Origin of the sequence: Streptomyces sp. NPDC048639 (assembly GCF_043199075.1) — a bacterium.
Taxonomy (GTDB): Bacteria; Actinomycetota; Actinomycetes; order Streptomycetales; family Streptomycetaceae; genus Streptomyces.
Genome location: NZ_JBICVP010000006.1, coordinates 186,183 through 301,525, shown reverse-complemented (window position 1 = coordinate 301,525; position 115,343 = coordinate 186,183). Strand labels below are relative to the sequence as shown.

93 protein-coding genes, 1 tRNA gene and 5 pseudogenes (2 of these 99 cut by a window edge) are annotated in these 115,343 nt (G+C 70.0%); 47 read left to right on the top strand and 52 right to left on the bottom strand.

The window, feature by feature from the left end; translation table 11 throughout:
• Window positions 1-753 carry the 5' portion of an acetyl-CoA acetyltransferase gene (locus ACGFNH_RS18620; protein ID WP_393654948.1) on the bottom strand. It extends 492 nt beyond the left edge of the window, so 753 of the gene's 1,245 nt are visible here — the first part of the coding sequence; its start codon is at window positions 751-753; its stop codon lies off the left edge, out of view.
• 191 nt (window positions 754-944) lie between these two features.
• Between ACGFNH_RS18620 and ACGFNH_RS18615 the strand changes: the two genes are divergently transcribed.
• Window positions 945-2,342: an acyl-CoA dehydrogenase family protein gene (locus tag ACGFNH_RS18615; protein ID WP_393654946.1), complete on the top strand. Its 1,398-nt coding sequence runs from the start codon at window positions 945-947 to the stop codon at window positions 2,340-2,342.
• A complete protein-coding gene (locus ACGFNH_RS18610) occupies window positions 2,342-2,812 on the top strand; it encodes a nitroreductase family deazaflavin-dependent oxidoreductase (RefSeq protein WP_393654944.1) in 471 nt (156 codons plus the stop codon). The genes ACGFNH_RS18615 and ACGFNH_RS18610 overlap by 1 nt, the downstream gene beginning before the upstream one ends.
• 302 nt (window positions 2,813-3,114) lie before the next feature.
• Here the strand turns inward: ACGFNH_RS18610 and ACGFNH_RS18605 are convergent, their stop codons facing one another.
• A complete protein-coding gene (locus tag ACGFNH_RS18605; protein WP_393654942.1) occupies window positions 3,115-3,762 on the bottom strand; it encodes a TetR family transcriptional regulator in 648 nt (215 codons plus the stop codon).
• A gap of 258 nt (window positions 3,763-4,020) precedes the next feature.
• On the opposite strand from ACGFNH_RS18605, the gene ACGFNH_RS18600 reads away from it, so the two are divergent.
• The 3 genes from ACGFNH_RS18600 (at window position 4,021) to ACGFNH_RS18590 (ending at window position 8,596) form a co-directional block, all read left to right on the top strand.
• On the top strand, window positions 4,021-4,806 hold the full coding sequence (locus ACGFNH_RS18600) for a VOC family protein (protein ID WP_393654940.1): 786 nt from the start codon (window positions 4,021-4,023) through the stop codon (window positions 4,804-4,806).
• A 13-nt stretch (window positions 4,807-4,819) separates the two neighbouring features.
• Window positions 4,820-5,608 (top strand): VOC family protein, encoded by a 789-nt coding sequence (locus ACGFNH_RS18595; RefSeq protein ID WP_393654938.1) that lies wholly within the window; start codon window positions 4,820-4,822, stop codon window positions 5,606-5,608.
• Between the two features lie 252 nt (window positions 5,609-5,860).
• Window positions 5,861-8,596, top strand: coding sequence for a PQQ-binding-like beta-propeller repeat protein (locus ACGFNH_RS18590; RefSeq protein ID WP_393654936.1), 2,736 nt, complete (start codon window positions 5,861-5,863; stop codon window positions 8,594-8,596).
• Window positions 8,597-8,825: 229 nt separating this feature from the next.
• Here ACGFNH_RS18590 and ACGFNH_RS18585 read toward each other — a convergent pair whose 3' ends face one another.
• The 4 genes from ACGFNH_RS18585 to ACGFNH_RS18570 form a co-directional block, all read right to left on the bottom strand.
• Entirely contained in the window at window positions 8,826-9,383 is a 558-nt protein-coding gene (locus ACGFNH_RS18585) for a hypothetical protein (RefSeq protein ID WP_393654934.1), read from the bottom strand.
• Between the two features lie 327 nt (window positions 9,384-9,710).
• On the bottom strand, window positions 9,711-10,475 hold the full coding sequence (locus ACGFNH_RS18580) for an enoyl-CoA hydratase/isomerase family protein (RefSeq protein ID WP_393654933.1): 765 nt from the start codon (window positions 10,473-10,475) through the stop codon (window positions 9,711-9,713).
• Complete coding sequence (locus ACGFNH_RS18575) at window positions 10,472-10,930, bottom strand: Zn-ribbon domain-containing OB-fold protein (protein WP_393654931.1); 459 nt, start codon at window positions 10,928-10,930, stop codon at window positions 10,472-10,474. Before ACGFNH_RS18575 ends, ACGFNH_RS18580 begins: the two co-directional genes overlap by 4 nt.
• Window position 10,931: 1 nt before the next feature.
• Window positions 10,932-12,083, bottom strand: coding sequence for a lipid-transfer protein (locus tag ACGFNH_RS18570; RefSeq protein ID WP_393654929.1), 1,152 nt, complete (start codon window positions 12,081-12,083; stop codon window positions 10,932-10,934).
• A gap of 143 nt (window positions 12,084-12,226) precedes the next feature.
• On the opposite strand from ACGFNH_RS18570, the gene ACGFNH_RS18565 reads away from it, so the two are divergent.
• Window positions 12,227-13,834, top strand: coding sequence for a FadD3 family acyl-CoA ligase (locus tag ACGFNH_RS18565; protein WP_393654927.1), 1,608 nt, complete (start codon window positions 12,227-12,229; stop codon window positions 13,832-13,834).
• Window positions 13,835-13,913: 79 nt separating this feature from the next.
• Here the strand turns inward: ACGFNH_RS18565 and ACGFNH_RS18560 are convergent, their stop codons facing one another.
• The 3 genes from ACGFNH_RS18560 to ACGFNH_RS18550 form a co-directional block, all read right to left on the bottom strand.
• Entirely contained in the window at window positions 13,914-14,153 is a 240-nt protein-coding gene (locus tag ACGFNH_RS18560) for a hypothetical protein (RefSeq protein ID WP_393654925.1), read from the bottom strand.
• Window positions 14,154-14,353: 200 nt separating this feature from the next.
• Complete coding sequence (locus tag ACGFNH_RS18555) at window positions 14,354-14,578, bottom strand: hypothetical protein (protein WP_393654923.1); 225 nt, start codon at window positions 14,576-14,578, stop codon at window positions 14,354-14,356.
• A gap of 283 nt (window positions 14,579-14,861) precedes the next feature.
• A complete protein-coding gene (locus ACGFNH_RS18550) occupies window positions 14,862-17,834 on the bottom strand; it encodes a BTAD domain-containing putative transcriptional regulator (protein WP_393654921.1) in 2,973 nt (990 codons plus the stop codon).
• A 178-nt stretch (window positions 17,835-18,012) separates the two neighbouring features.
• On the opposite strand from ACGFNH_RS18550, the gene ACGFNH_RS18545 reads away from it, so the two are divergent.
• The 5 genes from ACGFNH_RS18545 (at window position 18,013) to ACGFNH_RS18525 (ending at window position 24,878) form a co-directional block, all read left to right on the top strand.
• A complete protein-coding gene (locus ACGFNH_RS18545; RefSeq protein WP_393654919.1) occupies window positions 18,013-19,236 on the top strand; it encodes an amidohydrolase family protein in 1,224 nt (407 codons plus the stop codon).
• Window positions 19,237-19,395: 159 nt separating this feature from the next.
• Entirely contained in the window at window positions 19,396-20,307 is a 912-nt protein-coding gene (locus ACGFNH_RS18540; RefSeq protein WP_393655406.1) for a TIGR03619 family F420-dependent LLM class oxidoreductase, read from the top strand.
• A 133-nt stretch (window positions 20,308-20,440) separates the two neighbouring features.
• Window positions 20,441-21,226, top strand: coding sequence for an SDR family NAD(P)-dependent oxidoreductase (locus ACGFNH_RS18535; RefSeq protein ID WP_393654917.1), 786 nt, complete (start codon window positions 20,441-20,443; stop codon window positions 21,224-21,226).
• Window positions 21,227-21,361: 135 nt separating this feature from the next.
• Window positions 21,362-22,486 carry an LLM class flavin-dependent oxidoreductase gene (locus ACGFNH_RS18530; RefSeq protein WP_393654915.1) on the top strand — a complete coding sequence of 375 codons (1,125 nt, stop codon included), beginning with the start codon at window positions 21,362-21,364 and terminating at the stop codon, window positions 22,484-22,486.
• Between the two features lie 649 nt (window positions 22,487-23,135).
• Window positions 23,136-24,878, top strand: a complete 1,743-nt coding sequence (locus ACGFNH_RS18525; protein ID WP_393654914.1) for an amidohydrolase family protein — start codon at window positions 23,136-23,138, stop codon at window positions 24,876-24,878.
• A 325-nt stretch (window positions 24,879-25,203) separates the two neighbouring features.
• Here ACGFNH_RS18525 and ACGFNH_RS18520 read toward each other — a convergent pair whose 3' ends face one another.
• Window positions 25,204-26,232: a methyltransferase gene (locus ACGFNH_RS18520; RefSeq protein WP_393654912.1), complete on the bottom strand. Its 1,029-nt coding sequence runs from the start codon at window positions 26,230-26,232 to the stop codon at window positions 25,204-25,206.
• 1,004 nt (window positions 26,233-27,236) lie between these two features.
• A complete protein-coding gene (locus tag ACGFNH_RS18515; RefSeq protein WP_393654910.1) occupies window positions 27,237-28,751 on the bottom strand; it encodes a CehA/McbA family metallohydrolase in 1,515 nt (504 codons plus the stop codon).
• Window positions 28,752-29,045: 294 nt separating this feature from the next.
• Between ACGFNH_RS18515 and ACGFNH_RS18510 the strand changes: the two genes are divergently transcribed.
• The 5 genes from ACGFNH_RS18510 (at window position 29,046) to ACGFNH_RS18490 (ending at window position 35,798) form a co-directional block, all read left to right on the top strand.
• Complete coding sequence (locus ACGFNH_RS18510) at window positions 29,046-29,561, top strand: helix-turn-helix transcriptional regulator (protein WP_393654908.1); 516 nt, start codon at window positions 29,046-29,048, stop codon at window positions 29,559-29,561.
• Window positions 29,562-29,736: 175 nt separating this feature from the next.
• Window positions 29,737-30,915, top strand: a complete 1,179-nt coding sequence (locus tag ACGFNH_RS18505) for a DUF2306 domain-containing protein (RefSeq protein ID WP_393654906.1) — start codon at window positions 29,737-29,739, stop codon at window positions 30,913-30,915.
• Window positions 30,916-31,054: 139 nt separating this feature from the next.
• A complete protein-coding gene (locus tag ACGFNH_RS18500; RefSeq protein WP_393654904.1) occupies window positions 31,055-32,053 on the top strand; it encodes a hypothetical protein in 999 nt (332 codons plus the stop codon).
• A gap of 102 nt (window positions 32,054-32,155) precedes the next feature.
• Complete coding sequence (locus tag ACGFNH_RS18495; protein WP_393654902.1) at window positions 32,156-33,016, top strand: TIGR03619 family F420-dependent LLM class oxidoreductase; 861 nt, start codon at window positions 32,156-32,158, stop codon at window positions 33,014-33,016.
• Between the two features lie 184 nt (window positions 33,017-33,200).
• Window positions 33,201-35,798: a bifunctional FO biosynthesis protein CofGH gene (locus ACGFNH_RS18490; protein WP_393654900.1), complete on the top strand. Its 2,598-nt coding sequence runs from the start codon at window positions 33,201-33,203 to the stop codon at window positions 35,796-35,798.
• A 121-nt stretch (window positions 35,799-35,919) separates the two neighbouring features.
• Here the strand turns inward: ACGFNH_RS18490 and ACGFNH_RS18485 are convergent, their stop codons facing one another.
• A complete protein-coding gene (locus ACGFNH_RS18485) occupies window positions 35,920-36,465 on the bottom strand; it encodes an SRPBCC family protein (protein WP_393654898.1) in 546 nt (181 codons plus the stop codon).
• A 342-nt stretch (window positions 36,466-36,807) separates the two neighbouring features.
• Here ACGFNH_RS18485 and ACGFNH_RS18480 point away from each other — a divergent pair, with 342 nt between their 5' ends.
• The gene (locus ACGFNH_RS18480; protein ID WP_393654896.1) at window positions 36,808-37,593 is read left to right on the top strand and encodes an SDR family oxidoreductase; all 786 of its coding nucleotides are present in this window, start codon (window positions 36,808-36,810) and stop codon (window positions 37,591-37,593) included.
• A 107-nt stretch (window positions 37,594-37,700) separates the two neighbouring features.
• Complete coding sequence (locus ACGFNH_RS18475) at window positions 37,701-39,056, top strand: glycosyltransferase 87 family protein (RefSeq protein ID WP_393654894.1); 1,356 nt, start codon at window positions 37,701-37,703, stop codon at window positions 39,054-39,056.
• Window positions 39,057-39,170: 114 nt separating this feature from the next.
• Here the strand turns inward: ACGFNH_RS18475 and ACGFNH_RS18470 are convergent, their stop codons facing one another.
• Entirely contained in the window at window positions 39,171-40,286 is a 1,116-nt protein-coding gene (locus tag ACGFNH_RS18470; RefSeq protein ID WP_393654892.1) for an ADP-ribosylglycohydrolase family protein, read from the bottom strand.
• 331 nt (window positions 40,287-40,617) lie between these two features.
• Here ACGFNH_RS18470 and ACGFNH_RS18465 point away from each other — a divergent pair, with 331 nt between their 5' ends.
• Window positions 40,618-41,541: a hypothetical protein gene (locus ACGFNH_RS18465; RefSeq protein WP_393654890.1), complete on the top strand. Its 924-nt coding sequence runs from the start codon at window positions 40,618-40,620 to the stop codon at window positions 41,539-41,541.
• A 165-nt stretch (window positions 41,542-41,706) separates the two neighbouring features.
• Here ACGFNH_RS18465 and ACGFNH_RS18460 read toward each other — a convergent pair whose 3' ends face one another.
• The 3 genes from ACGFNH_RS18460 to ACGFNH_RS18450 all read right to left on the bottom strand — a co-directional run bounded on the left by ACGFNH_RS18460 (window position 41,707) and on the right by ACGFNH_RS18450 (window position 44,273).
• Complete coding sequence (locus ACGFNH_RS18460) at window positions 41,707-41,913, bottom strand: DUF397 domain-containing protein (protein WP_393654888.1); 207 nt, start codon at window positions 41,911-41,913, stop codon at window positions 41,707-41,709.
• A gap of 210 nt (window positions 41,914-42,123) precedes the next feature.
• Window positions 42,124-42,981, bottom strand: a complete 858-nt coding sequence (locus tag ACGFNH_RS18455) for a helix-turn-helix domain-containing protein (protein WP_393654886.1) — start codon at window positions 42,979-42,981, stop codon at window positions 42,124-42,126.
• 563 nt (window positions 42,982-43,544) lie between these two features.
• Window positions 43,545-44,273: a GPP34 family phosphoprotein gene (locus ACGFNH_RS18450; protein ID WP_393654884.1), complete on the bottom strand. Its 729-nt coding sequence runs from the start codon at window positions 44,271-44,273 to the stop codon at window positions 43,545-43,547.
• A gap of 288 nt (window positions 44,274-44,561) precedes the next feature.
• Here ACGFNH_RS18450 and ACGFNH_RS18445 point away from each other — a divergent pair, with 288 nt between their 5' ends.
• The 5 genes from ACGFNH_RS18445 to ACGFNH_RS18425 all read left to right on the top strand — a co-directional run bounded on the left by ACGFNH_RS18445 (window position 44,562) and on the right by ACGFNH_RS18425 (window position 52,163).
• A complete protein-coding gene (locus ACGFNH_RS18445; protein ID WP_393654882.1) occupies window positions 44,562-47,705 on the top strand; it encodes a D-alanyl-D-alanine carboxypeptidase in 3,144 nt (1,047 codons plus the stop codon).
• Window positions 47,706-47,902: 197 nt separating this feature from the next.
• Window positions 47,903-48,598 (top strand): L,D-transpeptidase family protein, encoded by a 696-nt coding sequence (locus ACGFNH_RS18440; protein WP_393655404.1) that lies wholly within the window; start codon window positions 47,903-47,905, stop codon window positions 48,596-48,598.
• Window positions 48,599-49,006: 408 nt separating this feature from the next.
• Complete coding sequence (locus ACGFNH_RS18435; RefSeq protein ID WP_393654881.1) at window positions 49,007-50,887, top strand: MFS transporter; 1,881 nt, start codon at window positions 49,007-49,009, stop codon at window positions 50,885-50,887.
• 97 nt (window positions 50,888-50,984) lie between these two features.
• Window positions 50,985-51,128: a hypothetical protein gene (locus ACGFNH_RS18430; RefSeq protein WP_393654880.1), complete on the top strand. Its 144-nt coding sequence runs from the start codon at window positions 50,985-50,987 to the stop codon at window positions 51,126-51,128.
• A 126-nt stretch (window positions 51,129-51,254) separates the two neighbouring features.
• The gene (locus tag ACGFNH_RS18425) at window positions 51,255-52,163 is read left to right on the top strand and encodes an adhesin (protein ID WP_393654879.1); all 909 of its coding nucleotides are present in this window, start codon (window positions 51,255-51,257) and stop codon (window positions 52,161-52,163) included.
• A gap of 125 nt (window positions 52,164-52,288) precedes the next feature.
• Here the strand turns inward: ACGFNH_RS18425 and ACGFNH_RS18420 are convergent, their stop codons facing one another.
• The 3 genes from ACGFNH_RS18420 to ACGFNH_RS18410 all read right to left on the bottom strand — a co-directional run bounded on the left by ACGFNH_RS18420 (window position 52,289) and on the right by ACGFNH_RS18410 (window position 55,932).
• Window positions 52,289-53,305: a DUF5954 family protein gene (locus ACGFNH_RS18420; RefSeq protein ID WP_393654878.1), complete on the bottom strand. Its 1,017-nt coding sequence runs from the start codon at window positions 53,303-53,305 to the stop codon at window positions 52,289-52,291.
• A gap of 266 nt (window positions 53,306-53,571) precedes the next feature.
• Window positions 53,572-55,143, bottom strand: a complete 1,572-nt coding sequence (locus ACGFNH_RS18415) for an MFS transporter (RefSeq protein WP_393654877.1) — start codon at window positions 55,141-55,143, stop codon at window positions 53,572-53,574.
• Window positions 55,144-55,281: 138 nt separating this feature from the next.
• Window positions 55,282-55,932 carry a TetR/AcrR family transcriptional regulator gene (locus tag ACGFNH_RS18410; RefSeq protein WP_393654876.1) on the bottom strand — a complete coding sequence of 217 codons (651 nt, stop codon included), beginning with the start codon at window positions 55,930-55,932 and terminating at the stop codon, window positions 55,282-55,284.
• Between the two features lie 579 nt (window positions 55,933-56,511).
• On the opposite strand from ACGFNH_RS18410, the gene ACGFNH_RS18405 reads away from it, so the two are divergent.
• Complete coding sequence (locus tag ACGFNH_RS18405) at window positions 56,512-57,792, top strand: M6 family metalloprotease domain-containing protein (RefSeq protein WP_393655403.1); 1,281 nt, start codon at window positions 56,512-56,514, stop codon at window positions 57,790-57,792.
• A gap of 172 nt (window positions 57,793-57,964) precedes the next feature.
• Here ACGFNH_RS18405 and ACGFNH_RS18400 read toward each other — a convergent pair whose 3' ends face one another.
• Window positions 57,965-59,509: an alpha/beta hydrolase gene (locus tag ACGFNH_RS18400; RefSeq protein ID WP_393654875.1), complete on the bottom strand. Its 1,545-nt coding sequence runs from the start codon at window positions 59,507-59,509 to the stop codon at window positions 57,965-57,967.
• A 233-nt stretch (window positions 59,510-59,742) separates the two neighbouring features.
• The gene (locus ACGFNH_RS18395; RefSeq protein ID WP_393654874.1) at window positions 59,743-60,639 is read right to left on the bottom strand and encodes a GNAT family N-acetyltransferase; all 897 of its coding nucleotides are present in this window, start codon (window positions 60,637-60,639) and stop codon (window positions 59,743-59,745) included.
• Between the two features lie 381 nt (window positions 60,640-61,020).
• On the opposite strand from ACGFNH_RS18395, the gene ACGFNH_RS18390 reads away from it, so the two are divergent.
• Window positions 61,021-61,096 (top strand) — tRNA-Arg (locus tag ACGFNH_RS18390).
• 68 nt (window positions 61,097-61,164) lie between these two features.
• On the opposite strand, the gene ACGFNH_RS18385 is transcribed toward ACGFNH_RS18390, so the two are convergent.
• The 11 genes from ACGFNH_RS18385 to ACGFNH_RS18335 form a co-directional block, all read right to left on the bottom strand.
• A complete protein-coding gene (locus ACGFNH_RS18385) occupies window positions 61,165-62,316 on the bottom strand; it encodes a tyrosine-type recombinase/integrase (RefSeq protein WP_393654873.1) in 1,152 nt (383 codons plus the stop codon).
• Window positions 62,316-62,495 carry a helix-turn-helix domain-containing protein gene (locus ACGFNH_RS18380; protein WP_393654872.1) on the bottom strand — a complete coding sequence of 60 codons (180 nt, stop codon included), beginning with the start codon at window positions 62,493-62,495 and terminating at the stop codon, window positions 62,316-62,318. The genes ACGFNH_RS18385 and ACGFNH_RS18380 overlap by 1 nt, the downstream gene beginning before the upstream one ends.
• Window positions 62,485-63,789: a replication initiator gene (locus tag ACGFNH_RS18375; protein ID WP_393655401.1), complete on the bottom strand. Its 1,305-nt coding sequence runs from the start codon at window positions 63,787-63,789 to the stop codon at window positions 62,485-62,487. The genes ACGFNH_RS18380 and ACGFNH_RS18375 overlap by 11 nt, the downstream gene beginning before the upstream one ends.
• Window positions 63,790-63,932: 143 nt before the next feature.
• The gene (locus tag ACGFNH_RS18370) at window positions 63,933-64,136 is read right to left on the bottom strand and encodes a hypothetical protein (RefSeq protein WP_393654871.1); all 204 of its coding nucleotides are present in this window, start codon (window positions 64,134-64,136) and stop codon (window positions 63,933-63,935) included.
• Between the two features lie 91 nt (window positions 64,137-64,227).
• Window positions 64,228-64,785, bottom strand: a complete 558-nt coding sequence (locus tag ACGFNH_RS18365; protein ID WP_393654870.1) for a GGDEF domain-containing protein — start codon at window positions 64,783-64,785, stop codon at window positions 64,228-64,230.
• Window positions 64,786-64,807: 22 nt separating this feature from the next.
• Window positions 64,808-65,101: a SpdD protein gene (locus ACGFNH_RS18360; RefSeq protein WP_393654869.1), complete on the bottom strand. Its 294-nt coding sequence runs from the start codon at window positions 65,099-65,101 to the stop codon at window positions 64,808-64,810.
• A 14-nt stretch (window positions 65,102-65,115) separates the two neighbouring features.
• Window positions 65,116-65,313, bottom strand: a complete 198-nt coding sequence (locus tag ACGFNH_RS18355) for a hypothetical protein (RefSeq protein WP_393654867.1) — start codon at window positions 65,311-65,313, stop codon at window positions 65,116-65,118.
• Window positions 65,314-65,328: 15 nt separating this feature from the next.
• Window positions 65,329-65,520, bottom strand: a complete 192-nt coding sequence (locus tag ACGFNH_RS18350; protein WP_393654865.1) for a mobile element transfer protein — start codon at window positions 65,518-65,520, stop codon at window positions 65,329-65,331.
• Between the two features lie 21 nt (window positions 65,521-65,541).
• Window positions 65,542-66,270: a DUF2637 domain-containing protein gene (locus tag ACGFNH_RS18345; RefSeq protein ID WP_393654863.1), complete on the bottom strand. Its 729-nt coding sequence runs from the start codon at window positions 66,268-66,270 to the stop codon at window positions 65,542-65,544.
• Window positions 66,271-66,349: 79 nt separating this feature from the next.
• On the bottom strand, window positions 66,350-67,723 hold the full coding sequence (locus ACGFNH_RS18340) for an FtsK/SpoIIIE domain-containing protein (RefSeq protein WP_393654861.1): 1,374 nt from the start codon (window positions 67,721-67,723) through the stop codon (window positions 66,350-66,352).
• A gap of 5 nt (window positions 67,724-67,728) precedes the next feature.
• Window positions 67,729-68,082: a hypothetical protein gene (locus tag ACGFNH_RS18335; RefSeq protein ID WP_393654859.1), complete on the bottom strand. Its 354-nt coding sequence runs from the start codon at window positions 68,080-68,082 to the stop codon at window positions 67,729-67,731.
• 151 nt (window positions 68,083-68,233) lie between these two features.
• Between ACGFNH_RS18335 and ACGFNH_RS18330 the strand changes: the two genes are divergently transcribed.
• Both ACGFNH_RS18330 and ACGFNH_RS18325 read left to right on the top strand, forming a co-directional pair.
• Window positions 68,234-69,025, top strand: a complete 792-nt coding sequence (locus tag ACGFNH_RS18330; protein WP_393654857.1) for a GntR family transcriptional regulator — start codon at window positions 68,234-68,236, stop codon at window positions 69,023-69,025.
• On the top strand, window positions 69,025-69,690 hold the full coding sequence (locus ACGFNH_RS18325; RefSeq protein ID WP_393654855.1) for a YdcF family protein: 666 nt from the start codon (window positions 69,025-69,027) through the stop codon (window positions 69,688-69,690). The genes ACGFNH_RS18330 and ACGFNH_RS18325 overlap by 1 nt, the downstream gene beginning before the upstream one ends.
• Before the next feature lie 420 nt (window positions 69,691-70,110).
• Here ACGFNH_RS18325 and ACGFNH_RS18320 read toward each other — a convergent pair whose 3' ends face one another.
• From ACGFNH_RS18320 to ACGFNH_RS18300, 5 genes are all read right to left on the bottom strand, one after another.
• Window positions 70,111-70,599 carry a protein-export chaperone SecB gene (locus ACGFNH_RS18320; protein ID WP_393654853.1) on the bottom strand — a complete coding sequence of 163 codons (489 nt, stop codon included), beginning with the start codon at window positions 70,597-70,599 and terminating at the stop codon, window positions 70,111-70,113.
• Window positions 70,586-71,056: a helix-turn-helix domain-containing protein gene (locus ACGFNH_RS18315; RefSeq protein WP_393654851.1), complete on the bottom strand. Its 471-nt coding sequence runs from the start codon at window positions 71,054-71,056 to the stop codon at window positions 70,586-70,588. The genes ACGFNH_RS18320 and ACGFNH_RS18315 overlap by 14 nt, the downstream gene beginning before the upstream one ends.
• 15 nt (window positions 71,057-71,071) lie before the next feature.
• Window positions 71,072-71,356, bottom strand: coding sequence for a type II toxin-antitoxin system RelE/ParE family toxin (locus ACGFNH_RS18310; RefSeq protein WP_393654849.1), 285 nt, complete (start codon window positions 71,354-71,356; stop codon window positions 71,072-71,074).
• Window positions 71,357-72,170: 814 nt separating this feature from the next.
• Window positions 72,171-74,024, bottom strand: coding sequence for a DNA/RNA helicase domain-containing protein (locus ACGFNH_RS18305; RefSeq protein WP_393654847.1), 1,854 nt, complete (start codon window positions 74,022-74,024; stop codon window positions 72,171-72,173).
• Between the two features lie 83 nt (window positions 74,025-74,107).
• The gene (locus ACGFNH_RS18300; RefSeq protein ID WP_393654845.1) at window positions 74,108-75,064 is read right to left on the bottom strand and encodes a DUF3883 domain-containing protein; all 957 of its coding nucleotides are present in this window, start codon (window positions 75,062-75,064) and stop codon (window positions 74,108-74,110) included.
• Between the two features lie 1,141 nt (window positions 75,065-76,205).
• Between ACGFNH_RS18300 and ACGFNH_RS18295 the strand changes: the two genes are divergently transcribed.
• The 4 genes and pseudogenes from ACGFNH_RS18295 to ACGFNH_RS18280 all read left to right on the top strand — a co-directional run bounded on the left by ACGFNH_RS18295 (window position 76,206) and on the right by ACGFNH_RS18280 (window position 78,429).
• Window positions 76,206-76,877 carry a hypothetical protein gene (locus ACGFNH_RS18295; RefSeq protein ID WP_393654843.1) on the top strand — a complete coding sequence of 224 codons (672 nt, stop codon included), beginning with the start codon at window positions 76,206-76,208 and terminating at the stop codon, window positions 76,875-76,877.
• Between the two features lie 216 nt (window positions 76,878-77,093).
• Window positions 77,094-77,531 (top strand): hypothetical protein, encoded by a 438-nt coding sequence (locus ACGFNH_RS18290; RefSeq protein WP_393654841.1) that lies wholly within the window; start codon window positions 77,094-77,096, stop codon window positions 77,529-77,531.
• Between the two features lie 247 nt (window positions 77,532-77,778).
• Window positions 77,779-78,096 (top strand): annotated as a pseudogene (locus ACGFNH_RS18285) (HNH endonuclease); the annotation flags it as partial.
• 15 nt (window positions 78,097-78,111) lie between these two features.
• Complete coding sequence (locus ACGFNH_RS18280; protein ID WP_393655448.1) at window positions 78,112-78,429, top strand: hypothetical protein; 318 nt, start codon at window positions 78,112-78,114, stop codon at window positions 78,427-78,429.
• A gap of 180 nt (window positions 78,430-78,609) precedes the next feature.
• On the opposite strand, the pseudogene xerC reads toward ACGFNH_RS18280, so the two are convergent.
• From xerC to ACGFNH_RS18265, 3 genes and pseudogenes are all read right to left on the bottom strand, one after another.
• Window positions 78,610-80,284: pseudogene (xerC, locus tag ACGFNH_RS18275) on the bottom strand (tyrosine recombinase XerC).
• Window positions 80,281-80,787 (bottom strand): annotated as a pseudogene (locus tag ACGFNH_RS18270) (transcriptional regulator); the annotation flags it as partial. The pseudogenes ACGFNH_RS18270 and xerC, both read right to left, overlap by 4 nt.
• Window positions 80,788-81,203: 416 nt before the next feature.
• A complete protein-coding gene (locus tag ACGFNH_RS18265) occupies window positions 81,204-81,524 on the bottom strand; it encodes a hypothetical protein (RefSeq protein WP_393654839.1) in 321 nt (106 codons plus the stop codon).
• A gap of 395 nt (window positions 81,525-81,919) precedes the next feature.
• Between ACGFNH_RS18265 and ACGFNH_RS18260 the strand changes: the two genes are divergently transcribed.
• The 3 genes from ACGFNH_RS18260 to ACGFNH_RS18250 all read left to right on the top strand — a co-directional run bounded on the left by ACGFNH_RS18260 (window position 81,920) and on the right by ACGFNH_RS18250 (window position 88,698).
• The gene (locus ACGFNH_RS18260; RefSeq protein ID WP_393654837.1) at window positions 81,920-86,434 is read left to right on the top strand and encodes an AAA domain-containing protein; all 4,515 of its coding nucleotides are present in this window, start codon (window positions 81,920-81,922) and stop codon (window positions 86,432-86,434) included.
• Window positions 86,431-87,273, top strand: coding sequence for a hypothetical protein (locus tag ACGFNH_RS18255; protein WP_393654835.1), 843 nt, complete (start codon window positions 86,431-86,433; stop codon window positions 87,271-87,273). The genes ACGFNH_RS18260 and ACGFNH_RS18255 overlap by 4 nt, the downstream gene beginning before the upstream one ends.
• Before the next feature lie 165 nt (window positions 87,274-87,438).
• A complete protein-coding gene (locus ACGFNH_RS18250) occupies window positions 87,439-88,698 on the top strand; it encodes a hypothetical protein (RefSeq protein ID WP_393654833.1) in 1,260 nt (419 codons plus the stop codon).
• Between the two features lie 1,350 nt (window positions 88,699-90,048).
• On the opposite strand, the pseudogene ACGFNH_RS18245 reads toward ACGFNH_RS18250, so the two are convergent.
• A pseudogene (locus tag ACGFNH_RS18245) lies at window positions 90,049-90,203 on the bottom strand (site-specific integrase); the annotation flags it as partial.
• 207 nt (window positions 90,204-90,410) lie between these two features.
• Here ACGFNH_RS18245 and ACGFNH_RS18240 point away from each other — a divergent pair.
• Entirely contained in the window at window positions 90,411-90,986 is a 576-nt protein-coding gene (locus ACGFNH_RS18240) for a dihydrofolate reductase family protein (RefSeq protein ID WP_393654831.1), read from the top strand.
• 448 nt (window positions 90,987-91,434) lie between these two features.
• Here ACGFNH_RS18240 and ACGFNH_RS18235 read toward each other — a convergent pair.
• Window positions 91,435-91,598, bottom strand: a pseudogene (locus ACGFNH_RS18235) (VOC family protein); the annotation flags it as partial.
• A gap of 173 nt (window positions 91,599-91,771) precedes the next feature.
• Between ACGFNH_RS18235 and ACGFNH_RS18230 the strand changes: the two are divergent.
• Window positions 91,772-92,239: a hypothetical protein gene (locus tag ACGFNH_RS18230; protein WP_393654829.1), complete on the top strand. Its 468-nt coding sequence runs from the start codon at window positions 91,772-91,774 to the stop codon at window positions 92,237-92,239.
• A 207-nt stretch (window positions 92,240-92,446) separates the two neighbouring features.
• On the opposite strand, the gene ACGFNH_RS18225 is transcribed toward ACGFNH_RS18230, so the two are convergent.
• Genes ACGFNH_RS18225 through ACGFNH_RS18215 form a run of 3 tightly spaced genes read right to left on the bottom strand, consistent with a single transcriptional unit; the run spans window position 92,447 to window position 96,214 of the window.
• A complete protein-coding gene (locus ACGFNH_RS18225) occupies window positions 92,447-94,675 on the bottom strand; it encodes a xanthine dehydrogenase family protein molybdopterin-binding subunit (RefSeq protein ID WP_393654827.1) in 2,229 nt (742 codons plus the stop codon).
• Window positions 94,672-95,667: an FAD binding domain-containing protein gene (locus tag ACGFNH_RS18220; RefSeq protein ID WP_393654825.1), complete on the bottom strand. Its 996-nt coding sequence runs from the start codon at window positions 95,665-95,667 to the stop codon at window positions 94,672-94,674. The genes ACGFNH_RS18225 and ACGFNH_RS18220 overlap by 4 nt, the downstream gene beginning before the upstream one ends.
• A 22-nt stretch (window positions 95,668-95,689) precedes the next feature.
• A complete protein-coding gene (locus ACGFNH_RS18215) occupies window positions 95,690-96,214 on the bottom strand; it encodes a (2Fe-2S)-binding protein (RefSeq protein WP_393654823.1) in 525 nt (174 codons plus the stop codon).
• 887 nt (window positions 96,215-97,101) lie between these two features.
• Here ACGFNH_RS18215 and ACGFNH_RS18210 point away from each other — a divergent pair.
• From ACGFNH_RS18210 to ACGFNH_RS18180, 7 genes are all read left to right on the top strand, one after another.
• Window positions 97,102-97,332 carry a response regulator transcription factor gene (locus tag ACGFNH_RS18210; RefSeq protein ID WP_393654821.1) on the top strand — a complete coding sequence of 77 codons (231 nt, stop codon included), beginning with the start codon at window positions 97,102-97,104 and terminating at the stop codon, window positions 97,330-97,332.
• Window positions 97,333-97,428: 96 nt separating this feature from the next.
• A complete protein-coding gene (locus tag ACGFNH_RS18205) occupies window positions 97,429-97,716 on the top strand; it encodes a hypothetical protein (protein WP_393654819.1) in 288 nt (95 codons plus the stop codon).
• Window positions 97,717-97,818: 102 nt separating this feature from the next.
• Entirely contained in the window at window positions 97,819-98,535 is a 717-nt protein-coding gene (locus tag ACGFNH_RS18200) for an ATP-binding cassette domain-containing protein (RefSeq protein WP_393654817.1), read from the top strand.
• Complete coding sequence (locus tag ACGFNH_RS18195; RefSeq protein WP_393654815.1) at window positions 98,532-100,064, top strand: hypothetical protein; 1,533 nt, start codon at window positions 98,532-98,534, stop codon at window positions 100,062-100,064. The genes ACGFNH_RS18200 and ACGFNH_RS18195 overlap by 4 nt, the downstream gene beginning before the upstream one ends.
• Window positions 100,045-100,278 (top strand): hypothetical protein, encoded by a 234-nt coding sequence (locus ACGFNH_RS18190; RefSeq protein WP_393654814.1) that lies wholly within the window; start codon window positions 100,045-100,047, stop codon window positions 100,276-100,278. Before ACGFNH_RS18195 ends, ACGFNH_RS18190 begins: the two co-directional genes overlap by 20 nt.
• A complete protein-coding gene (locus tag ACGFNH_RS18185) occupies window positions 100,247-100,771 on the top strand; it encodes a hypothetical protein (RefSeq protein WP_393654812.1) in 525 nt (174 codons plus the stop codon). Before ACGFNH_RS18190 ends, ACGFNH_RS18185 begins: the two co-directional genes overlap by 32 nt.
• A gap of 305 nt (window positions 100,772-101,076) precedes the next feature.
• Window positions 101,077-102,312: a PP2C family protein-serine/threonine phosphatase gene (locus ACGFNH_RS18180; RefSeq protein ID WP_393654810.1), complete on the top strand. Its 1,236-nt coding sequence runs from the start codon at window positions 101,077-101,079 to the stop codon at window positions 102,310-102,312.
• 427 nt (window positions 102,313-102,739) lie between these two features.
• Here the strand turns inward: ACGFNH_RS18180 and ACGFNH_RS18175 are convergent, their stop codons facing one another.
• The gene (locus ACGFNH_RS18175; protein WP_393654808.1) at window positions 102,740-103,321 is read right to left on the bottom strand and encodes a DsbA family protein; all 582 of its coding nucleotides are present in this window, start codon (window positions 103,319-103,321) and stop codon (window positions 102,740-102,742) included.
• Window positions 103,322-103,630: 309 nt separating this feature from the next.
• Window positions 103,631-104,056 carry an OsmC family peroxiredoxin gene (locus tag ACGFNH_RS18170; protein ID WP_393654806.1) on the bottom strand — a complete coding sequence of 142 codons (426 nt, stop codon included), beginning with the start codon at window positions 104,054-104,056 and terminating at the stop codon, window positions 103,631-103,633.
• 321 nt (window positions 104,057-104,377) lie between these two features.
• Here ACGFNH_RS18170 and ACGFNH_RS18165 point away from each other — a divergent pair, with 321 nt between their 5' ends.
• The 3 genes from ACGFNH_RS18165 to ACGFNH_RS18155 all read left to right on the top strand — a co-directional run bounded on the left by ACGFNH_RS18165 (window position 104,378) and on the right by ACGFNH_RS18155 (window position 107,210).
• Entirely contained in the window at window positions 104,378-104,929 is a 552-nt protein-coding gene (locus ACGFNH_RS18165; protein ID WP_393654804.1) for an SseB family protein, read from the top strand.
• A gap of 678 nt (window positions 104,930-105,607) precedes the next feature.
• Window positions 105,608-106,225 carry an RNA polymerase sigma factor gene (locus tag ACGFNH_RS18160; RefSeq protein ID WP_393654802.1) on the top strand — a complete coding sequence of 206 codons (618 nt, stop codon included), beginning with the start codon at window positions 105,608-105,610 and terminating at the stop codon, window positions 106,223-106,225.
• Complete coding sequence (locus ACGFNH_RS18155; RefSeq protein ID WP_393654800.1) at window positions 106,218-107,210, top strand: CU044_5270 family protein; 993 nt, start codon at window positions 106,218-106,220, stop codon at window positions 107,208-107,210. The genes ACGFNH_RS18160 and ACGFNH_RS18155 overlap by 8 nt, the downstream gene beginning before the upstream one ends.
• A gap of 121 nt (window positions 107,211-107,331) precedes the next feature.
• Here the strand turns inward: ACGFNH_RS18155 and ACGFNH_RS18150 are convergent, their stop codons facing one another.
• The 5 genes from ACGFNH_RS18150 to ACGFNH_RS18130 all read right to left on the bottom strand — a co-directional run.
• Window positions 107,332-109,806, bottom strand: a complete 2,475-nt coding sequence (locus ACGFNH_RS18150) for a SpoIIE family protein phosphatase (RefSeq protein WP_393654798.1) — start codon at window positions 109,804-109,806, stop codon at window positions 107,332-107,334.
• A 35-nt stretch (window positions 109,807-109,841) separates the two neighbouring features.
• Window positions 109,842-111,917 carry a SpoIIE family protein phosphatase gene (locus tag ACGFNH_RS18145; RefSeq protein ID WP_393654796.1) on the bottom strand — a complete coding sequence of 692 codons (2,076 nt, stop codon included), beginning with the start codon at window positions 111,915-111,917 and terminating at the stop codon, window positions 109,842-109,844.
• 195 nt (window positions 111,918-112,112) lie between these two features.
• On the bottom strand, window positions 112,113-112,976 hold the full coding sequence (locus ACGFNH_RS18140; RefSeq protein ID WP_393654794.1) for a hypothetical protein: 864 nt from the start codon (window positions 112,974-112,976) through the stop codon (window positions 112,113-112,115).
• A 999-nt stretch (window positions 112,977-113,975) separates the two neighbouring features.
• Window positions 113,976-115,259: an acyltransferase family protein gene (locus tag ACGFNH_RS18135; RefSeq protein ID WP_393654792.1), complete on the bottom strand. Its 1,284-nt coding sequence runs from the start codon at window positions 115,257-115,259 to the stop codon at window positions 113,976-113,978.
• A protein-coding gene (locus tag ACGFNH_RS18130) for a glycosyltransferase (protein ID WP_393654790.1) crosses the window boundary here: on the bottom strand, window positions 115,256-115,343 show its 3' portion. 2,261 nt of this gene lie beyond the right edge of the window; the window shows 88 of its 2,349 coding nt (coding positions 2,262-2,349); its start codon lies off the right edge, out of view — the gene reads right to left on this strand; its stop codon occupies window positions 115,256-115,258. Before ACGFNH_RS18130 ends, ACGFNH_RS18135 begins: the two co-directional genes overlap by 4 nt.

Genomic DNA, 115,343 nt, shown 5'->3' with positions numbered 1-115,343 from the left:
TACGTACTCCTCGGCCGCGAGCAGCACCGCGCAGCCGCCGTCCGAGCGGATGCAGCAGTGGAGCTTGGTGAAGGGGTCGGCGATCACGGGGCCGGAGAGCACCTCGTCGACGGTGATGGGGTCCCGGTGCATCGCGTCGGGGTTGCGGGCGGCGTTGGCGCGGGCCTGGACGGCGACCTCGGCGAGCTGCTCGGGGGTCGTGCCGTACTCGTGCATGTGGCGGCGGGCGGCCATCGCGTACTTGGCGATGAGTGTGTGGCCGTACGGGACCTCGAACTGGAGCGGGCCGCGCGCCCCGAAGGAGAGATTCGCGGTGCGGCGCCCGGCCCTGACGTCGGCGCGGGCGGTGGAGCCGTAGACCAGGAGGACGGCGTCGGCGTGGCCCGCGGCGATGGCGTCCGCGGCGTGCGCCGCCATGACCTCCCAGGTGGCGCCGCCGACCGCGGTGGAGTCGGTCCAGGTCGGCCGCAGCCCGAGGTACTCGGCGACCTCGACGGGGGCGAGCGTGCCCAGGCCCGCGGAGGCGAAGCCGTCCACGACGGACCGGTCGAGGCCGGAGTCGGCGAGGGCGCGGCGGGCGGCCTGGGCGTGCAGCGCGTACGGGGTGAGGCCCTCGACCCGGCCGCAGTCCGCGAGGGCCGCGCCGACGACGGCGACCCTGCGGGTGGGTGCCCGGTGAGCCGGGGTGTTGAAGGCGCGGGCGGATGTCGTGGTGCGGGGCTTCCTGCGGGTCGCTGAGGTCGCATTCCACATGCATCTGACGGTACATCAGATGCATGGGTTGCCGCTTCCCGTACGGCTCTGTCCATCTGCGGGCGGGCGGCCTAGCATGACGGGCCGTCAGGTCATGTGCGTCATGGACATCTCCCTGGTCGCGCCATCGGTTGGGACGACACCTCCGCCCGCGCGGCGGCGGGAGCAGGGCGGGTGGAAGGAGCTTGCCGATGGACGCCGCCTTCACCGCCGAACAGGACGAGATCCGCCGGACGTTGCGCGAACTGCTGCACAAACGGTGCGGTGCGGACGAGGTCAAGCGCGCCGTCCGCACGCCCGCCGGCTGGGACGGCGCACTGTGGCGGCAGTTGGCCGAACAGCTCGGGCTGCCCGGACTCGCGCTGCCCGCCGCGTACGGAGGCGTGGGCTGCGGGCCTGCCGAACTGGCGCTCGCCTGCGAGGAGACGGGCCGTGCGCTCCTGCCGTCGCCGCTGCTCGCCACGTCGGTCCTGGCCGCGCCGCTGATCGCCCGCCTCGGCACGGAGGAGCAGCGGCGCGCGCTGCTCCCGCCGATCGCGCGCGGCCGAGTGACCGCCACCCTCGCCCTGCCCGGCGGAGCCACGGCCCTCGCCCTGGGCCTGACCGGGGACAACCGCGCCGGAGGTCCGATGCATGGCTCCGCCTTCGACTCCGGGCCGGCGGAGGACGGATGGGCCGGCGGCGGTCGCGCCGGGGGCGTCCAGGCGCGGCGTACGCCCGAGGGCTGGCGGCTCTACGGGCAGGCGGACCGGGTGCTCGACGGGCACACCGCGGACCTGCTGCTGGTCGCGGCGCACACGGGCGGCTACGCGCGCAGCCGCACGCTGGTGTTCGTCGTGCGGGCGGGCGATGTGCGCGAGGAGCACCACGGGCGCAATGGGCACGAGGAGCGCGAGGCGCACGAGGAGCGCGACGCGTGCTCCGCGGGGCTCACGCGGACGCGGCGTACGGCGCTGGACGAGACGCGGCCGCAGGCGCGCGTCGAACTGCGCGATGTGGAAGCAGAGTTGCTGGGCGAGGACGAGCACAGCCCGATCGTGCTCCACGCCCTGGCCCGGCTCGGCGGTTTCGCGGCAGCGGCGCTCGCGGCGGAAGCGGTGGGCGCTGCGGCAGGCGTGTTCGCGCGGACCGTGGAGTACGTGGGCGCGCGCGAGCAGTTCGGGCGGCCCATCGGCTCCTTCCAGGCCGTCAAGCACCGGCTGGCCGACCTGTACGTACGGATCCAGGCAGCCAGGTCGGCGGCGTACTACGCGGCCTGGGCGGCGGGCCGGGAGGCATCGCAGGGCGGCCCGGAGGGACGGCCGGACGGACGGGACGACGATGCGGCTGTGGTGGGCGGGCTGGCCCTCGCGCAGGCACTGGAGGCCCAGCGCGAGGTGGCGGGCGAGGCGGTCCAACTGCACGGCGGCATCGGCTTCACCTGGGAGCACGACGCGCACCTGTTCTTCAAGCGCGCCGCCTCCGACGAACTGCTCTTCGGGCCCGTGCACCGGCTGCGGGCGCGCGCGGCGGAGAGGGCGGGCCTCTTCGGCGCGGCCCGCGCCGTACGGGCCGCGCGGGGCGATGCGGCGGAAGAGGTGGCGGTCTGATGCCGGTGGCGCTGCGCATGGTCCAGAAGGTGTCCTCGACGAAAGGCTTCGCGAAGGTCGCGCCCCATGTGATCCCGGCCCTGGACCGGGCCGTGCACCGGCTGACGCGCGGCAGGGTACTGCCCAGTGCGCGGATGCTGCCCGGGGCGATCCTGACGGCCACGGGAGCGAAGAGCGGGGCGACGCGGCGTACACCGCTGGCCTGTCTGCCGGAGGACGACGGGACGTTTCTGCTGGTCGGCAGCAATTTCGGGCGGACGGGCCATCCGGCGTGGACCGCGAACCTCCTGGCGCACCCCGAGGCGGAGATCAACTGGAAGGGGCGCGACATCCCGGTGCTGGCGCGGCTGCTGGAGGGGGAGGAGCGCGAGGCGGCGTGGTCGGCGGCGCTGTCGTTCTGGCCGCCGTACGCCGCGTACCAGCGGCGGGTGGAACGTCGTATCCGCGTCTTCCGTCTGCAACCGCGCTGACGACACGAAGCGGCCGTCCATGCACGGGAGTTCGAGCATCATTGCGCCGACACCCGTGTGCGCCGCGGGTGATGAGCGAGGGAACGAGCGGCTTCCCGGCACCGCACCGCCGTTGTGTGACAGGACATCGGCGGTGGTGAGAGCCGGGTGACGTGCGGCACCGAGGCGAAGGGACGGCCCCGGGGAACTCCCGTGCGTGCGCGCGGCGATACAGGGCGGCATGCGCGGGCGGTACGAGGCAGCGTGTCCGGCGATACGAGGCAGGCGCGCGGCCGTAAGGAGGACGCGTCCCGCGACGTGTCCTACTTCGTCGGTTTCCGGCCCGTGATGCCCAAGTGCACCAGCAGGGCCAGGTTGGGCCTCAACTCGGCCTGCTTGACGCCCCAGCTCTGGAAGCCCTTCTGGTGCGCGGCCACCGCGGCGAGCATCGCCACCAGCGAACCGGCCACGGCCGCAGGGTTCACGTCCTTGTCGACGCGTCCCTTGCTCTGCAGCTCCTTGACCCCGTCCGTAAGGGAGTTGGTGACGGCGTTGAGGATCTTCATGCGGATCTTGTAGAACCGCTTGTCCCCTTCGGCCGCACCGAGGTCGACCACGCGCAGGATCGCGTCGTGCTTGCGCCAGAAGGAGAGGAAGCCGTCGACGAGTTCCTCCGCCGTCTGCCACCCTGCCTTGCCCGTCCAGGAGCGCCCGGCGACCAAGTCGGTCAGTTTCTGGCCCTCTTTGGCCATCTCCTCCGCGAGCTCGAGGACGGCGCCCTCGACGTCGGGGAAGTACTGGTAAAAGGTCGCGGGGGACGTCCCCGCCTTGCGGGCGACGTCGATGACCTTGACGTCGCGGTACGGCGAGGAGCTGAGCATCTCGCTGAGGCAGTCGAGCAGCTTCTGCCGCGTCGCCTGCCCGCGGCGCCCGGCAACCCGGCCGTCGACGGTGCGAACTTGTCCTGTCATGCCGTCAGCTTACCGAGGGGTGATCGGAGCGCGATTCGGCCGCATGCAAATGGGGAGGGGGCTCCGGCCGCCGGAGAAGGGCCAGCTCAGTGCCGGTGAGGGGGAAGATCCGGCAGGCCCGTTTGGTCCATACGAATGAATCCTCTTATCAACAGGCTGTGGACAACTTCCGTGGACAACGGGCGGGCCTCCAAATATGCGGTTAACGTGCAGAAACAGGATATTTTTTCGGCTTCGGAAGAGCGCGAGGAGCACGTCATGGCCGTTTTCCCCGAGGGCGCCCCCTGCTGGGCCGACGCCATGGTCCCCGACCTGGAGGCGGCCAAGCGCTTCTACGGTGAGCTCCTCGGCTGGACCTTCGAGGAAAGCCAGCCCGACTACGGCTCCTACACGCAGGCGCTCCACGACGGGCAGCGCGTCGCCGCGCTCTACCCGGTCCCCGAGGAGCAGAGCGGAATGCCGCCCGCCTGGAACCTCTACTTCGCCTCCCACGACATCGCCCGCACCGCGGAGAAGATCCGCGCCAACGGGGGCGAGACGATGATGGAGCCGATGCAGGTCGGCGACTACGGCAGCATGCTGATGGCCAAGGACCCGGGCGGCGCGGTCTTCGGCGTCTGGCAGGCCGGCACCCACCAGGGGTTCGAAAAGCAGTACCAGCCTGGCTCGTTCGGCTGGGCGGAGGTCTCCGTCCGGGAGACCGAGGGCGTGGACGCCTTCTACCCGGCCGTCTTCGCCTTCGAGGTGGTGCCGTACGGCGACGAGAGCGTCGACTTCAACGTCTGGCAACTGGAAGGGAAACCGGTCGGCGGGCGCTTCAAGCTGCCCGAGGGCACCCCGGATTTCGTCCCTCCGCACGTGATGGTCTATTTCGTGGTCGGCGACTGCGACGACGCGGTGGGCACGGTCCGCAGGATGGGCGGCGCGGTGCGGGTGGACCCCCAGGACAGCCCGTATGGCCGGTTCGCGATCGTCGAGGACCAGCAGGGCGCGGTGTTCTCGGTGATCGACCCGCGGACGACGGCGGGCGAGCCGAAGGTCTAGGAGGACGGTTCCCATGGCCGCATTCGACGAGGGTGTCCCGTGCTGGGTCGACGCGATGGTCCCCGACCTGGAGGCGGCCAAGCGCTTCTACGGCGAACTGTTCGGATGGACCTTCCAGGAGGGCGAGCAGAAGTACGGCTTCTACACCCAGGCCTTCCACGACGGACGCACCGTCGCCGCGCTGCTGCCCAAGCCCGACGGGCGGATGCCCACCGTCTGGAACCTCTACTTCGCGACCCGGGACGCCGAAGCGGCCGCCGCGCGGATCGAGGAGGCGGGCGGCAGGATCATCACCGCGCCTCTGCCCGCCGGCGACTTCGGCACGATGGTGATGGCGGCCGACCCGGGCGGCGCGGTCTTCGGGCTGTGGGAGGCGGGCTCGTACGCCGGGTTCGAGAAACAGGGCCGGCCCGTCTCGTACGCGTGGACCGATCTCTACACGCGCGCGCCGGAACGCGTCGACCCCTTCTACGAGACCGTGTTCGGATACACCACACAGGAGTTGGACACCGGTGACGGTATGCCGTTCGCGGTCTGGTCACCGCCCGGGAGGCCGCCCGGGGTCGAGGGCGCGGTCGCCGCACGTGCCGCGATCGACAGCAGCTTTCCGGCCGAAATGCCCGCGCACTTCCTCGTGTACTTCGCGGTGGCGGACTGCGACGAGTCGGTCGCGACGGCCACACGGCTCGGCGGTCGTGTCATCCTCGATCCGGAAGACACGCCGTACGGTCGCTTCGCGGTCATGGTCGACAACCAGGGCGCAAACTTTGCGGTCATCGACCTCTCCAGGGCGGCCCGGTAGGCGCTCGCGGCCCGTCCCGAAACCGTCCGCCGATTGTTGTCAACCCGCCGCAAACCTGTGACAACCCATGGGTAACCCCGTTCTGCCTGGGTATTTGCGTTAATTGTCTGGGGAGACACCCCGATTTGCCCCCGGGTTCGCAACCACCGGCTTCGCCAGGAAGAATCAGGTTGCGTACCCCGCGACGGTTCACGGTGAGACGCTGCACGGGGCTGAAAACCTTCGAGGCCCCCACGGGGAGGTGGCAGGCAAGTGGTGGAGCAGCTGACGCAGCACGACCCGAGGCGGATCGGGCCGTTCGAGGTGCTCGGCCGACTCGGTGCCGGCGGCATGGGGCTGGTCTATCTCGCCCGCTCGGCATCCGGCCGGCGCGTGGCGATCAAGACGGTGCGGACCGAACTCGCCGAGGACCAGCTCTTCCGGGTCCGCTTCACCCGTGAGGTGGAGGCGGCCCGCGCGGTCAGCGGCTTCTACACCGCCGCGGTCGTGGACGCCGACCCGCGGGCCGCGGTGCCGTGGCTGGCGACGGCGTACGTCCCTGCGCCCTCCCTCGAGGAAATAGTCAATGAGTGCGGCCCGTTGCCCGCGCAGGCGGTGCGCTGGCTCGCGGCCGGTGTCGCCGAGGCGCTGCAGTCCATCCACGGAGCCGGCCTGGTCCACCGGGACTTGAAGCCGTCCAACGTCCTTGTCGTCGAGGACGGTCCGCGGGTCATCGACTTCGGCATCGCGAGCGGAGTCTCCAACACCCGTCTGACGATGACCAATGTGGCCGTCGGCACGCCCGCGTACATGTCGCCCGAGCAGGCGCGCGACTCACGAAGCGTCACCGGCGCCAGCGACATCTTCTCGCTCGGCTCGACCCTCGTCTTCGCGGCGACCGGGCACGCGCCCTTCCACGGCGCCAACCCCGTCGAGACCGTTTTCATGCTGCTCCGTGAAGGCCCCGACCTGGCCGGGCTGCCGGACGAACTTCGGCCGCTCATCGACTCCTGTATGCAGATGGCCGCCGAGAACCGGCCGAGCCCCGCGGACCTGCAGTCCCAGCTCGCACCCCATCTCTTCTCCTCGGGCGGGGACGACAGCGGGACGGCGTCGGCCTGGCTTCCCGGCCGGGCCGTCACGATGATCGAGCAGCGCCGCGGCGGCCGCCCGTCGCCCGCCCGGGCGTCCGGAGGCGGTGGCACGGGCGGTGCGAAGGCACGCTCCGCACAGCCGCCGCGGCCGTCGTACGCACCGGACGGAGGCCAAGGCGGCGCCCCCGCTCCGGCCCCCGCGAACGCGCACGGCGGTCCCGCCCGGCACCGCGGCGCCCCGGAGGGGCAGGCCCCGGGCGCGCCCGGACACGGAGCCGCCGCCGCGCGGCACGCCGAGAGCCCCGACGGCCACTGGCCCGACGGAGGCGGTCACGGCGCGGGAGATCCGCGGGGCGGGGCCTCCGCGCACGGCGGGCCCGGCCCGCTGGCCCCCGGTGGAGCGCGCGGCCCCGGCCCCACGGCCGTACGCCCCGCTCCCGGCCGGCGGGACGCCCCCGCCCACGGTCCCGCCGCCGGGTGGGACGGTGCCAGTGCCCCCGCGGCCCAAGGCGGGGCCGGAGCGCCCGGGGACGGTGCCGTACGCCTGGCGGGCTCGCAGGTCGCGATAGGGCCGGGGCCCCGTGCCGCGGCGGACGGCCGCGACGCGGCCCGGCACGACGCCGGAGCCACCGGCTGGATCCGGCCTCCGGCGGGCACGGCGGCCGTGCCCGGACCTGCCCTCGCGGCCGATCACCAGCACGCGCCGCCCGCACCCGTATCGGCGCCCCTGCCCGCGCCCGCGGAGCCGCCCGGCGCGCAGGGTGCGCCCGCGCGCTGGCGGCCGTGGCGGTTCCGGATGTCCAACGACGTCTGGGGCACCCCGGCCGTCGCCGGGGACCTCCTCTACGTCACCTCCTTCGAGGTGCACGCGCTCGATGTGGCCACCGGGCGGCGGCAGTTCAAGACCCGTGACGTGGCATGGGCGATGGCCGTCGCGGACGGCCGGATCCACGCCTCGGACGGACCGACGCTGTACTCGCTGGACGCCGCCGACGGCTCCGAGCGGTGGCGGCTGGGCACCGACGGCTGGGTCTACTCCCTGAAGGTCGACCACGGCACGGTCGTGACCGGCACGCGCGGTGGCGGCGTCCAGGCCTGGGAGGCCGCGAACGGCGAGAAGCTCTGGGAACTCTCCGGCGCCCAGACCGACTTCGAGACGCCCGAGGCGGGCCCGTCCGTCCACAACGGCGTCGTGTACGTCTGTTCCGACGGCCGGCTGCGCGCGCTGGAGGCCCGTACCGGCCTGGAGCGCTGGTCCTACCCGGTCGGCGACGCGGCCTCCTGCGGCGGCGTCCCGGTGCGGCTTCTGCACGCCCCGGACGGGGTCGTGTACATCGCGGCGGGAGCGCGCGTCCTGGCCGTCGACGCGGCGCGGGGCGAGGTGCGGTGGCGCTTCGAGGCGCCCGCGGTCTTCCTGAGCGCCCCGGCCTACGCGCCGGGGCCCGCCGTGACGGGCGGCGGCGTCTACATCGCCGACCACCTCGGCACCGTGTACGCCCTGGACGCGGCGGACGGCCGCGACCGGTGGCGCATCGCGACCGAGACCCGGCAGTCCGCCGAACCCGTCCTCGTCGCGGCAGGCTCCGTGCACGTGGGCAGCGGCAGCGCGCTGTACACCCTGGACGCGGTCACGGGCACGCCGAAATGGCGATTCGCCGCGCAGGGCGAGGTCATCGGAGCCCCCGTGGTCGCCGACGGGCGCGTCCACTTCGGTTCGGCCGACCACTGCCTCTACACGCTCGACGCGGGCGGCGGCCAGCTCCGCTGGAAGCTCGCGACGGGCGGGGAGATCACGGGCGCGCCTCTGGTCGCCGGCGGAGTGGTCTACGCGTGCAGCAAGGACCGGTGCGTGTACGCGCTGGACGCCCTGAAGGGCACGGGGCTCTCCCGGCAGTCGGCCTCGGGGCGGGGCTAGCGGCACAGCCGCTCCAAGCGGTGGGTGGGCCGGGGGGTCCCGCCCCGCCCGGCGCTCCGCTGCGAGAGTCCGCTCGCGGCTCCCTACGAGCGCTCCGCCGCGAGGGCCCGCCCTGGGCTCGGCCACGAGCGCTCCGCTACGCGTGCACCGCGACGCGCACGCCGACCCGGTAGCCCGGGCGGCTCGACGCGGGAACCGTCCGCGTTCCGCCGCACCGTCCGGCGTTCCGCTACGGGGAGCGGCGCTGGTCCTGCGGCGGCCAGGGGTCGTCCGGGCGCGGGCGGTAGTCGCTGTAGTCGGTGGCGACCGTCGGCGGCCCTCCGTAGAGGTCGTCCTCCGGCGTCTCCGGGCCGTCCCGCCCGTGCCGTGCCCGCCCCTGGCGTCCATGCATGACCAGCGCGCCCAGCAGCAACAGCACGCCACCGGCCACGGCCAGCCCGGCCCCGGCGCCCAGCCCCCCGTCGCCGCCTGCGGTCAGGCTGCCCAGCTCCATGCCCTGCCGCACCATCCACAGGAACGTGAACGCGAGGACCAGAAGACCCGCGACCGCCACCAGCAGCCGCGACCGCAACACCACCCCGATGAGCGTCAGCACCGCGGCGACCAGCATCGGCAGCAGCACGGAAAGGTAGAGACTCGAGGGGACCGCGGACGTGATCCCCGTGAACGGGTCCTGGACGCGGATGTCCTGTCCCTCACGGCCGCCGTACCAGGCGTGGAACGGGCTCCAGACGGCCACCGCCGCTCCGATGAGGGCGAGCACGGAACCCAGCAGGTTGCGGACCATACACGGACCACCTCGTTCGGGCCTCTCCCGCGGCGGGCGGGGGAAGGCTTCCCTGCCGACGCTACGCCCGGTGCCGTACGCCCGCCACGCGAGCCGGCGCTCCGCGCCGCGGCAGGCGGGGGCGGTCGTCAAGTGCCGTGCAGGGGAGGGCCGTTCACACGCGCTGCGGACGGCACCGCTCTCGCGGCGCGAGTCGGCACCGCCCGCGCACTCTCTCGAACGGAACCCGCTCCGCTCTCCCGAACGGAACCCGCTCCGCTCTCCCGAACGGAACCCGCTCCGCTCTCCCGAACGAAACCCGCGCGGGCCATCTCCCGCAGCCGGGCCTCACCGCGTGCGGAAGTCACGGCTCCGCTCCGCGAAGAGCCCCGCCTGCCGCTCCGGCGGCAGGTTCCCCAGCGCGATCAGATGCGGTGCGCCCGCGAGCGCCTGTGCGCGTACCGCCTCCCGGGCCGACCACACGGCCCGTACGGTCCCCTGCACGGCCTCCGTCGGGTACGAGGCGAGCACCCCGGCCGCCCGCATCGCCGCCTCGGTCAGCTCCTCCGGTGCGACGACCTCCGAGACCAGCCCGATCTCGTGGGCACGGCCCGCCGAGAGCCGCTCGGCCGTCCCCATCAGCGCCATCCGCGCCACTTCGCCGAACGGCATCCGCTGCGCCATGCCGATGGCCTCGTACGCGCTCACCATGCCGTAGGTGGTGTGCGGGTCGAAGAAGGTGGCCGTGGTGGAGGCGATGAGGAACTCCGCCTCGCCCAGCAGGTAGAAGGCCCCGCCGCACGCCATGCCGCCCACCGCCGCGATGACCGGTTTCCACAGGTCGCACGCCTTCGGGCCCACGTGCAGCAGCGGATCGTCGATCGAGTACGGGCTGCCTGGCTGCGGCACTTCGGCGGAGCGGTCCAGCCCGGTGCAGAAGGCGCGGTCACCGGCGCCGGTGAGCACCACGGCCCGTACGTCGTCCGCGCGCCGGAACTCCCGCCATACGTACCGGAGTTCGGCGGCCATGGGCAGATCGATCGCATTGTGGCGCTCCGGCCGGTCCAGCGTGACGAGCGCGACGCCGTCCTTCACCTCGGTGCGAACGGTCATGGCCGCTCCGCCGTCCAGCGCGGCACCGTCACGCCGTCCGCGAGTTCGGCGAAGACGGCCCGCACCGGGGTGCCGATCCGGATCGCGTACGGGTCGGCCGCGCCGAGGGGCGCCTCGGGCTCCGTGACCAGATTGCCCACCAGCCGTATCGCCGGGTCCTCGTCCAGCTCGACGAGGATCACGTTGTACGGGGCCTGGTCGGCGTACGCGGGCAGCAGCGGCGGGTGCGGGACGACGAACGACCAGATCCGGCCGCGGCCGCTCATCCTGCGCCAGATGCTCGCGAACGACCGGCAGTGCGGGCAGCACGGGCGCGGCGGGAAGCGCAGCCTGTCGCAGGCGCCGCATGCCTGAACGCGCAGTTCGCCCCGTGCCGCGTACTCCCAGAAGGGCGCGCCGTCCTCGTCGACGGCGGGGGCCAGCAGACCGGACCCCTCGGTGGTCCTCTCGTGCATCTCAACTCCTCAGCAGCAGCGCGGAGGTGGGCACGCCCTCGCCCGCCGTGACGAGGCAGGTCGCGGCGTCGGGGACCTGGGCGGTGGAGGTGCCGCGCAGTTGCTTCACGCCCTCGGTGATGAGGTTGAAGCCGTGGACATACGCCTCGGAGAGCCCTCCGCCGCCGGTGTTGACCGGCAGCCGCCCGCCGATCTCCAGCGCCCCGCCCTCGGTGAAGGCCGCGCCCTCGCCGCGTCCGCAGAAGCCGTAGCCCTCCAGGGAGAGCGGGATGAGCGGGGTGAACGCGTCGTAGATCTGGGCCACATCGACGTCGTCGGGGCCGAAGTCCGCGGATTTCCAGAGGTGCCGGGCCGCGGTCCAGGCCGGGCCGGTCAGCGGGTCCTCGCACCAGTAGTTGACCATCCCGTGGTGCTGGGCGGGCAGGCCCTGGGCGGCGGAGTGGACGTAGACGGGGAGCCGACGGCAGTCGCGGGCGCGCTCGGCCGAGACGACGACGCAGGCCAGGGCGCCGTCCGTCTCCAGGCAGTTGTCGAAGAGGCAGAGCGGCTCGCTGATCCAGCGGGCGGTCATGTACATCTCGCGGGTCAGCGGCCGTTCGTACATCATGGCGGCCGGGTTCTGGTTGGCCCGGTTGCGGCAGGCCAGCGCGACGTTGAAGAGGTGGTCGCGGGTCGCGCCGTACTCGTGCATGTAGCGGCGGGCGAGCATGCCGATCTCGTCGGCGGGGCGCAGCAGTCCGAAGGGGCGCGTCCACTGGCCGGGCGTCGGGAGCTGCACGGCGGTGTTCTTCCAGGGGCGGGGGCCGCTGCCGCGCTTGCGCGAACGCCAGGCGACCCCCACGGTCGCCTGACCGGTCGCGATGGCCGCGGCGAGATGACCGACGGTCGCGCACGAACCCCCGCCTCCGTAGCCCACCTTGGAGAAGAAGGTGACGTCACCGGCGCCGATCGCCTTGGCGACCTCGACCTCATCGGTCTCCTCCATGGTGTAGGAGGCGAAGGCGTCGACCTCGTGCGGTGCGATGCCCGCGTCGTCGAGGGCGGCGATGATGGCCCGGCAGGCCAGGGTCCTCTCGGATTCGGGGAGCCGTTTGGCGAACGGGGTCTGGCCGATCCCCGCTATCGCCGTCGCGTCCTTGAGGGTTGTGGGCATCGCCACCTCCGCCGTCCGCCGTCACTGCTGACAGCCGCGAAGGCTACCGCTAATCTGACGGACAGTCAGCTACGGCGGTTGCGGAGGTTGTTCGTTCGGGTTCTCACGGGATTCGTACGGGACTTGTACGGGAGGGGTGTGCGATGCGGCGCGCAGACGTGGAGTTCGGCAGCATCCCGGGGCTGGTCCGCGCGGCCGCGGAGCGCCACCGGGACCGCGAGGCGGTCGTCGACGGCCGGACCCGGATCACCTACGGAGAGCTGGGGGAGCGGGTCGAGCGGGCCGCCGCGGCCTGCATGGCGGCAGGCGTCGAACCGGGGAGCCGGGTCGCCGTCTGGGCGCCCAACACGGCCGACTGGATCGTCGCGGCGCTCGGCGCGGTGACCGCCGGAGCCGTCCTCGTTCCCGTCAACACCCGCTTCAAGGGCACCGAAGCGGCCTTCGTGCTGGAGCGAACCCGCACCGAACTGCTCTTCGTCACCGGCGCCTTCCTCGGCACCTCGTACGTGGCCTCGCTGCGGCGCGCGGCGGGGGAGGGCCCCGGCGAAGGGCCGCTGCCCGGGCTGCCGCACCTGCGCGAGGTGGTCGTCCTGGCGGACGACGCTCCCGCCGTGTTCCGCACATGGAAGGACTTCCTGGCGGCGGGCGAAGCGGTGTCCGCCGCGTCCGTACGGGACAGGGCGGACGCCGTGCGGCCCGGCGATCCCTCCGACATCACCTTCACCTCGGGGACGACCGGCCGGCCCAAGGGCGCGGTCGTCACGCATGCCCAGACGCTGCGCATCTACGACACCTGGAGCGAACTCGCCGGACTGGGCGAGGGGGACCGCTATCTGATCGTCAACCCGTTCTTCCACACCTTCGGCTACAAGGCGGGCATCATCGCCTGCCTGCTGCGCGGCGCGACGATGATCCCGCAACCGGTGTTCAGCGTGGACACCGCGCTCGCCAACATCGCGGCCGAACGCATCAGCGTCCTGCCCGGCCCGCCCACCCTCCACCAGTCGATCCTCGACCACCCGGCCCGCGCCAAGCACGACCTCTCCGCACTGCGACTGGTGGTGACGGGGGCGGCCGTGGTGCCGCTGGAACTCGTCGAACGGCTGCGCTCGGAGCTGAGGATCGCCACGGTGCTCACGGCGTACGGGCTCACGGAGGCGGGCGGCACGGTGACCATGTGCCGCCGCAGCGACCCGCCCGAGATCATCTCCGGCACGTCCGGTCGCGCCATCCCCGACACGGAGGTGAAGGTCGTCGGCCCCTCGGGGGAGGACCTGCCGCCCGGCCGCCAGGGCGAGGTGCTCGTACGGGGCTACAACATCATGCAGGGCTACTTCGAGGAGCCGGACGAGACGAGGAAGGCCATCACGGCGGACGGCTGGCTGCGGACGGGCGACGTGGGCGTCATGGACGGGGACGGGAACCTGCGGATCACCGACCGCATCAAGGACATGTTCATCGTCGGCGGCTTCAACGCCTATCCGGCGGAGATCGAGCAACTGATGGCCCGTCACCCCGATGTGACGGAGGTGGCGGTGGTCGGCATCCCGGACCCGCGCCTGGGCGAAGTGGGCAAGGCCTACGCGGTACGGCGCCGGGGCGCGACGATGACGGCCGACGACCTCATCGCATGGTCCCGCCGCGAGATGGCCAACTACAAGGTGCCCAGGGAGGTCGAGTTCGTGACCGAACTGCCGCGCAACGCGAGCGGCAAGGTGCTCAAGACCCAACTCCGCTCGCGCGCACGGTGACCCGGCGACGGACGCCCAACGGCCACGGTGGCCGGGTGACCAGGGACGTGATGACCCGGTGCCGCGGTGACGGGCGCCGCTACGGGGTGACCACGGTGGAGTGGTTGTCCTGCGGCGTGACGACGGTGGAGTGGTTGTCCTGAAGGGTGACCACGGTGGAGTGGTTGTCCTGAGGCGTCACCACCGTCGAGTGGTTGTCCTGCGGGGCCACCGGGGTGCCACCCGTGGAGTGGTTGTCGGCAAGAGCCGGAGCCGCGGCTCCGCCGGTGACGGCCGCGGTGATTGCAAACGCTATGGCGAGCTTCTTCGTGCGGGACATGGCGAACTCCTGGTGCTGGTGGGGTATGGGGTTCTTCTCCCCTGATGAAGCCGGATCATGGGGGCGGAGGGTTCAGCTCCGGGGAGGTCTGGCCCAAAACGCGCGAAGGTTGGCGCGATAGCAAACATGACGACATGCAAACGGCCGCGACGGCTCCCCCTCCGCGCCGCCGCGGCCGTCCTCCGTACCGGACCCTTGGACTACTTGGGGTCCTTGATCGTCGCGTGGTTGTCCTGCGCGATCTCAGCGCCGGTCGCATGGTTGTCCAGCGGCTTGACCCGGCCGTTGCCGGCACCCGTCGCGTGGTTGTCCATCGTGCGGACATCGCCGACGGTGGCGTGGTTGTCCTTGGTGGAGATGTCGGCATCCGTGGCGTGATTGTCCAGCGGCCCGATGTCGGTCTTGGGCTTCTTTTCCTCGGTCATCCTTCTCAACTCCGTGAATTCCTGCGGGGCATCGGGTGGTGATGCCCGTCCGGCGACTCCCCCGTCGGTCGCCGGGCGGGCAACAGGGCCGTTCACCCTAGTGGTGCGGCACCCCCGTCGATCCGCCCCACCCCCGCCGCGGCGGCTCGACACTCATGAGCATGACGCCACGCGATAAACGATCGCTGAACGTCCGCAGCCGTAAGCAGGGCGGGGGCCCGGCAACCTCGCCGCAGCCCGACAGGGCCGCCACTCGATGGGAGCCGACCACTCGACGGATGGCTCAGGCTGCGACGACCGGTGTCAGTAGCCGGCTCACGTCCTCGGCCTCCGGCGACCCGAGCCGCTCGAAGATGACGAGCGCGTCCTGCCAGCACGCGCGGGCGCGGTCCGTCTGCCCGATCCCCTCGAGCGCTTCCCCGAGCACACGGAGGACATTGGCGCGCCGCCATTCGCCACCGACGTCGCGCAGCACGGCGAGCGCCAGTTCGGCGTGGGCCGCGGCCTGCGCGGACTTCCGTGCCGCAAGGTGCACTTCGGCCATCCGGAAGAGCGTCATGCCCTCCCAGAGCCGCTGCCGGCTCTCGCGGAAAACGAGGAGGGCCTCCGAGAGCCGGTCGACGGCCTCCGAGGTCTGTCCGCCGTTGCCCAGCGCCATGCCCAGGGCGTACCGGCCGTTGGCCAGACGCAGAGCCAGCCCCATGCGGTCGTAGATGGCGATGCCCTGCTGGGCGAGTTCGATGGCGCTTGCCGTACGTCCGGTGGCCAGGTGGACGCGGGAGAGATTGCACAGGGCGCTTGCCTCGCCCGGTCCGTTGGCGTCCGCCCGGAAGGCGTCCAGAGCCTGGAGGAGATACCTCTCCGCGTCCTCCAGCCGACTCTGGTAGATCGCGATGATCCCCCTGTCGTTGGGGGCTTCGCAGCTCGGCACCCGGTCTTCGGTCAGGCGCCCCAGCGCGATGGCACGCTGCGCTGCGTCATCGGCTTCGTCGAACCTCCCCGCGATGCTGTTCACATGGGTCAGGATCGTGAGGGCCCGACCCTCGACCTTGTTCTCGCCGGTTGCCGCGGCCGCATCCCGGATCGCCGTCGCCGCTGCCTCGTAGCGCCGCGAGTTGGCGCCCGACTCCGCCAGGTCCTTGGTGGTGAGCAGAAGATCGCCCGCCCGCTCCAAAGTGGTGCGCGACGTCGACTGCCGGACGCAAGCCAGGAGGCACTCCGCCTCGCGGTACAGCCAGTCGAGCGCTTCGCTGCGGTCCGTGAAGTCGAGCCCCGCGTGCTTGGGGTGATGCACGTGCTCGATCAGGCGGTCACCCGGCCGCTCCAGTGCGTACACCCGCGCCGCCGTCGCCAGATAGAAGTCCAGCAGGCGAGACAGTGCCGCGTCGCGTTCATCGGGGCCTTCGGCCCCCTGGGGCTGCTCGTTCCTCCCCTGGCCTTCGGCATGGGTGACTCCGGCGCACGCACGCGCGTAGAGCCGGACCAGATCGTGGTAGCGGTAGCGGCCCGGGGCGGCGGACTCCAGGAGAGAGGCGTCCACCAGGGACTCCAGCAGTTCCTCGGTCTCGAAGACGTCGAGGTCCAGCACGGCAGCCGCGGCCGCCAGCGAGATGTCGGGGCCGTCCGCGAGGCCCAGCAGCCGGAAGGCGCGGGCCTGTTGGGGTTCGAGCTGGGCGTAGCCGAGTTCGAAGGTGGCGCGCACCGCGAGGTCGCCGGCCTGGAGTTCGTCCAGACGCCGGCGCTCGTCGGCGAGTTTGGCCGCGAGGGTGGAGACCGTCCAGGTCCGGCGCGCGGCCAGCCGCGATGCGGCGATGCGGATGGCCAGGGGCAGGAAGCCGCAGGCCGCGACGACATCGAGCGCGGCGTCGCGTTCGCCCGCGACCCGCTCCTCGCTCACGATCTTGGTGAAGAGCTGAAGCGCTTCCTCCGGGCTCATCACGTCGAGGTCGAGCAGATGCGCTCCGGCCAGGTCCACCATCCGCGTACGGCTGGTGATGAGCGCGGCGCAGCCCTCCGTTCCCGGCAGGAGGGGCCGGACCTGGGCGGCGTCGCGGGCATTGTCCAGCAGGACCAGGACGCGCCGTCCGTCCAGCGTCGAGCGGTACAGCGCGGCGCGCTCGTCGACCGCGTCGGGGATCGCCGCGTCCGGTGTGCCGAGCGCGCGCAGGAACGCGCCCAGGACGGCCTCGGGTTCGGCGGCGCGGGCGCCCGCGCCCTGAAGGTCCACGTACAACTGGCCGTCCGGGAAGTGGTCCCGGGCCGCGTGTGCGACGTGGACGGCGAGTGTCGTCTTGCCGACGCCGCCGATCCCGGCGACGGCGGAGACGGCCATGATCCGGCCCTCGGCGGTCGCGAGCTGCTCGCCGAGTTCGCCGACGAACGCGGTCCTGCCGGTGAAGTCGGAGACCGTCGCGGGGAGTTGGGCGGGCCGTACGATCGCGGTCCCCCGCGCGGGGTCGCCCCGCTGCCCGCCGGCCGGTGTGGCGGCCAGGTCGGAGTCGGCCTGGAGGATGCCCTGGTGCAGCTCGCCCAGTTCGGTGCTGGGGTCGATGCCCAGCTCGTCCGCGAGCAGCCGCCGTGTGTCCGCGTACACCGCCAGCGCCTCGGCCTGCCGCCCGCTGCGGTAGAGCGCGAGCATCAGCAGGCCGCGCAGCCGCTCGCGCAGCGGGTGCGCGGCAGTCAGGGCGGTCAGCTCGGAGATCGCCTCGGCGTGATGGCCGGTCTCCAGGTCGATGTCGAGGCGGGTCTCGATGAGTTGGAGCCGCCACTCCTCGAGACGGGTGCGCTGCGTCTCGGCGTACGGGCCGGGGAGTCCGGCGAGCGGTTCGCCGTCCCAGTGGTCGAGCGCCGCGTCGATCAGCTCACCGGCGCCGGTCCGGTCGCCTCGGCCGCGGGCCTTCTCGGCATCGGCCGCGCAGCGTTCGGCCCGCTCGCTGTCCAGGCCGTCGGGGGCGATCCGGATGGCGTAGCCGCCGGATTCGCTGACGAGGGCGTCCGCGTCGGGCCCGAATGCCTTGCGCAGCCGCGACGCGTAGGTCCGCAGGGCGGCGACTGCCGCCTCGGGCGGGTCCTCGCCCCACAGGGCGTCGACGAGTTCGGGTGCGGTGGCGGTGCGGCCGCGGCGGAGCAGAAGGGCGGCGAGCAGGGCGCGTTGTTGCGGTGAACCTGTGGGGAGCTGCTGCTCGCCCCTCCAGGCCCGTACGGGGCCCAGTACGGAGAAGTGCAGGTTCGGGCGGCCCCCCACATCCTGTCCCATCGCTGCCCCCAGATCTTCTCAAGTCAAGTCGCACACGCCAGTTTGCCTTGTGCAGGTCTTCCGCGTCACCAAGAGCCCCCTCTCTCCCAACTCTCCACAAAGTTGACCGAGAAGTGTCCGAAAACCCTCCCTCAACAGGGAGCTGACGATCCGTCAGATCAGCGCTACCGTGTCGGGCATGGAGAGCTTCCCGAAGATAATCTCGGTGGACGACCACACGGTCGAGCCGCCCAACGTCTGGCGGGACAGGCTCCCGTCGAAGTACCTCGACGTCGGACCGCGCATCGTGCGGGCGCCCGTGAAGGAGATGACCTTCGTCGGCGGCAGGTTCGCCCCCATCATGGGAGCGCCCGGCGACGACGACGGGCCGATCGCCGACTGGTGGGTGTACGAGGACCTGCACCGCCCGCTGACCCGGCTCGACACGGCCGTCGGCTACTCCCGGGACGACATCAAGCTCGAAGGCATCACGTACGAGCAGATGCGCCCCGGATCCTTCTCCGTTCCCGAACGGCTCGCCGACATGGACGTCAACCACGTCCAGTCCGCGCTCTGCTTCCCCACCTTCCCCCGCTTCTGCGGCCAGACCTTCACCGAGGCCAAGGACCGGGAACTGGGTCTGCTGGGCGTGCGGGCCTACAACGACTGGATGGTGGAGGAGTGGTGCGGTCCCCAGGCGCAGGGCCGGCTGATCCCGCTGACGCTCGTACCGCTGTGGGACGCGGAGCTGGCGGCCGAGGAAGTGCGGCGGAACGCGGCGCGCGGAGTCCCCGCCGTCTGCTTCAGCGAGATCCCGCCGCACCTGGGGCTGCCGTCCATCCACGCCGACGACTGGGATCCCTTCCTGCGGGCCTGCGACGAGACCGGCACCGTCATCGCCATGCACATCGGCTCGTCCTCGAAGATGCCGTCGACCTCCGCGGACGCACCGCCGGCCGTCGGCTCCACCATCACCTTCGCCAACTGCTGCTTCTCGATGGTCGACTGGCTGATGTCCGGCAAGTTCGACCGCTTCCCGAACCTGCGGATCATGTACGCGGAGGGCCAGATCGGCTGGATCCCGTACATCCTCGAGCGCGCGGACGTGGTGTGGGAGGAGAACCGCGGCTGGGGCGGGGTCGCGGACAAGGTGCTGCGCCCGCCGTCCGAGCTCTTCGCGGACCACGTCCACGGCTGCTTCTTCGACGACGCCTTCGGCCTGCGCAACCTCGACGCGATCGGCGTCGGCAACGTCCTCTACGAAACGGACTACCCGCACTCGGACTCCACCTGGCCGAAGTCCCGTGAGGTCGGCGAGGCCCAGATGGGACATCTGGCACCCGACGTCGTCGAACGGATCGTGCGCGGCAACGCCATCGACCTGCTGCGCCTGACCGACGACGGGCTCTGGCCGGGCCCCTGACCGGCGACGGGCTCTGCTCCGCCTCGACGGGCGACGGGCTCCGCCCCGGACCCGACCGGGCGCGCGCGTGGTCCGCCCCGCCCCTGACCTACCGACCGAACCGATCCTCTGGGAGGCGATGTGGTGCAGGTCCTGCCCGCCGGGCGTCTTGCGTACGGGATGCAGCTCCCGGTCCAGTCGCAGAGCACCCTCTACGCCGAGCCGTGGGAGGCCGGAGCCGGTCCGGCCGATCTCGCCGCCGTGGCCGGGGCGGCGGACCGGCTCGGCTTCTGCTACATCGCCTGCTGCGACCATGTCGCGATCCCGCGGCGGCTGGCCGCCGCCATGGGCACGACCTGGTACGACCCGGTGGCCACTCTCGCGTACCTCGCGGGCCTCACCCGGCGCGTACGGCTGCTGAGCCATGTCGCCGTCGTCGGCCTGCGGCATCCGCTGGCCACCGCCAAGCAGTACGCGACGCTGGACCGGCTCTCCGGCGGCCGGCTGATCCTCGGGGTCGGCGCCGGGCACGTACGGGAGGAGTTCGAGGCGCTCGGCGTCGACTTCGCCGAGCGCGGGCCGGTCCTCGACGAGGCGGTCGACGCGCTCAAGGCGGCGCTGGGGCCCGAGGAGTTCCCGGAGTTCGCCGGGCAACGCTTCGCGTTCTCCGGGCTCGGGCAGAGCCCGCGCCCGGCGCAGACGCCGCGCCCACCGGTCTGGGTGGGCGGCTCCTCGCCGGCGGCCGTACGGCGGGCCGCCGTACGGGGCGACGGCTGGCTGCCCCAGGGGGACCCGCGGGAGGAGCTGCCGCGGCAGATCGCACGCCTGCGCATGCTGCGGGAGCAGGCGGGGGTGGAGGCGCCGATCGAGATCGGCGCGATCACCGAACCGCTGTACGTGGGCGAACCCGGCTGGCACGTCGGCCGAAGAACCCTGTCGGGGAAGCCCGACCACCTGGCCGAGTCGCTGCGCGCGTACGCGGCCATGGGGGTGCACCAGATCCAGGTCCGGTTCAGAAGCCGGAGCAGGGAAGAACTCATCGAACAGATGGAGGCCTTCGCCTCCGGCGTGGCCCCGCACCTCGGCGCGTAGCGAGCGCTCCGGCGGGCCGCGGCGCCGTGCTCTGCGGGGAACGGCGCGGTGTCCGTACGGAGTGTGCGCGACGTGCCGGACGCGCGGTGGACGGCGGCGGAGGTGCCGGCACCAACGCGGAGGGAGAGGTCGTATGGGCAAGCTCGACGGGCGTGTTGTGGTCATCACCGGCGCGGCGCGCGGACAGGGGGAGCAGGAGGCGCGGCTGTTCGCCGCCGAGGGCGCGCGGGTGCTGCTCGGCGATGTCCTCGACGACCGGGGCGAGGCGCTGGCGAAGGAACTCGGCGAGGACACGGCGCGCTATGTCCACCTGGACGTGAGCAGGGAGGACGACTGGAGCGCCGCCGTCACCGTGGCGAAGCAGGCGTTCGGGAAGATCGACGGCCTGGTCAACAACGCCGGGATCCTGCGGTTCAACGAGCTGGTGAGCACGCCGCTGGAGGAGTTCCAGCAGGTCGTGCAGGTCAACCAGGTCGGAGCCTTTCTGGGGATGAGGACGGTCGTGCCCGAGCTGGAGGCGGCGGGCGGAGGCACCGTGGTCAACACCGCCTCGTACACGGCGCTGACCGGCATGGCCCTGCTGACCTCGTACGCCGCGACCAAGGCGGCGATCGTCGGGATGACGCGGGTCGCCGCGATGGAGCTGGCGGGCCGGGGCGTGCGCGTCAACGCCGTCTGCCCGGGGGCCATCGACACCCCGATGACCAACCCCGCCCAGCTCGACCCCGATGTGGATCCGGCGGAGGTGGCGCAGGCGGTGGAGGAGGTCTACCGCAAGCTCGTGCCGATGGGGCGCATCGGGCGGCCGGAGGAGGTCGCGCGACTGGCGCTGTTCCTCTCGTGCGACGACTCCTCGTACATCACCGGGCAGCCGTTCGTCATCGACGGCGGGTGGCTGGCGGGCGTCTCCGTGCTCTGACCGTTCCCGGACAGTCAAGCTGATGGATCGTCAGCTGTTGGCCGTCATCTCTTGACGGTGCCGGTGCCCGGTGCCACAGTCGAGCCAGTTCCGCATCTGACGGTCCGTCAGAATCCTCGTAGGGAGTGAACCGCCTTGGAATTCGGGCTCTTTGTACAGGGATACGTGGGCAAGCGGGCCGAGACCGACCCCGAAGCCGAGCACAAGGCGCTGATGGAGGAGACCGAGTACGTCATCCAGGCGGACCGTTCCGGCTTCAAGTACGCCTGGGCCTCCGAGCACCACTTCCTGGAGGAGTACTCGCACCTCTCCGCCAACGACGTCTTCCTCGGCTACCTCGCCCACGCCACCGAGCGGATCCACCTCGGCTCCGGGATCTTCAACCCGCTCGCCCAGGTCAACCACCCGGTGAAGGTCGCCGAGAAGGTGGCCATGCTGGACCACCTCTCCGAGGGACGCTTCGAGTTCGGCTCCGGGCGGGGCGCGGGCAGCCACGAGATCCTCGGGTTCATCCCTGGCGTCACGGACATGAACTTCACCAAGGAGATCTGGGAAGAGACCATCGCCGAGTTCCCCAAGATGTGGCTCCAGGAGGAGTACCCGGGGTTCCAGGGCAAGCACTGGTCGCTTCCGCCGCGGAAGATCCTGCCCAAGCCGTACGGGGCCTCGCACCCGGCGATGTGGTACGCCGCCGGGTCCCCGCCCTCGTACGCCATGGCCGCCAGGAAGGGGCTCGGCGTCCTCGGCTTCAGCGTGCAGAAGGTCTCCGACATGGAGTGGGTGCTGGAGCAGTACAAGACCGCCATCCAGGAGGCCGAACCGGTCGGTGACTTCGTCAACGACAACGTGATGGTGACGTCGACGGCCATCTGCGCGCCGACGCACGAGGAAGCCGTACGCATCGCGGCCGGCGGCGGCCTCAACTACCTCCAGTCGCTGGTCTTCCGCTACCACGACACCTTCCCGCGCCCCGAGGGCTTCCCGGTGTGGCCGGAGACGCTGCCGGACTTCAACGAGGAGATCATCGAACTCCTCATCGCCGAGGAGCTGCTGATCTGCGGCGACCCGGACGAGGTCTTCCGGCAGTGCAAGCGGTGGGAGCAGGCCGGGGCGGACCAGCTCTCGTTCGGGATGCCCATCGGCATCTCGCGCGAGGACACGCTCCAGTCGATCCGTCTCATCGGCGAGCACGTCATCCCCAAGATCGACACGGATCCGGTGCACCGCACCACCCGCTTCCGCCAAGCGGCGAGCCTCTGACACCGCCTCCCGCTGTCTCCGCCCGTCGTGCGGCGCCCCTCTCCGCCTCTCCCGCGTCTCACGTGCCTCTCCTGCGCCTTCCCACGGCTCCCCGCGGCTCCCGCACTGCCGCCCTGCCGCGCTCCGTGGCACACCGGCGGGAGGAGGGCGGGCGGACGGAGCGCCGGCGGACGGGCGAGGGGCGCTGCCGGGCCGGGACGGCGCTGGGCCGGGACGGCGCTGGGTCGGGGTGCCGCTGGGCCGGGGTGCTGCTGGACCGGGACGGCGAGGGGCGTACGGACGCGGGTGGCCGGGGCATCTCATGGGTTCCGCCCATCGGACGCCAACGGCCGCCCGGCGGGGGCGGCGGCATCCCGGCCCGCCGCCCTGGATGAGGTCCCGGCCGGAGGCCCCTCCGCGGCGGCCCCCGGCCGGGACCAAGCCACAGCCCGCGCGCCGCGTACGTCATGGGGCACTGCGCCCCGCACCTCGTACGCGTACGGCACACCGCACCCGCACCTCGTACGGGCCCGGCCTACCGCACCTCGTCACCGCGCCGTGTACCCGGCCCGGTGCTCCCGACGGCGGAGGAGGCGCCGATCGCCCCTTCCGCCGCCGGCCCGGCACCGGGCCCCGGCACTGACCGCCCCACCCGAGAAGGGACTTGAGCATGCTCGACCACCTCATACGCGGAGCGACCGTCGTGGACGGGACGGGTGCGCCCGCGCGCATGGCGGACGTCGGCATCCGCGGCGGGCGGATCGCGGTCGTCGCCGAGGCCGGAAGCGTCATGGAAGCGGCCAGAACCACCGAGGATGCGACCGGGCTCGTCCTCACGCCCGGCTTCGTCGACCCCCACACGCACTACGACGCCCAGCTCTTCTGGGACCCGTACGCCACCCCCTCGATGAACCACGGCGTGACCACGGTCGCGGGCGGCAACTGCGGCTTCACGCTCGCACCGCTGCACCCCGACCGTCCCGAGGACGCCGACTACACGCGCCGCATGATGTGCAAGGTCGAGGGCATGTCCCTCGTCGCGCTCGAAGAGGGCGCGCCCTGGAACTGGCATTCCTTCGGTGAGTATCTCGACGCCATGGAGGGGCGGATCGCCGTCAACGCGGGCTTCATGGTGGGGCATTGCGCGCTGCGCCGTCATGTGATGGGCCCGGACGCCATCGGCGGACGGCCCACACCCGACCAGATGGAACGGATGCTGCGGCTCCTCCACGCGTCGATGGAGCAGGGCGCATGGGGCCTGTCCACGACGCAATCGTCCACGCACTCCGACGGCGACGGCGAACCGGTCGCCTCCCGGCACGCCGGCCCCGAGGAACTGCTCGCCCTCTCCCGCGCGGTGGGCGAACACGAGGGCACGCAGATCGAAGCGATCGTGGCAGGCTGCCTCGACCAGTTCGCCGACGAGGAGATCGACCTCTTCGTCGAGATGAGCGCCGCCGCGGGCCGGCCCCTCAACTGGAACGTCCTCACCATCGACGCCGCCGTGCCCGAGCGCGTACCGCGTCAGCTGCTCGCCTCCGAGCGTGCCCGCAAGGCGGGCGGCCGGATCGTCGCCCTCACCATGCCGATCCTGACTCCCATGAACATGTCGCTCGGCACGTTCTGCGCCCTCAACCTCATCCCCGGCTGGGGCGACGTCCTCGGCCTGCCCGTGCCGGAACGGATCGCCAAGCTGCGCGAACCCGCCGTACGGGAGGAGATGCTGCGCCGCGCCGTCGGCAAGGAGGCCGGAGTCTTCCGCCGGCTGACCAACTTCGGCCGCTACGTCATCGGGGACACCTATTCCGCCGAGAACGAGGGCCTGAGCGGCCGGGTCGTCGGCGACATCGCCGCCGAACGCGGCCAGGAACCCTTCGCCTGCCTTGTGGAGATCTGCGCCGCGGACGACCTGCGTACGGTGCTGTGGCCGATGCCGACCGACAACGACCCGGCGAGCTGGGAGCTGCGGCGGCAGACCTGGGAGCACGAGGACGTGATGCTGGGCGGCTCGGACGCGGGGGCCCACCTGGACCGGATGTGCGGGGCTCCGTACACCACGCGCTTCCTCGGCGACTGCCTGCGCGGACGTCGACTGGTCGGGCTCGAGCGGGCCGTGAAGATGCTGACGGACGACCCGGCGCAGCTCTTCGGTCTGCGGGAGCGCGGCCGTATTGCCGAGGGGTGGCACGCGGACCTGGTGCTGTTCGACCCGGAGCGGATCGACGCGGGCACGGCACGACTGGTCCACGATCTGCCGGGGGACAGCCCGCGGCTGGACTCGGAGGCCATCGGCATCGTGAGCGTGCGCGTGAACGGCGTCGAGACCGTCCGGGACGATGTGGTGACGGGCAAGATCCCGGGCACCGTGCTGCGTTCGGGCCGCGACACCCGAACCGTCAGCACGACGGGCTGAGCGGGCCGACCACGTCGTCGAGGTCGACGGCGACGGGCCGAGCCGACGGGGCGAGCCGACGCGTTGAGCCGGCGCGTTGAGCCGGCGGGCTGAGCGGGCGGGCCGAACACGGCAGCGGCCGCGGGCGGTTGGTGAGGGTCGGTCGGTGCCGGTCGGGCGGTTGGTGCCGGCCGGTCGGTGTCGGTCGGTCGATCGGTGTCGGTCGGTCGGTCGGTCGGGCAGGGCGGGAGCTTCGGGGTCCCGTCCTGCCCGGCGCTCCTCCCGGCTCGTCGACGCGCAGACGGTGTGACCCGCGCCGTCTCTCGTGCTCAGCCCCCGGGACGCATCAGACCGCCGCCGCTTCGATCACGGCGAAGGCGCCGGCCGAGGTGATTCCGGTACGACGCAGACCGACAGCCGCGAACAACGCGTCGAATTCAGCGGTCTCGCGTTCCCTGCCGCCGGTCATGGCGAGCATGTTCATGTCCATCAGGGGGGCGATGCCTGGGGTGCCGATCTCGGGGATGAGATGGTCCACCACCACGATCCTTCCTCCCTCCCGGAGCGAGGCCCGGCAGTTCTTCAGAATGCGCATACAGGTGTCGTCGTCCCAGTCGTGCAGGATGTATTTCAGGATGTACAGGTCAGCCGGAGGGACCGCCTCGAAGAAGTCGCCACCGACCGTGGTGAACCGTGCGTCGAGTCCATCGGCCTGAGCGGCCGCCAAAGCGTCCGGGACGACGTGGGGGAGGTCGAAGACCCCTCCGTGGAGGTCGGGGTTCGCCTTCATCATCGCCCGGACGACCTCGCCGTTGGCGCCGCCGAGATCCAGAGCGAGCCCGACGCCCTCCGTGTCGACCACCGCCGCGATGTCCTGGGCAGCGGCTCGCGAGAGGTTGCCCATCGACTCGGTGAAGAGCGCCGCCTCCTGGAGATGCTGAGCAAAGTACTCGAAGATCGTTGCGTCCCCGTGAGCCGCCTCGATCCGGTGCCCGCCGGTGCGCACGGCTTCCGGGAACTGCCCCCACGGCAGCCAGTGGCCCGGGGCGGCCTGCGAAATGGCGAACCCGCGCAACGAGTTCGGGTCGTCCTTGTGCAGGGTGCTGAGCAGAGAAGTGCCGCTGTAGTGCGTGCCGCCGTCCGGACTCGTCATCAGGCCGAGCGAGGCGCAGGTGCGCAGCAGACGCCGAACAGCATCGAGGTCGATGCCTTCCGCCCGAGCGATCGCTTCTGGCGTATCGGTTCCCTCCGCAAGGTGGTCCGCCAGCTTGTACAGGGCCGCGGCACGGACCGTCTGCGTGACCCAGAACCCCGTGACCATGGCCATCATGTGCTGATAGTCCTGCGCCTGGGCGGGGTTCGGATGCGTTGCCACTGTTGAGCTCCTCTTTCGTGAACGGCACACCGCGGGACGCCTTCTTCACGGCTGCCTACTCCGGCAACGGAGTCGAGGCCCAAGCGGTTCAGCCACGCAGGTCGCCGAGGAGCCCCACCCGGGTCGCCGAGAAGCCAACCCGCGGCGCCGAGAAGCCCCCGTGGGCCGAGCCGCGCTCCATTCCATGGACCGGGCCGGGCCTCAGCCCGGGGGCGGCCCCACCCCGTGGACCGGGGCGGCCCCAATCCGTGGACCGTGCTGGGCGTCAGCCCGGGGACGGGCCGTGCCTCAACCCCTGGACCGGGGCGGGCCCCAATCCACCGTGGCCGTGCCGTGCCCCAATCCACCGTGGACCGTGCCGGGCCTCAACCCGTGGACCGAGGCGTGCCATCCGTGGATCCGGGCCGCCCCGATCCCGGCGAGGGGGATCCGCGCGTGCGTTCTCGACGAGGTGCAGGGCTCCTCGGTAGGGCGCGGACGCAGCCACTCATGTGCCACCGCCACGGACCGCGCGCCTCCGCCCCTGCCCGACGCGCGCCTCCGCCCCTGCCCGACGCGCGCCTCGGCCCCTCCTCGCTGCCCGCCTCCGCCCGTCCTCGACGCGCGCCTCGGCCCGTCCTCGCGCCCGCCTCCGCCCTTGCCCGACGCGCGCCTCGGCCCCTCCTCGCTGCCCGCCTCCGCCCGTCCTCCACGCGCGCCTCCGCCCGTCCTCGCGCCCGCCTCCGCCCCTGCCCGACGCGCGCCTCGGCCCCTCCTCGCTGCCCGACTCCGCCCCTCCTCCACGCGCCCCTCCGCCCTTCCTCCACGCGCACCTTCGTCCGTCTTTGACGCGCACTTCGCCCGTCCTCGTCGCGCGCCTTCGCCCGTCCTCGAAGAGCAGCTTCTGCCTACGAGCCGGGGCCTCGTCGGACGAGCACGGCCAGGCCCTCCATTCCCCCGCGCGCCTTCCGCTCTCGGTGCTGGCCTCTCGGCGCTCGCCCTCTCCTCCTCCGCCTTCCGTCCCCTCAATCCCTTCCCAGGAACACCGGGTTCGTCATCGCCGCCATCGCGCCCGGGAGGCCGGAGGCGCCGCCGTCCGCCGGGGGATGCCGGACCTCGGCCCGTACGTATGCCGCGTACGCGGGCGTGGTCCGCCACTCGACCGTGCCCGTGCCGGATGCGGGGAGCTGGGTGGCGTGGAGCTGGCCCTGGTCGGTGACGAAGCGGGCCGAGCAGCCGGGGACGCCGGAAACCTCCAGACGGACCGTCACCTCCGTCTCGGGGCCCACCGGGAGCCGCTCGCCGATCCCGGCGTGCTTCCCCGGGCCCGCCGTCGCCCGGAAGGACAGCTCGACCTTCGACGATTCGGCGATCCAGCTCCGCCCGGCCCGGATGCCGCCCTGGACCGCCTGACGTGAGAGGTCGTCGGCGAGGACGACCGTCTGCGGATGGCCGACGACGTCCGGCTCGCGGTGTGCGTCGCTGTTGCCCATCGCGGGCAGCCAGCGGCCGCGCCCTCGGGCGGCGGCCACCAGGGTGTTGTCCCATTCGGCGATCGTCACCTCGTCGTCCGGGGTGAACGGGCCGTTCCACACCTCCACCGCGTCCGCCTCGTTGAGGCCGAACTTCCAGTTGCAGCCGACGCAGGTGGCGTGCGGATGGGCGGGGACGACCAGGCCGCCCGCTTCGCGGATCTTCCGCGAGAAGCGGCCGAACGCGTTGTCCCGGGCGCGGTAGCGCCAGTCGATGAAGGTGCCGCCGTCGACGCCCAGGGCCACCACGTGGCCGTTGCGCGTCGTGACCTCCTCGCCCGTGAGGATCAGCAGGTCGTCGCCCCACAGCCCCTGCCATGCGCCGTGGCCCGACGTGGTGTTGTGCTCGGTCGTGGTGATGAAGTCCAGCCCGGCGGCCCGCGCCGCCGCGGCCACCTCCGCCGGGGTGCGCCGTCCGTCGGAGTGCACGGAGTGCAGATGGCAGTCGCCGCGGTACCAGGCCCTGCCGCGGCCCTTGGCGCGCTGCGGTGGATAGACGGGCCTCGGCGTGGGGCCCTGCTCGCCGTACCGCAGGGTGATGGTGACCTCGTAGTCCATGCCCTGCGGCGCGACCGTGTACGGGCCGAGGACGACATGCCAGGTGCCGGGCCGGATCGGGCCCGCGACATAGGCGGGCGTGGCCTGCTCCGCGCCGAGGGTGAACTCCGAGCGGGCCCCGCCCGACCAGCCCCGGAAGCCCCGGCCGCCGAGCTCCGTGCCGCGCTCGTCGAAGATGCCGATGTCGCAGGCGTTCCCCGGCGTGCCGGGCGGGACGGTGGGCTTGTCGTAGGTGTAGGAGACCGTGATCTCCCGGACTCCGCGCGGGACTTCGACGGGGAGGTACACGAAGTCCGGCGAGCCGGGAGGCAGGTGGCCGGTGGCCGTTCTCGTCTCCTCACCACCACCGCCGTCGCGCGCGTCGGCACGGGCGAATGTCACGGTCCCGAGCGTAAGCGCGCCTGCCGCACCGGCGACAGCCGACAGCCTGAGAACGTCACGTCGTTCCATCGGATCCCCCCACAGTCGGGAACTGCTGTGTCACACCGCGTGACACTGTTCTACGCGTCCGCGGCGTCGACGAGAAGGCCTGTGGACAACTGCACGGCGAACGCGCGGCGCCCGGGTCCGTGGCGGCGAGATGCCCGGGATGCCCCGTCCAGGGCCCCCGGGACGCCTCGGTCCGCCTCCGTCGGCGCACGGATCCGTGAGGCGATCGCGGCTGTTCATGACTGTTCTCATGGCTGTTCTCACGAGTGTTCGCGGCCGGATTCCCGGGCCGGTCCACCGCGATACGGTCGCCGCATGGCTGACGTTCGGTTGACCACGCCCTCGTACCTCGTGCTCGGCATCATCGACAAGCTGGGCGAGGCGACCCCGTACGACGTGAAGGTCGAGGCCGCCCGCACGGTCGCGCACTTCTGGGCGATGCCGCACGCGCAGGTGTACGCGCAGTGCGACCGCCTCGTGGACGCCGGTCTGCTGTCGGAGATCCGCCAGACCAGCGGCCGGAACCGGCGGCTGATGAAGCTGACCGGGGCAGGCGAGGAGGCCCTCGCGGAATGGCTCGCCGACCCGTCCTTCGTCCCGGTCGAGGCCCGCGAGCGCGGCATCCTGAAGCTCTGGTTCGGCGCCAGGCCGGAGGTGCTCGCTCCGGTGCAGTTCGCCGAGCACCGGAGTGTGCTGGCCGATTACGAGGAACTCGAGGAGACCGTCGGCTCCTTGCTCACCTCGGGACAGCGCGAGGCGCTCGAATTCGGGATCCGGTACGAGCGGATGATGCTCGATTTCTGGCAATGGGTGGAGCAGCGCGGTTCGTAGGAGCCGGGTGCACGGCACCTGGGTGCGCGGAGCCCGCCGCACCGGCCGGCCACCCGCTCGCACCAGCCGGCTCCGCGCCCGGTGCTCGTCTCATTGACCCGGCTTCCGGTCGCCGCTACCTTCTCGATAGTCCAAAAAGGACTATCGAGGGCACCAGCGGTCCGAGGGAGTCGCCGTGCACCGTCCGAACGGGATCGACTGGCGCCGCGTGGCCACCGTCGCCGTGGTGGTCGTCTGCGTCAGCTACGCGCCGATGGCGATGACCGAGCTGTGGCCGTACGTGGACCCGAACGCCCCGGCGTTCGGCGAATGGATCCTCTCCCGCGTGGTGTCGGCGGAGTACGCCGCGGACGCCCTCGCGACCCGGATCGAGCCCTACCGCCACAGCCTCGTCCCGCTGATCGTCCACTCGGTCCTGGGCGGTGCGCTGATGCTGCTCGGGCCGGTCCAGTTGCTCACGGCCGTCCGCCGGCGCATCCGCCTCCACCGGGCCGTGGGCGTGGTGTTCGCCCTGACCGTGTACGTCTCGATGGCGGGTGCCGGGATCTATCTGGCACGGACGGCGCCGGAGGACGCGTTCAGCGGCGCCGCGTTCTGGATCGTGCTCGCCACCATCCTGGTCGGCACGGTGATGAGCGTGACCTTCGGACTCCTCGCCGTCATCGGCGGGTTCCCCGACCTGCACCAGCGCTGGATGCTCCTCTGCTACGGCTTCCTCATGACGGCACCGCTGCTGCGCCTGGAGTGGGGCGCCCTCCCATGGGTCCTGCCCGGACTCTCCATGGAGGACGTCAACAGGGTGGCCATCATGCACCTCGGCTCGCTGGTCGCCTTCGGAGCCCTGATCGCCTCCCGCGCGATGGACCGGCGCGCCAACGTGCCCGGCGTGAGGGGCACATGGGTGCCACTGCCCGTACTCGCCGCCGTGCATCTCGCTGGTGCGGCCGCCCTGGCCTGGATCGCCCGGTCCTACTGGGGCTGGGGAACGACCGGGCAGCGCCTGCTGGTGGCATATCTGCTGCCGTACGCGGCCACGTACGCGGTCCTGTTCGCCCGCCAGCGGCGCGCGGGCCGGGAGGGCAGGAACTGGGCGCGCGAGGAGTGGCGGTTGCATCTGGCCGCCCTGTGCCTGGCGCCCGTGCTCTCGGTCGCTGCGGCCCTGCCGTTCGAGCGGGTCCTGGGGCTGGACCGCGCGACGGCGCTGACCGCGGGGGTGACGATCGGCTGCGGCGTGCTGGCGTTCGCCGCGACGACCGTGGTCAGCCTGCGCGTCATGTACGGGCGTGAGGTGATCAAGCGGGAGGGGATCGCCGCCGCACGACGCGAGCGACCCGTCTCGGCGCCGGTCGCCTGACCGGGCCCGGGAGTTGGCCTCTGGGCCGGGAGTTGGCCTCGGGGCCGCCCCGGATCCGGAACCGGCGTCCGCGTATGCGTGGGGTGCCCGCGGGAGGGGCCTTGGACGTGCGACAGGCAAGCGTGGGAGACGAGGACGGATGAGCGAGGCAACGGAGCGGACCGGCGGCACCGGCAGTACTGGCAGCACCGGCAGCGCCGGACCGCACGGAGAGCATGCGGCCGGACCGCACGGAGAGCATGCGGCCGGACCGCGCGCCCGGCCGACGACGGAGGTCCCGGAGCCGGCAGCGGGGTTCGCCGGGGGCCGCGAACTGGCCCCGGCGGTACCGATGCTGGCCGTCGCAGTGGCGGTGATCAGCATGCTGGTCGGCGCTGCCATGGCGGCCGCCGGCCTCGCCGGTGAGAGGTTCGGCGCCTGGACGTCGCCCGAGGCGCTGAGCCCGGGCCTGGTCGGGGCGGCCATGCTCGGCGTCACTCCCGGTCTGCTGCGGATCGGCCGCGCGCAGGTCTGGGAGGAGGTCCGTACGCTCGTCGTGCCGCTCGCGGTCGTGCTCGTCGGCCTGTTCGCCGTGACCCTGCTCAACGCGGGCCGGTTGCACGCCGCCCAGGGCGGATCGGTGGTCCTCGTCCTGTTCAGCCTCGGCTGGGTCCTCGTCCTGGGGCTGCTGGCCGTGTCCGCGCTCGCGTGCGTCGGAGGGCAGTACCTGAAGCCCGCACAGCCGACAGGGGAGCGGGCCGCCCCGCTGCCGGGCTGGTCGAAGCCGTTCCTGGCCGTCCTCGGATCGTCCTGGTTCGGGATCGGTGCGGGTCTGCTCGCCGTCCCGGGGTTCTGGGCCGACTTCGTCCCGTGGAGCGTCAACCGCCCGGACGCGCAGGCCCTCGGCGTGTGGGCGCTCGCGCTCGGCGTCGGAGTCCTCGGCTCCCTGGCCGAGGACGACCTGACCCGGACCCGGCCCGCCCTGCTCGCCGTGCCGGGTGTGGCCCTCGCCCTGGCCGTCGTGCTGGGCGTACGAGCCCAGGACGTCGACTGGGCGTCAGGACCCGGGCTGTCCCTGCTCGTCATGGTCGCCGGGCTGCTCGTCACCGGTGCGACCGGTCAACGGCTCCTGTCACGGCAGCCGGTGTCCCGCGCGTAGGCGGCGTTCCGGATACGGGAGGGGGCTGTGCGGTTTCGCCGTGTCGGGGAATCCGCCCCGCGCGTCCTTCTCCGCGCCCCCGCCGTGGGAGAACATACGCATATGCGGATCTCGACGACCATCTTCTTCACCGACGAGACCATCACCCCCGTCCGACTCGCGCACGAGCTGGAACAGCGCGGATTCGCCGGGCTCTACGTCCCCGAGCACACCCACATCCCCGTCGGCCGCGAGACACCGAGCCCCTCCGGCGGCCCGCTGCCCCGCGAATACGGCCGTACCCTCGACCCGTTCGTCGCCCTCGCCCAGGCCGCCGCCGTCACCGAACGGCTCACCCTCGGCACGGGCATCACACTCGTCGCCCAGCACGACCCCATCGCCCTCGCCAAGCAGGTCGCGACCCTCGACCATCTCTCCCGGGGCCGCCTCACCCTCGGCGTCGGCTTCGGCTGGAACGTGGAGGAGGCCGCGGACCACGGCGTCGCGTGGGCCCGCCGCCGCGACATCGTCCGCGACAGGATGGCCCTGATGCGGGCCCTGTGGGCGGAGGAGCCGACGCCGTACGAGGGCGAGTTCGGCTCCGTGAGCGCCAGCCACGCCCACCCCAAGCCGGCCCGGAAGCCGCGCGAGCGCGCCGGCACGACCCCGCTCACCGGACCGCGCACCCTCATCGGCGGGGGCGCTGGACCCACGCTCTTCTCGCACATCACCGAGTACGCGGACGGGTGGCTGCCGATCGGCGGCCGCGGTCTGACCGAGACGATTCCCCGGCTGCGCGAGGCATGGGAGCGGGCCGGGCGCGGCCCGGTGGACCCGCAGACCGTGCCGTACGCGGTCCGTCCCTCGCCCGGCAAGATGGCCCACTACCAGGAGCTGCAGATCGACGAAGTCGTGCTCCAACTGCCGCCCGGGGACGAGGCCGAGGTCCTGCGCACCCTGGACGACTACGCCCAGTACCTCTAGACGCCCCGCGGCGGGCGTGTCGTGCCCGGTGCACACGCCGCCGCCCACGCGCCCCAAGTGCCGGTCCTCCGACCGGCACTCGGGCGTATTCCCGGCAAAGAGGTCGGAGCGCCGTGAGCATGTGCACACACCGCGCGCCGGACGGAGCCGCGGCACTGTCCGAAGGCGCTCGTATGCTCGGGTAATGACGACGAGCGCCCCCGGGCCCGACCGGTCCGCACCCACCGCCAACGCCATGCGCCGGGCGTTGCGCCGCGCCCGTGAAGGAGTCGCGCTGGACGTCTCCGAGGCCGCCGTACTGCTGCAGGCACGCGGGGACGACCTGGCGGACCTGTGCGCCTCGGCCGCTCGCGTGCGGGACGCGGGACTGGAGGCCGAGGGCCGCGCCGGGGTCATCACGTACTCGCGCGGGGTCTTCATCCCGCTCACCCGGCTGTGCCGGGACAAGTGCCACTACTGCACGTTCGTCACGGTGCCCGGCAAGCTGCGGCGCGCGGGCCACGGCATGTACCTCTCGCCGGACGAGGTGCTGGACATCGCCCGCCGCGGCGCCGAAATGGGCTGCAAGGAGGCCCTGTTCACGCTCGGGGACCGCCCCGAGGACCGCTGGCCCGAAGCCCGCGAGTGGCTTGACGCGCACGGCTACGACGACACCCTCGCCTATGTGCGGGCCATGGCGATCCGGGTCCTGGAGGAGACCGGCCTCCTTCCGCACCTCAACCCCGGCGTCATGTCGTGGACCGAGCTGCAGCGGCTCAAGCCCGTCGCCGCCTCCATGGGCATGATGCTGGAGACGACGGCGACCCGGCTGTGGAGCGAGCCCGGCGGCCCGCACCACGGCTCGCCCGACAAGGAACCGGCCGTTCGGCTGCGGGTCCTGGAGGACGCGGGACGCTCCAACATCCCCTTTACCTCCGGGGTCCTGATCGGGATCGGCGAGACGTACGAGGAGCGTGCGGAGTCCCTCTTCGCGCTCCGCCGCATCGCCCGCGCCTACCACGGCATCCAGGAGCTGATCATCCAGAACTTCCGCGCCAAGCCGGGCACGGCGATGCGCGGGATGCCGGACGCCGAGCTGAACGAACTGGCCGCGACCATCGCCGTCGCCCGCCATGTGATGGGCCCCTCCGCCCGCCTCCAGGCGCCCCCGAACCTCATCGAGGCCGAGTACGCCCTCCTCATCGGCGCGGGCATCGACGACTGGGGCGGCGTCTCGCCCGTGACGCCCGACCACGTCAACCCCGAGCGGCCCTGGCCCCAGATCGACGAACTCGCCGAGCGGACCGCCGCGGAGGGATTCACCCTGCGGGAACGGCTGCCGGTCTACCCGGAGTTCGTCCGGCGCGGCGAGCCCTGGCTGGACCCGCGCATCCTGCCGCACGTGACGGCCCTCGCCGAACCGGACACCGGTCTCGCCGACGAGAAGACCGTCCCGCGCGGCATCCCGTGGCAGGAGCCCGACGAGGGCTTCACCGCCTCCGGCCGCACCGATCTGCACCGCACCATCGACACCGAGGGCCGCACCTCCGACCGGCGCGACGACTTCGACGCGGTGTACGGGGACTGGGAGGCGCTGCGCGAGGCGGCGGCCCCCGGCATGGTCCCCTCACGCATCGACGGTGACGTGAAGTCCGCGCTGTCCGTGGCGGCCGACGACCCCACACGCCTGACCGACGACGAAGCGCTCGCCCTCCTCCACGCCGACGGGCCGGCGCTGGACGCGCTGTGCGGGATCGCCGACGACGTGCGGCGAGCGGTGGTCGGTGACGAGGTGACGTACATCGTCACCCGCAACATCAACTTCACCAACGTCTGCTACACCGGCTGCCGTTTCTGCGCCTTTGCCCAGCGCCGTACCGACGCCGACGCCTACACCCTCTCCCTCTCCCAGGTCGCCGACCGGGCGGAGCAGGCGTGGGACGTGGGCGCGGTCGAGGTCTGCATGCAGGGCGGCATCCACCCGGACCTGCCCGGCACCGCGTACTTCGACGTCGCGCGGGCCGTGAAGGAGCGGGTGCCGGGCATGCATGTGCACGCCTTCTCGCCGATGGAGGTCGTCAACGGCGCCACGCGCACCGGGATGTCCATCACGGACTGGCTGAGCGCGGCCCGGGAGGCGGGTCTCGACACCATCCCCGGCACGGCCGCCGAGATCCTCGACGACGAGGTCCGCTGGGTGCTGACCAAGGGCAAGCTGCCCGCCGCCACCTGGGTCGAGGTCGTCAAGTCGGCGCACGCCCTGGGCATCCGGTCCTCCTCGACGATGATGTACGGGCATGTGGACCAGCCCCGGCACTGGCTCGGCCATCTGCGGCTGCTGGCCGGGATCCAGCAGGAGACCGGCGGCTTCACCGAGTTCGTCACCCTGCCCTTCGTGCACACCAACGCCCCCGTGTATCTGGCCGGGATCGCCCGGCCCGGCCCCACGATCCGGGACAACCGCGCCGTCACCGCCATGGCGCGTCTCCTCCTCCATCCGCATATCCGCAACATCCAGACGAGCTGGGTGAAGCTCGGAGCGGAGGGCGCGGCCGAGATGCTGCGCTCGGGAGCCAACGACCTGGGCGGCACGCTGATGGAGGAGACCATCTCCCGTATGGCGGGCTCCGGTTACGGCTCCCACCGCTCGATCAAGGACCTGGTCGCCATCGCCGACGCGGCGGGGCGTCCGTCCCGGCCCCGGACCACGACGTACGGCGAGGTCCCGGCGGAGCGGCAGGAGGCCGCGCTGGCGTCCGACGGGCACCTGCCCGAGCTGCTGCCCGTGCTGGGCAACGACTGAGCGACGGGCGGCCGGCGATGCGGGGCGAGGCGGCAGCGGGGCCGAGCGCCGAGAGGGCGGCAGCGTGGCCGACCGCCGGGAAGACAGCAGCGGGGTCGGCCGCAAAGGACGGCGGCGGGCGTCAACGCGGTTCCGGCGCGCGCTCTTCCGCGAGCTGCTTGATGCCCTCCAGCGTCGCGTCCATGTTGGCGCGGAGGACGTCCATCCGGAACGCCACGACCTCCTCCTCCCGCTCCGGCATGGAGTCGATCGCCAGACTCAGCCCGGAGCGGGCGGGCCCGATCAGCACCGAGTGCCGCAGCCAGGTGGTCCCGGACTCGCCGGGCTCCAGCTCGAAGCGCCAGGCCGCCATGGGCTTCTCCGGGTCCGGCTCGGGGTCGCCGAACCGTCCGTCCGGTGACACCACCACCCATCCGAAGGCCCGCTCCTCCTCGAACTCCACGATGTGGGAAACCGTCTGCCAGGCGCCGAGCAGCCGGTTGTGGTTGTAGCCCACGAACATCGAACCGACCGCCGCGCCGGTCGCGTTGCCGATCCATTCCACGTGCTGCAGTTCGGGGCTGAGCCGGGCGGGCAGGTCGATGTCGGTCACCAGCTTCCAGACCTGCGACGGGGCGGCCTCGACATGGATGTCGCACTGCACTTGCGGACCGTCGGCGTACCGCACGGTGTCCCCCTCGTGGTCAGGGACCGCGTCCGGTCCTGGTCGGCGAAACCGGGCCGGACGGTCGCGAGAGGACCAAATCCGGCCATGGCTGCGGCAGTCACCCGCACACAGCACCCTAAGCGCCGCGGCCCCGAACAGCGCACGAGGCGTACGGGTGTCACCCGCCGGCCGCCCCGCGCGCCCCGTGAACGAGCCGGAAACGTACGGCGACCCCTCCGGACCGGCTCGGGGCTGCCGCGGCTCTGGTCCTCCCCCGCACTGGCCTTCCCCGGCTCTGGCCTTCCCCGGCGTAGGGCCATACCCTGACGGGCCGTCAGAAACCCAGCGGTCCGGGAGGCGACCATGCTGTTGCGGGGGAAGACCGTGATCGTGTCCGGCGTCGGCGCGGGACTCGGCCACCAGGTCGCGGCCGCCTGCGTACGCGACGGTGCGAACGCCGTGCTCGGCGCCCGCACCGAGGCCAACCTCGCCAAGTCCGCCGCCGAGGCCGACCCCTCCGGGCGGCGCACGGCGTGGCGCGCGACGGACATCGGCGACGAGCAGCAGTGCGAGGCGCTGGCGGCCCTGGCCGTCGAGCGGTTCGGCGGCGTGGACGCGGTCGTGCACGTCGCGGCGCTCGACGCGTACTTCGGGGGCCTGGAGGACGCCGACTTCGCCACCTGGGCGAAGGTCCTGGACGTCAACCTGCTCGGCACCCTGCGGATGACGCGGGCCTGCCTGCCCTCCATGAAGGAGCGGGGCGGCGGCTCGGTCGTCCTCATCGGCACACAGTCCTCGGTCGCCGCCCCCACCCAGGTCCACCAGGCCGCGTACGCGGCCTCCAAGGGGGCGCTCGTCTCCGCCATGTACTCGCTCGCCCGCGAACTGGGACCGCACCGGGTCCGGGTGAACACCATCCAGCCCGGCTGGATGTGGGGCCCGCCGGTGCAGGCGTACGTACGGTTCACGGCCCAGACCTCCGGCGTGCCGGAGGACGACGTGCTGGCCGGGCTCACCCAGCGGATGGCACTGCCCGAGCTGGCGACGGACGGGGACGTGGCGGAGGCGGCGGTCTTCCTGGCCTCCGACCGGGCGCGCGCGATCACCGGTCAGTCGCTCCTGGTCAACGCGGGAGAGCTGATGCGCTGAGCTTTTCGGCGCATGACCCGGGGCACCCGCCTGGATCGCTGAAACCGCGGACCAGAAGAATGCGTGTTCTGGAGTGTTCGAAATGTCGACATCTGGAGTCGCACCCCGTGATCACGCTACGGACGACCCTCGCCTCCCTCCCCGGGACGGCGCGCGCCGCCGTGCTGCGCCGTCCCACCCTCTGCGCGGCGGTCCTGTGCCTGCTGTCCTTCACGGGCTTCCTGATCGCGCAGCGCGCCGCCCAGGTGTCGATGGTCGACCTGCTGGTCTACCGGGCGGAGGGCATGGCCGTACGCAGCGGTGAGGACCTGTACGACCTGCGGGCCACCGTCTACGACCTGCCCAACACCTACCCGCCGTTCGCCGGCCTCGTCTTCACGCCGCTGACCCTCGTGGACGTCGGCACGCTGAAGACCCTGGCCACCGCGGCCAACCTCGGCCTCGTGGCCGTCCTGGTGCATCTGGCGCTGCGTCTCGTGGGCCGCCCGCACACGGTGTCCCGTCCGGCCGCGGTCCTGGCGCTCTCCGCGCTCGCGGTCTGGTGCGAACCCGTGTGGACGACGTTCCGCTGGGGCCAGATCAACCTGCTCGTCACCGTCCTCGTGCTGTGGGACCTCACCCGGCGCAAGGGCCACCGCTGGGCGGGCGCCGGCATGGGCATAGCCGCCGGAATCAAGGTGACGCCGGCACTCTTCGTCGTCTTCCTCGCCCTGGCCGGCCTGGTCGAGGCCGGGCGCCGGATACGGGCCGGGCGCAGCCCGTGGAACGAGCACCTGCGCCGCGCCGCCGTCGGGACCGCCGCCTTCGTCGCCACCGTCGCGTCCACGGCCGTCCTGCTCCCGCAGGACACCCGCCGGTTCTGGACGGAGATCCTGATGGCGACGGACCGGCCCGGCTTCGTCGAGGGCACCGGCAACCAGAACCTCCTCGGCGTCCTCGCCCGCGCCCTCCACACCCCGGACCCCGGCCCCTGGTGGGCCGTCGCGGCGGCCCTGGTCGCCGGCGCGGGACTGGCCACGGCCGTCGCCGCCCAGCTCGCCGGGGACAGGCTGCCGAACGGCCGGGCCTGGGCGGCCGTCGTCTGCGCCGTCACCGCGCTGATGGTCAGCCCCGTCTCCTGGTCGCACCACTGGGTGTGGGCCGTCCCTCTGGTGCTGCTGCTCGGGACGGAGGCGCTGCGCCGCCGTGACGCCCGCTGGACGGCGTGGACCGTGCTGACCGGGCTCGCGTTCTGCTCGTTCATGATCTGGTACGTCCCGCATGCCACGCCCGATCGGCCCGAACTGCAGCAGAACGTCGGGCACATGGTGCTGTCCGGCGCGTACCCGCTCCTCGGCCTCGCCCTGATCGCCGTCGCCGCACGGCTGACCATCCGTGCCTGGCGTACGGGATCCCCGCGCCGGCCGGAGTCCGTCGGCCTGCCGCAGCAGCGCGAGGACAGCCCCGCCTACGTGCGGGGGTGACGTGCGGGCGGTCCGTGCGGGCGGGGCTGGGGCCGAGGGGCGGTCGTCCACGCGAGGGCGGTCCCCTGTACCGCGGGTCGCTCCCTCTACGCGCTGGGGTGACGGGCCGACGAGCTACGCGCGGGGGTAACGGGCCAGCCAGCCCGGGGAGCTGGACGCCGGGCTGTGCAGGGCAGGCCCCTGCGTCATCTCCATCGCGAAGTCGTCCGCGATCTCCAGGATCGTGGAACGCCCCTCCAGTTCGGCCAGCCAGCCCGGCGGGAGCGCCGTCTCGCCGTGCAGCGTGCCCAGCATGTTGCCGCAGATGGAGCCGGTGGAGTCGGAGTCGCCGCCGTGGTTGACCGCGAGCAGCAGGCCGTGGCGGATGTCCTCGGCGACCAGCGCGCAGTAGACGGCCACGGCGAGCGCCTCGTCGGCCGTCCGCCCCGCGCCGAGGGACTCGACGCGGGCCGGCGACGGCAGGCCCTGGCGTACGGCGCCCAGGGCGTGGCGCAGCGCGTCGGTGGTGTCCTGGTGACCGGGGTGCTGGGCGAGGCGGCGCAGCGCGTGCTGGACGGCGCTGTCGAGGTCGTCGCCGCGGGCGAGACTGTGGATGATGACGGCGAACGCGCCGGCCGCGAGGTAGCCGGTGGGGTGGCCGTGCGTATGGGCGGCGCACTCCACGGCCAGCTGGAAGACGAGCTGCGGCTCCCAGCCCACCAGCAGGCCGAAGGGTGCGGAGCGCATGATCGCGCCGCAGCCCTTGGACTCGGGGTTCCTGGGCCGCTCCAGCGTGCCCATCACCTCGTCGCCGAGGCCGGTGAGACAGGCCGGGCCCGGCTCGCGTCGCGCGTAGAGCCACTCCTCGTGGGCGAGCCAGCCGTCGTCCTTGCGGCGCTCGTCGGGGCCCCAGTTGTTCTGGGTGGCGGCCCAGCGGACATGGGCGCGGTAGACGTCGGTGGGCGGGTGCCAGGCGCCGGTGTCCCGGCGGACCTGGGCCCGTATGAGCCCGTCGACGGTGAACAGGGTCATCTGGGTGTCGTCGGTGACGGCGCCGCGCCGCCCGTACGCGGGGACATAGTCGGTGACCCCGTCCTGCCCGTACTTGGTACGGATCTCCTCGAGCGAGTCGAGCTCGATGCCCGCGCCCAATGCGTCCCCGATCGCGCCGCCGAGCAGGCAGCCCCGCACGCGGCTGCGGAAATCCTGCTGCTCGGCGCGGCCCCATACGGCGGTCGCGGCTGCGGTCACGGGGGCGCCCCTTCCCTGTCCGTGCTCGACCCCTGAACTGGCTCAGCACTGTAATCGACCCCGGACCGTCGAATCCGGTCCGGTCGGGAAAGCCCTCGCCAGGGCCCGTGGGCGGGCCGAGATGCGTGATCTTTCCGATGTGCCCGGTGGCCGGCGCGTACCGAACGCCCCGATCCGCGGGGATGGCTCCGCTCTGCAGCGTTCGGCGAGCGGCGGAACGGCAGCAGCGGCGACCCGGCCCCGGGCGCGCGGCGTCCTCCACGGCGCCGTATCGCACCAGGGTGTGCGATCCCTCTCCACATCTGACGCAACGTCAGCTAGAACCCCTGGCATGACCCATGACGCGAGCGACCGCAGGACGGGCGGAACGGCCGACGGAGGAACCGGCAGCAGGACCGACCCCACGGGCGACAGCGGGACCGAGGACACCCGCAGCGAGGTCTACGCCGAACTGGCCTCCGTCGGACCGTACGGGGTCCGCCCCGGACACGCCCTCATCACCATGGTCGAGCCGCACCGTGGCCACGAGTACGCCTACAACCGCTGGTACGAGGACGACCACTTCATCGCGGGCGCGATGGCCATGCCCTGGATCTACGCGGGGCGGCGATGGGTCGCCACCCGCGAGCTCCAACTCCTGCGCTATCCGGGCAAGTCCGCTGTCGCCGATCCCGTCGCCGCGGGCTGCTACCTCTCGGTCTACTGGATCACCGACGGCCGCTACGACGACCACATGCGGTGGACCGTCGCCATCAACAAGCGCCTGGGCCGCGACAGCCGGGTCCACCAGGCCCGTACGCACATCTTCACGGCCTTCCAGGACCACGAGGCGACCGTCTACCGCGACGGGGCGGCGGGGCCGCGCGACATCCACGCGCTCGACCATCCGTACGCGGGCCTCGTCGTCGAGGTCGTCGACGCCGACGGCCCCGAGCAGCGCGCCGAACTCCTGGAGTGGCTGCGCGCCAAGCACCTGCCCAAGCGGCTGAAGGGCTCACCGGCCGCTCTGGTCACGGTGTTCCGGCCGACGCCGCTCCCGCTGGACCGGATGTCCTACGTCCGGCAGGTGGAGGGCACGGACACCCGCCTGACGCTGCTGTGGTTCCTGGAGCGGGACCCGCGGGAGTGCTTCGCGCAATGGTGCACCGGGCTCGACGCGGAGGTCGCGTCCTCGGGTCTCGGACGCGTCGAACTCGTCGCGCCGTTCATCCCGACGGTGCCGGGGACGGATCGCTACGTCGACGAACTCCGCTGACCGGCGGCCCCGTTGAAGCCCAGCGGTCCGGGGAGGGACCGCGGGGAGGGAACCCCGGACAGCAACCAGCCCCCTCGGCCGGGACGGCGACCAGTCGAGAGGGCTTTCCGGGTTGCGCGTTGTGCGCGTACTACGGATGTTGCCGGTGTTGCGTCGGCGCTTTCGTCAGGCGGCGCCGAACGAGCCTCGACCGACCTCGAGGATGAAGTCCTTCCACGTCTCCTGTGCGAAGCCGAGGACGGGCCCCTGCGGATCCTTCGAGTCGCGGACCGAAACCGCGCGGGAAGTCTCCTTGACTTCCACACAGTCGCCATTGACGGCCGAGTACGAGGACTTGGTCCATTCCGTCAGCGATGGTTGCCGACTCAGCATGATGACTCCGATGGTCGTGCCAGTTGATTGGGCTTGGGCACCCGGCCGCTTTCAGCGGCTGCGATCGACGCTACGCCGCAACACCGGTGCTGGCAGGCCGTGTTCACTCAACCGAGTGGCATATTCCACCGGGATCTTTGCGGGCCTGTCCCACGGGTGTACGGTGCGAGCCCTCAGCTCTGTCCATGGGCATCCGCGGGCCTCCGCCGGTCAGGTGCTGTAGCTCATCACCACCTTGTGGATGAACTCGCGCGAGTGCTCGGCGCTCAGCGCCTGCGCGCGCAAATGCTCGTACATCACCGCATAGCTCTGCACGTCGTTCGCCTTCTCCAGGTAGAGGTCACTGGTGACCCCTTCGAGATAGACGACGCTGGCGTCCATCGCGTCCTGGAACTCGAGAATCGCGAACTTCCCGTACATGCCCGGATGGGCGCCCACGTCGTACGGCAGCACCTGCAGGGTGACGTGGGGCTGCTCGCTGAGCTGCGCGAGATGTTCGAGCTGCTGCGCCATGATCTGCGGATTGCCGACCACGCGCCGCAGCAGCGCCTCGTCGATCACCGCCCAGAAACGCAGGGGGTTGATCGGATCCGTCAGACGGTCCTGGCGCTTGAGGCGGATCTGGATCCGCTTGTCGATCTCGCTGGGTGTGGCCTCGGGCCACATCCCCTCGATGACCGCCTGGGCGTACTCCCGCGTCTGCAGCAGGCCGGGGACGATGAGTGATTCGTAGACGCGCAACGAGGCCGCGTCCGTCTCCAGTCCGATGTAGACGCTGTAGGGGATGTCGCCGAACGCATGCCACCAGCCCTGCTGGCGTGAGTCCTTCGCCATCTGCATCAGTGAGTCGACGATCCGGCGGTCCTCGACCTCGTAGACCCCGCACAGATCTCGGACATCGCGCTGGCTGATGCTGCGGCGGCCGTTCTCCAGTCTGCTGATCTTCGACTGGGAGACCAGCAGACGCTCCGCCACCTCCTCGGCCGTCATGCCCTTGAGCTCGCGGAGCCTGCGCAGCTCCTGACCCAGCCGGCGCCGTCTGACCGTGGGATTGACACTGGATGCCACGGAAACTGCACCTCCGACTTGTACCGCTGTTTGTCCAGCAGACTGCCACTTCTGGCCATGCCCCGCTGGAAAACGGCAACAGAGGGTCCCGGGTCGAGCACGAGGCGCAATCCCGTTTGGGGGTACGGGCGTTCGCTCGTTTCCGGCCACGCCGGGGCGCATGCCGTGACGCAGGTATATGCCGTGACGCAGTCCCTGGACAGACGCAGTGACGCAGTGACGCGATCCCGTGACGCGAGGCTGTGGCGGGAAGCCGTGACGCCTGAAGGCGCGGGCCTTGCGCCGTGGCGAGAACGCGCGCGATCCCTACGCGGCTCAGCGTGTCGCACCGGCCCGTACGCAGGGCGTGTCCCACCCGGCCCGTACGCAGGCGTGCGCGCGAGGCGGCGGGACGGCCGTCGTCCGAACGGCCTCCCGCCACCCCGCGCGCATCAGCGGCTCCCGAACCGGGTCGTGGCGACTGCGGTGCGGTCAGGTGGAGTTGGTGCTCCGGTGCTGCTGTGGTTCCGTTGTCATTCCGTGACTCTTCCGAACGCTTCCGGGAACCCTTCCCGAAAGATCGCTCAGTGAGCCACGGCGCGGGCCATACCCCCGTGACGCGCCGGTACCGGGACTCCGCCGGGCTCGCCCGCGCGTCCTCGTACCGGTGGTGTGCGCCGCGGCTGGACAGCCACGCCGTTCTGCACGTCCATCACGGCGTGCGCGACCAGGCCGCCCATCGGGTCGTGCCTGATCAGGTCCCGGAGCCTGGAGCGGGAGGACCGCCCCTCGTTACCGGGGTAGAGGTGCTTGCCGAGCCCGACCGCATGGGCCAGCGCGGCAAGCGCAGCGGTCCGCGGGTCCGGCGGTACGCCGGTGCGGATCGCACTGTCCAGCCGGTTCCTGATCTCCCGGCTGATCGCCGTGTCCGTCGCCTGGTAGCGAGTCGTCGGCAGTACCCCGCACATCTGGCCGGCCACTGCGTGCACCATGCCGCAGCGCTCGAGATGCGAAAGATACGTCTGGCGCAGCCCCAGTCGGGGCCCGCCGATCCAATGGACCGCTCGCACCGGGCTGCCGCGTCGGCGCAACAGCTCGAGTGCCGTGTCCAGCGTCGGATCTCCTGTCGGCCGTGGTAGGACCACGGCGATACGATCCCCGTCTGGGGCTATCCGTCCTGCCAGGGCCAGCTCCACTAGCTGGGCCCCGGCCAGGCCGAGGTCGAGCGACTGCGGCTGCGCCGTGGTTCCCGTGGTCGGGTCCAAGGCGAGCAGCAGAAGCTCTTCCGGAATTGTTCTGCGGCTCCTGCCCATCCATGCCTCCCCGCGTGGATGAATGACAGGGTGACCCCTCTCACACTTATCTGTCGAGAGTGCCTGGGTGGTTCGTACGGGAACCGGTAGGTATGTCGTTCCCGTCTAGCACGAAAGCGACGGGTCGCGGCGGCCGGGGAGGGGGCCGGGCATGAGGGCGGCGGCGTGACGGCGTGGGGCACCCACTGCCGGGCTGGAAACTGGTAGAGCGGATGGGCTGCGGTAGCGGCAGCAGGACGGCGGCGTGGACGGCGCGAGCGGCCTGCGGGACGGACGAAGGAGGCACCGGTGGCGGGCGAGTCCCCCGACAGGTCGAAGCAGGGGAAGTCGTCGGGGGCGACGGCTCGACGCGAAGACCGGCGTGAGAACGAACGCGATCCGAGGCTTGCCTTCGGCGGATCGCCGTCGGCCGATGAGGCCCCGGCGGACGAGGAGTTGACGGAGACGGCGGCCGGCGAGGCCGCCGCGACGGAGACGGGCCGGGAAGCCGCGGAGGAGTCCGCCGAGGACTCAGGTTCGGACTCCGGTTCGGACTCCGCCTCCGGATCCGGCGCGGACCAGGGCGACGCCCGCCTGCGCGCAGCGGTCGCGGCCTGGGTGGCGACGGCCGATGCGGACGACGCCGATGGCGCGGACGGCGAAGGCGCGGACGGTGAAGGCACGGGCGATGGCGCCGCGAGCGACGCGGCGGCGGACGACGGGGCGGACGAGCCGCAGGTCGACGGTGCCGGGAGCGCGGGCTCCGGCCTGCCGAAGCGCCCGGTGGACCGCCCGACGGCCTCGCTCTCCACGCTCCCCGAACGGCCGGACGAGGCGGGGGACGGCGAGCCCGCCGATGCCGCCGATGCCGCTGATGCGGCAGATGCCGCGGACGGTGCGACGGCGCAGGACGGTGCGGGGGACGAGCCTGTGGATCAACCGACGTCGGTCTTCAAGACCCGGCGGCCGGGGAAGCGCGAGGAGGCGTCCGGCGTCGACGAACCCGAGGACGCCGAGGCCGCTGATGGCGGTACGCCCGGGACCGCGGCGAAGCCCGAGGGCGGCGACGAGGGCGCCGCTACGGCGGACACAGGGCCGTCCGGGAACGGCGGCGGGGCGACCGGGGAGGGCGGGACCACCGCGGAATCGCGGGCGGACGCCGACGAACCCGCCGCGGCCGGCGGCCCCGTGGACCAGCCCACCTCGGTCTTCCGGACCATGCCGACGCCGGAGCGCGACAAGGCGTCCGACAAGGACGGCGCTTCCGGCGAGGACGGCGCCTCCGGCGGCGACGCTGCTTCCGGCGAGGACGGTGGCACGGACGCCGCCGAGCGCTCCGTCGACGACTCCGACGCGCGGAAGCGGCCCGTGGATCAGCCCACGGCCGTTTTCAAGGCCCCGCAGCCCGACGGGCGCGACAAGCCATCCGGGGCGGCCCGCAGCGCCGGAGAAGGGCGCTCAGCCGCCGAGAAGGCGTCGTCCACGGGCGAGTCCGGGGCCGGGAAGTCGGCGGACGGACAGGCCAGTCGAGGCGAAAAGTCCGAAACGTCCGAAAAGTCCCAAGATGTCGACGCGACTGCACGGGACGACGACGAGCCCGCGGATGGCGAACCCGCGGACGGTGCTTCCGCGAAGCCCGTCGACCGGGCGACCACCGCGTTCAAGGTCACGCGCCCGAAGGCCGGGGACTCCGGCGGCAGCGACGGCGCCACGGGCAACGGTGCTGCCGCCGCCCGTGGCGGGGACGGTACGGGTGGGGCGGAGGCCGCGGCTCCCAAGCGGACCAGCCGGTTCGTACCGCTAAGGTCCGCGGACGACGCGCCCCGCAAGCCCCCCTCCGCGCTCACCGCCGCCGCGGCGGAAGCCGGTGCGGAGTCCGGGGACGAGGGTGCGACCGCTTCCGCGGCCGGAGGCGCGACCGCTGCCGAGCCGAAGGCCGCGCCTGCCGACGCGAAGGCTGCCGCACCCGACACGAAGGCCGCGCCTGCCGACACGAAGGCTGCCGCACCCGACACGAAGGCCGCGCCTGCCGACACGAAGGCTGCCGCGCCCGAGGCGCTGCCCGCGCGGCCCGGCGCCGCCCCCGAGAAGCCCGAGGCGCCTCCGCAGCCCTCGGCGCCGCCCGTGCTGCCCGAGTCCGAGCGGACCAAGCAGGAGCCGGTTCCCGACCCGGCCCCGCTGGAGCTGCTCGCCCGGCTGACCAACACCCCGCCGCCGCAGGAGACTCCGCTGCGCAACGCCGTGCGGCGGGTCAAGATCTGGACGCCGCTCGTCGTACTGCTCGCGATCGTCTTCGCGATCGCACAGGCGGTGCGTCCGCTCCCCGAGCCGACGCTCGCCCTGACGGCGACCCAGGCCTACGAGTTCGACGGCGCCAAGCCGTCCATGCCGTGGCCGAACAGCGGCCAGGCCGCCGTCGGCGTCGACGGCCTCGGCAGCTTCGGCACGTTCGGCGAGCAGAAGCCGGTGCCGATCGCGAGCGTGGCCAAGACGATGACCGCGTACGTCATCCTCAAGGGGCACCCGCTCAAGCCGGGCAGCCAGGGCGCGAAGATCCCGGTCGACCGCAAGGCCGAGGAGGACGCCGGACTCGGCGCGCAGAACGAGTCGGTCGTGGAGACCGAGGAGGGCGAGACGCTCACCGAGTACGAGGCCCTCAACGCAATAATGATTGCCTCCGCGAACAACGTGGCCCGTCTGCTGGCCCGTTGGGACGCCGGTTCGGAGAAGGCGTTCGTCAAGAAGATGAACGACGCCGCCAAGGATCTCGGCATGAAGAACACCACCTACACCGACCCCAGCGGCCTGGAGGCGACGACCGTCAGCACCGCCGAGGACCAGGTCAAGCTGGGCCGGAAGGTGATGCAGGACCCGGTGTTCCGCGAGGTCGTGGCCAAGCCCTCGTACAAGGACCGCAACGGCAAGAAGCAGAACAACTGGAACCGCCTGGTGCCCTTCAGCGGCGTGGGCATCAAGACCGGTACGAGCACGGCGGCGCAGGGCAACCTGCTGTTCGCGGCGCAGAAGAAGGTCGGCGGTACGACGCAGCTCGTCATCGGCGCTGTGCTGCGCCAGCCCCCGGCCTCCTCCGACAACTCGATCCTCACCGGCGCCGTCGACGCGAGCAAGCCGCTCATCGAGGCCGCGGGCGACGCCCTGACCGCCCGCAAGGTCGTCAAGAAGGGCGATGTGGTCGGACAGGTCGACGACGGACTCGGCGGCACGACCCCGGTGGTGGCCACCAAGGACGTGTCGGCGGTCGGCTGGACCGGTCTGACCGTGGACATCGCCCTGACCGACAACGGCAAGGTCGTCCCGCACGAGGCCAAGGCGGGTACCAAGGTCGGGACGATGACGGTCGGCAGCGGACTGGGTCAGGTCAAGGTGCCGATCGCGCTCCAGAAGGATCTGGTGGAACCGGGCTTCGGCGACAAGCTGGCACGTATCACCTGATCCACCGCAGATCGCCCCGCCCGCGGCCGAGTTCACCACCGGCGGCGGCCGGGCCCCGGGAGACGGCCCCGGCGCACCGCGTGTGCGCCGGGGCCCTTCTGTTGCGATCTCGCGACATTTCCCGCAGCAACCTCCCCATCCCCCCGTCTGTCCTATAGACGTCAGGACCGAAGTGGGGAGAGCAGATGAGAGCAGTACTGGGAACCGTGCGCCGCAGAGCCGGAGTGGCGCTGGGCGTCGCCGGCATGGTGGTTCCGCTGTCGTTCGCGCTCGGCAGCGCGCCCGCGCAGGCCGCGTCGTGCACGACCTCGACCGGGCCGCATCAGAAGCAGGTCGAGAAGTTCCTCGGCCGGCCCGTGGACGGCAAGCAGTCCGCGGCCGACTGCAAGGCCATCCGTGCCTTCCAGACCAAGAACGGCATATCCCCCAACATCGGCTACGCGGGGCCGGTCACCTGGGGCGTGATGGATCTGATGAACAAGCAGAAGGCCGCGGGCAGCAACCCGAACAAGGCGGGCAAGTGCCCCACCAACAAGGGCCGCATCGCCTGCGTCGACCTGACCCGGCAACTGAGCTGGATCCAGGACGGCAAGACCCTCAAGTACGGACCGGTGCCCGTCCGCACGGGGCGCAACGGGCACGAGACCCGCACCGGCGCCAAGAAGGTCTACTGGCGGAACATCGACCACTGGTCGACCCTCTACGACGTCGCCATGCCGTACAGCCAGTTCTTCGACGGCGGGCAGGCGTTCCACTCCATCACCGGCAGCGTCTGGTCGCCGCCCGGCTCGCACGGCTGCGTCAACATGCGCACCGGTGACGCCAAGAAGTACTGGAGCATGCTGAAGAACGGCGACGACGTTCACGTCTACGGTCGCAAGCCCGGCACCTGAGCCGAACCTCACGGCACCTGAGCCGAACCCCACGGCACCTGAGCCGAACCCCCGGCATACGAGCCGTATTCACGGCTTCGGAGCCGGAAGTCGTCCCGGCCCGGCCGAGCACCGCTCGGCCGGGCCGAGTCATGACGTCCGAAGAGGCACCCGGAAGTCGGCCCCGGAACAAAGCCCCTGAAGAGCCCCGAACAGCCCCGAACAGCCCCCGAGAGGGCTCCCGTCGAGCCCCCGCGCACACCCGCGGCAACCTCCCTGCCCCGGACGACGTCTCTCAAGGAGTCAGGCGCGTGTCTCCACATGCGCCTGGCGCCGTGCCGGGCGGGTCGCGGTCGATCTCCCGTGCTAGCGTCGCCGGGCGGCGTGTGCGCTCGGGGAAGCACGCCGAACGAACGGGGAGACGTCTCAGTGACCACCGTGGATCCCACGCGCGCCGACGGCGGCGGTGCCGCCGAGGGGCACATATCCATGCCCGGTCAGCGTCGCGGCGTCAGCAGCGGAACCGCACTCGCGAACAGCCCTGCGCGCAGCGGCACTCCCACGGTCCAGGCAACGCCCCGTGACCCCCGCGGCCGCCGCCGCTCCCTGCACCGACTCGTCACCGAGCACCCCGTGCTCGTCACGCTCGCCGTCGCCGCGCTCCTCCATGTGCTCTGGGTGGAGGTCCTCGCGAACAGCGGCGGGGACCTGGCGGCTCAGGACGCGTGGGCGGAGTTCGTCGGCCGCCACCCCGACTCGGCCTACAACCTCGCCTGGTACGGCGGGATGCACCCGGTCTCGTACAGCGTCATCTCGCCGTACCTCATGCATGTCCTGGGCGTGCGGACGACGATGATGGTCGCGGGCACGGTCTCCAGCGGTCTGCTGGCGCTGATCCTCGTCCGCAGCCCGGGAGTCCGGCGTCCCCTGCTGCCCGCCCTTGCCGGTGCCTTCGCGTTCACCTGCAACGCCGTCTCCGGGCGCGTCACCTTCGGCCTCGGCACGATGTTCGCCCTGGGCGCCGTAGCCGTGATCTTCTCCTGGCCGCGCGACGCCGACTGGCGCACCCGGCCGCTGATGTACGTGCGGGCCGGGGCGGCAGCCCTGTTGGCCGCGCTGGCGACCGCGGGAAGTCCGGTCGCGGGCCTCTTCCTCGGTGTCCTCGCCGTGGCGCTGTTCCTGGACAAGCGACGGCCGGCCGCGCTCAGCCTCGGCATCACGCCCACGATCGTCGTCGCCGTGTCCGCCTGGCTGTTCCCCTTCTCCGGTACGCAGCCGATGGGCTTCGGCAGCGTCGTGCTGCCCGCCCTGTGCGGCGTCGCGGCGCTGCTGCTGGTGCCCCGGCACTGGCGCACGGTGCGCATCGCCTCCGCGGTCTACGCACTGGGCGTCGTGCTCACCTGGATCGTCGACTCCCAGGTCGGCAGCAATGTCACCCGCCTCGCGCTCGTCTTCGCCGGGGTCGTCTTCGTCGCCGCGATGCCCTGGGCCCCCCGCCGTTCGCGTCGCTGGTACGGGCTGGTGCTGGCGTTCCTCGTCGTCACCGGGTGGCAGTCGTTCAAGACCGTCGACGACATCGTCCACACCACCCCCGCCGCGTCCTGGGCCCGCGAACTCGCGCCGCTCGTCGACCGGCTGCAGCGGCTCGACGCCGAACGCGGCCGGGTCGAGGTCGTCCCCGTCCGCAGCCATCGCGAGGCCTCCGCGCTCGCGCCGTACGTCAACCTCGCCCGTGGCTGGAACCGGCAGGCGGACATGGAGCGCAATCCCCTCTTCTACGAGGAGGGGCAGCTCAACAGGAACACCTACCACCGCTGGCTGCACCGCTGGGCCGTGCGCTACGTGGTGCTGCCCAACGACGTGCCGGACACCTGGGGCGCGAACGAGGGCAAGCTGGTCAAGTCGGGCCTGCCTTACCTGCAGAAGGTGTGGTCGGACGACAACTGGAAGGTCTACCGGGTCAAGAACCCGACGCCGATGGCCGACCCGCCCGCCACCCTCACGCGCGCGGGAGCCGGCGAGCTGGTCGTCACCGTACGGTCAGCGGGCCCGGTCCTCATCCGCATCCCGTACTCGCCGTGGCTCGGGCTCGTCGATGCCAAGGGCAAGGGCGTCGAGCCGCCGAAGGCGCCGGAGACCGGCAAGGAATACCTGAACCGCAACGGCTGTCTGACGCGGCACGCGATGGAGGTCGTGGAGGGCGAGCCGCAGGACGAGTGGACAGTGCTGCACGCACCGCGGCCGGGCACGTACCGGATCGCCGCGCCGTACCAGCTCCCGCGCGGGACGCCCTGCCCGGACGTCGACTGACCTCTCTCCGTAGCACCCACGGGATCCGGAGGCCAGGATTCGTTGCCAGGTGCCATCGCCTGGAGGTACCGCACGAACGCGCCATGGCGAGACCTGCTTGAGCACGAAGGTCCACCTGGCTGCCGATGGCCGCGGCGACAGCGGTTCGGTCGCCGCGGCGCTCCACCGGGAGTTGAGCGATGTGGTGAAGGGGCACCGATCCACTCCGCTGCGGATCTTCACACCGCACCCCTACCTCTGAGTAGCGACGTGCTGCATAGTGGGCCCACTTGATCCACGGAACGGCTTGTGAGCACGGACAGAGGAAGCTTCGATGGCGTGTCGGCAGTGTGGCGGTCACGAGCGCTCGTTGTCGGGACGGCCGTGCGTGTGCCGGTTCGTCACGGAATCATCGCGGCGCGAACCTGCTCCCTGGGTCATCCGCGAGACGCTGTACGGCCGTTGGACCACACTGCCCGGACGCCGTAAGGCGGCCGTCGCCGCGGGTGCGCTTCTCGCGGTCACCGGGATCGCCGGCGTCGTGGCCCTCCTCGCCTCCTCCGTCCTCTCCACCGGCACCGGCAACGCCGCGGCACACGGCAACACCGGTACGGAGATCCGCGACGCACCGAAGCCGAGCCTGATCCTGCCGACCGGCGGCGTGGTGCGCGAGCCGACGATCAGCACCACCTCGTCCCCCAAGCCCTCGAAGAAGCCCACCCGGCGCAGCCCGAGCCCGAGCGCCGGACCGACGGACAGGCCCGCCGACCCGAACCTCACCTACACGGCGTGGGCCGGGCACGGCTGCGACGCCCCGGCGGGCGGCGGCCACCGGGAAATCGGCCGCTACTCCGACGGCGTCGAAGGCTGGTACACCGTCGGCTCCGGCGGCTACGACGGCGGCTCCTGCGACGGCTCCTTCTCCGCCGTCCCCATGTCGGGCAGCGCGATCGAGGACCGCGACGCCCGGGTGGAGTGGTGGTGGTCCGTGGGCCGCGCATCCCGCCAGTGCTCGATCGCCGTGTACGTGCCCGCCGGCGGCGCCCGCGATGTGGGGGGCGCCCCGACGGTGTACGAGGTGGGCTCCGAACCCGGCGAACGCGCCTCCACGTACGGGGTGTTCACCATCGATCAGACCGGCAACCACGGGCGCCTGGTCGATGTGGGCACCTATCCGGTGCGCGACGGCCGGATCGCGGTGACGATGCTGGACCGGGGCGTGGACTGGAACGCGCATGGGCTGACGTACGCCCATCACGCCGCCGGTCAGATGAAGGTCACCTGCCGGGCCGCCTGACGCGATCCCGACTCCCCGACTCCCCGACTCCCCGACTCCCGGGCTCCCGGGCTCCCGGGCTCCCGGGCTCCCGGGCTCCCGGGCTCCCGGGCTCCCGGGCTCCCGGACGCCGGCGCGCCGCCCGCTCAGGCGTCCTCCTCGTCGAGCGCCCCCTCCTCCCGCAGCTGCTGCGCCTGCACCTCCGACGGTGGGTACGGGTCGTAGTCGGAAGAGCGGGGCGGCTCGGGCCCGTCGGGTCCCACGCGGATCAGCTGCTGGACGCGGACCACGCGGAAGCGGCGGCCCAGCACGGCGAGCTCGTCGCAGCGTTCGGCGTCGAGCCGGTCGGCCGCCCGCGCGAACTGCGCCCGTTCCGCCTCGTTCAGCCGCAGGATGCGTGGGCCCATTTCGCGGAAGTAGTAGGCGAGGGTGTCGCGCGCGCTCTGCGGCGCCGGGCCGGCCGCGGCCATCGGCTGCCAGCGGCCCCCGACCTCCTCGGCCACGGCGAACTCGGTCGGCAGCAGAACGCCGCCCGGATGCGTCTCCAGCGCCCGCAGCGAATCGGCCCGTACGGCGGGCGGGACGGTCGCCGATGTGTAGACGAGCGGCAGCAGTTCGAGCCGGAGCAGTCCGTCGCTCACTCCCGTCGCCGCCGTGGGGTCGATGAGGAACCCCTTCGTCCGGCGTGAAAACGCACGGCTCTCGCCCGCAGGCTCCCTGTCCGGGTCGGTGGGGCGCGGCGGTTCGGGGCCGTCGTCTCCCATGCGGGTGAACTGGTCGGTGCGGATGATCCTGAACCGCCGCCGGGCGACCGTCAGTTCGTTGACGACCTCCCAGTCCAGCCTCAGGGCCGCCGCCATCAGCTCGGCCGCCATGGCGCCGTCGCCCGCCTCGTCCGCCTCCTTGGCCGTCAGGCGGAAGTGCGCGCCGAGGGAGTCCCGCGCCATCTGCGGGAAGCCGTCGCCCAGCGTCAGGATCCTCCAACGCCCCCGGAACTCCTCGGCGCAGCCGAACACCGGCCCGATGCCCGCCACATACGGGAAGGCGTCGACGGCCTCCCACGCGTCGTGCTCGGTCACAGCCGACACGGGGTCGTCCCGATGCGTCACCTTGATGACCAGATGCTCGGGTACGGGCGGCACTCGCCCAGCGTCATGAGTCATGTACTCAGTGTGCTCATCGCCCCGGTTCTTCGCAGCGCTTCCCACAACTGGCTCATCCGTCACGGATCATGCCCACGGGCGCCGTGTGCGTGCTATGAGCGACCGCGTACGGACGCCGCGCGCGCCGTGGCGTGCGCGGCGAACTCCGCCCCGGGGACGCCCGGTTGACGGGCGCCCACCGGGGCGGGGATCAGCAGCTCAGCGCGGGTCGGCGGGCCGCGCGTCGGCCGCCCGCGCCCGGCGCGCGGCCGGTGCGGCCGGTGCGGTCAGTGCGCGAGGACCGGTGCCGGCATCCCCGCACCCTCGGCCGCCTCCGCGCCCGTACCGCCCGCCGAACCGGCGACCGGCCCGGTGCCGTCCTGGCCACGGGTGTTGACGAAGACGAAGGCGATCAGCGCCGACAGGGCCAGGATGCCGACCGCCCACCAGATGGCCGCGGTGTAGCCGTGCACCATCGACTGGAGCTGCAGCGCCTTGGCGCCCGCCGCGGTCGTCACGCCCGCCGCGTGCGAGGTGGCGTACGCGGTCGTGGCGCTCGCCGCGATGGTGTTCAGCAGAGCCGTACCGATCGCGCCGCCCACCTGCTGCGAGGTGTTGACCATCGCGGAGGCCACGCCCGCGTCGCGCGGCTGGACCCCGTAGGTGGCCATGCTCATCGCCGGCATGAAGGCCGTACCCATACCGAGCCCCAGCAGCAGTTGCGCGGGCAGGATGAGCGAGGTGTACGAGCTGCCGACCTCGAGACGGGTCAGCATCAGCATGCCGGTCGCGGCGACCAGGAACCCCGGCGCCATGAGGAGGCGGGGCGGGACGCGGTTCATCAGCCGGGCGCCGATCTGCGTCGAGCCCGTGATCATGCCCGCGATCATCGGGAGGAACGCGAAGCCGGTGGTGACCGGCGTATACCCCTTCACGATCTGCAGGTAGTAGGTGAGGAACAGGAACAGGCCGAACATCGCGATGACGGCCAGGCCCAGCGAGGCGTAGACGCCGCCGCGGTTCCGCTCGGTCACCACGCGCAGCGGCAGCAGCGGCGACTTCACCCGGGACTCCACCCACGTGAAGGCGGCGAGCAGCGCGGCGGACGCCACGAACAGGCCGACGGTCACGGAGTCGCTCCAGCCGTCGGACTCGGCCCGGGTGAACCCGTACACCAGCGAGACCAGGCCCAGCGTGGCCAGGACGACACCGGGCATGTCGAGCCGGGAGCGGTTGAGGCCGCCTTCGGGCTCACGGATGACGAAGTACGCGCCGGCCGCGGCGATCACGGCGAACGGGATGTTGACAAAGAAGGTCCAGCGCCAGTCCATGTACTCGGTGAGCACCCCGCCGAGGATCAGACCGACGGCCCCGCCGCCGCCCGCGATGGCGCCGTAGATGCCGAATGCCTTGGCCCGCTCCTTCGCCTCGGTGAACATCACCGCGAGCAGGGAGAGTGCGGCAGGGGCGAGCAGGGCGCCGAACGCGCCCTGGAGCGCGCGGGATCCGAGCAGCATCGCCGGGTTCGCCGCGGCGCCGCCCAGGGCGGAGGCCGCCGCGAAGCCGAGGAGGCCCACGACGAACGCACGCTTGCGGCCCCACAGATCGGCGACGCGGCCGCCGAAGAGCAGCAGTCCGCCGAAGGCGAGGGCGTACGCGGTGATGACCCACTGCCGGTTGCCGTCGGATATGCCGAGGTCGGTCTGGGCGGAGGGAAGGGCGATGTTCACGATCGTCGCGTCGAGGACGACCATGAGCTGGGCGATGGCGATGAAGATCAGGGCCTTCCAGCGCCTCGGATCGGGCGGGGCGTGCGCGGCGCGCGCGGGAGAGGCGGCGGAACGGGCTGTTTCGGGCATGACGGTGCCTATCTGGTGACGAAGGAGATCAAAAGTGAACTGGGACGAGATGCGGAGCCGAAGAGATGCGGCGAAGCGGACGGGAGGGAGAGTGGACGGGAGGAAGAGGAGGGCACCGCTACGGGAGCGGCACCGCGATCATGAACGCTGCCGGAGGTCCTCCAAGGTGACCGCGGAGCCGGGCAGTTCGGAGCGCGCCGGGGCGCGCAGCCCGTCCAGCAGCAGTTGCAGGTGGCGGTGGACGAAGCCGTCGAAGCCCACCGAGCAGCCGTCGCCCGGCAGCGGCCGGGTCAGCTGGGTGACCGCGACCACCACATCGCCGACGGCGACGTCCTGGCGGAGCTGACCCGACGAACGCGCCCGCTCCATCAGGGTGTTGATGGCCCCGTCGAGTCGCTCGCCGGCTTCGACCGTATCGGGGTGGTCCTTGGCGTCCCCCGCCTGCGAGATCAGCGGGCACAGAGCGCCGATGCGCTCGTCGGCCGCCGCGTGGACGAAGCGCCGGAGCGCCTCGAACGCGTCGGACTCCTCGGTGAGCGCCGCCTCCGCCCGGTCGATGATCCGTTCCATCACATGCAGCGAGACGCGGTGGATCAGCTCGTGGCGGTCCGGGAAGTGCCGGTAGAGCGTGGCGTTGCCGATGCCGGCCCGGCGCGCGACCTCGTCCATCGGCACGTCCGCCCCCTGCTCGACGAACATCTCGCGGGCGGCCGAGATGATCCGCTCGCGGTTGCGCAGAGCGTCCGCGCGCAGCCGGGGCTCGTGACTCTTCACGGTGGTGGGACTCACGACGACGCTCCTCTCTGTCTGGGTGGTGTGCGGTCCTGTGGTCTGTCCTGCGGTCTGTGCTGCGGTGCTGCGGTCTGTGCTGCGGTCCTGCGGTCCGTGGTGCGGTCCTGCGGTCCGTGGTGCGGTCCTGCGGCTGTGCGGTGTACGAGGCGTCCCGGGTCTCGGGCCACTCGTGCCTGCTCGGCCGGGGGCTCCTGCGGCGTCCCGGGGCGAACCGGGGAGGGCTTCCCCGTTTCATGCGGACACTGATTCCAAACGGGGAAGGAGTCCCCGGATATTTCGGCGGATCGTGTGGCCTGCCTCACATCCGCGGACCGGCGCGCCCTCATAACCCTCCGTGTCCGCCGGATAACCATCCGCGTCCACAAGGCGCCCGAACGGCCCACGAACTCCCCCCGTCCGGCCGCACCCCGCGCGCCGCCCCACCGCCCCAGCCGCACGGTGATCGGACAAGCAGTCGCAGAGCACGGCTGCCCGGACGGAAGGCGGACAGCCGTGAAGCCCACCCGCCCCCGAATACGCGAAGCCCGCTCACGCACCTCGCACCGCACCCCATCCAGCGAGTCGGCCCTGCCCCACATACGCCGCCCGGACATCCGCCCGGGCCGCAGACTCCGCAGACCCCGCCGCGGCACCGCACTCTTCGCCGTCAGTGCCCTCGCCCTCACCGCACCCGCCGCAGGAACGGCCACCGCCTCCCTCGGTGCCTCCGGACCCACCCCCGTCTCCCGGGCCCAGCCCGGAGCGCCCTGCGCCCCGGCCTCCGTCTCGGGCGCGCAGATGTCGGAAGGCGTACCGACCCCGGCCGGGCACGCGCCCTCCACCGGACGGCTCCGCGCCCTCAACCTCATGATCGACTTCTCCGACGCGCCCGGCGAGGGCACCGCCCAGGACCGCCTGGCCGAGTTCTTCCCGAAGACCGCCGACTGGTACAGGGCCAGCTCGTACGGCGCCCTGTCGTACGAGGCGAGTGCCCCGGTCCGGGACTGGCTCCGTATGCCGCGGCCGTTCGGCGCGTACGGCATAGACCGCGGGGTCAGCTACGAGCCGGGCTACCGCAACCTCGTCCGGGACATCGCGCGCGTCGCCGACAGCCGGGTGAACTTCGCCGACTACGACCTGGTCAACGTCCTCGTGACGCCCAACGCCGGGCCCTCGGCGCTGGACACCGTCCTGTCCGTGACCTTCGCGGGCCTCCAGGACGCGCCGGAGGCGGACGGCGTCCCGCTGCGCCACATGTCATTCGTCTACAGCCGCCAGGACGACGGTTCGACGATCGGGCTCGAGAACGCCTACCGCGTCCTGCCGCACGAGAACGCCCACGCCCTCGGCCTCCCCGACCTCTACACCGCCAACGGCGGCGCGAGGGCCGGGCATTGGGACATCATGTCCGAGGACTGGGGCGCCAACAACGACCTCCTGGCCTGGCACAAGCGCAAGCTGGGCTGGCTCGGCGCCGACCAGGTGGCATGCGCCACCGGCAGCGGCAGCAGCGAGCACACGCTGACCCCGCTGGCCCGCACGGGCGGCACGAAGCTGCTCTACGTGCCCGTCACCGAGCGCACCGGCTACGGCATCGAGGTCCGCACCCAGGAAGGCAACGACGCCGCGGTCTGCCGCCCCGGCGTCCTCGTCTACTGGCTGGACACGGCCGTCGGCAGCGGCGACGGACCGGTCACGGTCAAGGACGGCAGACCGTCGAGCGGCGGCTGCGCGCAGCGGCCGAACATCAACGCCGAGCTGACGGACGCCACGTTCGCGGCCGGGGAGAAGATGTCCGATCGGGCGAGCGGTGTCACGGTCGAGGTCCTGGGCCGGGACGCCTCGGGCAACCACCGCGTGAAGGTCACCCGGCCCTGACACCCGCCAACAGCCGTACGGGAAGCGGGAGAAGACGCTGGGTGCGACACGTACGGGCGCATGCGTACGGGCGCACACGTACGGGCGCACGCGTACGGCGTGGGTCTCCGCCGGTGACGGAGACCCACGCCGCGGTGGATCAGCGCGGTGGTTCAGCGAACCGCGTCAGCACTCAGAAGCGGCCGGGAACCCCCGGAACGCGCTTCGGTGTCGGGCCCGGACGCTGGGCCTTCTCATGGTTCTGCGTGCTGCTCGCCTCGCAGGTGACGTTCTTCGTCGGCAACTTGCCCGTGCCCAGGTAGGAGTTGACCGCGCGGTTGGCGCAAAGGGCCGGGTCCTCGGAGTACACGCCGTGGCCCTCGCCGCCCTCGACGTAGACCAGCCGCGAGCCCTTCATGGCACGGTGCATGCCGAGGCCGCTGGTCAGGGGGGTCTGGGAGTCCCACTGGTTCTGGACGACCATGACGCCCGTCGTGTTGTCGATATCGGTGACGGGCTCTGCGGGCTTGTCCCAGAACGCGCACGGCATGACGTTGGAGCCGAAGTCGCCGAACAGCGGGTACTTGGCCATCTCACGGACCGAGTCCTGGCGGTACTGCTCGGTGTCGCGCGGCCAGGCGGCGGTGTCACCGCACACAACGGCCAGGAAGGACGCATTGCCGTTGTCGGCAGGCCGCGGGTCCGGGGCGGCGGAGTCGCGCCGCACGGTCCTGCCGTCGGCGGCCTTCTTCAGTTCGGAGACCGTGTGAGCGGCCTCCTTGGGGCTGAAGAACTCGGTCCGCGTCATGCCGCGGACCATGGTGCCGTCGAGCTTCTCGTCGTTGTACTCGATGGGGTCGCGGTCGGCCCGGGCCACCAGGTCGTAGAAGGTCTTCCGCACCTTGGCGGGGGTGTCTCCGAGCTTGAACGTGCTGTTCCGCTGCGCGGTCCACTTCGTCCAGCGGTCGAACGCCGGCTCCGTGCCCTCGGCCCACACCTGGATCATGCCGCGCCAGATCCGGGCGGGATCGACGGCGCTGTCGAGCACGAAGCGATCGGTGCGCTGCGGGAACATCTGCGCGTACACGGCGCCCAGGTAGGTGCCGTACGAGTAGCCCAGGTAGGAGATCTTCTTCTCGCCCATGACGCTGCGGATCACGTCCATGTCGCGGGCGGTGTTGCGCGTGGTGATGTGCGGAAGCTTGTCGCCGGCCTTCGCGCGGCACTTGTCGGCCACCTTGCGCGCCCGTGCGACATCACCGTTGAACGTCTCGGGCTTGTAAGGCCGCAGAAAGTTCTCCTCCTGCGCGTTCAGCTTGCAGGTCACCGGGCTGGACTGCCCGACACCGCGCGGATCGAAGCCCACGAGGTCGAACTTCTCGCGGAGCTTCTTCGGCATCGTCTCCTTCATCATCAGCGGCATCGAAAGGCCCTCGCCGCCGGGACCGCCGGGATTGAAGAGCATGACGCCGTGCCGCTTGCCGGGAGCGCTCGTCTTGATGCGCGATATCGCGAGCTTGAGCTTCTTACCCGTGGGCCGCTTGTAGTCCATCGGGACCTTGATCGTCGCGCACTGGTACGAAGCGGGCATCGCGCTGTCGCACCGGTGCCACCTGGGCTTCTGGGTCCGAAACTGCTCCAGCGAGTCCGCGGCGGTCGCCTGCGTCGGGGCGAGCGCGGGGATCAGGGTCGCCATGACCCCCACCGCGAGCAGGGGCGCTGTGCGTCGTATCCGCACGATAGCCGTTCCTTCCGGTCAACTCTCGGGACGGAACGACCCTTTCGTGTCAGGGCATGGGGGCGAATCCCTCTACGGGCCAGGCTTGGTACGACTCCGGGCGTACGGAGAAGGAGACGTGCGGAGGAGAACCGAATGGTTGCGATGGCCATCCGCATCTACAGGCAGCATTGCGCGAACGGCGAAATCCCCGACCCGCGGAATCCCCGTTTGTCGCGAATGCGGGGGCCGGCTCAGGAATCCGGAGCGATCCGCTTCTCGAACCAATGATGCGCGTACGGCTCGTCGTTGAACGCGTCGACCTCCGCGTACCCCGCCGAGCGGTACAGCGCGATCGCCTCGGTGAGCGAACCGTTGGTCTCCAGCCGGAGGACGCGGCTGCTGCCGTGACGCGCGGCATGCGCCTCGAGCTCGGTGAGCAGCCGGCGCCCGAGCCCCAGGCCGCGCGCCGAGGGGGCGACCCACATGCGCTTGATCTCGGTGGGCTCGCCGCCGCGGAACTTCAGCGCGCCGCAGCCGACGGGCTGCGTGTGCAGATGGGCGACGAGCAGGAGCCCGGCGGGCGGCCGGAGTTCATCGGGGTCGGCGGGGATGCTGCGCGCAGGATCGAAGCCGGTGTCGAACCGGCGCCCCAGCTCGGCGAAGTACTCCTGCATGCAGTACTGCGCCTCGGGGATCTCGGGGTCCGTCGCGGCGACGGAGACCATCGACGCGGTCAGGAGCCGGTCGACCTCACCCATGGCGGACACGAGCCGGTCGCGCTGGGCTTCGGTCAGCGGCCCCAGCAGGGAGGCGGCCAGCTCGTTGCTGTTGCGGTTGAGCGCTTCGCGCTCGTCGCGGCCGGCAGCGGTGAGACGCACGGTCCGCACCCGCTTGTCGCGCGGCAACGGCTCGACGGTGACCAGACCGTCGGACAGCAGAGAGCGCAGAAGGCGGCTGAGATAACCGGAGTCGAGCCCGAGCTGAGCCCGCAACTGCCGTACGTCGCGGCCTTCTTCGCCGATCTCCCAGAGCAGCCGCGCCTCGCCGATGGGCCGGCCCCGCCCGAGAAAATGATCGTTGAGCGCGCCCACCCGCTCGGTGACCGTCCGATTGAATCGCCGCACCTGGGCGATCAGCGCCTCATCCATTCTCTGACCGTAGTCAGAGACTCCGCTGCGGGTCAATGGCCGTACGGAAGATCCGGGGATCGGGAGCCATTGCCTTTGGCGGGGTGGCGGGGTGGCGACGGTGGCGGTGCGCCGTGGCTCCCGGCGCGGCCCGGGAGGGCTGGTGTCCTGCCGATACGACCCCAGACCTGGGTGGATGGCTGCCCAGCGGATCGGCCAGGGGAGGCGTCGGTCTTGGCCATGAGCCATGAGCCCTGAGCCATGAGCCATGAGCCCTGAGCCAGGAGCGACCAAGGTCCGCTAGGCTGTCTCCGGTGCCCACCCAGGCCTGCCGCAGCCAAGTCTGCCCATAGGCCAGGGACCGGCACCGACGGCGTGCGGTGATCACCGCCGACGCGTCCGGCCTCCGTAGCTCAGGGGATAGAGCACCGCTCTCCTAAAGCGGGTGTCGCAGGTTCGAATCCTGCCGGGGGCACCAGCGAAAAGACCCCCAGCCGATCTTGGCTGGGGGTCTTTGACATCCAGATCTGACATCAACGGCGGTGATCACTCACGACCGGGCCGCCTCTTGAGCAGCCGGTCCATGTGGCTGATCGCCTCGCGCTGAGTGTCCTGCACGACGTGCGTGTACACGTCCATGGTGATGCTGATCTGGCTGTGCCCGAGTATCTCCATCACCACGCGCGGAGCCACCCCGGCAGCGGTGAGAAGTGTCGCGCAGCCGTGCCGGGCGTCGTGCAGCCGGATCACGCGAAGGCCGGCGGACTCGGCGACGCGGGTGAAGGACCGGTAGACGTTTCGCGGCTCGACCGGGCGGCCTGTGCGCGTTGCGAAGACGTACCCCTCGTCCGTCCAGGCATCACCTGCTCGCTGCTTCGCCTCGGCCTGGCGCATCCGATGCCAGCGAAGCGGGGCGATGCACATGGCCGGGAGCGGCACGGCCCGACGGCGCCGGCCTTTCGGGTCGTCGTCGTAGAGGACGCCGCGGCGGCGCTGAGTCTGTTGCCGGACGTAGAGCACGCGCTGGTCCAGGTCGACGTCGGTCCAGCGAAGGCCGACGATCTCACCCCGTCGGAGTCCCATGGCGACGGCGAGAACGAAGGCGCCGTAGAGCGGGTCCTTACGGGCGGCAGCGAGGAAGTCCAGCGTCTCTTCCAGCGTCCAGGGGCTCAGCTCCCGTGACTTGGCCCGAGGCGGCTCGACGAGGCTCGCCACGTTCCGGGTCACCAGTTCCTCACGGCAAGCAGCGGTGAGAGCCGTCCGCAGGACGCGATGAGACTCCTTGGCGGTGGCAGCGGTCGTCTTGTTCTCCAGCTGGACGAGGAAGCGGCGCACGTCGGCAACTCCCAGCGACTCAAGCCGCTTCGCGCCGATCATGGGAACCAAGTACAACCGGGCGTGAGCCTCGTACTTGTCGTACGTGCTGAGCTTGCGCCGAGGCTTGATCACGTTGTCCAGCCAGTAGGGCAGCCACTCCGAGAGCCTGGCCGAGCGGGTGGGCACGGGGACGCCCTGGTCGACCTTGTCGAGCAGCTCGCGGCGCTTGGCGTCGCAGTCTGCCCAGGTCTTGCCGTAGGCGAACTTGCGGGCGCGGGTGCCATCGGGCTGAAGGACGTAGACGGCGCACTGGTATCGCCCGTCCTTGCGCTTGGTGATGGTGCCCGCGCCGTTGGGATTGCGCTTGCGCTGCTGTGCCATCAGGCAGCCTCCGCGATCTGGTGGGCGATGAAGTCGCGCAGGGAGCTGGCGGGGATGCGTCGGGCGCGGCCGATGGTGATGGAGGCCAGGCGGTGGGAGCGGATCAGGTCGTAGATCGTGGAGCGGCCCAGCTTGAGGCGTGCCATCACCTCCGGGACGGTGAGCAGTTCATCGGTCATCGGTGGGTTCTCCTTCGGTGTCGTCGGGGGTGAAGGCATTGGCGAGCCATTCCTCGCCGCGGCTGAGGCCGGTTCCGGCGAAGGTCCAGTGGGCGAGGACGAGGGTGGTGGTCTCGTCGTCGGGGGTGGCCGGCTCTTCGGTGTCGCCGCGGGCGATGGCGGCTTGCAGGCGGCGCCATTGGGCGCGGGCCTCGCGGAGGGCACCGAGGGTGGTGGAGTAGCGGCGGGTCTTGGTGGAGAAGTGGCCGCGGAATCCGAGCATGTGGGCCCAGGCGCGGAGGCGGAGGTCTTCGAGGTCCTGGCGGGCGCCGAGGGTCCAGGCGGTGCGGATCATGCGGCGGGCGTGTTCGGTGAGGTGGGCTCCGGCGAGTTCGGCCAGGAAGCGGATGGGGCGGTCGAGGGTGCCGGTGGCGGTCTCGGCGCCTTTGGTGGCGTACTTGGCGATGTAGGCGGCGACGGCCTTGTCGGTCAGGGGTGTTCCGCCCTCGAAGTCGGTGGTGCGGATGGGTCGGATGTCGAGCTGGTCGCCGAAGGCGAAGGTGTGTGTGCGGCCGTCGACGAGCGGGCCCGGGATCTCGGTAGCGGCGGACGCCGCGCGGATGGCGTCGGTGAGGAGGTCGGTGGTGGCCCAGGCCGGTGGTGGGGTGTGGCCGCCTTCGGGGCCGTCGAGGCGGATGACGGCGTGGAAGTGGATGGCGCCGCGGCGCTGGTACTCGGCGACCTTGGCAAAAGAGATGCGTGCGTGGTGGCGGAAGGCCCGCTGGGAGAGTCCGGCTCGCTTGGCGACTTCGCGGCGCAGGTAGATCGAGAAGCGGGCCCAGATCTTGGAGGCGTGCGCGTTCCAGAGCACGGCGGCGTCGTAGTCGTAGGTGTCGGGGGTGAGCGGGGTTCCGAGTTCGGGGGCGTCGGCCTGGTGGCGGGTGCGGCAGCGGCAGCGGCCGGAGTCGGGGCGGTTGTGGACCGGTCCGAAGCTGGGGGCGGTGAAGGTGGCGAACACCCGTGGGTGGGTGGCTACTTCATCGGGTGTGCCCTTGCCGCCGCGGAGGCCGGCGGTGATGAGCTGGTAGGTGTCGCGGCGGTAGACCTCGGCGCAGGAGGCGCAGCGGGTGGCGCGGCGGTTGTTGCAGCGGACCAGGAGTGATCCGGCGGGCAGGTCGGCGGAGTTCAGGTGGTGGAGTACGGGGCCGAGTTCACCGGTCGTGGTGTTGAGGGTGTGTTCGGTGCGGTGGCCGTCGAGGCGGATCGGGGTGGTGCAGCCGCCGAGTCCGCGCAGTTGGCGCACGAGGGCGGGCAGGGTGCCTGCGGTGGCGACGTAGGTGAGGTCTTTGAGGGGGCGGGAGTTCGTCGCGTGCTGCAAGGGCGTCTCCTCCTTTCGAGGACAGGGAAGGGCCGGGGCACCCGCGGTGAGAGGCGCGCAGGTGCCCCGGTCGGTGGTCTCTAGCGGCGGGTGAAGGTGGCGGTGGCCGCGGAGTCGAGGAGGGGCCGCAGCGGCGTGCTCCCGGTTCCGTCGCAGGTGCGGCAGGTCACGCGGAGGATGCTTCGGGTGCCGTCTGCGTGGAGGAATCCGGTGTCGATGGCGACGATGGGGAAGCCGTCGCAGTCGCGGCAGACGTAGGCGGGTACGGCGGGGTGCTGGGGCATGATGGGTGGTTCCTTTCGACCTGTGTTGGAAGGGGCTCGGGCTTCCGGGTGGCGGAGATGCTTGGCGGCGTGTGCGTCACCCGGGGGCCGGTCATCGAGGGGCGGGGGAACTCCCGCGGCGGCGGCGCCCCTTGGCCGCGTACATGGCCGCATCGGCAACGGCGAGCACGCTGGTGAGCGTGGACGCGGGAAAGTCGGCGACGCGGCACAGCCCGACCGAGGCAGCTACGGGGATGACGGCTCCGCCGTGCGCGACCGGGCGCCGCAGTGACGAGACGAGCTGGGCGATGCCGTCGGCGGGCAGCTCGGGGGTGACGGCGACGAATTCGTCTCCGCCGAGACGTCCTGCGGTGCCGTGAGGGCCGCACCAGGTGCGGAGCCGGTCAGCGGTGGCGACAAGAGCGGCGTCTCCGCCAGCGTGGCCGTAGGTGTCATTGAGGTGCTTGAAGTGGTCGAGGTCGACCAGGAGGACCGCGGCGGAAGCGGGGCGGCGGCGGAGGGTGCGTTCGGCGCGGGCGGTCCATCCGGCGCGCGTGTGCAGTCCGGTGAGCGGGTCGCGGCGGGCGGTGGAAAGGCGGTGGGTGAGCAGGCCGCCATGGACGGCCCATCCGAGTAACGGGGCGATGGCGGTCAGGGCTTGGAGTTCCATGGATTGTTCCTTCCGTGTGGTGTCAGCGGCGGGTGTGCTGGTGCATGGAGCGGAGGACGAGGGCGCAGATGGCCACGGAGGCGGCGGTGATGGCGACGGCCAGGAGCATGGAGACCAGGACCGTGCCCACGACCAGGACCGCGGCGGTGCCGGTGGCCAGGGCGGCCGGGGTGATCTGAACCGCCGGGCGGGCGGCCGGGGCGTGGCCGGCCACGTACGGCTGGACCGGTACGGGCCCCGGATCGGCGGACGGAGTCGGCAGGGGTGCGGTGGTGGTCGTGTGGGTGTCCTGCGGCGGGTACTTGGGACGGAACATCACGGCTCCTCGGGTCACTTGGTGGTGGTGGTGTTGACCACGTCGACGCCGGTCTCGGTGGCGCCGTCGATGGCGGGTGCGATGAAGGTGTCCGCCAGGAGGAAGCCGCCCAGGAGCAGGACGACCACGAGCCAGGTCGGCGGGCGCATGAGCTTGATGCCGAAGTAGCCGATGAGGCCGACCAGGGCGATCAGGGGGAGTTCGACGGTCACGGCGGTTCCTCTCGGTCAGGCGACGCGGCAGCGGTGCGTGCGGGCGGCGAGGGTGGCGGCGGTGCGGTTGGAGTAGTCCGAGGACCATCCGCAGCGTTCGGCGGTGCAGACGGCGGCGTGCCGGGTGTGGCCGCTGCGGTTGCGGTAGGTGCCGATCTCCACCGGGCCGACGGAGAACAGGGAGTGGAAGAGCTCGCGGCGAGGCATGGGCAGGTGGCTCCTTTCTGGTCAGGCGAGTTGGGCGGCGATGCGGTCGGCCATCGGGGCCGGGACGCCGAGGCGGGCGCGAAGTGTGTCGGTGTCGATGGGGGCGCCGGTCCGGGCCTGGTGTGCGTCGGCGACCTTGCGGGCGTGCTCGACGAGCGCGGTCGGGACGGTGAGCAGCGGAGAAGGGGCTGCGGGGCGGACCGGTGCCTGAACGGGCTCAGGTGTCGGTTCGGGCTCCGGCTCCTGGTTGACGGACTCCCGAACCAGCTCGATGGGTTGGGGCTCCGGTGCCACGAGCGTGGGCACGGGGGCGGGACCGACTTCACCGTCTGGGTCGGGCACGGCGTCATCGAGCGGCGTCGGCTCATCGGCCGTTGCGGGTGCGTGGACGAGGAGCGTGCCGCCGAGGAAGGCGAGCGCGGGCCATCCGGCGACGAGGATGCGCAGCCAGTCGGGTACGTCGCCGAGGTCGAGAAGGCCGGCTGTCGCGATGTTGGCGCCGAGTGAGGCCGTGAGCGCCACGGAGAACCAGAACCAGGCGGCTTGTACGGCACCGCCGGAGGCGCGAAGTGTGCGGAGGCGCCTCCAGGCGGCGACCAGGAGCAGGTCGACCGAGACGGGATAGGCCCAGGCTTTCCAGCCGTCTTGTCCCGCGGCGGCAGCGATGTCGTGGAGATGCGCGAAGGACAGGGCACCCGCGATCACGGCCTGTACGAGTACGGCGTCGAGTCGGGCGATGTGGCGGCGCATCGGTCCTCCTTCCTATTCGGGCAAGGCGGGGGTAGGGACCTGGCGCGAGGCGGTCACGCCAGCCGAGGCGTGAGGGGTGTTACTCGGTGACCGGGCGGGGCTTCACCAGCGAGGGCGAGCAATCCGTCTCCGCGGCCTCAAGGGGCGGCAGCACCGGGCAGAAAGCCGCCAGCTCAGGAAGCTCGGGGGTGCGGTGAGCCTGGGCATTGCAGACGCTCACCGCGTGACGGAGCGAGGTGAAGGGCGTACGGGTGCGAACCCAACCACCGCTGGAGTCACCCGAGATGGCGGTACCGGGACGGTCCTCGGGGATCTGCACCGTGGCCAGCACGGCGTCGGGGGAGATGTCGCCGAATGCCATCTTGGCGGAGGCTTCGTCGTTGACGCGGTGGGCGGTACGGCCGGTGAGCTGGGCACGGAGCATGGTGATGCCCTTGCCAAGGTCCGAGCCGAAGCGCTGTCCGCAGATCTCCACGTAGATGCCGGCCGCGCGGCCGAGCTGGGCGAGCCTGACGAGGGCGGTGACGATCCGGTCCCGCCGCTTCTCCTCTTCCTTGGTGGTGAACAGGGCCAGTTCCGCCACCTCATCGACCAGGAGCACCACGGGCACGGGCCGCAGGTCGTCGGGCAGGCCCCAGATGTCAGCGGTGATCTCGGCGTCGGGGACGTCAGAGCTGACGCGTTGCTCGCGACGGATGACGCGGTAGGTGTCGGCCATCCGTGATACGAGCGCATCGAGCAGTTCGGCGGCGGCGTCGGGGTTGTCGGCCAGAGCGGAGAACCGCCGTGCCAGGGGCGCGAGTTCCACGCCCTCCTTGCAGTCGATGCCAACCAGGGCGACGTCGAGCGCGGCCAGCTCGGCGACGAGGCGGCGCTGGTACACCGACTTCCCTGACTGTGTCGCGCCCAGGTTCAGCGCATGGGGCACCTGCCGGTAGTCGCGGTAGTGGACCGTGCCGTCATCGCGCAGGGCGATGGGGACCCTCATCACACCGGCGTCCGTGCGGGCAGGCATCTGCACGCGCCGAAGGACGTCGTAGCCGGTCATCCGCAGCTCGACCACACCGGCCCGGATCTCCCGGGAGGCGACGCCGTGCATACGGAACGAGTGCCGGAGGCGGTCGGTGGAGGTTGCGATGTCGAAGGCGTCCTGCCCGGGGCGAAGGCCGAGCCTGAGGACCAGGCCGGTCCGAGTGATGCGTATCCGCAGCAGCCGAGGCACCCGGTTCGCCGGAGTCTCCGACCGCATCGCCCGAGCGAGTAACAGCCGAGCCCGGGAGGGCGGAACGGTCAGCCCGCACGCTTCCATCACCGATGCGTAGGTGAACATCACCCGTGCCAGCGTGAACAGGGCGCCAAAGGCCAGCCAGTACCAGACCGGGCGCAGCCACCGAAGCACCACGGCCCCGGCAGCCACGACCAGCGACAGCGTCAGTAAGGTCTCTCCCCACATCGTGGTCAGCCCTCCGAACCGGATGCGGCGGGGGCCAGCGGGGTGATGGCCACGGCCCGGAAGGCGATCCCCCACCGCTTCTGACCGTTGAACTCGTTCTCCCAGGAGCGGGCCTTGAGGTCGGTCACCGCCACAGGCATGCCGAGGGTCAGTCCCTCGGAGATCCCGGTCTCCGGGACCGAGACGGTGTAGAGGTCCGCTGCACCGTCGTCGGCCACGGTCAGGCCGATGGTGAGCATCTGTGCACCGGTCTCCCGGTCGACGGCGATTTCACCGGTCTGTCGGTTGACCACCTTCGGCGACGGGGCAACCGCCACGAAGATGGCGGCAGTGGATGTGTCGATCTTGAAGGACGGCATGAGCACTCCTGCGTCTTGAGGTACCGGGGCATGCACGAACTGCCGATTGCAGTCCTAGGACTACGCCGACTCGTTAAGAATGACCCACAGTCCTAGGACTGTCAATGTCCTAGGACTGTGCTTCACTGAACGCGTTGAGAGGAGGTCTGAAATGGCACCGAAGTGGCGCCAGCTGGCGGACAGGCTGGCCGAGAAGATCAGAAGTGGCGAGTACCAGCCCGGCGCGCAGTTGCCCCACATCCGCGACCTGGTGGAAGCCGGGGAGGGCTCGAAGGCCACGGTTCATCAGGCGTACAAGGCCCTGGAGGCCGAGGGCCTGGTCACGGTGTCACGTGGGCACGGCACGATCGTGCGACAGCAGGCCCCGCTCAAGCGGCTCGGCATCTACCGCTACGACAAGGCCAAGTGGCGGGACGGCGACGAGGTCGCATTCATCGCTGACCGCGTGGCGTCCGGTCGCTCCTATCGCCGCAACGAGCAGACGCAGACGGTCAGTCGCGTCGAAGCCCCCGCAGTGGTGGCCGAAGCCCTCGGCGTGCCCGTCGGCTCGGATGTCTACGCACGCGCCCGCCTGGTGAAGGAAGGCGAGCAGCCAACGCACTCCCTGACCAGCTACTACCGTCCCGAACACGTCGAGGGAACGCGCATCGTCGACCCGACCCCGGGCCCCGCCGGCCGCGGCGGAGGATTCCGCGTGCTCTACGACGCGGGGTACGAGATCGACCACATGCGGGAAGCCTTGTTCGCCCGCGCTGCGACCTCCGAGGAGTCGAAGCTTCTCCAACTGCCGCCGGGTGAACCAGTGGTGGAACTCCACCGCACGACCCGTATGGCAGACGGCACGGTCGTGGAGTTCGCCATTGGCATCCACGCCGCCTCGCGCTTCGCCTGGGAGTATGACTTCAAGGTGCCTGACTCTGCCCAGCCCGCCGAAGGCTCCTGATGATCCGGGACGACGCGCGCGTAGACGCTCAACTGCTCTGGGACTACCAGCTGATGGGCCACGAGCCGCAACCGTGCTCCGTCGGCATCGGCCTGGGCAGTCACGATCTCGGCGTCGCTGACACAACGGTGGACCTGTACCAGCGCGGGATGATGCCGCTCATCGTCTTCACCGGGGCTACCAGCCGGACCACGCGCGACCACATGCCGCGGGGCGAAGCTGAGCACTATCGGGAGCGCGCCATCGAGCTGGGCGTGCCCGACTCCGTTGTGCTGGTGGAGCCCAAGGCCCGCAACACCGGCGAGAACATCACACTCTCCCGAGCCCTGCTCGAGGAACGTGGCATCGAGGTGTCGTCAGTTCTTCTCGTCAGCAAGCCGTACGAGGAGCGCAGGGCCTACGCGACAGCGTGCAAGCTGTGGCCGGCCGTTGAGTTCGTGAGCGCTTCGACGCCGATGACGTTCGACGAGTACGTGGCCTCGATCGGCGACGCCCGCCTGGTCGTCGACATGCTCGTGGGCTCCCTGCAACGGCTCCTGGTCTACCCGGCCCAGGGCTTCATGATCGAGCAGCTGGTCCCCGCTGAAGTCACTGCGGCCTACGAGCGGTTGTGCGCTCAGGGCTACACGAGCCGACTCGTCCCGGGCACAGCCCAGGATGGGTGAGTAGAAACCTTCTCTACGAGTTCAAGACCCGCGCACGGCGCGGGCGCGCCGCCGATGCGGCGCGGCCGGCCTCCTGTCTTCGCCCCGGCTGGCCGCGCCCAGCGGCGCGCCACGTGCAGCGGGGCTGAGCAGAGAAAGCCCTCTGTGGCTGGGGCCGGTCGGCTCCACGGCTTTAGCCACCTCCCCGGTCCGGGTCCCACGTCGAGCAAGACCAGGGGGCCACTCGTTCAAATTCCGGGCAGGTCCAAAGACTGCCCGAGTTGCCAACTAGCGTACGGCCCCCTGATCATGCCCGACCCCAAACCAGGCAGGCCACCGACCAAACCCGCTCCACCGACCTTCGGGATCAGCCGCGCCGCAATGCGCCAGCTGAGCCAGTGGCAGCTATAGAGACTGGACATCAAATCAAACCATCGCGGTTCAATTGTAATTTTCGTCCAGTGGGGGCTTTTGGATCCTCTCCTCACTCAGCAGGAGAAAGAGATCTTTAGTGTCGAAACTATCCAGAAAAAGCCCCGGGAAACCCAGGTCAGAACTGACCCGATGCACCAATTCGCGGGCATACGGATGCAATGTCGCGAGGACGATCACGTTTCCGAAAGTTGACACCATTTCATCGGAAACGGATTCCAATTCATGCGAGTATCCTGCTTGGAATTCGCATTTGATTTTGAATATTTCCTCGCCTTCAGCTTCTGCGGTCACCTCGTATGCGACCTGAAACGTGACCTCCCTTTCTGCAACCGAAATGGAGGGTTCAAGTTCAGTACTCACGTCATACGGCGGGTCAAGTCGCCTGTTGAACACCTTGGCTTCAAGGTCGTTTAGGCGAATTCCACGCAGCTTAGCGCTTCGATGTAGAGTCGACGCCAAACGCAAGGACTGAGCGAATTCGTCAGATGTCTGCATTGTGTCCCGAATCGCGCCGGAGCGAGTATACTGCGGTTGCCCACACGCGGCTTCCATCAAAGTCCGCGTTCCGACTTCCTGTCGTCGACCAGGCACATCCCTGGCGAGCTGGCTCCATACGGACAGCACTCATCTCATAAGCAGTGCTGAATCGCCAGTCTCCACCATCATCCCTCAGCCGAACATCAAGGCGACAGCCGATCGCCCTGGCATAACGCTGCACTGTCGAGAGACGAGGGTCAGTGCCACCGTTCTCGAGTTCAGAGACTGCGGACTGCGTCGTCTCCATACGGTCCGCCACGACAGCCTGGTTGATGGAACGAGCCTTTCGGCGAGACACCAACCGCCGCAGAAGCCCACTCCTCGTGCGAGCGTCTTCGTAGGCAGCTTCGAATTCCGGGCTTGCCAGCTCGTCATCAATGAAGAGGTCGAGTTCGTCGCGATCATCCCGACTCATGGCGCTCCCCTAAATTCACTCGCGAGCTTCCCAATCCCTTAGACGGCTAATTGCCAGATCTTTGGCCGTCTTCGGCAACTTTCTGTCCTTCTTCGTGATGACATGCAGCGCCAGAAGAACATGGTCATGACTACCGATGGGCGAGTAGAGGACGCGATATGTGCAGCCCCCAATGAATACGCGTACAGCCTGCAGACCGTTGCCGATCGATTCCTGCTCATACGGCATATGCTCTTGGCGAAGCACCCGTTTCATTGCGTCAAGGATCGCCGCCCGAGCCCCCACGCCAAGACTTTTCAAATCGTCTCTGACGATGTCCCTACCTGTGCGGGTCTTATAGAACCGCCAACGCCTGCTGGTCAGTCGGCCTCCCCCCGGATGCGCTAACAATCACAGCGGGAGATCAATTACCCACGGCGCTACGCCCTCACTCCCATGTTGATTCTAACGATGGATCACCTCCCAGGTGACGAACTTGACTACGAGCCAAGATATCGGCTACGACCGATACTCGCAAGCTACCCATCGCAGCGCTTCTATAACCCTGAGTGACTGAAGGGCGGGGTCCAGGCCCTTCTGAGCCACCGCGGCTGGTGGCTTGCTCAGCGGTGACGGGCGGACCTGCCCCCAAGGCTCAGGACCTTCACTGATGCCCAGGTTCACGGCCTTGAAGGCCGGCCGTCAGCCGAGCGCGCCCAGGTCTGGGCCGTTTCCGGGCCGTCCGAGACCGCTCGTTAGGCCGTGCCCGATCAGTCGGGAACCACTCACGGCCATTCAGACGCGAAGGTACGTCAGCCTCCGGCGCGCTGACTTGCGCGGCGAGCGGAAGACACCTAACCGGGGCATGTGAACAGGCAAGTCGTGATGACCACCCGTCTCAGTTTCCGTCTCATTCAGGGCCGTTCACGGTCGTTCAGGCGGGTTCCAGGGCTTCCCTGGTCTCGGTGGTCGACCGCCCGTGAACCCAGGTGAACGCCGTCGAACTACGCCAACCACGCCACCACCACAGTTGGAAAGCGTGCGCTCCCCGTCCCGTGGGTTCGCTGTGCTGAGTTCGTAGGGCCTGCTTGTCGGTCGCAGGCCGTCGACGTGTCCGGGGGCCGCAGGGCTGATTCTACGAACCCTCCTCGGTACCAATAGTGATGAGGCTCCGCAGCATGGCTTGAGTCTCGCGGTCGGTCGAGTAGAGCACGGTGCCGGCCATGCCACGTGTGAGCAGTACTTTGTACGTGTTGCGCATGAGTCGGTCGAACTGTTGCGTAGGCGTTCTCGCCAGGCTGCTGTCCCGGCTTGCTGTTTTGTCGGGACTCCACATGTCGCTTCGCCAGACCAGGTCTGGGCCGAAGATCACACCGTTCCAGGGGTACTCGAACCCTTGGGCGGTGTAGATACAGCCGACCTGACCGAAGCCTCCTTGTTCTGTGGCCCATAGTGAAGAGGCGGGCGCCCCTGGTGCGATTTTTCTGGCGTTCCAGGGCCTACGCCATTCTCCGATGGCCACGTCTTCGGGAAGGCTGCCGTCGTTCCGTGGATCACTCCATGGCCAGCAGAAGCCGGCTGTCATGCGCGCTGTATGCCCTGCTTCATGCTGGGCACGGAGGTAGTGCTCCATCTCTTGGGGCGAGTTGGCGACCAGCACGCTGAAGTTCTGCTCGGGTTTCCAGGGGACAGGACCGCCAGCCTCCAGCCCCATGAGGCGGAGAACCCAATGCTCGTAGGCACGACTCCCACCGCACCGGAACTGATTGTTGAGATCGACGTGGCGGACAAGGCACCCCCGGGCGCGTGCAGCCCGGTCGATGTCCTCCACACTTCCCATCTCCCCGGGCCGCACGACCTGGTGTTGATCGAGCAGGAAGACGGGAACTCTGGCCGCGTCCATGAGTTCCTCTACTTGCCTCCGATGGTTCCCGTCCCAAGCCGGTGCGTTGGATCCTGACGACCGCAACCGCATGCGGTGAGCTTCGTCGCAGATCAGGACGTCGAGACCGTTGCGTTCCACTTGCTCAAAGTCGTTGAAGTAGCGGAACAGCTTGGGGATTCGGTTGTTCGTCTGGCCTGCGACGTGCCGAAGCGTGGTCGTGAAGGACTTGGACCCGGTCGCATGGGCGACGGTGCGGCCGTTCCGGCCGAGATGGCCCATGAGGTGCAGAGCGATGAGGCTCTTGCCCGAACCTGGGCCCCCGGATATGACGATGACTTCCTTCTGGTCCGAGCTTCGAGACCGGTCCACCGCTCGTTTGACTAGAGATACGGCTACCTGCTGCTCATCCATGAGGCGGAAGTTGCCGCCTCGGATGATCTCGTCTGCGGCTACTCGCATCAGTTGTCGACCCGGGGCAGTGGGACTGCCCAGTAGATCGTCCGCTTCCAGCGCACCGCTCTGAGGGGACAGTCGGGTCCGTAGGTAAGCTATGAGTGCACCACGGGTTGTATCCGTGAACAGTTGGGCCTTCGCGTCGGCCATGCCGAACAATCCGGCGATGTCCTGATCAGCAGCGTTGTGCAGGTAAGCCACGCCGGTCACGAGGTCTTCCTCGTCGCTGAGCAGGCATGTGAAGTCCTGTAGGTAGTCGCAGTAGCGACGTACCTGGGCAACGGGATGCAATGTCGCGTGGTTGCCCCTGCCCTTGACCAGACATAGGTCGTCAGTCTCCGGGACCAGTCGCGCCGCACTCCATTGCTTCAGCTCGACGACGACGTAGGAGAGTCTCCCAGTTGTGGGATGGGAGCCAGCGAGTATGGCATCTGCACGCAGGCTGGCCAGGGGCAGTTTCTGCTCGATGAGGACTTCGACGTCATCGAGCTCGGCATCGCGCAGGACCGCTCCCAACGCCGGAAGGCTGTTCATCCATGAGCGGCGTTCCCCGGGCGGAGGGTCCCGATAGAACGCGGAGCGGTATTGCTGAGCGAGCTCCTCGGCGAGGCCACCAGCATTGCTCTTCTCGAACAGTGTGCGTGCAGACATGCGAAGCAGGGGCACGAGCGATCTCCAGACAACGGTGTGACGGCAAGAGGCCTCAGGGGGCTCCGGCTAGGTCGCCTGCGGGTCTATGAGAGCGGCAGCCGGTACTCGAAGCTTCTCGGCCTCAGGTCCTCGTCGGCCGGCTCCCAGTCGTGAAGGTGCAGCACCCTGCCCGCGGCCGTCGCATGGGGGTCAGTCCGCACATCTACCTTGATGTCGCTCACCACATACAGATCCACCGTGTACTGCGGATTCCGCGCATGCTCGATCTCATTGATCGTCAACTCCACGCTTGTAGCGGCACCAGTCGTCCCCTTCACCTCAACCCGTCGCTCTTCGCCGTTCCGAGTGCAGTGAAGGTCGTAGGGCTTGCCGAGCCGTTCGACGGTCCACCCTTCCAACTCGTAGTGAGCGACTGCCATGTTCTCCGCGTGCAGTTCGATGGCCTTGCGCTTCTTCGGGTCGGAGACGAAGCCGGCTCCGTGGTGACGCTTCGGTGGCTTCCGGCTTTTAACCAGCCCCGCCGTGATCCCGGGCGTGCCACTGAGAGGCACCACCTGCCGCTCCGCCCAGTTCGCATGGATCCCTGCTGCATCGAGCAACGGCTGAGGGTCCATGTCGACGAGCATCCCGATACCCTGCTGCGTCCCTGAGCGCCGTACGGCGTTACTACCGGCAAGCCCCATCGGCCCGTCTTCATCGAGACGGACGCCTTGGAGCACCGCCAACGGTTCGATACCGAACCGCACGGGGTACTTGATGACGCTCTCGGCCTCCTCGTCCGGCCAGTGGGGTGCCTCTGCCTCATAGAAGCTCTCACGCACCTCGAAGAGATACACGGTGATCGTATGGGTGACCCATTCCTCGAGCTGCATCCGAGGCGCTACGCCCGTGGCAAGCACAGCAAACCGCGGACGAGCTGAGCGATACTCCGGTTTCCATCGGGGGAACCCCCACGAACCGGTCTCAATCCCGTGTTGCAGGTTTCGCTGGGACTTGGTGCTCTGAGGGACGTGGACCAGCACGAAGGAAGCCGTTTCCATGCAGCCCAACCTAGCGGTGGGCTATGACAGTTGGCATCGTGCAGGTCTCGTGGGCGCCCCGCATGCCACGGTCGCCTCCGAAGCAGGGTCGGCAACGGGTAGCCAAAGTGCGCGCCGCCGCAGCCGTGCGTACAAGCCCACCGAAAAAACCCCCAGTTCACTCATCCGCCGCCTTGTCTCTCCTGGAGCGGCGCTGACTACCATGCGCCGGGGGGCCCCACAGCGGTCGCCTTAGTGGTCGGTGTCGAGAGCCTTTCGGGCTGCCTGTTGGAAGGCCCTCTCCGGCCCTCGCTTCGCCGATGCTGCTGTCTTGAAGCGAGTTTCCAAGTCGGCGATCCGTCCAGTGCCTTCCCGCTCCGCAGCTCGGAACCAGGACAGCCCCGCCATGTCGAGGTCGTACAGGCTCTGCCGTAGGGAGTCAGCTGCCTCGACTACCGCGCGGGGCCCAGCGACCACCACTGTCGAAACGGCGGCGCTGAACTGTTGCCATGCATCGTGGGCTTCAACGAAGCTCGCCTGCCAATCGTCCAAGGTGGCTCGTTCGTCCAACAGCTGGTCAGACACCTTCCACCACGCTGCAGAGAGTTGCTTCGAGCTTCCTATGCAGGCGTTGTAGGCATCTCGTCTCAACTCATCTCGCCACCGTGTCCGGTCAAGCTGAGCCTGCACTCGCAGCTGACGTCCCTGCGCGAGAACGGTGACCAGGCCACCGCCAAGTCCCCCTATTGCCCCGATAGCTGCGCCGACCACTGCCGCATCGCCTGCTTCCACCTGAACATTAGATCGCGGCTCTGCGCATCGAGACCAGGAGCAAGAACGGCTAGGGCCGCGGCCTCGTGAGGAATGTGCAGCTGACACCCAGGAGTGACTTCAACGGCTGTGCTGGACCGGCCGCTCTTTGTCCGGACCTCGCCGGAGCCTCAGGGCCTCGACGTCCTGGCCGTCACCGACCCCGGGACCCACCCAAGCCCTGCTTCAGCCAGCATCACGACGCCATCGCCCACTGAGGTAGAGGGTGCACCCCCGTCCAAGGACCGGCCCGGCCGGCACTCGCTTCCGGCACGGTTTCTCCATTTGGCCTCCACTGAACCACCCGAACCGGAATGATTCAGCCCTCAACATGTCCAGTCCAGGGGGGGCCTTGAGCACCGACAGTACGCCGCCACCAATGCCGGGCTTCCAGCCATCGGAGCCGCAGCGCAAGAACCGCACCAACGCGATCATCATCGGTGCCGCTGCGGCGGTCATCGCCACCATGATCAGCACAGGCATCATCATCGCCGACAGCGGCAGTGGCGACACCGAGGCTGGTCCTGCGCCCACAGTCACAGTCACCCAGACCGTCGAGGGCGAGGCGGCTGCTGAGGAGGACGTGCCCTCAACGTCCAGCCAGGAAGCCGACTTCAGGGTCGGCGAGGAGGCACGTAACGGTGGAGCGGTCGTCAAGATTTCCAAGGTGTTGGAGAGTGACACCATCACTTTGGCCGGGGTGCAGAAGCAGGCAGGCGCCGATGCCAAGTTTGTGACCTTGAAGACCATCGTCACCAATGAGACCAAGAGCGGCATGGACCTGACCTGTTCACTGCCCATCGTCAACGCTCTGATCGACGACCAGGACCGCCGCTTCGACACGATCGACGACCTCTACGAAATTTCTGGAAACCCGGAATGTAACGCACAACTACAGCCGGGCTTCAAGGACGAGATGCAATTCGTCTACCGCGTGCCAGAGGACGTGGAGGTCACAGCATGGGAGTTCTACGAGTACGACCTGGCCAGTGAGCCGACGCCTTCCCTCGTCGACCTTAGTTGAGCTCACTAGCACGCAAGAGAACGCCAGCTACGTGCCGGTGTCCCGGAGGCGGCCCCGCCACCAGGGCTGTCCAGCTCGCGGAAGACCGGTCGATCTCGGAGACCATCTGGAGTCTGGGGGCGATGTGCACCCCAGTTGGGGCATCGGCCGCGCTTATGCAGAAGAGTGCCGAAGACGGGATGAGGGGTAGCTGTGAGAGGTCGTAGAGAGCTCGTTGTGAAAGAGGCTGATGGGCCGGAGGGCGCTGCAACGTACATGCGGGACTGCTATCTGCTTGAGTTTCGGGAAAAGCAGCGAGAATACGTGCTGCAAAGAGAGCAATCAGAGAAGCAGCGCTGGGAATCAGTCTTCGAGTGTCTCGAACGAGGAGAGCTGGAGCAAGCCGCCGAGGAGTTGCGTCAGGCCAGTGATCCGTCTCCGGAACTACGGGTTGCTCTGGAGCGCGAGGCGGAGGAGGTCATCCAAGTTCATCGCGAACCGGCTGTTCTTGTACGGCCAAGCTCCCCTCACAGCCGGGACGTCTTCCACAGGAACGAACGCTGCGGGCTCATCAGCGGAGACCGTCGGCACCCGGACCAGGCCAGTTGGATGCTGCTTGGCGATGCGGAGGCGACCGGGTATCGCCCATGTGCTCGTTGTGCGGATGAACCGTGATTCAAGATCCCGCGGCTATGCGCGGACGCCTTCTGGCGATCAATGGATGGCGTGCCAGATCTGTGCCAGATCCAGCGGTCTGCCACGGTCAAGAGGGGTGACTGGCGTGTATCTCTGTGCCTGTCAACTCAGTTGAAAAGGGGCAGCTCACCGGCACACCGACCCAGCCTCTCTCCTAAAGCGGTGCTGACAGAGCCTTGCCTTCGCAGGCTCAACATCTATCGGCCACTCGACCAAGCCCAGGCTGATGTCACAGGTGGCTGGCATGCTACGAACTGTAGACAGAGGGGGGTCTATGTCCGTACCAAGCAAGTGGAAAATTGCGCAGCATTGGAACGAAAGCCCGAGAAGGGAAGATTTCGCACCTCATCTGTTGCTTGATGAGCCGTGTTGCTTCGCTTGCGGGTGGTTCTCAGAGCGATGGAAGCGAGCCACGGCCCAAGCCTCATGGCAGCGCGCCAACCTCGAACGAGCCCACATCATCCCCAGCAGCCTCGGTGGACCAGACGACGCGGACAACCTGCTCCTACTCTGTAAGCCTTGCCATCAAGAATCTCCAGACTGGGTGGACCCAGCCCAGATGGCTCGCTGGATCGCGACCAGAGAAGAGCGCCCCAGCAGGGAACTTGAGGCCTTCTTGGCTTGGTTTGCCGCAGCCGAGAAGGCTCCGGATTTCAAGGACGCCCTAGCCTCTGTCGTCGCGGAGGAGGGGGCAGCTGAGCGAGTGTCTGAGCTCCTTCAGGACCTCCTCGGCCGAGCAGGAACACACTTCGGCGTTGGATTCAGCCAAGGCACACGTGTCGCCGTGCTTCAGGCAGCTGCCGATGAGATCAACAGGCGTGCTCAGCAGACAGGCTGGGAGGCTGATGAATCTCGGTCGGTTGACATCCAAGACTGACATCAACGCCTGCGTACAGCAGCGGTCGTGCGCGATCTCGCTCAGCCACAGCGTCTAGGGAGTCATACGGCCGAACTGAGCCTTGATCGAACTCCTAAAGCGGGTGTCGCAGGTTCGAATCCTGCCGGGGGCACAACGCGTTACTGCTCTGACCTGGGACTTCTCCCCCAGGGAGGGGTTCTACTCGGCCTCGGACTCCTCGTCCGGGGCCGTTTGCGTGAGCGGTGCGTGAGCGGACGGAGAGTTGATCTCCCGAACGTCGCCCGACGGATCAGCATCATCCGGCACAGGCTCCGGGTCGGACTTCTCCACATCGTGGGCCTCGGGCTCCGCCTTGGGAGCCGCGTTCTCGGAGGTCGCACGGGCGCGCGGTACGAGCCGGGCTGCAGCCTCGGCGATCGCCAGGTCCGCCTCGGGGAGCAGGCTCGTGTACGTGTCGGCCGTGATGGTGATCGAGGAGTGGCCGAGCATCTCCTGGATGTCCTTCAGGTCGGCCCCGGCCGCGTGGGCCAGCGTCGCTGCGCCGTGGCGGAGATCGTGGAGCCGGACCGGCGGGAGGCCGATCTCCTCGTACAGCTCGATGAAGCGCCGTGTGACGTTGGCGGGGTAGAGCATCTCGGCGTTCTCCTTGGTGAAGACGCGTCCAGTCTCCACCCAGGCGTTCTCCCACTCGTCACGGTCCTTGTCCTGCTGGGCGCGGTGCCGCTTGAGGGCCTGGACCGTGTCGGAGCCGAGCGCGATGGTCCGCGCGCCGGCGTCGGTCTTGGGGTCGTCCTCGTACACCTCCCAGCCGTCCACGACGAGTTGCTTGGCGACGGTGATGAGAGCGGCGTCCAGGTTGGTGTCGGTCCACTTCTGGCCGCACGCCTCGCCCCGGCGCAGCCCGCGGAACGCGATCAGGTGGAACAGCGCGTACAGGCGGTCCTCCGCGACGTGGTCGAGGAAGAGCCCGGTGTGCTCCGGCGTCCAGACCATCACTGACGACGGTTTCTCGCCGGTGCGCTTCCAGTGCAGGATGCGTTCCTCGGTCCATACGAGGGCCTTGGGTCGCTTGCCCGCCTCCAACTCGACGTGGGCGGCCGGGTTGAAGGTGATGAGCTGCTGGGCGATCGCGGCGTTCAGTGCGGCCCCGCAGGGTGGAGCGAACGCGCTGGCGTGTGGCCGGGCCGACGATACGGCGGTAGGGCTCCATCTCTGCGATGGCTACCTTCATCGCCTTACGGCGGGCCCGGGGCTCGCGGCCCTTCCAGGGAATCTGGGCGAGGTCCTCGTACGCCTTGCGGCGGGCCGCGTTGCCTTCGGCGATCTCGACGTTGGCCTCGGCGATGGCCTCGAACATCTCCGACAGGTGGGCGACCCGAAGGCGGTCGAGCCGGTAGTGCCCGATCCGCGGTTTGAGGTGCACCCGGATGTTGCTCTCGTCGCGGCTGATGGCGCTCTGCCGCCCCTTCTTGCCCGCCAGCCACATGTCCAGCCACTCGCCGACCGTGAGCCTGCTCGTCAGGTCCAGGCCGTGGCTGAGGCGCCTGCGGGTCGCATCGATGTTCGGCGGCGGGGCCTTGTCGTCGGCCACCTTCTCCAGCAACTCGGCTATCTGGGCAAGGCCCTCGGCGTCGTCGGCGTCAGCGAGACCAACGAGCGCGCGCACGTGGTCGAGGTCCGCCTGGGCAGCCTTGAGAGACTCGTAGCCGGCGCGGCTGAAGGAACGGCGGGTGCCGTCCTCGCGGGGCGGCAGCTCCTGGCGTATGGAGTAGGAGCCGTGCTTGCGGCCGGCGAGCTTGGGGCAGTTCTTGCCGAGCGGCTTGCCGGTCTTGGGGGCACGGCAGTAGCAGCGGCGGTGGGTGGAGCCCTTCAAAGGCGTTCCTCCGTGGTGTCGGTATCGGGTTCGGGCGGGTCTACGTCGCCCAGTGCGGGTGGCAGGTCGGGTGGGATGGCTCCCTCCTCGCGAAGGTCGCGGCGGAGGTAGCGGAGCCGGTACTTGGCGGAGATGGCCTGGTCGCCGTACTTGGCCCGCTGGCGCTCGGCTTCTTCCTGCTGAGCGCGGCTGGTGGCCGTCTTGGTCGCGAATCGCGCCCGTTCTTCCTCTTCGAGCGCGGCGAGGGCGGTACTCACGAGGCTGGCATGACGCTCGAAGTCGGGGACCAGGCCCGCGTCGTAGCCAGACACGTGCTCCTCGCCGGTGAAGCGGCGCAGGGCGTCCCAGGTGGGCACGAGGTGCTGGAACGGCAGTTCCTGGGTCTCCTCGACGTAGCCGACCGGGAAGATCAGGCAGGCCGGGTACGTCTCCAGGGCGGCCGCCAGGACCATGACGTCCACGAGGGGCAGATTGGCCCTGCGCCCGGACTCCATGTTGGCGACGTGCTGGACGGATGGCCGACAGTACGCTGAGCCCAGTGGGATCGGGTCCGCAGCACATCGTCCAGGAGGTGCTTCATGGCGGCCTAGATGGCTGCCCCGGCGTGGATGCATGAGCAGATCACGGCGGCGGAGTACGAGTCGTCCGGGGCAGTTTTTCGTGAGCGGACGCAGAGTTGATCTCCCGAATGCCACCGGCGGATCAGCATCATTCGGCACGGGCTCTTCCGCCTTGTCCCATCTCCACGCGCTGCGCCGGACGTCGCTCACCGTGGACTACGGGGACTTGTTCGAAGGCAGCGGTTACTACCGCCTCGCGCGCGGCACGATCGAGCGGCAGATCCTCCTCAAGCTATACGCGTCCTGGCCCTCGGCAACCACGGCTGGTCCCACCACCTCGAAACCACATCGAACCCGATCTATGCCAGCGCACGGTCTGTGTCAACGCCGTCGATGCCAGTACCGGTGACGCGATCTTCCACCGACTGCACATCGCCGACATCGGTGATCGCCGCGTAGGCGTGACCGCCGTGATCAGACAGCAGGTGTTCCACTCGATCCCTGCAGCGCAGCGAGCCGACCCCGAGGTCACGGATCTCGTGCAGGCCCTGCACGATCTGGCGCTCGCCCACCGGCACCAGGTGGACAGCCGGGCCTGCCACAGCGACCAGTACGGTCCCGTCCGCGTCGGTGACCCGCTCGTCGTCAAAGGCCACGACGATTGCGCCATAACCGGACATCCGTTCATCGCGGACCGTAGCTGCCGTTCGGTCCGCACGCGAAGCACGCACGGGGGTCCACACGGTCTGTTGGCCGGGATATCAGGCTGTTCCCGATGGTCTCTCCGCATTACCTCCCACCTGTGCAGAAGCACATAAGAGGACCCGTCAAGGACGCTTCCGCCGGGCCGACCAGCACGTCCTCGACCAGCCCATTCAGCGACGCCCACGGCGCCGAAGCTTGTGAAGCAGATCCAGCCATCCTGCCTGGAGCTCGTTGCTGTGACCTCAACCGACCCTCACTCTGGAACGTTCGTCAGCGGCCGAGAAGGAGAATGGTGAACGTTCCGCGACGCCACGCGAGTGATCCAGACGTCATCGGGCAGACAGCAGGGTTGGTCAATTTCCTGCGTGATGTGGTCCACAGCAGCCATCAGCGGCAGCGTGACGACCGAGGTCGCGACCACCTTTGGCTGGCCCGGCTGCCCGAGCCCGTCCGCAGGCCGGCACCGCGCGATGACGGCGTGCTGCTGATCCTCGACCATGTGCCGCAGAGCGCGCCGCCCGACCTGCCCGCCTCGCTCGACGGCTGGGTGGAGCCGACGCGCTGCCTGGACCCAGATGGAGGCGATCCGCCTCTTGCGGAGGAGGGTCCGGGGCGCGAGCTGGTGCGCGTCGCGGACGAGCAGGAACGGCTGGAGGAGGAAGACACCCTGCGCCGTGAAGAGGCCGGTGACGTGCTGCGGGCCTATGGCACCTGGCTGGACCGCTGGCGCAGGTGGGCGGAGCGGGAGCGCGCGGAACGGCCGCTCCGGGAGCTCTACGACCGGGTCTACGCATGGCACCAGAAGCTGGCCCAGGAGGACGACCAGACGGAACTCATCCTGGGTGTAGGTCTGTTGACCTGGACTGCTCCAAACGAGGACACGGTGCACCGCCATCTGTTCACCCATAGGGTCGAGACATCGGTGGACCGCCGCACGGCAAAACTGACGGTGAGGCTGTCATCGGAGAGCGCCCTGCGCCTCGAAGACCAGGACTTCCTGGACAGTGACGACGGATGGGTACGCGAGCGCGGGGCCGCTCTCTCGGAAGAGATCACCGCTCGCGGGATGGATCCACTGGGGCCCGAGGCACTGGAGCAACTGGCGCAGTGGCAGGAGAGGGCGACCACACGTCCCATGGGCTTCAGCGCGGCGTGGGAGCCACCCCGCGCACCTGAGCCGGGGGCGCGCCTCACATACGCGCCCGCCCTGGTCATGCGCCCCCGCAACCTCAACTCTCTGCTGCGGTTCTACGACCAGATCGCGGAAGCGGTGGCCTCAGAGGGCCGCGCGCCGCTCGGCCTGGCCCAAATGGCCATGACGATCGAGACCGACGACCGATCCGCCTGGGACGGAACCCAGAGGGCCCCGCTCTTCGGTGACGATCCTCTCTTCCCTGGCAAGACGAATGCACAGCAGCGCAGTGTGCTAGGGCGCCTGGAGCGCGACACCGGCGTGGTGGTCCAGGGGCCACCCGGCACGGGCAAGACCCACACGATCGCCAACCTTGTCTCCGCGCTGCTCGCTCAGGGCCAGCGGGTGCTCGTCACCAGCGCCCGCGATCAGGCTCTGACCGTCTTGCGGGACAAACTTCCGCCGTCAGTAAGGGACTTGTGCGTCCTGCTGCTCAGCTCCACTCGCCACGACGGCGCGGGCGAGCTTGAACGCACCATCAACGCGCTCACCGACCAGGTAGCCACCAGCGACCCCGACGAACTACGTGCCGAGATCCGACGCCTCGCCGGCGAACGGGACGAGGTACGGGGACGGATCGAGACGCTCACGGAACAGGTGATCTCGCTCCGAGAGGCCGAGTACCGGCATCGGAGCGTGGCACCGGGATACGCGGGAACGCTCGCCGAGATCGTGGAGCGGGTCCACACCGGTGCCAAGGAGTTCGAGTGGATCAGCCCTCTCCCGGACACCGCCGAAGACTCCCCTCCGCTGGCCTCCGAACAAGCCCAGGAACTCCTCCTGCTGCTGCGTGACGGCTCGGGTCAGCCGCGCGTGGGCGGGGTGTTGCCTGCCCCTGACGAGCTTCCTTCGCCCCGGCACATCGCGGACGTCTTCGTGGCCAGTCGCCTCAGCGACGAGGGTCTGTCCGCGGAGGCCATCGAGATCCGGAACGTACTCGCTCATCTCGACGCATCCGTGACCGCCGAACTGGCCTCGCTGCTTGTTGACTGCGAGACGGCCCTGCATCACCTCGGGGTGCCTGCCGACGCCACACGCTGGGATCCGGATTCCTGGATCACTCGGGCGCTGACGGACCGGCTCTCCCGGTCCGGCCTCGGGCTGTGGCAGCGCGTGACAGCTGTCACCGACGACATCCGCGAGGTCGCACGGGACCTGGACGCGCTGGGCCTGCGCTTGGTGACCGTGCCCGAGGACCTGACCGCCCAGAAGGCCAGCCAGCTGGCGACCGTCGGGGCCGCCCTCCGGGCCCATCTGACCACGGGCAGGACTCTGCGCCCGCGGTTTCCGAGCAAGGCGCAGAAGAACGCCCGGGAGTTGCTGGAGTCCTGCACCGTCGACGGCCGTGCGCCGCAGACGGCGGAAGACCTGGACGCCGTGCTGGCACACCTCCGGGCCCACTCCGCCCTCGCTGGCGCGGCCACACGCTGGCATCAGGCAAATGCCGCGCTCCCCCCGGGAGACGTGGAGGTACGGCTGGCCGCACTGACCGCACGCGCCGAGTGCCTGGAGCACGTACAGGCATTCGGCTCGGGACGGGACCGCGTCGACGAGCTTCTCGTACGTCACGGGGTGCGCCTGGCGATCGCCTCCCGCCGGATGTGGCAGAACTTCAACGCCGGCGTCGCCGCGCTCCATGGCCGACGCGCCGCCGATGAGGCGGTCGCGCAACTGGCCGCGTGGGACGAACTCCTTCGTACCCCCGTCAATGGCGCCCAGCCATCAACGGAGTCCATCGCCCTCGTACAGGCCCTTCGCGACCAGGACGTGGACACCTATACCGAGGCAATAGATGCACTGGCCGCAGCGCACCGGCGGGAGCACCGCTCGCGTCGGTGCACCGAACTGCTGGACGCCCTACGCGCCGACCACCCTTTGCTCGCAGGCCGCCTCGTCGACAGCACCGACGATCCCGACTGGGAGGAACGGCTGGGGTCCCTGGAACGGGCGTGGGCATGGGCAAAGGCTTCGCAGTTCATGGACAAGCAGCGCACGCCCGGTCTGGAGCGCAAACTCGAAGGCGATCTCAGCGAGCACGAAACCCGGCTGGAGCATGTGACCGGTGAACTCGCCGCTGCTTGGGGGAGGTTGCACTGCTTGGAGCGAATGACACAGGAACAGCACTCGGCGCTCCAGGCGTACCGGACGCACATGTCGTCCGTCGGCAAGGGCAAGGGGCGGCATGCGGGACGCTTCCGAGCAGCGGCACGCGATGCGATGTCCGTGGCCCAGGGCGCGGTTCCCGCATGGGTCATGTCCATCCCCCAGGTCGCCGAGATGGTGCAGGCGAAGCGGGACGCCTTCGACGTCGTCATCGTCGACGAGGCCAGCCAAGCGGGCATGGACGCGTTGTTCCTCTTGTGGCTGGCTCCCCGAGTGATCGTCGTCGGTGACGAAAAGCAGTGTGCGCCTGCCGTCACCGGCCAGGGCCGTCTGCAGGCTATCCAGGACAAGTTGGCCGCCCATCTGCCGGACATGCCTACGCGGCTGCGCCAGCTCTATATGCCGCACGCCAACCTCTACCAGTTGCTGTGCAACTTCTTTCCGCAGGTGATCCGCCTCGAGGAGCACTTCCGCTGTGTGCCCGAGATCATCAACTGGTCTTCCAGCACCTTCTACGACCACAAGCTCCTGCCCCTGCGCCAGTACGGCGCCGAACGCCTCGACCCATTGCGTACCCACTTCGTCGAAGGCGCCGTGGTCGCGGGCCGAGACAGCCGTGTCCACAACCCCAAGGAGGCCGAGGCGATCGTCGACTGCCTGGCCCGCCTGGCCAAGGACCCCGCCTACCAGGACAAGACCATGGGCGTGATCGTGCTCCAGGGCTTCGGACAGATCAAGTTCCTGGAGGCTCTCATCGAGCAGCGTCTGCCGGCCACCGTGCGCGAGCGCCACCAGATTCGCGTGGGCAACGCGGCCTCGTTCCAGGGTGACGAGCGCCACGTCATCCTGCTGTCCATGGTCGTGACGAACCCGCCGCGCGCAGCGGGCGGGAACAAGAGCGAACAGCAGGCGTACAACGTCGCTGCCAGCCGGGCTCAGGACCAGATGTGGCTCTTCTACTCGGTCCCACCAGACCGTCTCAAGCCGCACGACCTGCGGCTCAACCTCCTGACGTACATGGAGAACCCAACTGCCGCTCTGGAGGCCGCCGACGACATCGGACCGGTGCTGCCCGATGTCCGGAGGGCTCCCTTCGACTCGCTCTTCGAACAGCAGGTGTACCTGGAGATCAAGGAACGGGCTTACCACGTGGTCCCGCAATTCCCGGCCGGCAGCAAGCGTATCGACCTGGTGGTGGTGGGGGCCCGCGGTCGGCTCGCCGTGGAGTGCGATGGCGACGCCTTCCACCACGCCACGCGGGAGCAGATCGAGAGCGATCAACGCAGGGACCGCGAACTGAAGCGCGTGGGATGGAAGTTCTGGCGGATACGTGAGAGCGACTTCCGTTTCGATCCCGCCGCGGCACTCGACGGCCTGTGGGACGAGCTCGACCGCCAGGGCATCCGGCCAGCGAACTACACGCGGTCCGCGACAGCCACCCAGCCGGTCGGCTCCAACGCCGCGTGGAAGCCACTTGATCTCTCCTCGGACGACGGGCTCACCGATGACGAGGGCACCGGGGCCGAACCGACCGACGACCGGTACGACGACCGAACCGACAACGACACCACGGAGGACAACGCCGCATGACGCAGGAAACCGCTCTGGGACCGCTCGACGGCAACACCTTGAAGGAGCTGGCCCGTGTCATCTGCGGCGATGACCACCTCTACTACCGCAGAGGCTTCGAGATCACCCAGTTCCTGGAGAACGCCGGGTGGCGCAACGTACCCGAGTACGACGGCGAGTACCGGGGCGAGTGGGCACTTCAGCTACTCATGGAACGTCGCGAGAACCCCACCGAGCTGGAAAAGGTGCTTCTCAGACTCGCGGACGCTCGCGAGTACCTCGAAGAACCCGACGTTCTCCCGGCCGTCGTCAACGCGGTCAACGCCTTCCTGGTCCACGAAGGCTTCCGCCTGGAGAACCCCGGCGGTCGACCCAGGGTCGTCGTCTGCGATCCGGCCATGGCACACCCGGGCCAGCAGGCGCCGGTCGAGCTCAAAGCCACCATGGCCGAGATCATCCGTGAACCACGGATGGCCGCGCTGCTCCAGCGCCGTCTGGACGAAGCCCGAACCTGCTACGCCAACGGGGCTCACGTCGCGGCCATCATCATGCTGGGCAGCCTCCTTGAGGGTGTCCTGCTTACGGTGATCGAGGAGCGCGACGCCTCCCTGCTGGGCAACAAGGACCCCGATTTCATCGGCCTCAAGGCACTCATCGACATCTGTCACAAGGCGGGCTGGATCGACGTCGACATGGAACGCCACAGCCAGACCCTGCGCGAGTACCGCAATTTCGTCCACCCACGACGTGAGTTCCGCGAGGCGCACACTCCCGACCGCGACACGCTCACCGTGTCCTGGTACGTCGTAAACGGCGCCCTCAACGACCTCGCGGCCAGCCATCCCGAAGCCAGCGCGTAGAGCGGGCATGGACGAAAGCCACTGCGTGCCTATCGGGCCGCGCAGTCAGACCAGGGACAACAGATCACGAGGGAGAGCAGGTTGAAGCTCACGGCAGAGGTGCTGAGAGACCTTGCGTAGCCGTCGAACGTCGCAGTCCACTCGAACTCGGAGCTGGCCGGGGACGTGAGCGCCTCGGCGGCGGACGACGACAAGCAAAGAAAGGGAAGGGAGCTTGACCCGCTCCGACGAAAGCCGGAACTGCAGCCCATACCGGCGAAGGATCTCAACCGACTGGTGCAGCTCACTCCCTGGGAGGTTCTGCACACCTTGGGACGATCGATTGCCTTGGCCCGGCGCGGAGCGGGACGCGGCCTCGCCGAGCACTGGGGCTGCCTGAAGTACAACCAAGCTCTGACCGGGAACTCGGACGCCTTCATGGCCCTCTCACCCGAGGGCCGGGAGACCGCGGACTACTACAAGGCGCTTCAGTCGGGAGAACTCGGCACCGGTTTCGCACTGGCGCTCACTACACGACTCCTGAACAGGCGCTATCCGGATCACTTCCTCTCGATCGTGCCGGCCGACACGGCCCTGCGTGCAGGGTGGGCCCTGACCAGTAGGGACTCCGGCCCGAAGTCGGGCTACCGGTACCGCCCGCAGTTCTTCGCCGAGGTATGGAAACCCGACGAGCCCTCTCGCGTCTTCCCGATCGCGTACAAGGGCAACCACAGTGGGCTCTCCGCCTCACATACTCAGCTCGCATCGGCTTCCGCTCACGTTGAGGCGGTGCACATCGGAGCATGGGATGAGACACCGTGTCTGGCGTTCAGCACGGAACTCCCTCTCGACGGGCCGCTGACGGTCCACACGCTGGAGGCGAGAGGAAAGGGAGGTTGGCTGGACACGCCCGGCCGCGTTCTTGACCACGCGTTGGAGGACGAGAACGTCTACCCCGGTATCCAACCGCCCGCGCAAGGCGACAAGCCCACGGAGCCCGAACCTGGCTATCACGTGAGCCCGGACCGCTACGCATGGTTCCAACACGCTCTCGCCCGCACCACCGCAGCCGGTCTCACCGCCTTCGCTGGGGACGGAAGGGCGACCGCCCCGTACCTGACGAAGCGGCAAGGGCAGCGGCATTTCACAGGCTTGACGCACGCGGCCACGGACAGCGTCCAGGACGCACGCCACCGGTTCCTCGGCATCGACTTCGTCGGCACTGACCATGTCTTCCGACTTAACCGGAAGCGAGTCGAGGCATTCTCCGGAGTCGCGGAAGATCTCTTCCGTCACCTTGAGGAGGGGCGGGTGGAGCAGTACCGCCGGGAGATCTACGCGCGCCGGTCCACCTGGCCGCGCGACACCTGGGCCCCACGATGGAACGGTCCCGTCTCCATACATCCTGACGGTTCCGTGCTGGCTATACGCCTACTGCGCGATTAACCCGCGTAGTGCACCTGCGCGGGTGCGGCCCCTCTCCCTCACGACGCCGAGAAGACGGGCTTCGTGCGTGAGCGATGCGTGAACGGACGGTCCGGCACAACCCGGCATGAGCCGGATGGAGTACCCCGCCGCGTGGCGCTGACCAGGCAAAACAGCGCCATGCGGCAGCGTTGAGCACCCCCCGGCAAGGATCCGATCCCACTCCTAAGCGGGTGTCGCAGGTTCGAATCCTGCCGGGGGCACACGACTAAGGGCCAGTTCAGAGGCATGATCCTCTCGAACTGGCCCTTCCTCGTTCCCACGGATGTGCCACGCCCGTGCCACAGATGCCGCTAGGAATCCACATCACCACGCTCGTTGCGGGTCATCGAACCGGACCCGAACCGACGGTGCCGCCCCTGCTTGTTCGCCATCAGGCAGCGTTCCCCAGGCCGGAGCGGTGCGCGGTGATCGGCTGAACCGTGCGCTCGGCGATGAAAGCGGACACGGCACTCTCAGGTTGCGAACGCACCGGCCGATCTTCACGTAGGCAATGCGCCGTTCCTCGATCAGGCGCCGGGCCCGTCCTGCCGGCGCCGCAACCATTCAGGGTTCTGTCGGGACGCACCACCATCGCGTCCCTGTTGGAGCGGTCGCTAGAATGAGTCATGAGATCGAACTCCATGCATTCTGGGACGGGTTGGAACCGGCGGCGCGCAGCAGTTCTGGCTTCCTTGCTGAGTGCGGCGGCGCTCGTATGGACTGCGGTTGCACTGAGCGTGCACACGACCGGCTCGACCGATCTGGACCCTGACGGTGTGACCGATGCTGATCTGGCCCGGCTGGGCGCTGCTGTGATGGCCGCCATCGCGGCGGTGGCTGCCGGACTGTGGTGGCGCCACTGGGCGACCGTACGTCGGCAGGTGGTCGGCGGAGGTTGGGCGCGGGGGGCGCTTACTGTCTCCGCCGTCCATTCGATGTTCGTCGTACCAGTGATTGTGTTCGCCTCCTGGGACTGGAAGGCCCCTGTGATCGCGTTCACGTGCGCGGTGCTCGCCGGCGGTGTGCGGGAGGTCGCCGGGGTGACCGCACCAACTACTGAGGCTGTCGGTCCCCGCCACCCCAGGCCGAAAACCTCAATGGCTCCTGCTGACATCCCCGGGTGACATCAACAGCACCAGACACAGGCGTCCATGCCCGGCCCGGCACGTCCGATCCGACCACCCGCTGATGCCACCGGACCGTGCTCGGATCGAATGCCATAAGCCGGGTGTCGCAGGTTCGGATCCTGCCGGGGGCACCAACACAAAGGCCCCGGACCGATCATGATCCGGGGCCTTTTTGACGGCAGCAGTAGACGGCAGTCGCGTCTCAGGCGGCGGGCAGTCGGCGTTTGAGCAGGCGATCCATGTGGCTGGCATCGCCTTCCGCTGGGTGTCGTGCACGACGTGCGTGCAGACGTCCATGGTGATGTTGATCCGGCGGTGCCCCAGGACCTCCATGTTGACCCGCGGTGCGATGTGGGCGGGGCGCTTCTTCGACGGCGTGACTCGACCGTCGGGCGGGACGTTGTCCAGGCCGCACGAGACAGATCGATTCACGGGGTCCGGTCTCTCGCCAGGCGTGACGAAGTGGAAGCGCCGCACAACGCTGTGGCCGGTCCGAGGGCGATGAGTTCTCGCAGTGGTCCCAGTCTGTACCCACACCGATCCGCCGCACTCGAGGAGAACGACATGACCGCCACCTACACCTTCGACGTCTTCTCCAGCCTCGACGGCTACGGTGCCGCCAGTGCCAACTGGACCGGATACTGGGGTAAGCAGGGCCCTGAGCTGCTGGACCACCGCCTCGCCTTGTACGACGCGGAGCAGCGGATGGTCTTCGGGGCCAACACCTATCGGGTATTCGCGCGGATGGTGGCCTCGAGCACCGAGGAATCCGAAGTGCGCGACCCATGGGTCACTCGGATGAGGAACCTGCCGACAACGGTGGTGTCGACGACGCTGGAAGGCCCCCTCGACTGGCCGAACGCGACCGTCGTGAGCGGTGACGCCGTCGACGTCGTCGCCCGGCTCAAGGAGGAGTCCGAGGTGCCGTTGCGCTCGCACGGCAGCCTGTCGATGAACCGGGCGCTGATGGCCGCCGGCCTGGTCGACCGCGTGCAAGTGACGCTCTTCCCCGCTATCACCGGTCAGACCGGGCTGGACCCGATCTTCCAGGGTGCGGCCGACTTCGACCTGGAGCTGGTCGAGAACCGGACGCTCGACGGTCACATCCAGGAGCTCATCTACCGACCCACCCTCCATTGACCTGTACGGATTTGCAGGGGATCCGCCATGCCTGCATCCATCCGTTGAGGCTCAAGGAGACAACGCCCGCGGGCTACCAGGAACCAGCGGTACGCGTCCACTTGCACTGCGCCCGCACCAGGTCCTGGGGGAAGTCGCGGTGCACCATGGCAAATTGCGTGTTCGATCCTTCTTGGCGAGTGGGCGCCTCGGCCCTGTCCTCGCGGCTGTGAGCACCGTTGTGCCACCGAACCTTGACGACCACTGGGTTCGTGCCATCGAAGTTTGAGCAGCACGGGTAGCCGGGCGTCAGGGGCGGTGGTGGGCTCGCGGGTGCGTACGCGATCGGCGATCCGGCGTACCTCCCCGGCGCGGGTGCCCGGATGGTTCTTCGGGTGCACGGTCCCTTCGGCAGCCTTCAGCTGAGCTGCTCGGCCAGTCCGACGATGATGCCCTCGGGGCCGCGGACCTAACAGAGCCGATAGCTGTCCTCGTACAGCTCCAACTCGCCGACTGGTTCGGCGCCGTGGGTGCGCAGACGGGCAACGACGTCCTCGATGTCGTCGACGGCGAACATGATGCGACGAATGCCAGCGTGTTCGCCGGCGCATCCTTCGGCCCGGCGCTGATCGCCTACGGCGTGTGGAACATCGTCAAAGCTCCGGGCTCCGAGCTCCTGCCAAAGCCTCTCCACCGCCCACTACTCGTAGTTGACTCCGCGGCACATTCAGGCCCTGGGGTAACTGTCGACTATGAGGGCTTGTGTACGCTCACGACGACTGAATGCTGACACGAGGAGAGACCTGATGAAAAAGAAGAGACTTGTGGGCATACTCGCCGCAGGCGTGGTGGTTGTCGGGACCGGCCTTGTCACCGCGACTCCCGCAGTGGCAGCTCCTCCGTACTGGCAGGAGGTGAGCACCAACTCGAACTGGACGTGCTCGCCGTACAAGGCCCACCGCCTGTCTTTCAACATCAAGTTCAAGACATGCATCGTGCGCAATGCCGCCAATGACGCCCAGGCCGTGCTCGTCGTGCAGAACAGTGGAACCGCTGCGGCCGATATCCGCGGCGTGGTCCATCACCACAACACAGGTGGGACCTACGACGGCAACTGGGACTTCTCGTGCAAGACCTCGAGGCTCAACCCGGGCTTCACCCGCGGTTGTTTCGGCACGACCTTTCCCGGCACGAGTGACATCCAGGCCAGCTCGGAGCTGTGGATGAACGGGAACGAGAACATCAACCTCAGTACCGACTCGTGGCACGGCTGAGGATGCCTGACTGCCGATCAGCGGTGAGGTGATTTTGGTGGCGGCGGGCTGGTGGACCAGCACCGGGCCCGCTGCCCATTTCGCCGCCGCATCCGCCCTTGCCTCTGCGTTCCGCGTCGGCTGAAGGCCGCCTCAGCGTCCGGCAAATGCCCAGGTGAGCGGCCTGGTTCGAGGGGCATTGCGACACCAGAGGTCACATGGCACCGCTCAGAGCATGTCCTCGATCGTGATCGGCATCTTCCTCACCCGCCGCCCCGTCGCGTGATGTATCGCGTTCGCGATGGCGGCCGAGGCGCCGACCTGGCCTATCTCGCCGACTCCCTTGACGCCCAGGGGGTTGACCACGTGGTCCTCGACCTCGACGAGTTCGATCTCGACGTCCGGGGCGTCGGCGTTGACCGCGACCAGGTATTCGCCCAGGTTCGAGTTCGCCCAGCGGCCCGTGTCCGGCTGCATGTAGTTGGCCTCCAGGAGCGCCTGGCCCAGGCCCCAGAGCATGCCGCCCATCAACTGGCTGGACGCAGTTTTGGGGTTGAGGACCCGGCCGGGGGCGAAGGCGCCGACCATGCGGCGGACCCGGATCAGGCCCAGCTCCGGGTCCACGGCGACCTCCGCGAACTGCGCGCCGAACGTCAGCACGCCGTACGGGATCTGCGTCGGGTCGAACGGGTTCCAGGCGCTCGTCGTCTCGGCGTCCGGTTGCATGGTGCGCTGGAGGAAGTCCTCGTACGACTCGGACGCCGCGCCGTCCGTCATCACGCCGTCCCGTACGACCACGTCCCCGGGGTGGGCGCCGTGCAGCGGTGAGCCCTGGTCGGTGACGGCGCGTTCGACGAACTGTTCACGCAGGGCAGTCGCCGCGTTGTGCACGGCGCCGCTGATCATGCCCGCGCCCGACGAGGCGACGGCCGAGGCGCTGCTCGGCAGGTCGGTGTCGCCGTGTTCGAAGCGGCAGTCCTCCACGCGCATGCCGAGGGCGTCGGACGCCACTTGGGCCATCACCGTCGCCACGCCCGTGCCGAACTCCGGTGTGCCGACCTGGATGACGGCGGTGCCGTCCGCGTAGAGACGGGCGCGGGCGCGCTGCGGGTTGATGGGCGGGTTGATGGGGTAGCCGGCGGTGGCCATGCCGGTGCCGAGCAGCCAGTTCCCGTCCCGCCGGGAGCGGGGCGCGGGGTCGCGGTTCTGCCAGCCGAAGCGGGCGGCGCCGCGCTCGTAGCACTCCTTGAGGCCGTTGCTGGACCACGGGTGGCCGGACATCGGGTTGACGTCCGCGAAGTTGCGCAGGCGCAGCTCGATGGGGTCCATGCCGAGTTGGTGGGCGAGTTCGTCCATCGCGCACTCGAGCGCGAACATGCCGCTGGCCTCGCCCGGTGCCCGGGTGAAGGTGGGCGTCATCGTGTTGGCGCGGATGAGCCGGTAGACGCCCTCGTAGGCGGGGCAGGCGTAGATCTGCGGGGAGACGCCGAGCGACGGCTCCGACCAGTGGTCGAAGTGCGAGGTGGGCGAGAGTTTGTGGTGCCGGATGGCTGTGAGGCGGCCGTCCCGGGTGGCGCCGAGCGTGATGTGCTGCTCCTGTTCCTCGCGGTGGCCGACCGAGGTGAACATCTGCTCGCGGGTGAGGGCGAGTTCGACGGGCCGGCCGACTTCGCGGGCCGCCATCGCCGCGAGCGCCGGATGGCTGTGGACCATCGCCTTGGAACCGAAGCTTCCACCGACGTAGTGACCGATGACGCGGACCTTGGACAGCGGCAGCCCCAGCAGCCGGCTCACCGTGAGCTGCGTGGCGTTGACGCCCTGCGTAGCGTCGTGCAGCAGCAGTTCGTCGCCGTCCCACTGCGCCGTGGTCGCCGACGGCTCCAGCGGGTTGTGGTGGTTCGCGGCGTAGGTGAAGACGGACTCCAGGCGGACATCCGCCTGTTCGAGCCCGGCGTCGATGTCCCCGCGCTCGATACGTCCCGGCAGAAAGCCACCGAAGATCGCCTCGGGCTCGTACGCCTGGTCCCGCGCCTGCCCGATGGTGGTGACCGACGGCTCCTCCGCGTACGTGATGCGCAGCAGGCTCGCGGCGTGCTGGGCCCGTTCCCAGGTGTCGCCGATGACGAGCGCGACCTGCTGGCCCGCGTAGTGGACGACGTCGTCCTGGAACGGGAAGAAGGTCTGCCCGGGGGCGGCGGTGCCGGCCAACGAGGGGACCAGCGGTGGCTGGGACGCGATCCGGGGGAGGTTCTCGTGGGTCAGCACCGCGAGTACGCCCTCCTCGTCCAGGGCGGCGCTCGCGTCGATGGAGGTGATCCGGCCGCTCGCGATACGCGCGCCGACCACGCAGGCGTACGCCAGGCCGGGGACGGGGATCTCGGCGGAGTAGCGGGCCGTGCCCGTGACCTTGGGGCGGCCGTCGACACGGTCGAGGGGCCGGCCTATCGCTGTGGTCATGCCGGACTCCCGTTCCCCACAAGGGTTTCGAGGGCGCGTACGATCGAGCGCTGCGCCAGTTCGATCTTGAATGCGTTCATGGCGGTGGGGCGCGCGCCGGACATCTCGGCGCGCGCCGCCTGCTCGAAGCTGTCCCGCCGGGCCGGAGCCCCGATCAGGAAGTCCTCGACGTGCCGGGCGCGCCAGGGCTTGGTGGCCACGCCTCCCAGGGCCATCCGGACGTCGGCGATCGTGCCGTCCACGAGGGACAGCGCGGCGGCCACCGAGGCCAGGGCGAACTCGTAGGACGCGCGGTCGCGCACCTTCAGATACAGCGAGTGACGCGCCAGGGGCATCGGCGGGATCTCGATCGCGGTGATGAGTTCGCCGTGTTCCATGGGGTGTTCGCGGTGCGGGGTGGTGCCGGGGAGCAGGAAGAAGTCGTCGAGGTCGTAGACCTTCTCCCCGCTGGGCGCCAGGGTGTGCACGCGTGCGTCGACCGCCATGAGAGCAACCGCCAGGTCGGAGGGGTGCGTGGCGATGCAGTGCTCGCTGGTGCCCAGGACGGCGTGGCCCCGGCTGAAGCCCTCGACCGCAGAGCAACCGCTGCCCGGATCACGCTTGTTGCACGGGGACCTGGCGTCGCGGAAGTACGAACAGCGCACCCGTTGCAGGAGGTTGCCGCCCATGGACGCCATGTGGCGCAGCTGGGCGGACGCTCCGAGTTCCAGTGCCTGTGCGATCACGGGGAAGCGTTCGCGGACCACGGGCGCCGCGGCGACATCGCTCATCCGTGCCAGGGCACCGATGAGCAGGCCTCCCTCGGGAGGCCCTGCGATGCCGGTCAGGGGAAGGCCGTTGATGTCGACGAGGCGGCGGGGGGTGAGGACGTTCTGCCGGAGCAGGTCGACCTCAGTGGTGCCGCCCGCGAGGAAGTCGCTGGTGGGGTCCGCGCTGACGGCGGCGACCGCGGTGGCCGTGTCGACGGCGCGGGAGTATGTGATGGGCCGCACGGCGGGTGCCCCCTAGGTCAGGTCAGGTCTGGTCGCGGACGGCGCGGACGGCGGCCCGGATGTGGGGATAGGCGGCGCAGCGGCAGATGTTGCCGCTCATCCATTCCTTGATCTCGGCGTCGTCCCCGGCGTGGCCTTCTTCGAGGAGCGCCACCGCGGACATGATCTGGCCGGGTGTGCAGTAGCCGCACTGGAAGGCGTCCTCGGCGATGAACGCCCGCTGCATGGCGTGCAGTTCGTCGCCTTCGGCGAGGCCTTCGATCGTGGTGATCTCCCGGCCTTCGCAGGTCATCGCGAGGGTGAGGCAGGAGAGCACCCGGCGTCCGTCCACCCACACCGTGCAGGCGCCGCAGGTGCCCTGGTCGCAGCCCTTCTTCGCGCCGGTGAGATGGGCGTGCTCCCGCAGGGCGTCGAGCAGGCTGACGCGCGGCTCGATCTCCAGGGAGTGTTCGGCCCCGTTGATCGACAGGGTGACGTGGACGAGCCCCGGCCCGCGTTCCTCGAGGACCGCGCCCCGCTCAGTGAGCGATGGACCGCGTGCAGACATGGCACACCTCCGGAGAGCCTCCCTTTCATGCTCATCCCGGAGAAAAACCCGCGCAACCGTGACCGCGGCGCTCGCGGGATCCGGGGGCCGGTGGTGGCCCGACCTCGACCGGCGGAGGGCTCTCTGACTGCGGTCAGGCAATGGATCCGACGCTGGTCGCACGCCCGCCTCGGCTTGATCGAGGTCGGCGGGGGTCGGCGGTGGTCGGCGGTGGTCGGCGGAGGCGCCGGTCGGTGGTGGCCCCCTGCTGTCGCCCTGGTCCGTCGCTGCGGCACCACTCTCCGATACCTGTATCGCGCTTTTCGGGCACTTCGTCCCGTGCGGGGCGTGGGAGGCTGTGTGTCTCTTCGAGGGACTCCTCCCTCCAGGACAACGACCCCGTGCATCGGGAGGAGAGCGAGGAATGCCGACCGAGTGCCATTGAGCGGGATCCGCCGATTCGGCGCGTCGCACCTGGACCTGGAGCCGCCCGAACAAGACGCCGAGAGACGGCCGAGAGACGGCCCCTTGAGGCGAAAAGGGGGACTGGCAGGGTCTTGGCAACTACCGCGTTTCGGCCACCGGTGGCACGCGAAACATGGCCCCGCAGCCATTCCGCTTCAGGGGAACTCCGCACGAACTTGCGGTCTGTTCATGATTCCGCCGGCCGGACCTGAGTAGGCGAATTGACGCCAGCTCACCACCATCCCTTGCCCGCCGTTCATGCCGCGCCTACGGTAACCGCTGCGACTCGGGGTTCTGACCAAGCCGACCAGGGTCAATGCGCAGTCGAACGAATGGGCGGGAGACCGCCGTCACGGGGGATCGGAATTGAGATGTCATCAGGCCGAAATGGTGATCACGAAGAGACGCATGTCTGCTGCAGAGGGTTCAGCATGCCGCCATGGGTGCGTAATGCGGATCTGTCTCTTCTGACCGCGCGAGAGCATGAAGTCCTCGCCGCGCTGGGCGACTGTCTGTCGAACACCGTGATAGCGACCCGTTGGCGCATAGCGGAGCGAACGGTCAAGAAGCATGTCACCAGCGTGTTCGTCAAGCTGGAGATCTCCTCGCGGGCGGAAGCCGCCGTCATAGCGACCTACAGGAAGTGCGCCGAGCGGTGCCCCTCAGGACACTAGCGCCATTGCTATGGGCATGACAGTTTCTGCCGGGTCAACATCGACCACAGGGGAGAACCAACTGTGTCTGCGTCAACTCTCGTACGGGAACCGGAAATGGTAGAGGCGAAGGCCGTCAGCGCGTTCACATCCGCGTCGATCGGCGCGTACGTGGCTGCGACCACGGCGCCCGAGCGTGCCATCGCGTCGATCAGAACGAAGATCGACAAGGGGCTCGTCCGCTACGACGCCTGGTTCCTGATCTTCACCGCTGTCATCCTCGGTCTCGGCGCCACCATCTTCGCCGGACTGGTCGTCTGGTGTGTGGTGAAGCAGAACAAGCGTTTCAGCGGCTCCTGGTCCTTCAAGAACTTCGGCCTGAAGGTTCACGCCGAATGCGTGTAGCTGTCTGACAGCTAAGTTTGACGGTGCCCAGGAAGTCCCCGTGGTAACGGGTTTCCTGGGCACCGCCCTGGTCGACGGACTCGGTAAAGGATCAACGCGACAGTGTCTCTCCTGAATGTCAACGGCGTCAGCTACTCCTATGACGGCATTGTCAACGTCCTGTTGGACGTGTCCTTCACGGTTGAGGAAGGCACGATCGTCGGTCTCGTCGGGCCCAACGGCTCCGGAAAGTCAACGCTGATCAAGAACATCTTCGACCTCGTGCGCCTTCAGTCCGGGTCCATCCGGATAGGCGGCCATGAGCACGCCCGGCCCGAGGCGAAGCAGCTCGGCATGTATCTGTCGAGCAACGACTACCTTCCCGAGTTCCTCACCGCACGCGAATACATCTCCATGATGGGAAAACTGTTCGACCTCGACGCCGACCACGGTGAAGCCCTCGGCCTGTTCCGCAAGTTCTCCATGGAGGGCCGCTACGACGACCTCATCGAGGACTACTCGCACGGCATGCGCAAGAAGACGCAGCTGGTGTCCGCGCTCGTCATCCGCCCGCCGCTGACCATCATCGACGAGACCCTCAACGGCATCGACCTCGAAGCGCTGCACCTCGCCGAGAAGGAATTCAGGCGGGTCCGCGACGAGGGCGGCTCGATTCTGCTGTGCACACACGACTTTGCCGTGCTGGAACGCCTGGCCGACAGCACCATCTTTCTCGACCTGGGCCAAGTGGTGTACGACGAGCCGACGCAGGATCTGGTCGAAGAACACGGATCGTTGGCCGCCATGGTGTTCGACTACCTCGAAACGTCCCAGCGGTGACGGCGGTACGGCTGAGGCATTCCGCCGTTCTGGCCCGGATGCTCCTCGTCTTCTTCCGCCGCCGGGTGCTGCGCGTCGGAGTCCTGAAGTCCGCCCCGGTCAGAGTGTTCGTCACGGTGGCGGCCGTTCTGCTGCTGGGCGTCATGTGCACCGCGTCCTACTTCTTCCTGCGCCCCCTGGCCGACGAAGCGGCCGTGTGGCGGCTGCTGTTCGACACCTCGACGGTGTCCCTCCTGCTGTGGGTGCAGATCGCGTTCCTGCTGGTGAAGGTGTTGTTCATCAACGCCGAAGGGATGCTCCAGCTCAGCTACCAGCTCCCGGTCACCAATCGGGAACGCTCGGCGGCGTTCCTCATGTACGAAGCGGCGATGACCGCCGTCGTGGCGGCCGCGGGCCTCGTCTCCCTCTCCGTCAGCGCGTTGGTCATCCTCGGCCCCTCCGCGGCCGGCTACATCACCGCCTCGATCGTCCTCCCGGTCGTCCTGACCCACCTGGCGCTGTCCGTCCTGTACCAGTTGCTGACGCGGCTGTGGATGCTGATGCGGCTCAGCCGGATGGCGGGCATCCTCAACGTGCTCGCCCTGTTCGCGGTGCTGGCGTACTACTCCGCGCAGATGACACCGATGATCCAGGACATCTCCGGCGCGTACCTGAGCAAGCGGACCGAGTACACATGGGTCACGTCGGTGTCCTGGGCCTGGAACGAACAGGGTCCCTGGCTGACACTGGCCGCCGTGGCGGCATTGTCGGCCGTGCTCGTGGCTTTGGTCTTCACGCTCGCCCCGAACCAGCACGTACGCCAGTCCCGCTACCTGAAACTCCCCGGAAGCGTGCGGCTGCGAGGCGTTCTCGGGCCGTACGACTGGTGTCTGCTGCGCAGTGCGCAGACCGTGGCCGCCGCCGCGATGGCGCTGGCCGTCTTCGTCTACCTGCTGCTGGCCAAACCCTCGGTGAACCCGCTGTGGGGCCTCGCCGCCCTGTCCTTCGGCGGCCTGTACCAGTTCACCGCCACCCAGCAGCTGCGGGTGCTGCCCGGCGCGCAGGAAACGGCCTGGCGGGTCTATCTGCGGCTCATCAGGGCGCAGTTGGTCCTTCTCGCCGTGTTCGCCGTGCCCGCTCTCGCGATCACGGTTGCGATCCATCCGGGCGGGTTCCTCTCCAGCGCGGTGGCGCTGGCGTCATGCCTGGGCGGAGCGGTCATGACCACGTGCATCAGCATCGTGTTCCCGGCAGAGAAGGACAACCCGTTCTCCGTGTTCCTGGGGCTGTCCGTGGTCATCATCGTGATGGGCCTGTCGGTGATCGGGCTCGGGCTGCTCAGTCTCCCGCCCTGGGCGGTGATCGGCTGCCTCGCCGGGGCAGCCGTGGCGTTCGTCTGGTACGCGGTGCAAGGAATCCACACAAGCGAGGCGAGGAGAAGGAATGTTCAAGGCACGGTCGGTAGTGAAGTCCGCCATCGGGGCCGCTCTGCTGACGCTGGTCACCGTAGCGGTGACCCTGCTCACCCTCATGTTCTCAACAGGCACTGACGAGATCGTCGAACGGAAGGCGTTCTTCGGATCGATGATCTTCGAGACGGTGAAGAAGGACAACGGGGCACTGGGCATCACCACGGGCGTCGAGAACCCGTTCCCGCTCATCGTCCTCTTCCTCGTGCTCACCGTCGTCCTGGCGTTGATCCAGGCCATCTACCGGGGGTTGAAGCAGCGCCGTGAGCAGCTCCTCAACGAGTCCGGCAGCTGACCTGAAGGTCCGCACCGTCGCGTGGGCAGTGGCCGCCCAGGTGTGGCCACTGCTGGCGTTCGCGGGTGTCCTCCTGGCCGCGGCTCTCGTCTGGATGGCGCGCTCCGGTGACCCGGTACCGGCCTCTCTGGCGTGGGTACTGCTGGTCAAACCGGCCGCCTTGGGCCTGGTGGCCCCGTTCGCCCTGCACGAGTCGGCACACGTGCTCGTCCTGAAACGGATCCGTACGGTCACTCACATCGCGATCGAGCGGACGGCGTTGCGCACGTCGGTTGTCCCGGAAGGGACCATGACCGCACGGCAGACGGCCGTGGTGGCCCTGTCGGGGCCGTTCGCCTGCGTCGCGGTGGGCGCCCTCCTGTGGCTTTCCGGCCTCGACCGGTCCTTGGCTTGGTGGTATCTCGCCCACATCGTGTTCCTCTTGCCGTTCTTCGGCGACGGCCGGGCCCTTTGGCACAGCTTCCACGCGATATGGAGGCAGCCGGTCGAATGAGACGGGAGTCGGCATCCTCCGCCCCGTAGCGGCACGCGACGAAGGGCCGGCTCGGCGGAGTCATCCGCCGGAGCCGGCCCTTGGCCGCTTCACCGACCCGGGCGGACGGACGCCCATCGCGTCGGGGCAATGCAAGAAGGCCTGCACTCGCCTCCTGTGCGGTCCGAGCGGCAAAGACATGCCGCTTACGGCGTAATCGGCTCTGCGGGCGGGGAAGCCCGGCCACTCTGTGGGAGCTGATCAGGGTCACCCGTTCGGTGATCGAGACAGCCCGCGGAACGCACTGGCAGGGCGAAAGGGCGGCTATGGAAGAGGGCGAGCTCCCGCCGGACAAGGTGGTGGTGGATCGGTCGGAAGGATTCGGTGAGCGGCTCCTGGGGGTGCTGCTGGACCGGGCGCACGAGATGCCGCCTCAGCTGATCGCACCGCTGATCGCGGAGGAGATCGCCGCCGTGGGCGGCCGTGACGTCTCGATCCTTCTGCAGGACTACGCCCAGCTGCTGCTGGTACCGCTACCGGGCAGGGGGCTCGTGGTGGGTGAGCCGGTGCCGATCGGCGGTTCCCCCGCCGGCCGCGCCTTCCTCAGTGCCCATGCTGTCGAGGTCGCGGAGCCCGGCGGCGTCCGGATGTACCTGCCGCTGCTGGACGGCAGCGACCAGGTGGGAGTGATCGTCCTGACCCTGGACACCGTGGATGACGACGATCGACGGCTGTTGCGCAGGCTCGCCGGCCTGGTGGCCGACATGATCGTCACCAAGAGCAGCTACACGGACCAGTTCTTCCAGGCCCGGCGCCGCGAGCCGATGAGCGTGGCCGCTGAGATCCAGTGGTCCCTGCTGCCACCGGTGGCGATGGCCACACCTCAGGTCGCCGTGGCCGGAATCCTCGAACCCGCCTACAGCATCGCCGGCGACAGCTTCGACTACGCCCTCAACGACGACATCCTGCACGTGGCCATGATCGATGCGATGGGCCACGGACTGGACGCCGCCACGATGGCAACCGTGGCCATCGGCGCCTACCGGCACGCCAGACGTGCCGACATCGACCTCGCGGAAATCTACGCGTTCATGGACCGGGCCATCGCCGAACAGTTCGGCCCCGATCACTTCGCCACTGCGCAGATGATGAGCCTGAACATCACGACGGGCCGCCTGGAATGGGTCAACGCGGGCCATCCCGCACCGCTGCTGATCCGCGACCGCCAGGTCGTCGGACGACTGGAGAGCCCGACCACCTTGCCGGTCGGATTCGGCGGCGAACAACCACGGATCAGTGAGCGGATGCTGGACCCCGGAGACCGGGTGCTGTGCTTCACCGACGGCCTGATCGAGCACCGGGTCGGCAAGGAAGAGTTCGGCGAAGAACGCCTCATCCACTGGGTTCACCGCATCGAATCCGAAGAGGAAGGCATCCGTGGCGTGGTGCGCTCCCTCTCCCACACCTTGACGCGCGAACGAGGCGGTACCAGCGACGACTCGACGCTCTTCCTGGTCGAATGGCGCGGAGGCAACGTCGACGCCCTCGCCGTGCTGGACTGAACTCGCGGTGCCCGTATCCAGCCGCCGGGAGTCCCTTCCGCTCCGGGCGCCCAGGAACGGGTGTTCATGCCCCGGCCGTCGTGTGACCGCGTTTGCGGATCGTTCGCATGGGGTGGGGGAGGCCTCGGCGCGGCCCTGGCCCTCCACCATCAGGCCCTCCCGGACCAGGTGCTGTCTCTGTCTTTGCTGGGCCGAACCCCGTTACGGCCAGCGCGAGATGACGATTCGCTGCCGACCGGGCCGCGCCTACGCGGAGTCGGGCCCGGTCGGTGACGCGCGCGAGCAGTTCCGTACGGCACTCGCGGTTCCCGGTGCCGACGCGCAGCCCGAGGAACGGAGATGGCGCTCGCGGGGCTGAAGGGCTGCGGAGACGGAATGCCCCGGGGCAGCAGTTGAGTCGGACCGCCGGATGCGGGGACGCCCGCCGTCACACGCCCGAGTGCTCGGCCGCGTGGACCGCCGCCTTGAGGGTGCCGGGGTGCGGCGGGACGGCGAGGCCGTCCACGAAGACCGTGGGGGTGCCTGCGACTCCGTGTTCGGCCGCGCTCGCGGTCACGTACGGCGGCCAGTCGAGATGCACACCGCCGTGCACGCATTCCGCGAAGGCGGCGGCGGTCAGCCCCACCGTGGCGCCGATGTCGACGAGTTGCTGGTCGTCGAGGCCCGTGCTGCCCTCGGGCGGCTGGTTCGCGAAGAGCGCCTTGGCGTACTCGCGGAACGTGCGCCCGTCGGCCGCGCAGCCCGAGGCCGCCGACGCGCGCGTGGAATAGCGCGTGGCCGACATCCCGTCGAGGAACGCCAGGGGGTGGAAGGTGGCCGTGATCCGGTTCTCGGCCAGCATGTGGTCCAGGATCGGTCCCGAGGCCTCCTCGAAGTGGCGGCAGAAGGGGCACTGGAAGTCGATGTGGATGTCGACGGCGATCGCCCCCGCGCCGACCATGACGCCGTCCCCCGCCTCGTTCGCGCCGGCCGGGATCCGGGCCGGCCGGGATGCCATTTGCGTACGCATGGGATCCTCCTCGCCTCAAGCCGCGGCGGATGCGTCGCGGGGGCGGACGGTGGGCGCCCGGAACCGCTCCTTCAACCGTAGGCGCACACACGTCGGGGACGCGCCTCCAGCACGGTGTACGGCCTGAGCTCCGGCTCTTCCTGCGCGTAGTGCGGCATGACGCCGGGTGGCCATACGGGTTCCCGGGAGCTCCGTGCCGTGCCGTGGGCGCCGGGCGGGCAAAACCCCCGGCCGCCAGCGGCCGGGGGCCTTTGCGTTCGGCCTGCGGCGTCGTGCCGGATCGGCGGGCGACACCTCGGGTCCGCGGCGTCAGGACAGGGCTGCGGTGAGGCTGATCGTCGTACCTGTGAGGGCTTTGCTCACCGGGCAGTTGGACTTCGCGTCCTCCGCGGCCGCCCGGAAGGCCGCCTCGTCGGCGCCCGGCACCTGGCCTTCCACGGTGAGGTGGATGCCGGTGATGCCGGTACCCGGCTGGAGGGTGACCGCGGCCTTCGTCGTGATCATGGTCGGTGGGGTTCCGGCCTGGGTGAGCGTGTTCGCCAGTGCCATCGAGAAGCAGCTCGAGTGGGCGGCGGCGATCAGCTCCTCGGGGCTGGTCCGGCCTTGCGGTTCCTCGGCGCGGGAAGCCCAGGTCACGGGGAAGTGAGCGGCTCCGGAGGAGTCGAGCGTGACCTCCCCGGAGCCCTTGAGCAGATCGCCTTCCCACTCGGTGTGGGCGTTGCGCGTCGTGGCCACGATCAATCCTTCCGGTGTTCGGACGACATCTCCCCGATCGTCTGCTCACGGCGGCCGACCGGGCTCCCGACGCGCCGTACCGCTCACCGCGCCCCGTCCGTCTGGCCCGTGTGTGCCCTCCTCGGGCCGCCCCTGCCGTCGCACCGCCGATTCCCTGGTCCACAGGTGGCCGTCCAGGGGGCAGGGCGACTTAGCCTTGGTGGTATTGCCACGTTCGCCCCGGTTCGCTACCTCCGGGTGACAGCCGGCGGTGACTGCGGCAAGCCGCGTCGTCCGTGTCCGGCGGGCGGCCGGAACGACGCCCGGCGAGAGGAGCCTGACGTGAGCAGCTCGACTCCCGACGACCATGCGCCCCCGACCGACGGGGCGCCTCCCACCGACTCCATCGATCCCCCCGGTTCCACCGCTTCCACCGAGGGGCTCCGGTCCGAGGAGGACGCGGAGGCCCAGGCCGCGCAGGAGGCCGCGGAGACCCAGGCCGCGCTGGTCGATCTCGCGAACAGCACGGCCCTGCTGCCACAGGCACCGCCTCCCGAGGGCGAGGACGTCCCCGAAGGGGCGATCGCGCTGCCGGTGATCGAGCAGGACGGCACGCGCTACATCCCCGTCTTCACCACCGAAGAGGCACTCGTGGCGGCCGGGGGAGACCCCGGTGCGGCCGTCCGTCTGCCCATCGCCGAACTGGCCGCCAACTGGCCGGAGGACGACCTGTGGCTGACGGTCAACCCGACCAGCGAAAAGGGCCTCGCCCTCCCGGCCGAGCTGGTCCGGGCGCTGCCCGTCTTCAGTCGGGCCGACGGCCAGGCGGACCAGGGTGGCGGCGAGGGAGGCGGCCCGGGCCCCGGAGAGCCGAACCGGCCACCGGCCGCGTGATCCTCCCGTACCGCTCCGGCCCGCGGCAGCGCTGCCGCGGGCCGGAGCGGGCGGCTTGTTTGGGCACGGGCCTCATGGGTACCCCGCGAGGCGCATCGCGGCGTGCGCGGCTTCCTGGCGTCGTGAGGAGCCGGCGGCGGCTACGACGGCGCTGATGGCTACGACGAGTTCATCCGGCTCGTAGCCACAGAGTCCAGGTCTCAGGGACCGGGCGACGGCGCTGACGTACCCCCGTGCAAGCGCTCGCCGATCGGATCACCGGGGCTGACGTCGATGCCCCGCCGCGTCCTCCGACCGAGGGTGCCTCGCCGCTCCTTGCCGTCAGGGGACGTGGCGGAGAAATCCGAGCCGGCCGGGTGCGTACGACAGGGGGCCGGGCGGCACCTGAGTCAATGCCTGAGCCGGACATCCGAGCGGGGACGTCCGGGGAGAGGAAAGTTCCGGGGACAACCGGCTCCCCTCCACCCCGTTCCACGACGACCCACGTCCGGTCCGGCGGAATCCTCCGCCGGACCGGACCTTTTCGCTGCTCACGTCCGTACCGCAGACTGCCCCCACGCACCTCCGGACGTCCCCGTTCTCCCGCCCCGCAGGCCGGATGGAACCCGAATCCGCCGCAGGGCGAAGAACAGGCGAAAGCCCAAGTCTTCGAGAGACGTTCGGACGAAAGGAGCCCCGATGACCGTCGAACCCGGCGTCAGGGTGGGGCAGCAGCAAAGTGACGCCACGGTGATCGAGCGGTCCTGGGATGAGCCCGAGGCATTCGCCGTTCTCTTCGACCGCCACGCCGAATCGGTACACCGCTACGCGGCACGCCGGCTCGGCACGGATGTCGCCGACGACCTGATGGCGGAGACCTTTGCCATCGCGTTCCAGCGGCGGCACCGGTACAACTCCGAGCGGGCCGACGCCCGCCCCTGGCTGTTCGGCATCGCGACCAACCTCGTCGGCCGGCACCGCCGGGCCGAGGCCCGGCGCTTCAAGGCGCTCGCGAAGCTCCCGGCGGACGACGCGCCGGGGCAGCACGACGGCGTCGCCGACCAGGTGGCTGCTCGGGTCAGTGCCCACGGAGTGCGCCGGGAACTCGCCGGTGCGCTGTCCAGGCTCTCCGCCCGCAACCGCGATGTGTTGCTGCTGGTGGCCTGGGGTGACCTCAGCTATGAGGAAGCCGCGTCGGCGCTGGACGTACCGGTGGGAACGGTCCGATCACGGATGCACAGGGCTCGCAGCACGCTGCGCGAGGCGTTGGGCGGTTCTGATCCGACAGCATTCCGAGAGGAATCCAGCCATGAATGACCTCAACGTCCTGCGGGAGTGGGACGCCGAGGCGCAGCCGCTCACGGACGACGCCCGGCTCCGTGCCCGTGCCCGCCTGTTCCGGGAGATGAACGGAACGCGCGGGGCATCGCCCGCCGTTCCGCTGTTCCGCCGCCCGGTGCTGCGGACGGTGGTGGCAGTTGCCGCGGCCGCGGCCGTCGCGACGACGGCGGTCGTCGCCCTCGACGACGGCGGCGGCCGGTCCGCCACGGAGGCGTCACCGCGGGCCGACGCCCCGCAGATGCAGCCGGTCAGCGCGGCGACCGTGCTCAACGCCGCCGCCGCACGCGAGCGCAAGCAGGACCCCACCGTCGCCCCGCGCGACGACCAGTTCATCTACACCAAGGAGATCATCAAGGAGATCGACCGGAAGACCCACGAGACCAAGTCCTACGTCGACGAGAGCTGGAGGTCCGTGGACGACTCCAAGCGTTCCTGGGTGATGGAGATCGGCCGTGGCTGGTGGGCGGATCCGCTGAAGCCCAACGAGTCCCTCTGGCCTCCGTCCGACTGGGACACGCTGAAGAAGCTGCCCACGGACCCGGACGAGCTCATCCTCGCCGCCCGATTCTGGCCCGAGGAGCGGCCCAAGTCCGTTGACGAGATCCCCATGGAGGAGTGGGGGTTCATCCAGTCCCTTCTGGACGGCCTTCTCTCCCTGACGCCGGTGATGCCGGAAGGTCTGCGCGCGGCCGCGTTCGAAGCGCTGGCGAAGGTCCCCGGCATCACGGCGACCTCGGGCATGAAGGACGCCAAGGGACGCAGCGGGATCGGAATCTCGTTCAAGGACCCGACGGGGGAGTGGCACTCGCACAAATTCGCCATCTTCGCCGAGGGCACGTACGAGTTCCTGGGCTTCAAGGATGTACGGACGTCCGACTCCGCCGCCGGCAGGAAGACCTACACCCAGCTCTCGTACCTCGACCGCTACGCCGTCGTCGACCACGCGAAGCAGCGGCCGTAGGCCCGCTCCCGGAAAGGGGCACCCGGCCGGGTGCCCCTTTGGTGCCGCTCGGCATCGCGGCGCCCCCTGCCCGTACGGATCACGGCAGTTGAGCGGGCGCGGCCTGTTCATGCCGCCCGGCTCACCACTCCGCCGACAGCAGCGCCTCTCCGAGGCCCCCCACCTCCGGTGCCGAGACCAGGGGCTGTTCGGTCCAGATCGTCTTGCCCTCGCGTACGTAGCGCGTGCCCCAGCGTTCGGTGAGCTGGGCCACCAGGAACAGGCCGCGCCCGCCCTCGTCCGTCGTGCGCGCGCGGCGCAGGCGCGGGGAGGTGCTGCTGGTGTCGGAGACCTCGCAGATGAGATGGCTGTCGCGGATGAGGCGCAGGACGAGGGGCCCGCCGCCGTAGCGGTAGGCGTTGGTGACCAGCTCGCTGACGATGAGTTCGGTGGTGAAGGCGATCTCCTCCAGCCCCCACTCGGTGAGCTGCGCCGCGGCGAGCGCACGGGCGCGGGCGGCCGCGGTCGGTTCCGCCGGGAGCTGCCAGGTGGCCACCTGATGGGGCGCCAGCGCGCGGGTGCGGGCGACGAGCAGCGCCGCGTCGTCGTGGGAGCGGTCGGGGGGCAGCGCGTTCTCGACCGCGGCGCAGATGGACTCCAGCGGGCGGGAGGGTTCGGTCAGCGCGCTGCGCAGCCGGGCCAGCCCCTCGTCGAGGTCGCGGTGCTGGGCGCGGATCAGGCCGTCGGTGTAGAGGGCGAGCACGCTGCCCTCGGCCAGCTCCAGTTCGGCGCTCTCGAACGGCAGGTTGCCCAGGCCCAGCGGCGGGCCTACGGGGGAGTCCGGCAGCAGCACCGACCCGTCGGGCGTCGCCACGGCGGGCGGCGGGTGGCCGGCGCGGGCGAAGGAGCAGCGCCGGGAGACCGGGTCGTACACCGCGTAGAGGCAGGTCGCGCCGATCACCTGCGGGGCGGGCTCCCGGGTCGGCTCGTGCTCCGCGGCCAGGCGGTCGACGAGGTCGTCCAGATGGGAGAGCACCTCGTCCGGGGGGAGGTCGAGATAGGCGAGTGTGTGGACGGCGGTGCGCAGCCGGCCCATGGTGGCGGCGGCGTGGATGCCGTGGCCGACCACGTCGCCGACGACGAGGGCGATGCGGAGCCCGGAGAGCGGGATGGCGTCGAACCAGTCGCCGCCCACGCCCGCCGTGGCGTCGGCCGGCAGGTAGCGGTGGGCGACCTCGACGGCCGGGTGCTCGGGGACCCCGCGCGGCAGCAGGCTGCGCTGCAGGGCGAGTGCCGCCTCGTGCTGCTGGGTGTAGCGGCGGGCGTTGTCGATGCAGACGGCGGCGCGGGCGGCCAGTTCCTCGGCCAGGGTGAGGTCGTCCTCCTCGAACGGCTCCGGCCGCCGCCACCGCCACAGGCTCACCACGCCCAGGACGAGCCCGCGGGCCATCAGCGGTACGGCGATGAGCGAGTGGACGCCGAGGTCGCGGACGCGTTCGACCTTGTCCGGGTCGAGGGACGACCAGCTGGGCGAGACCTCCAGGACGGCTTCGAGTACGGGATGCTGCTCGGACATGCACAGCGCCTGCGGGGCGTCCGACGGGAAGCGCATCACGTGCCCGACCGGGTACATCAGGTCGGACGCCTCCGGCGAGACGCTGTGGACGGCCGTACGGGACAGGGCGCCGGTGGACTCCTTGGTGGTCTCCTGGCCCCGTGTCACGGGTTCGAGCAGGTCGACCGAGACGCAGTCCGCCAGGTCGGGGACCGCCACCTCGGCGAGTTCGCGTGCGGTCCTCGCCACGTCCAGTGTGGTCCCGATACGGGCGCTCGCCTCGTTCACCAGGGCGAGGCGCTGGCGGGCGCGGTAGCGGTCGGTGACGTCCTCGACGGTCTCGGTGACCCCGAGGACGCGCCCGGCGGGGTCCTCCATCCGGAAGGCGGAGATGGACACCACCCGTTCCTGGCCGGGGTCGTGCTGCAGCCGTCCGCGCTGCTCGATGAAGATGGTGGGCTCGCCCGTCGCGAGCACCCGCCGTAGATGTGTCTCCACGCGGTCCGTCTCGGGCTCCATGAGGAAGTCGCCGAGGCGCAGCCCCGGGAACGCCTCCGGCGGGATCTCGCCGAACCGGGCGATCGCCCGGTTCACCCGCAGGAACTTGAGCTCGGGGTCGTGCACCACGAGGCCGATGGGGCACCTGCGGAACATCCCGTCCAGGACCGACCGGTCCGTCTCCCACTGCACCACCTGCTCGGCGGGGGCGCCGACGACGAACCACTCGGGCCCGTGCGGCCGTGCCATCGCCCGGACCCGGCAGCCCAGGTCCACCCGCTCGCCGTCACGGCACCGGACGGGCACCACCCCGAAGTAGCAGCCTTCCGACTCCCCGCAGGCAGTCACCGCATGCATGACGTCGTCCTCGTCCCGCGGATCGACGAGGAACTCGCGTGCGGGGCGCCCCAGCACCTCCTCGGCCGTGTAGCCGAGCAGCTCCTGCGCCTGGGCGCTCCAGCCCACGATCGTCCCGCGGCCGTCCAGTACCGCAGAGGCAGAGCGGTGCACGGCGAACGGGTCGTCCGGACCCTCGCCGGGCGTCGTCACCGGTATGTCCACCATCACCTACCACCCTCGTACGAACCGGGGACGAGCGCTCATCGGCCCGCCGGGGCCCGGAGCGAAGGCCTGGCGAAGAGCACCGCCACGTCGTCCTGGACCACGGGGGGCAGCATCTGGTTCAGCATGCCGTCGCAGATCTCCGCCAGCGGCCGGTCGAGCTTGCACAGGGCCGCTGTGAGTTCGTGCATGCCGCGGCCGAGGTCCCGGTCGCGTGCCTCGACGAGCCCGTCGGTGTACATCACCAGCAGACTCTCCGGCGGCAGCAGGACCCGTTCGGCGTGGAAGTCCCCGCCGCCCGCACCCAGGGGCGGGCCCGGCGGGCCCTCGATGAATCCGACCCGGCCCTCTGTGTCGGCCACCACGGGCGGCGGGTGGCCGGCCCGGCTGATGAGGACCTCGCCGGCTGCCGGGTCGTGGACGGCGTAGGCGCAGGTCGCCATCTCGTACTCGCCGAAGTCGGACACGGCGGCGTCGAGGGAGACCAGCATCTGCGCCGGCGGGATGTCGTGGCGGGCCAGGGTGCGCAGCGCCGTACGGAGCTGGCCCATGACCGCCGCCGCGTGGATGCCGTGCCCCATCACGTCCCCGATGACCAGCCCGGTCCTGCCGTCGGGCAGGGCGATGACGTCGAACCAGTCGCCGCCGACCTCATGGGCGCTTGCGGGCAGATAGCGGGCGGTGAGGTCGAGCCCGGTCACGGTCGGTAGCGAGGTGCTCATCAGGCTGCGCTGGAGGGTCAGGGCGGCGCGCCGCTCGCTGGTGTACATGCGGGCGTTGTCGATGTTCAGCGCCGCCCGCGCCACCACCTCGTCCATGAGCAGGCATTCCTGCTCGTCGAACGGCTCGCGGTCGCGGGTGCGGGTGACGATGACGGCCCCGAGCACGGTGCCGCGCGCGACCAGCGGCACGAGTCGTGACGCGCCGACCCGCCGGCGCAGGTAGTCCCGCAGCCCTTCGGCGCCGGGGTCGGTGATCAGCGCGGGGATGTCCGACATATAGAGGTTGATGGCGCGCCCGTTGGCGATCACCTGCTCGTACACCGACTTGCGCGGCACCTGGTAGGTCATGCCCACTGCCAAGTCCTCCCGGGGAGCGGTCGGATCGGTGTAGATGACGGCCACGCGGCGTACCCAGCCCTGGGTGGACGGTGCCTCGTCGGGGCCGAGCACCTCTTCCAGCAGGTGCACATCGGCGGAGTCGGCGAGCTGCGGCACCAGGACCTGGGCCATCTCCTCGGCGGTGTGCCGCAGGTCCAGGGTGGTGCCGATGCGCGTACCGGCGGCGGCGAGCAGCGCGAGTCGTGCGCGGGCCTGCTCGACCTGGGTGTGGGCGAGTTGCTCCTCGGTGATGTCGATCAGGGAGGCGATCACGCCCAGCCGGCTGCCGGCGCCGTCCAGCAGGGGCGCGTACGAGCAGGACCAGATGCGCTCGTGATCGGGGTCGGCCGGGGTGCGGCCGGGGCGGCGGAGGTCCACCACGGCCTCACCGCTGTCCAGGACCTGCCGCATGACGGCTTCCAGGCCGGCCGCGTTGACGTCCGGCGCGATCTCACCCACCCGCCTGCCGATGTGCTCGGAGGCGGGCACGCCGGTCATCCGGGCCAGTGCCTTGTTCACCCGCAGGAAGCGCAGGTCGGGGCCGAGCATGGCGAGCCCGATGGGGGACTGGGCGAAAAGCCCCTCCAGTGCGGCCAGCGAGTCCCGCATGCCCACGACCGCGGAGGTCTCCGCCGAGACGACCAGGATGCCCGTACGGCCCTGCTCGTCCGCGGAGGGGCAGATCCAGGTCTCCATTTCGACGAGGTGCCCGTCGCGGTGGCGGACGGGGAGGCACCCCACCACGGCCTCGCCCCCGAGGACGCGGCTCATCAGGCCGTCGGCCAGGTCCCAGTGCGTCTCGGGGACCAGGACCGGTTTCAGGTTCTTGCCGAGGAGCTGGTCGGGCGTGTAGCCGAGGAGTTCCCGGGCGGCGAGCGACCACTGCACGATGCGTCCGTCGGCATCGGCCCGCCACAGGGCGATCGGAAGGAGGTCGCTGAACACGCCCGCATAGCCCACCGCCGGTGCGGGCGGCTCGGGCACATCACTCGGTGACTCGTGCGTGTCCTCCACGATGCCCCAGTTCCCTGGCCGTGGACGCTCCGCGTGCCGGCGCCGACGACGCCGGCCAACGGCCCACGGACCATCGCTGCAGCGTCCTTCGGGCGCAGGCTCTTCTGGCACCAGGCTATCGCGGAGGCGCGGGACCGGGCAGGGCGTGCGGTGCGCGGACCGGCCTCCGCGGCCCCGGGGCGAGCGGCGGGCGGGCTATGCGCGGGGCACGAGCAGCTCGGTGTTCCGGTCCCCGGGCGCCCCGGCCCAGCCCGTGTGCACTCCGCCGACGAGACCCGCGGCGATACCGGGACCGTTGTACGACAACTCCCGGTACAGCGACGCGAGGCCGACGGCCGAGAGGTCTCCGGGCTCCGTGCCGTACGGGGCCGCGGATTCGATCAGCGTGGTGAACAGGGGGAGCGTCCCGTCGTGGTTGTCTGCGAGCTCGATCACCCGCGCATGGTGCGGATGGTCCACGTGGGAGGCGGTGTTGACCTCCCAGAAGGACCGGTGCGCGGTGGGGTGGCCGTGCGCGGTGATCCGGTTGACATGGCTGTGGCCGTTGATCCGGGCCACGACCTGAGGAAACCGGCTGAGCAGCGCGATGACCTCCTCGCCGTCGTGTCGCGGTTCGTCGCCCGCCGCCGCGTCCGGACGCCGCGTCATGGTCGGGCTGTTGTGGTGGCTGAAGACAAGAATGCGGGCATCGTCGGCGCCCGGGTTGTGCACCGTCCGGCCGTCCGCGTCGTGGTGGAAGGAGCTGTGGGCGGCCAACGTCCGCTCCAGCCAACGCAGTTGACCGGTGCCCAGCGATCCTTTGTAGTGGCCGCTGCGGTATGTGGTGTCCAGGCTGACGCCGATGACGCCGATGACGCCGTCGGCGCCCGGGAACGCGTAGTACATCCGGTCGCCGTCCAGGTGGTCCTCGGTGTAGCCGTGCCCGGCAGGACCGGCGCCGGTGTACGCGGGGTCCAGGTGGGCGGCGATGTACTCGTGCGGGGTGAACATCCGCCGCCGCTCGTCCGGTGCGACGGTCCGCGCCATGGAGGCGTGCCGGCGCAACAGGGCCTTCAGCACTGTGCTCCTGGGGTCGTCGCCCGATACGGCCGCCGCTCATCGTGGTGAGGAACCACTCCAGTTCGAGCGCGGAGTTGTTGTCGACGTTGTCGCCCGTGGACATCACGAAGGCCGGCGGCCGTCCGGTGTGCGGGCCTGCACGCAGCGCGCGCACCTGCTCGACGAGGGCGACCGCGCCCGCCGCCGTCAGTGCCTCCTGTGCCCGCCACGCGCCCGGCTGCCGGGCGCGCAGGAACTCCGTGCGCAGCGGGCTCTGCACATCGGCCATGTGCAGGTCTGTGAACTGGACGAAGCAGGCGAGGGGGGTGCGCCGGTCCTGCCGTCCGCCGCGGGGCGCGGCGAGCTCACCCCGGACGGCCGGAGGCCAGCCGGGGCCCTGCACCAACCGGTGGTAGTACCGCTCCCGGCGAAGCGGGCGTCGTCTCCAGCGTCGTCGTGCCGTACGGGGCGGCACGCCGCGCGGGGCGGGGGCGTACGGGACGGGGGGCCGCGGGCGGGGGCCTGTGCGACTGAGGTGTGTGTGGGGGAGCAGTGTCGGGGCGCGGTCCGGGGACCAGCGACCAGGCCGCTCCCGTCCCCGCGACGGCGGTACCGGAAGTGAGCAGGAAATGACGGCGGTTGACGGCGGACGCGGTCCCGGCCATGAGGCCCTCCGGCCGCGCCGCGGGCAGGTCCCGGGGGCGCGGGCAAGCCGATTCGGAATTATTCATTCCGGAGACTGGAGGGCGGATGTGACCCGGATGTGAACGTCGCCGGAACGCCGGAACGCCGGAACGCCGGAACGCCGGAACGCCGGACGCCGGGCAGCCGTCGCCGTACGAGCGCATGCGCTGCGACGCCCCTCGCCGTACGCGCGCATGCGCTGCGACGCCCCTCGCCGTACGTCCGCATCCGCTGCGCGACCTGTCGCGACCGTGCGTGACGGGCTCCTCGCGACGAGCCCGCCCGCGCCGGAATCCCGATGGCGCGCGGGCGGCCACGCGCGGGCGCACCACCGCCCTAGCGCGCCGCCTCCGCGTAGAAGTCGCGCGGCTTGCCGGACTTGTCCTTCAGCCGTCCGAGCAGGCCGGAGGGGTACTCGATCAGCCAGTAGCTCGCCACCGCCACGGGCACCGCCACCGCCAGGACGATCAGCGTGGCCAGTGGATAGCCGCCCGGGCCCGAGGGCAGCAGGCCGGAGGTGTAGAGCTGGAGCATGATCGGCTCGTGCCAGATGAAGAGGCTGTAGCTGACAAGCCCGGCACCGGTGAGCCAGCGTGCCGTCAGCGCCTTGTGCCACCGGCCCTGCCGCCGGACGTGGATCGTGCCGAACAGCAGCAGCACCCACAGCAGCGCGGCGAGCGGGTGGAAGAAGGTGAACAGGGCGTTCTCCGGCCGCGAGATCAGCGACAGCAGGAACAGGGCCACCAGCACGGCGCTCCGCAGGGCGATCGCCGGTCCCGTGCTCATCCGGCCTCGTTCCCCGAGCGCGATCTGCGCCACCGCCAGCCCCATACCGGCCGCGAAACCGCCGAAGCGGGCCTGCGGGCCGAAGTACACCGGCCATTCGGTGTGCGGGATCCCGTACGCGTAGTGGGCGACGGCGATCCAGATCACCGGGACCACGAACAGCAGCAGGCATCCGCCGGCGCACAGCGCGATCCGGGAGCGCCGCAGCCGGAGCGAACGGCAGGCACGTACGGCCACCGGCCCCAGTGCGACGAGCGCGAGATAGAACATCATTTCCAGCGACAGGGACCAGGTCGGGCCGAGGGTGTAGAAGATCTGCTCCTGGCTGAAGACATGAGTGAACGTCAGATGCTGGACGAGATCGGTCCAGTTGCCCGGCAGCGTCGGATTGCGGGACGCCCAGACGAGCAGGACGGCGAGGAAGTACAGAGGCACGATCCGTATCGCGCGCCGGAAGAGGAACACGCCTGCCGGGCGCACCGAGCCGCCGTCGATCGCCGCCCGCGCGTACGAGAGCGTCAGCAGATACGCGGACATCACGAAGAAGAGGTCGATCACCTCCAGCGAGATCACCGCTCCGAGATACGGGTTGTCCACCGGCGGGTGGATGCCGTCCGCGTCGTAGCGGAAGTACTGCTGCCAGACGTGGAAGACGACCGTGCTCAGCGCGGCCAGACCGCGGAAGCCCTCGATCTCCCGCGCCCGGCCGCCGGGAGGGGCACCTTCCGGCGGCCGGGGCGAGGAGACCTTCTCGGTGCGTGCCCCGGCCGCTTCGATGTGGGGGGAAGCGGCCTTCGGCCGAGGGGCAACGGTGGGTGCGGACGTCGTGCTCACGGCTGGGCCACCGCCTTCGCGGCGCGCGGCGTGACACGCCACTGGCGGTCGCCCAGCGCCTCCTTCAGGCAGGCCTGGCGGGCC

Bases quoted from the DNA above. Each gene is read 5' to 3' on its own strand.
- ACGFNH_RS18615 (WP_393654946.1), top strand. From the start codon at position 945: ATGGACGCCGCCTTCACCGCCGAACAGGACGAGATCCGCCGGACGTTG.
- ACGFNH_RS18610 (WP_393654944.1), top strand. From the start codon at position 2,342: ATGCCGGTGGCGCTGCGCATGGTCCAGAAGGTGTCCTCGACGAAAGGC.
- ACGFNH_RS18605 (WP_393654942.1), bottom strand. From the start codon at position 3,762: ATGACAGGACAAGTTCGCACCGTCGACGGCCGGGTTGCCGGGCGCCGC.
- ACGFNH_RS18600 (WP_393654940.1), top strand. From the start codon at position 4,021: ATGGCCGTTTTCCCCGAGGGCGCCCCCTGCTGGGCCGACGCCATGGTC.
- ACGFNH_RS18595 (WP_393654938.1), top strand. From the start codon at position 4,820: ATGGCCGCATTCGACGAGGGTGTCCCGTGCTGGGTCGACGCGATGGTC.
- ACGFNH_RS18585 (WP_393654934.1), bottom strand. From the start codon at position 9,383: ATGGTCCGCAACCTGCTGGGTTCCGTGCTCGCCCTCATCGGAGCGGCG.
- ACGFNH_RS18580 (WP_393654933.1), bottom strand. From the start codon at position 10,475: ATGACCGTTCGCACCGAGGTGAAGGACGGCGTCGCGCTCGTCACGCTG.
- ACGFNH_RS18575 (WP_393654931.1), bottom strand. From the start codon at position 10,930: ATGCACGAGAGGACCACCGAGGGGTCCGGTCTGCTGGCCCCCGCCGTC.
- ACGFNH_RS18570 (WP_393654929.1), bottom strand. From the start codon at position 12,083: ATGCCCACAACCCTCAAGGACGCGACGGCGATAGCGGGGATCGGCCAG.
- ACGFNH_RS18565 (WP_393654927.1), top strand. From the start codon at position 12,227: ATGCGGCGCGCAGACGTGGAGTTCGGCAGCATCCCGGGGCTGGTCCGC.
- ACGFNH_RS18560 (WP_393654925.1), bottom strand. From the start codon at position 14,153: ATGTCCCGCACGAAGAAGCTCGCCATAGCGTTTGCAATCACCGCGGCC.
- ACGFNH_RS18555 (WP_393654923.1), bottom strand. From the start codon at position 14,578: ATGACCGAGGAAAAGAAGCCCAAGACCGACATCGGGCCGCTGGACAAT.
- ACGFNH_RS18550 (WP_393654921.1), bottom strand. From the start codon at position 17,834: ATGGGACAGGATGTGGGGGGCCGCCCGAACCTGCACTTCTCCGTACTG.
- ACGFNH_RS18545 (WP_393654919.1), top strand. From the start codon at position 18,013: ATGGAGAGCTTCCCGAAGATAATCTCGGTGGACGACCACACGGTCGAG.
- ACGFNH_RS18540 (WP_393655406.1), top strand. From the start codon at position 19,396: ATGCAGCTCCCGGTCCAGTCGCAGAGCACCCTCTACGCCGAGCCGTGG.
- ACGFNH_RS18535 (WP_393654917.1), top strand. From the start codon at position 20,441: ATGGGCAAGCTCGACGGGCGTGTTGTGGTCATCACCGGCGCGGCGCGC.
- ACGFNH_RS18525 (WP_393654914.1), top strand. From the start codon at position 23,136: ATGCTCGACCACCTCATACGCGGAGCGACCGTCGTGGACGGGACGGGT.
- ACGFNH_RS18515 (WP_393654910.1), bottom strand. From the start codon at position 28,751: ATGGAACGACGTGACGTTCTCAGGCTGTCGGCTGTCGCCGGTGCGGCA.
- ACGFNH_RS18510 (WP_393654908.1), top strand. From the start codon at position 29,046: ATGGCTGACGTTCGGTTGACCACGCCCTCGTACCTCGTGCTCGGCATC.
- ACGFNH_RS18500 (WP_393654904.1), top strand. From the start codon at position 31,055: ATGAGCGAGGCAACGGAGCGGACCGGCGGCACCGGCAGTACTGGCAGC.
- ACGFNH_RS18495 (WP_393654902.1), top strand. From the start codon at position 32,156: ATGCGGATCTCGACGACCATCTTCTTCACCGACGAGACCATCACCCCC.
- ACGFNH_RS18490 (WP_393654900.1), top strand. From the start codon at position 33,201: ATGACGACGAGCGCCCCCGGGCCCGACCGGTCCGCACCCACCGCCAAC.
- ACGFNH_RS18480 (WP_393654896.1), top strand. From the start codon at position 36,808: ATGCTGTTGCGGGGGAAGACCGTGATCGTGTCCGGCGTCGGCGCGGGA.
- ACGFNH_RS18465 (WP_393654890.1), top strand. From the start codon at position 40,618: ATGACCCATGACGCGAGCGACCGCAGGACGGGCGGAACGGCCGACGGA.
- ACGFNH_RS18460 (WP_393654888.1), bottom strand. From the start codon at position 41,913: ATGCTGAGTCGGCAACCATCGCTGACGGAATGGACCAAGTCCTCGTAC.
- ACGFNH_RS18450 (WP_393654884.1), bottom strand. From the start codon at position 44,273: ATGGGCAGGAGCCGCAGAACAATTCCGGAAGAGCTTCTGCTGCTCGCC.
- ACGFNH_RS18420 (WP_393654878.1), bottom strand. From the start codon at position 53,305: ATGACTCATGACGCTGGGCGAGTGCCGCCCGTACCCGAGCATCTGGTC.
- ACGFNH_RS18415 (WP_393654877.1), bottom strand. From the start codon at position 55,143: ATGCCCGAAACAGCCCGTTCCGCCGCCTCTCCCGCGCGCGCCGCGCAC.
- ACGFNH_RS18395 (WP_393654874.1), bottom strand. From the start codon at position 60,639: ATGGATGAGGCGCTGATCGCCCAGGTGCGGCGATTCAATCGGACGGTC.
- ACGFNH_RS18385 (WP_393654873.1), bottom strand. From the start codon at position 62,316: ATGGCACAGCAGCGCAAGCGCAATCCCAACGGCGCGGGCACCATCACC.
- ACGFNH_RS18380 (WP_393654872.1), bottom strand. From the start codon at position 62,495: ATGACCGATGAACTGCTCACCGTCCCGGAGGTGATGGCACGCCTCAAG.
- ACGFNH_RS18370 (WP_393654871.1), bottom strand. From the start codon at position 64,136: ATGCCCCAGCACCCCGCCGTACCCGCCTACGTCTGCCGCGACTGCGAC.
- ACGFNH_RS18365 (WP_393654870.1), bottom strand. From the start codon at position 64,785: ATGGAACTCCAAGCCCTGACCGCCATCGCCCCGTTACTCGGATGGGCC.
- ACGFNH_RS18360 (WP_393654869.1), bottom strand. From the start codon at position 65,101: ATGTTCCGTCCCAAGTACCCGCCGCAGGACACCCACACGACCACCACC.
- ACGFNH_RS18350 (WP_393654865.1), bottom strand. From the start codon at position 65,520: ATGCCTCGCCGCGAGCTCTTCCACTCCCTGTTCTCCGTCGGCCCGGTG.
- ACGFNH_RS18345 (WP_393654863.1), bottom strand. From the start codon at position 66,270: ATGCGCCGCCACATCGCCCGACTCGACGCCGTACTCGTACAGGCCGTG.
- ACGFNH_RS18340 (WP_393654861.1), bottom strand. From the start codon at position 67,723: ATGTGGGGAGAGACCTTACTGACGCTGTCGCTGGTCGTGGCTGCCGGG.
- ACGFNH_RS18335 (WP_393654859.1), bottom strand. From the start codon at position 68,082: ATGCCGTCCTTCAAGATCGACACATCCACTGCCGCCATCTTCGTGGCG.
- ACGFNH_RS18330 (WP_393654857.1), top strand. From the start codon at position 68,234: ATGGCACCGAAGTGGCGCCAGCTGGCGGACAGGCTGGCCGAGAAGATC.
- ACGFNH_RS18325 (WP_393654855.1), top strand. From the start codon at position 69,025: ATGATCCGGGACGACGCGCGCGTAGACGCTCAACTGCTCTGGGACTAC.
- ACGFNH_RS18320 (WP_393654853.1), bottom strand. From the start codon at position 70,599: ATGCAGACATCTGACGAATTCGCTCAGTCCTTGCGTTTGGCGTCGACT.
- ACGFNH_RS18315 (WP_393654851.1), bottom strand. From the start codon at position 71,056: ATGAGTCGGGATGATCGCGACGAACTCGACCTCTTCATTGATGACGAG.
- ACGFNH_RS18305 (WP_393654847.1), bottom strand. From the start codon at position 74,024: ATGTCTGCACGCACACTGTTCGAGAAGAGCAATGCTGGTGGCCTCGCC.
- ACGFNH_RS18300 (WP_393654845.1), bottom strand. From the start codon at position 75,064: ATGGAAACGGCTTCCTTCGTGCTGGTCCACGTCCCTCAGAGCACCAAG.
- ACGFNH_RS18280 (WP_393655448.1), top strand. From the start codon at position 78,112: ATGGCTCGCTGGATCGCGACCAGAGAAGAGCGCCCCAGCAGGGAACTT.
- ACGFNH_RS18265 (WP_393654839.1), bottom strand. From the start codon at position 81,524: ATGTCCGGTTATGGCGCAATCGTCGTGGCCTTTGACGACGAGCGGGTC.
- ACGFNH_RS18255 (WP_393654835.1), top strand. From the start codon at position 86,431: ATGACGCAGGAAACCGCTCTGGGACCGCTCGACGGCAACACCTTGAAG.
- ACGFNH_RS18240 (WP_393654831.1), top strand. From the start codon at position 90,411: ATGACCGCCACCTACACCTTCGACGTCTTCTCCAGCCTCGACGGCTAC.
- ACGFNH_RS18230 (WP_393654829.1), top strand. From the start codon at position 91,772: ATGAAAAAGAAGAGACTTGTGGGCATACTCGCCGCAGGCGTGGTGGTT.
- ACGFNH_RS18225 (WP_393654827.1), bottom strand. From the start codon at position 94,675: ATGACCACAGCGATAGGCCGGCCCCTCGACCGTGTCGACGGCCGCCCC.
- ACGFNH_RS18215 (WP_393654823.1), bottom strand. From the start codon at position 96,214: ATGTCTGCACGCGGTCCATCGCTCACTGAGCGGGGCGCGGTCCTCGAG.
- ACGFNH_RS18205 (WP_393654819.1), top strand. From the start codon at position 97,429: ATGGTAGAGGCGAAGGCCGTCAGCGCGTTCACATCCGCGTCGATCGGC.
- ACGFNH_RS18190 (WP_393654814.1), top strand. From the start codon at position 100,045: ATGTTCTCAACAGGCACTGACGAGATCGTCGAACGGAAGGCGTTCTTC.
- ACGFNH_RS18180 (WP_393654810.1), top strand. From the start codon at position 101,077: ATGGAAGAGGGCGAGCTCCCGCCGGACAAGGTGGTGGTGGATCGGTCG.
- ACGFNH_RS18175 (WP_393654808.1), bottom strand. From the start codon at position 103,321: ATGCGTACGCAAATGGCATCCCGGCCGGCCCGGATCCCGGCCGGCGCG.
- ACGFNH_RS18160 (WP_393654802.1), top strand. From the start codon at position 105,608: ATGACCGTCGAACCCGGCGTCAGGGTGGGGCAGCAGCAAAGTGACGCC.
- ACGFNH_RS18155 (WP_393654800.1), top strand. From the start codon at position 106,218: ATGAATGACCTCAACGTCCTGCGGGAGTGGGACGCCGAGGCGCAGCCG.
- ACGFNH_RS18150 (WP_393654798.1), bottom strand. From the start codon at position 109,806: ATGGTGGACATACCGGTGACGACGCCCGGCGAGGGTCCGGACGACCCG.